This is a genomic window from Nonomuraea sp. NPDC046570 (assembly GCF_040645915.1).
Taxonomy (GTDB): Bacteria; Actinomycetota; Actinomycetes; order Streptosporangiales; family Streptosporangiaceae; genus Nonomuraea.
Map to the genome: position 1 here is coordinate 1 of NZ_JBEYZF010000019.1, position 112484 is coordinate 112484.

General features: G+C 70.9%; 104 protein-coding genes, 3 tRNA genes and 1 riboswitch (1 of these 108 running past the window's edge). Of the genes, 40 read left to right on the forward strand and 67 right to left on the reverse strand.

Annotated features, from left to right (window positions below):
- Nucleotides 1-185, forward strand: a 185-nt coding sequence (locus ABZ911_RS26700) for a hypothetical protein (RefSeq protein WP_358061336.1), incomplete at its 5' end; no start/stop codon positions are given.
- A 15-nt stretch (nucleotides 186-200) separates the two neighbouring features.
- Here ABZ911_RS26700 and ABZ911_RS26705 read toward each other — a convergent pair.
- The 4 genes from ABZ911_RS26705 to ABZ911_RS26720 form a co-directional block, all read right to left on the reverse strand.
- Nucleotides 201-962 (reverse strand): alpha/beta fold hydrolase, encoded by a 762-nt coding sequence (locus tag ABZ911_RS26705; RefSeq protein ID WP_358061339.1) that lies wholly within the window; start codon nucleotides 960-962, stop codon nucleotides 201-203.
- Nucleotides 963-971: 9 nt separating this feature from the next.
- The gene (locus tag ABZ911_RS26710; RefSeq protein WP_358061342.1) at nucleotides 972-1712 is read right to left on the reverse strand and encodes an AMP-binding protein; all 741 of its coding nucleotides are present in this window, start codon (nucleotides 1710-1712) and stop codon (nucleotides 972-974) included.
- Nucleotides 1713-1779: 67 nt separating this feature from the next.
- Nucleotides 1780-2583 (reverse strand): AMP-binding protein, encoded by an 804-nt coding sequence (locus tag ABZ911_RS26715; RefSeq protein WP_358061345.1) that lies wholly within the window; start codon nucleotides 2581-2583, stop codon nucleotides 1780-1782.
- 56 nt (nucleotides 2584-2639) lie between these two features.
- Nucleotides 2640-5066 (reverse strand): tetratricopeptide repeat protein, encoded by a 2427-nt coding sequence (locus ABZ911_RS26720; protein WP_358061348.1) that lies wholly within the window; start codon nucleotides 5064-5066, stop codon nucleotides 2640-2642.
- Nucleotides 5067-5317: 251 nt separating this feature from the next.
- Between ABZ911_RS26720 and typA the strand changes: the two genes are divergently transcribed.
- Nucleotides 5318-7171: a translational GTPase TypA gene (gene typA, locus ABZ911_RS26725; RefSeq protein WP_358061351.1), complete on the forward strand. Its 1854-nt coding sequence runs from the start codon at nucleotides 5318-5320 to the stop codon at nucleotides 7169-7171.
- 278 nt (nucleotides 7172-7449) lie between these two features.
- Nucleotides 7450-9987: a hypothetical protein gene (locus tag ABZ911_RS26730; protein ID WP_358061354.1), complete on the forward strand. Its 2538-nt coding sequence runs from the start codon at nucleotides 7450-7452 to the stop codon at nucleotides 9985-9987.
- Here the strand turns inward: ABZ911_RS26730 and ABZ911_RS26735 are convergent.
- From ABZ911_RS26735 to ABZ911_RS26750, 4 genes are all read right to left on the reverse strand, one after another.
- Nucleotides 9965-10624 carry a DUF2461 domain-containing protein gene (locus tag ABZ911_RS26735; protein WP_358061356.1) on the reverse strand — a complete coding sequence of 220 codons (660 nt, stop codon included), beginning with the start codon at nucleotides 10622-10624 and terminating at the stop codon, nucleotides 9965-9967. The two genes, ABZ911_RS26730 and ABZ911_RS26735, sit on opposite strands and share 23 nt — an antisense overlap.
- 70 nt (nucleotides 10625-10694) lie before the next feature.
- A complete protein-coding gene (locus ABZ911_RS26740; RefSeq protein WP_358061359.1) occupies nucleotides 10695-11480 on the reverse strand; it encodes a polysaccharide deacetylase family protein in 786 nt (261 codons plus the stop codon).
- A gap of 27 nt (nucleotides 11481-11507) precedes the next feature.
- A complete protein-coding gene (locus ABZ911_RS26745) occupies nucleotides 11508-11813 on the reverse strand; it encodes a hypothetical protein (protein ID WP_358061362.1) in 306 nt (101 codons plus the stop codon).
- Nucleotides 11814-11935: 122 nt separating this feature from the next.
- The gene (locus ABZ911_RS26750; RefSeq protein WP_358061365.1) at nucleotides 11936-12511 is read right to left on the reverse strand and encodes an XRE family transcriptional regulator; all 576 of its coding nucleotides are present in this window, start codon (nucleotides 12509-12511) and stop codon (nucleotides 11936-11938) included.
- A 98-nt stretch (nucleotides 12512-12609) separates the two neighbouring features.
- On the opposite strand from ABZ911_RS26750, the gene ABZ911_RS26755 reads away from it, so the two are divergent.
- Nucleotides 12610-13434, forward strand: a complete 825-nt coding sequence (locus tag ABZ911_RS26755; protein WP_358061726.1) for a DMT family transporter — start codon at nucleotides 12610-12612, stop codon at nucleotides 13432-13434.
- Nucleotides 13435-13558: 124 nt separating this feature from the next.
- Here ABZ911_RS26755 and ABZ911_RS26760 read toward each other — a convergent pair whose 3' ends face one another.
- Nucleotides 13559-14161 carry a sigma-70 family RNA polymerase sigma factor gene (locus tag ABZ911_RS26760; RefSeq protein ID WP_358061368.1) on the reverse strand — a complete coding sequence of 201 codons (603 nt, stop codon included), beginning with the start codon at nucleotides 14159-14161 and terminating at the stop codon, nucleotides 13559-13561.
- A 242-nt stretch (nucleotides 14162-14403) separates the two neighbouring features.
- Here ABZ911_RS26760 and ABZ911_RS26765 point away from each other — a divergent pair, with 242 nt between their 5' ends.
- Nucleotides 14404-15477: a PLP-dependent cysteine synthase family protein gene (locus tag ABZ911_RS26765; RefSeq protein ID WP_358061370.1), complete on the forward strand. Its 1074-nt coding sequence runs from the start codon at nucleotides 14404-14406 to the stop codon at nucleotides 15475-15477.
- 49 nt (nucleotides 15478-15526) lie between these two features.
- On the opposite strand, the gene ABZ911_RS26770 is transcribed toward ABZ911_RS26765, so the two are convergent.
- Complete coding sequence (locus ABZ911_RS26770) at nucleotides 15527-16516, reverse strand: iron-siderophore ABC transporter substrate-binding protein (RefSeq protein ID WP_358061373.1); 990 nt, start codon at nucleotides 16514-16516, stop codon at nucleotides 15527-15529.
- A 99-nt stretch (nucleotides 16517-16615) separates the two neighbouring features.
- On the opposite strand from ABZ911_RS26770, the gene ABZ911_RS26775 reads away from it, so the two are divergent.
- The 3 genes from ABZ911_RS26775 to ABZ911_RS26785 are packed head-to-tail and all read left to right on the forward strand — an operon-like array spanning nucleotide 16616 to nucleotide 19520.
- Nucleotides 16616-17650, forward strand: coding sequence for an iron ABC transporter permease (locus tag ABZ911_RS26775; RefSeq protein WP_358061376.1), 1035 nt, complete (start codon nucleotides 16616-16618; stop codon nucleotides 17648-17650).
- Nucleotides 17647-18723: an iron chelate uptake ABC transporter family permease subunit gene (locus tag ABZ911_RS26780; RefSeq protein WP_358061379.1), complete on the forward strand. Its 1077-nt coding sequence runs from the start codon at nucleotides 17647-17649 to the stop codon at nucleotides 18721-18723. The genes ABZ911_RS26775 and ABZ911_RS26780 overlap by 4 nt, the downstream gene beginning before the upstream one ends.
- Nucleotides 18720-19520 carry an ABC transporter ATP-binding protein gene (locus tag ABZ911_RS26785; protein ID WP_358061382.1) on the forward strand — a complete coding sequence of 267 codons (801 nt, stop codon included), beginning with the start codon at nucleotides 18720-18722 and terminating at the stop codon, nucleotides 19518-19520. Before ABZ911_RS26780 ends, ABZ911_RS26785 begins: the two co-directional genes overlap by 4 nt.
- Nucleotides 19521-19526: 6 nt before the next feature.
- On the opposite strand, the gene ABZ911_RS26790 is transcribed toward ABZ911_RS26785, so the two are convergent.
- From ABZ911_RS26790 to ABZ911_RS26850, 13 genes are all read right to left on the reverse strand, one after another.
- Nucleotides 19527-21113, reverse strand: coding sequence for a tetratricopeptide repeat protein (locus tag ABZ911_RS26790; RefSeq protein WP_358061385.1), 1587 nt, complete (start codon nucleotides 21111-21113; stop codon nucleotides 19527-19529).
- Between the two features lie 359 nt (nucleotides 21114-21472).
- Nucleotides 21473-22654 carry a signal recognition particle-docking protein FtsY gene (ftsY, locus tag ABZ911_RS26795; RefSeq protein WP_358061388.1) on the reverse strand — a complete coding sequence of 394 codons (1182 nt, stop codon included), beginning with the start codon at nucleotides 22652-22654 and terminating at the stop codon, nucleotides 21473-21475.
- A gap of 75 nt (nucleotides 22655-22729) precedes the next feature.
- Nucleotides 22730-26407: a chromosome segregation protein SMC gene (smc, locus tag ABZ911_RS26800; RefSeq protein WP_358061391.1), complete on the reverse strand. Its 3678-nt coding sequence runs from the start codon at nucleotides 26405-26407 to the stop codon at nucleotides 22730-22732.
- Between the two features lie 253 nt (nucleotides 26408-26660).
- Nucleotides 26661-26855: a hypothetical protein gene (locus ABZ911_RS26805; protein WP_358061394.1), complete on the reverse strand. Its 195-nt coding sequence runs from the start codon at nucleotides 26853-26855 to the stop codon at nucleotides 26661-26663.
- Between the two features lie 190 nt (nucleotides 26856-27045).
- Nucleotides 27046-27318, reverse strand: coding sequence for an acylphosphatase (locus ABZ911_RS26810; RefSeq protein WP_358061397.1), 273 nt, complete (start codon nucleotides 27316-27318; stop codon nucleotides 27046-27048).
- On the reverse strand, nucleotides 27315-28160 hold the full coding sequence (mutM, locus tag ABZ911_RS26815; protein WP_358061400.1) for a bifunctional DNA-formamidopyrimidine glycosylase/DNA-(apurinic or apyrimidinic site) lyase: 846 nt from the start codon (nucleotides 28158-28160) through the stop codon (nucleotides 27315-27317). Before mutM ends, ABZ911_RS26810 begins: the two co-directional genes overlap by 4 nt.
- The gene (gene rnc, locus ABZ911_RS26820) at nucleotides 28161-28880 is read right to left on the reverse strand and encodes a ribonuclease III (RefSeq protein WP_358061729.1); all 720 of its coding nucleotides are present in this window, start codon (nucleotides 28878-28880) and stop codon (nucleotides 28161-28163) included.
- 228 nt (nucleotides 28881-29108) lie between these two features.
- Nucleotides 29109-29288, reverse strand: coding sequence for a 50S ribosomal protein L32 (gene rpmF / locus ABZ911_RS26825; protein ID WP_358061403.1), 180 nt, complete (start codon nucleotides 29286-29288; stop codon nucleotides 29109-29111).
- A 1-nt stretch (nucleotide 29289) separates the two neighbouring features.
- A complete protein-coding gene (locus ABZ911_RS26830) occupies nucleotides 29290-29841 on the reverse strand; it encodes a YceD family protein (RefSeq protein WP_358061405.1) in 552 nt (183 codons plus the stop codon).
- Between the two features lie 70 nt (nucleotides 29842-29911).
- The gene (gene coaD / locus ABZ911_RS26835; RefSeq protein ID WP_358061408.1) at nucleotides 29912-30388 is read right to left on the reverse strand and encodes a pantetheine-phosphate adenylyltransferase; all 477 of its coding nucleotides are present in this window, start codon (nucleotides 30386-30388) and stop codon (nucleotides 29912-29914) included.
- Nucleotides 30389-30414: 26 nt separating this feature from the next.
- A complete protein-coding gene (gene rsmD / locus ABZ911_RS26840; protein WP_358061411.1) occupies nucleotides 30415-30981 on the reverse strand; it encodes a 16S rRNA (guanine(966)-N(2))-methyltransferase RsmD in 567 nt (188 codons plus the stop codon).
- 296 nt (nucleotides 30982-31277) lie between these two features.
- Entirely contained in the window at nucleotides 31278-33464 is a 2187-nt protein-coding gene (gene recG, locus ABZ911_RS26845; protein WP_358061414.1) for an ATP-dependent DNA helicase RecG, read from the reverse strand.
- Nucleotides 33465-33498: 34 nt separating this feature from the next.
- The gene (locus ABZ911_RS26850) at nucleotides 33499-35082 is read right to left on the reverse strand and encodes a DAK2 domain-containing protein (RefSeq protein WP_358061417.1); all 1584 of its coding nucleotides are present in this window, start codon (nucleotides 35080-35082) and stop codon (nucleotides 33499-33501) included.
- A 212-nt stretch (nucleotides 35083-35294) separates the two neighbouring features.
- Here ABZ911_RS26850 and rpmB point away from each other — a divergent pair, with 212 nt between their 5' ends.
- A complete protein-coding gene (gene rpmB, locus ABZ911_RS26855) occupies nucleotides 35295-35480 on the forward strand; it encodes a 50S ribosomal protein L28 (protein ID WP_183656410.1) in 186 nt (61 codons plus the stop codon).
- A 67-nt stretch (nucleotides 35481-35547) separates the two neighbouring features.
- Here the strand turns inward: rpmB and thiD are convergent, their stop codons facing one another.
- The 3 genes from thiD to ABZ911_RS26870 all read right to left on the reverse strand — a co-directional run bounded on the left by thiD (nucleotide 35548) and on the right by ABZ911_RS26870 (nucleotide 39009).
- A complete protein-coding gene (thiD, locus tag ABZ911_RS26860) occupies nucleotides 35548-36342 on the reverse strand; it encodes a bifunctional hydroxymethylpyrimidine kinase/phosphomethylpyrimidine kinase (RefSeq protein WP_358061420.1) in 795 nt (264 codons plus the stop codon).
- A gap of 16 nt (nucleotides 36343-36358) precedes the next feature.
- The gene (locus tag ABZ911_RS26865) at nucleotides 36359-37780 is read right to left on the reverse strand and encodes a hypothetical protein (protein WP_358061423.1); all 1422 of its coding nucleotides are present in this window, start codon (nucleotides 37778-37780) and stop codon (nucleotides 36359-36361) included.
- Between the two features lie 275 nt (nucleotides 37781-38055).
- Nucleotides 38056-39009 carry a thiamine-phosphate kinase gene (locus ABZ911_RS26870; RefSeq protein WP_358061426.1) on the reverse strand — a complete coding sequence of 318 codons (954 nt, stop codon included), beginning with the start codon at nucleotides 39007-39009 and terminating at the stop codon, nucleotides 38056-38058.
- 47 nt (nucleotides 39010-39056) lie between these two features.
- Between ABZ911_RS26870 and ABZ911_RS26875 the strand changes: the two genes are divergently transcribed.
- Both ABZ911_RS26875 and ABZ911_RS26880 read left to right on the forward strand, forming a co-directional pair.
- On the forward strand, nucleotides 39057-39290 hold the full coding sequence (locus ABZ911_RS26875; protein ID WP_358061429.1) for an Lrp/AsnC ligand binding domain-containing protein: 234 nt from the start codon (nucleotides 39057-39059) through the stop codon (nucleotides 39288-39290).
- A gap of 13 nt (nucleotides 39291-39303) precedes the next feature.
- Nucleotides 39304-39738 (forward strand): DUF3515 family protein, encoded by a 435-nt coding sequence (locus ABZ911_RS26880; protein WP_358061433.1) that lies wholly within the window; start codon nucleotides 39304-39306, stop codon nucleotides 39736-39738.
- Here ABZ911_RS26880 and ABZ911_RS26885 read toward each other — a convergent pair.
- The 4 genes from ABZ911_RS26885 to ABZ911_RS26900 are packed head-to-tail and all read right to left on the reverse strand — an operon-like array spanning nucleotide 39721 to nucleotide 43568.
- Nucleotides 39721-40815, reverse strand: coding sequence for a D-alanine--D-alanine ligase family protein (locus ABZ911_RS26885; protein ID WP_358061436.1), 1095 nt, complete (start codon nucleotides 40813-40815; stop codon nucleotides 39721-39723). The two genes, ABZ911_RS26880 and ABZ911_RS26885, sit on opposite strands and share 18 nt — an antisense overlap.
- A gap of 22 nt (nucleotides 40816-40837) precedes the next feature.
- Nucleotides 40838-41830 (reverse strand): PLP-dependent transferase, encoded by a 993-nt coding sequence (locus ABZ911_RS26890; RefSeq protein WP_358061439.1) that lies wholly within the window; start codon nucleotides 41828-41830, stop codon nucleotides 40838-40840.
- Complete coding sequence (locus ABZ911_RS26895) at nucleotides 41827-42837, reverse strand: NAD(P)H-dependent glycerol-3-phosphate dehydrogenase (RefSeq protein ID WP_358061442.1); 1011 nt, start codon at nucleotides 42835-42837, stop codon at nucleotides 41827-41829. The genes ABZ911_RS26890 and ABZ911_RS26895 overlap by 4 nt, the downstream gene beginning before the upstream one ends.
- Nucleotides 42838-42857: 20 nt before the next feature.
- Complete coding sequence (locus ABZ911_RS26900) at nucleotides 42858-43568, reverse strand: lysophospholipid acyltransferase family protein (RefSeq protein ID WP_358061445.1); 711 nt, start codon at nucleotides 43566-43568, stop codon at nucleotides 42858-42860.
- Between the two features lie 77 nt (nucleotides 43569-43645).
- Between ABZ911_RS26900 and cofC the strand changes: the two genes are divergently transcribed.
- Entirely contained in the window at nucleotides 43646-44290 is a 645-nt protein-coding gene (gene cofC, locus ABZ911_RS26905; protein WP_358061448.1) for a 2-phospho-L-lactate guanylyltransferase, read from the forward strand.
- Between the two features lie 19 nt (nucleotides 44291-44309).
- Nucleotides 44310-44513, forward strand: a complete 204-nt coding sequence (locus ABZ911_RS26910) for a hypothetical protein (protein ID WP_358061451.1) — start codon at nucleotides 44310-44312, stop codon at nucleotides 44511-44513.
- Nucleotides 44514-44559: 46 nt separating this feature from the next.
- Here the strand turns inward: ABZ911_RS26910 and ABZ911_RS26915 are convergent, their stop codons facing one another.
- From ABZ911_RS26915 to leuC, 4 genes are all read right to left on the reverse strand, one after another.
- A complete protein-coding gene (locus tag ABZ911_RS26915; RefSeq protein WP_358061454.1) occupies nucleotides 44560-44859 on the reverse strand; it encodes an HU family DNA-binding protein in 300 nt (99 codons plus the stop codon).
- 94 nt (nucleotides 44860-44953) lie between these two features.
- Nucleotides 44954-45205 (reverse strand): hypothetical protein, encoded by a 252-nt coding sequence (locus ABZ911_RS26920; protein WP_358061457.1) that lies wholly within the window; start codon nucleotides 45203-45205, stop codon nucleotides 44954-44956.
- The gene (gene leuD / locus ABZ911_RS26925; protein WP_358061460.1) at nucleotides 45184-45771 is read right to left on the reverse strand and encodes a 3-isopropylmalate dehydratase small subunit; all 588 of its coding nucleotides are present in this window, start codon (nucleotides 45769-45771) and stop codon (nucleotides 45184-45186) included. Before leuD ends, ABZ911_RS26920 begins: the two co-directional genes overlap by 22 nt.
- 11 nt (nucleotides 45772-45782) lie before the next feature.
- The gene (leuC, locus tag ABZ911_RS26930; protein WP_358061463.1) at nucleotides 45783-47171 is read right to left on the reverse strand and encodes a 3-isopropylmalate dehydratase large subunit; all 1389 of its coding nucleotides are present in this window, start codon (nucleotides 47169-47171) and stop codon (nucleotides 45783-45785) included.
- Nucleotides 47172-47243: 72 nt separating this feature from the next.
- Between leuC and ABZ911_RS26935 the strand changes: the two genes are divergently transcribed.
- Nucleotides 47244-47960, forward strand: a complete 717-nt coding sequence (locus ABZ911_RS26935) for an IclR family transcriptional regulator (RefSeq protein WP_358061466.1) — start codon at nucleotides 47244-47246, stop codon at nucleotides 47958-47960.
- Between the two features lie 78 nt (nucleotides 47961-48038).
- On the forward strand, nucleotides 48039-49766 hold the full coding sequence (locus ABZ911_RS26940; protein WP_358061469.1) for a hypothetical protein: 1728 nt from the start codon (nucleotides 48039-48041) through the stop codon (nucleotides 49764-49766).
- A 95-nt stretch (nucleotides 49767-49861) separates the two neighbouring features.
- On the opposite strand, the gene ABZ911_RS26945 is transcribed toward ABZ911_RS26940, so the two are convergent.
- The 3 genes from ABZ911_RS26945 to ABZ911_RS26955 form a co-directional block, all read right to left on the reverse strand.
- A tRNA-Glu gene (locus ABZ911_RS26945) sits at nucleotides 49862-49934 on the reverse strand.
- A 19-nt stretch (nucleotides 49935-49953) separates the two neighbouring features.
- Nucleotides 49954-50029, reverse strand: a tRNA-Glu gene (locus ABZ911_RS26950).
- A 187-nt stretch (nucleotides 50030-50216) separates the two neighbouring features.
- A tRNA-Gln gene (locus ABZ911_RS26955) sits at nucleotides 50217-50288 on the reverse strand.
- A 164-nt stretch (nucleotides 50289-50452) separates the two neighbouring features.
- Here ABZ911_RS26955 and ABZ911_RS26960 point away from each other — a divergent pair.
- On the forward strand, nucleotides 50453-52420 hold the full coding sequence (locus ABZ911_RS26960; RefSeq protein WP_358061472.1) for a M3 family metallopeptidase: 1968 nt from the start codon (nucleotides 50453-50455) through the stop codon (nucleotides 52418-52420).
- Between the two features lie 54 nt (nucleotides 52421-52474).
- On the opposite strand, the gene gltX is transcribed toward ABZ911_RS26960, so the two are convergent.
- A complete protein-coding gene (gltX, locus tag ABZ911_RS26965) occupies nucleotides 52475-53854 on the reverse strand; it encodes a glutamate--tRNA ligase (RefSeq protein ID WP_358061475.1) in 1380 nt (459 codons plus the stop codon).
- Nucleotides 53847-54623, reverse strand: a complete 777-nt coding sequence (locus ABZ911_RS26970; protein ID WP_358061478.1) for a fumarylacetoacetate hydrolase family protein — start codon at nucleotides 54621-54623, stop codon at nucleotides 53847-53849. Before ABZ911_RS26970 ends, gltX begins: the two co-directional genes overlap by 8 nt.
- Nucleotides 54624-54784: 161 nt before the next feature.
- On the opposite strand from ABZ911_RS26970, the gene ABZ911_RS26975 reads away from it, so the two are divergent.
- From ABZ911_RS26975 to ABZ911_RS27000, 6 genes are read left to right on the forward strand one after another with little or no spacing between them, the layout of a single operon-like run.
- Complete coding sequence (locus ABZ911_RS26975) at nucleotides 54785-55258, forward strand: Asp23/Gls24 family envelope stress response protein (RefSeq protein ID WP_358061732.1); 474 nt, start codon at nucleotides 54785-54787, stop codon at nucleotides 55256-55258.
- Entirely contained in the window at nucleotides 55255-55533 is a 279-nt protein-coding gene (locus tag ABZ911_RS26980) for a hypothetical protein (protein ID WP_358061480.1), read from the forward strand. Before ABZ911_RS26975 ends, ABZ911_RS26980 begins: the two co-directional genes overlap by 4 nt.
- A gap of 2 nt (nucleotides 55534-55535) precedes the next feature.
- Nucleotides 55536-55724 carry a hypothetical protein gene (locus tag ABZ911_RS26985; RefSeq protein ID WP_358061482.1) on the forward strand — a complete coding sequence of 63 codons (189 nt, stop codon included), beginning with the start codon at nucleotides 55536-55538 and terminating at the stop codon, nucleotides 55722-55724.
- On the forward strand, nucleotides 55721-56077 hold the full coding sequence (locus ABZ911_RS26990) for an Asp23/Gls24 family envelope stress response protein (protein WP_358061485.1): 357 nt from the start codon (nucleotides 55721-55723) through the stop codon (nucleotides 56075-56077). Before ABZ911_RS26985 ends, ABZ911_RS26990 begins: the two co-directional genes overlap by 4 nt.
- Nucleotides 56078-56079: 2 nt before the next feature.
- Nucleotides 56080-56778 carry a DUF6286 domain-containing protein gene (locus ABZ911_RS26995; protein ID WP_358061488.1) on the forward strand — a complete coding sequence of 233 codons (699 nt, stop codon included), beginning with the start codon at nucleotides 56080-56082 and terminating at the stop codon, nucleotides 56776-56778.
- Nucleotides 56775-57362 (forward strand): alkaline shock response membrane anchor protein AmaP, encoded by a 588-nt coding sequence (locus ABZ911_RS27000; RefSeq protein WP_358061491.1) that lies wholly within the window; start codon nucleotides 56775-56777, stop codon nucleotides 57360-57362. The genes ABZ911_RS26995 and ABZ911_RS27000 overlap by 4 nt, the downstream gene beginning before the upstream one ends.
- A gap of 54 nt (nucleotides 57363-57416) precedes the next feature.
- Here the strand turns inward: ABZ911_RS27000 and ABZ911_RS27005 are convergent, their stop codons facing one another.
- Nucleotides 57417-57620, reverse strand: a complete 204-nt coding sequence (locus tag ABZ911_RS27005) for a cold-shock protein (protein ID WP_358061494.1) — start codon at nucleotides 57618-57620, stop codon at nucleotides 57417-57419.
- Between the two features lie 280 nt (nucleotides 57621-57900).
- On the opposite strand from ABZ911_RS27005, the gene ABZ911_RS27010 reads away from it, so the two are divergent.
- Nucleotides 57901-58239, forward strand: a complete 339-nt coding sequence (locus ABZ911_RS27010; RefSeq protein WP_358061496.1) for an antibiotic biosynthesis monooxygenase — start codon at nucleotides 57901-57903, stop codon at nucleotides 58237-58239.
- Between the two features lies 1 nt (nucleotide 58240).
- On the opposite strand, the gene ABZ911_RS27015 is transcribed toward ABZ911_RS27010, so the two are convergent.
- Entirely contained in the window at nucleotides 58241-58837 is a 597-nt protein-coding gene (locus ABZ911_RS27015) for a cyanamide hydratase (RefSeq protein ID WP_358061499.1), read from the reverse strand.
- Between the two features lie 139 nt (nucleotides 58838-58976).
- Between ABZ911_RS27015 and ABZ911_RS27020 the strand changes: the two genes are divergently transcribed.
- Complete coding sequence (locus tag ABZ911_RS27020) at nucleotides 58977-60629, forward strand: heparinase II/III family protein (RefSeq protein ID WP_358061502.1); 1653 nt, start codon at nucleotides 58977-58979, stop codon at nucleotides 60627-60629.
- On the opposite strand, the gene cimA is transcribed toward ABZ911_RS27020, so the two are convergent.
- Together cimA and ABZ911_RS27030 are read right to left on the reverse strand one after the other, a co-directional pair.
- Nucleotides 60626-62203 (reverse strand): citramalate synthase, encoded by a 1578-nt coding sequence (gene cimA, locus ABZ911_RS27025; RefSeq protein WP_358061505.1) that lies wholly within the window; start codon nucleotides 62201-62203, stop codon nucleotides 60626-60628. The two genes, ABZ911_RS27020 and cimA, sit on opposite strands and share 4 nt — an antisense overlap.
- 215 nt (nucleotides 62204-62418) lie before the next feature.
- A complete protein-coding gene (locus ABZ911_RS27030; RefSeq protein ID WP_358061508.1) occupies nucleotides 62419-63075 on the reverse strand; it encodes a thioredoxin domain-containing protein in 657 nt (218 codons plus the stop codon).
- Between the two features lie 35 nt (nucleotides 63076-63110).
- Between ABZ911_RS27030 and ABZ911_RS27035 the strand changes: the two genes are divergently transcribed.
- From ABZ911_RS27035 to ABZ911_RS27045, 3 genes are all read left to right on the forward strand, one after another.
- The gene (locus ABZ911_RS27035; protein ID WP_358061511.1) at nucleotides 63111-63755 is read left to right on the forward strand and encodes an O-methyltransferase; all 645 of its coding nucleotides are present in this window, start codon (nucleotides 63111-63113) and stop codon (nucleotides 63753-63755) included.
- 82 nt (nucleotides 63756-63837) lie between these two features.
- On the forward strand, nucleotides 63838-64425 hold the full coding sequence (locus ABZ911_RS27040; protein WP_358061515.1) for a Uma2 family endonuclease: 588 nt from the start codon (nucleotides 63838-63840) through the stop codon (nucleotides 64423-64425).
- Between the two features lie 37 nt (nucleotides 64426-64462).
- On the forward strand, nucleotides 64463-64669 hold the full coding sequence (locus tag ABZ911_RS27045; RefSeq protein WP_358061518.1) for a hypothetical protein: 207 nt from the start codon (nucleotides 64463-64465) through the stop codon (nucleotides 64667-64669).
- Nucleotides 64670-64699: 30 nt separating this feature from the next.
- Here the strand turns inward: ABZ911_RS27045 and ABZ911_RS27050 are convergent, their stop codons facing one another.
- A complete protein-coding gene (locus ABZ911_RS27050; protein WP_358061521.1) occupies nucleotides 64700-65797 on the reverse strand; it encodes a branched-chain amino acid aminotransferase in 1098 nt (365 codons plus the stop codon).
- 243 nt (nucleotides 65798-66040) lie between these two features.
- Nucleotides 66041-67090 carry a 3-isopropylmalate dehydrogenase gene (locus ABZ911_RS27055; RefSeq protein WP_358061524.1) on the reverse strand — a complete coding sequence of 350 codons (1050 nt, stop codon included), beginning with the start codon at nucleotides 67088-67090 and terminating at the stop codon, nucleotides 66041-66043.
- A 98-nt stretch (nucleotides 67091-67188) separates the two neighbouring features.
- A riboswitch (cyclic di-AMP (ydaO/yuaA leader) is annotated at nucleotides 67189-67341 on the forward strand.
- Nucleotides 67342-67523: 182 nt separating this feature from the next.
- On the opposite strand from ABZ911_RS27055, the gene ABZ911_RS27060 reads away from it, so the two are divergent.
- Entirely contained in the window at nucleotides 67524-67928 is a 405-nt protein-coding gene (locus ABZ911_RS27060; RefSeq protein ID WP_358061527.1) for a C40 family peptidase, read from the forward strand.
- Nucleotides 67929-68053: 125 nt separating this feature from the next.
- Nucleotides 68054-68959, forward strand: coding sequence for an ROK family protein (locus ABZ911_RS27065; RefSeq protein WP_358061530.1), 906 nt, complete (start codon nucleotides 68054-68056; stop codon nucleotides 68957-68959).
- 384 nt (nucleotides 68960-69343) lie between these two features.
- Here ABZ911_RS27065 and serA read toward each other — a convergent pair whose 3' ends face one another.
- Nucleotides 69344-70933 (reverse strand): phosphoglycerate dehydrogenase, encoded by a 1590-nt coding sequence (gene serA, locus ABZ911_RS27070; protein ID WP_358061533.1) that lies wholly within the window; start codon nucleotides 70931-70933, stop codon nucleotides 69344-69346.
- Nucleotides 70934-71172: 239 nt separating this feature from the next.
- Between serA and ABZ911_RS27075 the strand changes: the two genes are divergently transcribed.
- From ABZ911_RS27075 to ABZ911_RS27085, 3 genes are read left to right on the forward strand one after another with little or no spacing between them, the layout of a single operon-like run.
- A complete protein-coding gene (locus ABZ911_RS27075; protein ID WP_358061536.1) occupies nucleotides 71173-72045 on the forward strand; it encodes a hypothetical protein in 873 nt (290 codons plus the stop codon).
- A gap of 42 nt (nucleotides 72046-72087) precedes the next feature.
- A complete protein-coding gene (locus ABZ911_RS27080; RefSeq protein WP_358061539.1) occupies nucleotides 72088-73419 on the forward strand; it encodes an MFS transporter in 1332 nt (443 codons plus the stop codon).
- A complete protein-coding gene (locus tag ABZ911_RS27085; RefSeq protein ID WP_358061542.1) occupies nucleotides 73419-74186 on the forward strand; it encodes a class I SAM-dependent methyltransferase in 768 nt (255 codons plus the stop codon). Before ABZ911_RS27080 ends, ABZ911_RS27085 begins: the two co-directional genes overlap by 1 nt.
- On the opposite strand, the gene ABZ911_RS27090 is transcribed toward ABZ911_RS27085, so the two are convergent.
- The 3 genes from ABZ911_RS27090 to ABZ911_RS27100 are packed head-to-tail and all read right to left on the reverse strand — an operon-like array spanning nucleotide 74179 to nucleotide 77884.
- Nucleotides 74179-76686, reverse strand: a complete 2508-nt coding sequence (locus ABZ911_RS27090; protein ID WP_358061545.1) for an FtsX-like permease family protein — start codon at nucleotides 76684-76686, stop codon at nucleotides 74179-74181. The genes ABZ911_RS27085 and ABZ911_RS27090 overlap by 8 nt on opposite strands.
- A complete protein-coding gene (locus ABZ911_RS27095; RefSeq protein ID WP_358061548.1) occupies nucleotides 76683-77375 on the reverse strand; it encodes an ABC transporter ATP-binding protein in 693 nt (230 codons plus the stop codon). The genes ABZ911_RS27090 and ABZ911_RS27095 overlap by 4 nt, the downstream gene beginning before the upstream one ends.
- Nucleotides 77372-77884, reverse strand: coding sequence for a PadR family transcriptional regulator (locus ABZ911_RS27100; RefSeq protein WP_358061551.1), 513 nt, complete (start codon nucleotides 77882-77884; stop codon nucleotides 77372-77374). The genes ABZ911_RS27095 and ABZ911_RS27100 overlap by 4 nt, the downstream gene beginning before the upstream one ends.
- 88 nt (nucleotides 77885-77972) lie before the next feature.
- Here ABZ911_RS27100 and ABZ911_RS27105 point away from each other — a divergent pair, with 88 nt between their 5' ends.
- From ABZ911_RS27105 to ABZ911_RS27115, 3 genes are all read left to right on the forward strand, one after another.
- On the forward strand, nucleotides 77973-78527 hold the full coding sequence (locus ABZ911_RS27105) for a DUF1707 and FHA domain-containing protein (RefSeq protein WP_358061554.1): 555 nt from the start codon (nucleotides 77973-77975) through the stop codon (nucleotides 78525-78527).
- Between the two features lie 111 nt (nucleotides 78528-78638).
- Nucleotides 78639-80192 (forward strand): D-alanyl-D-alanine carboxypeptidase/D-alanyl-D-alanine-endopeptidase, encoded by a 1554-nt coding sequence (gene dacB, locus ABZ911_RS27110; RefSeq protein WP_358061557.1) that lies wholly within the window; start codon nucleotides 78639-78641, stop codon nucleotides 80190-80192.
- Between the two features lie 193 nt (nucleotides 80193-80385).
- Nucleotides 80386-81213 carry a CAP domain-containing protein gene (locus ABZ911_RS27115; RefSeq protein ID WP_358061559.1) on the forward strand — a complete coding sequence of 276 codons (828 nt, stop codon included), beginning with the start codon at nucleotides 80386-80388 and terminating at the stop codon, nucleotides 81211-81213.
- A gap of 103 nt (nucleotides 81214-81316) precedes the next feature.
- Here the strand turns inward: ABZ911_RS27115 and ilvC are convergent, their stop codons facing one another.
- From ilvC to ABZ911_RS27140, 5 genes are all read right to left on the reverse strand, one after another.
- Nucleotides 81317-82306, reverse strand: a complete 990-nt coding sequence (gene ilvC, locus ABZ911_RS27120; RefSeq protein ID WP_358061735.1) for a ketol-acid reductoisomerase — start codon at nucleotides 82304-82306, stop codon at nucleotides 81317-81319.
- Between the two features lie 22 nt (nucleotides 82307-82328).
- Nucleotides 82329-82853, reverse strand: a complete 525-nt coding sequence (ilvN, locus tag ABZ911_RS27125) for an acetolactate synthase small subunit (RefSeq protein WP_358061562.1) — start codon at nucleotides 82851-82853, stop codon at nucleotides 82329-82331.
- Between the two features lie 4 nt (nucleotides 82854-82857).
- Nucleotides 82858-84621 carry an acetolactate synthase large subunit gene (locus tag ABZ911_RS27130; RefSeq protein WP_358061565.1) on the reverse strand — a complete coding sequence of 588 codons (1764 nt, stop codon included), beginning with the start codon at nucleotides 84619-84621 and terminating at the stop codon, nucleotides 82858-82860.
- Nucleotides 84622-84798: 177 nt separating this feature from the next.
- Entirely contained in the window at nucleotides 84799-87456 is a 2658-nt protein-coding gene (locus ABZ911_RS27135) for a GGDEF domain-containing protein (RefSeq protein WP_358061568.1), read from the reverse strand.
- 266 nt (nucleotides 87457-87722) lie between these two features.
- Nucleotides 87723-88631: a 2-hydroxyacid dehydrogenase gene (locus ABZ911_RS27140; protein ID WP_358061571.1), complete on the reverse strand. Its 909-nt coding sequence runs from the start codon at nucleotides 88629-88631 to the stop codon at nucleotides 87723-87725.
- A gap of 38 nt (nucleotides 88632-88669) precedes the next feature.
- On the opposite strand from ABZ911_RS27140, the gene ABZ911_RS27145 reads away from it, so the two are divergent.
- The gene (locus tag ABZ911_RS27145) at nucleotides 88670-89743 is read left to right on the forward strand and encodes a PQQ-dependent sugar dehydrogenase (RefSeq protein WP_358061574.1); all 1074 of its coding nucleotides are present in this window, start codon (nucleotides 88670-88672) and stop codon (nucleotides 89741-89743) included.
- Between the two features lie 121 nt (nucleotides 89744-89864).
- A complete protein-coding gene (locus ABZ911_RS27150) occupies nucleotides 89865-90239 on the forward strand; it encodes a hypothetical protein (protein WP_358061577.1) in 375 nt (124 codons plus the stop codon).
- 34 nt (nucleotides 90240-90273) lie between these two features.
- On the opposite strand, the gene ABZ911_RS27155 is transcribed toward ABZ911_RS27150, so the two are convergent.
- The 3 genes from ABZ911_RS27155 to ABZ911_RS27165 all read right to left on the reverse strand — a co-directional run bounded on the left by ABZ911_RS27155 (nucleotide 90274) and on the right by ABZ911_RS27165 (nucleotide 94517).
- Nucleotides 90274-92232, reverse strand: coding sequence for a VanW family protein (locus tag ABZ911_RS27155; protein WP_358061580.1), 1959 nt, complete (start codon nucleotides 92230-92232; stop codon nucleotides 90274-90276).
- Between the two features lie 66 nt (nucleotides 92233-92298).
- Nucleotides 92299-92961 carry a response regulator gene (locus ABZ911_RS27160; RefSeq protein ID WP_358061583.1) on the reverse strand — a complete coding sequence of 221 codons (663 nt, stop codon included), beginning with the start codon at nucleotides 92959-92961 and terminating at the stop codon, nucleotides 92299-92301.
- Nucleotides 92958-94517, reverse strand: a complete 1560-nt coding sequence (locus ABZ911_RS27165; RefSeq protein ID WP_358061586.1) for a sensor histidine kinase — start codon at nucleotides 94515-94517, stop codon at nucleotides 92958-92960. Before ABZ911_RS27165 ends, ABZ911_RS27160 begins: the two co-directional genes overlap by 4 nt.
- A gap of 140 nt (nucleotides 94518-94657) precedes the next feature.
- Between ABZ911_RS27165 and ABZ911_RS27170 the strand changes: the two genes are divergently transcribed.
- Genes ABZ911_RS27170 through ABZ911_RS27180 form a run of 3 tightly spaced genes read left to right on the forward strand, consistent with a single transcriptional unit; the run spans nucleotide 94658 to nucleotide 97692 of the window.
- Nucleotides 94658-95635: a tripartite tricarboxylate transporter substrate-binding protein gene (locus tag ABZ911_RS27170; RefSeq protein WP_358061589.1), complete on the forward strand. Its 978-nt coding sequence runs from the start codon at nucleotides 94658-94660 to the stop codon at nucleotides 95633-95635.
- The gene (locus tag ABZ911_RS27175; protein WP_358061592.1) at nucleotides 95635-96180 is read left to right on the forward strand and encodes a tripartite tricarboxylate transporter TctB family protein; all 546 of its coding nucleotides are present in this window, start codon (nucleotides 95635-95637) and stop codon (nucleotides 96178-96180) included. Before ABZ911_RS27170 ends, ABZ911_RS27175 begins: the two co-directional genes overlap by 1 nt.
- Nucleotides 96181-97692: a tripartite tricarboxylate transporter permease gene (locus ABZ911_RS27180; RefSeq protein ID WP_358061594.1), complete on the forward strand. Its 1512-nt coding sequence runs from the start codon at nucleotides 96181-96183 to the stop codon at nucleotides 97690-97692.
- 92 nt (nucleotides 97693-97784) lie between these two features.
- Here ABZ911_RS27180 and gatB read toward each other — a convergent pair whose 3' ends face one another.
- The 10 genes from gatB to ABZ911_RS27230 form a co-directional block, all read right to left on the reverse strand.
- A complete protein-coding gene (gene gatB, locus ABZ911_RS27185) occupies nucleotides 97785-99272 on the reverse strand; it encodes an Asp-tRNA(Asn)/Glu-tRNA(Gln) amidotransferase subunit GatB (RefSeq protein ID WP_358061738.1) in 1488 nt (495 codons plus the stop codon).
- 14 nt (nucleotides 99273-99286) lie between these two features.
- Nucleotides 99287-99877 carry a hypothetical protein gene (locus ABZ911_RS27190; RefSeq protein WP_358061597.1) on the reverse strand — a complete coding sequence of 197 codons (591 nt, stop codon included), beginning with the start codon at nucleotides 99875-99877 and terminating at the stop codon, nucleotides 99287-99289.
- Entirely contained in the window at nucleotides 99874-101073 is a 1200-nt protein-coding gene (locus ABZ911_RS27195; protein ID WP_358061600.1) for an AAA family ATPase, read from the reverse strand. Before ABZ911_RS27195 ends, ABZ911_RS27190 begins: the two co-directional genes overlap by 4 nt.
- A gap of 19 nt (nucleotides 101074-101092) precedes the next feature.
- Nucleotides 101093-102583, reverse strand: coding sequence for an Asp-tRNA(Asn)/Glu-tRNA(Gln) amidotransferase subunit GatA (gene gatA / locus ABZ911_RS27200; RefSeq protein WP_358061604.1), 1491 nt, complete (start codon nucleotides 102581-102583; stop codon nucleotides 101093-101095).
- Nucleotides 102580-102879 (reverse strand): Asp-tRNA(Asn)/Glu-tRNA(Gln) amidotransferase subunit GatC, encoded by a 300-nt coding sequence (gene gatC, locus ABZ911_RS27205; RefSeq protein ID WP_358061607.1) that lies wholly within the window; start codon nucleotides 102877-102879, stop codon nucleotides 102580-102582. The genes gatA and gatC overlap by 4 nt, the downstream gene beginning before the upstream one ends.
- 285 nt (nucleotides 102880-103164) lie before the next feature.
- A complete protein-coding gene (locus ABZ911_RS27210; protein ID WP_358061741.1) occupies nucleotides 103165-105228 on the reverse strand; it encodes an EAL domain-containing protein in 2064 nt (687 codons plus the stop codon).
- A gap of 97 nt (nucleotides 105229-105325) precedes the next feature.
- A complete protein-coding gene (gene ligA / locus ABZ911_RS27215) occupies nucleotides 105326-107506 on the reverse strand; it encodes an NAD-dependent DNA ligase LigA (RefSeq protein ID WP_358061610.1) in 2181 nt (726 codons plus the stop codon).
- Nucleotides 107507-107571: 65 nt separating this feature from the next.
- Complete coding sequence (locus ABZ911_RS27220) at nucleotides 107572-107970, reverse strand: hypothetical protein (protein ID WP_358061613.1); 399 nt, start codon at nucleotides 107968-107970, stop codon at nucleotides 107572-107574.
- 15 nt (nucleotides 107971-107985) lie between these two features.
- On the reverse strand, nucleotides 107986-112047 hold the full coding sequence (locus tag ABZ911_RS27225) for a hypothetical protein (protein ID WP_358061616.1): 4062 nt from the start codon (nucleotides 112045-112047) through the stop codon (nucleotides 107986-107988).
- A gap of 51 nt (nucleotides 112048-112098) precedes the next feature.
- Nucleotides 112099-112484: the 3' portion of a hypothetical protein gene (locus ABZ911_RS27230; protein WP_358061619.1), read on the reverse strand. Its footprint extends 25 nt past the window's final position; 386 of the gene's 411 nt are visible here — the last part of the coding sequence; the start codon falls outside the window, past its right edge; it ends in the stop codon at nucleotides 112099-112101.

Here is a 112484-nt window from a genome sequence, read left to right on the forward strand (position 1 = left end):
GGCCGCTGGCGCGCATGCTGCGTTTCGCCGGAGCGGCGGGCGCGATCGTCGCGGGGTGGCTGGCGTGCGCGCCCCCGCGACGCTGGGCAACCGTCCGGCTACTCGAAGTATGTCCTAGATCCGCCAAGCAGGCGGATTTCTTTCCCCAAGGACTTCTCCCGACGGATACCTTCCATCCGCTCTAGGTAGACGCGTTTTACTCAGGAAAGGTTCGATACGTTTTCGAGCCAATTTCCGATTCGCCGGATCAGGTCGGGAGTGGCCGCCGACTCGGCGTGGCCGAACCCCTTCTCGATCCACAGCTCCTTGGGCTCCGCAGCCCCCTTGAAGAGCTGGTGGGCGTGCTCCAGCGGGAAGAAGGTGTCGGCGTCGCCGTGCACGATCAGCAGCGGCGTCGGCGTGATCAATCCCACAGCCTCGTACGGCGCCATCGGGATCGGGTCCCAGGTGCCGCGGGCGATCCTGGTGCGCTTGGCCATCCTGGCCGCCCACCGCCCGACCGGCTGCTCGATCGCCCAGTGCACCTGGCGCATCGGGCGGGTGCCCCGGTAGTACCACCGGGCGGGGCCGCTCACCGACACCACCGCGTCGACGCCGCCGTACAGGGCCGCGTGCCGGATGGCCACCGCCGCGCCCATGGAGAAGCCCACCACCGCGACCTTGGAGTAGCCGATCACCCGCGCGTGCCGGACGGCCGCGTCGATGTCGAGGACCTCCAGATCGCCCACCGTGCTCTCGCCGCCGGAGCGGCCGTGGCCGCGGAAGTCGAAGGCCACCACGCCGCCGGTCTCGCTCAGCACGTGCACGATCCGGCGGGCGGTGCGCTCGCGCCACGAGCCGGTGAAGCCGTGCGCCACCACGATGCCCAGTTCGCCGTGACCGCGCGAGGGCGTGTGCGAGCCGTCGACGCGCACGCCGTCCTTGGTCCTGAGCAGGACGGGATAGGACGGTGCGAGCGGCATGTCTCCAGCTTAAAGACTGCCGGCGAGAGTGTCGTCGAGCACCCGGAGCCGGCTCCCGTTCCGCAGCCTGCGGCCCAGCTCGCGGGGGGCCACGACGACGCTCACCTCGTGCTCGGCGATCAGCACCCGGCAGCCGACCAGCGTCGGCTCGTGCGCGATGACGACCTGCGCGCCCGCCATGAACGCCACGTCGAGCACCGTGAGCAGCCGCCGCGGATCGGTCACCGCGGCCAGGATCACGTCGTGTTTGCCGAACAGGCGGCGGCCCGCCAGCTCGCGGCGGTTCTCGACCATGTCGGCCTGGGTGAGGAACGGCTCGCCGGGGAAGGCCAGGGCGGGGCCGGCGATCGGCCCGAACTCCAGCTCCTGGTCACCGGCCAGGTCGTTGAACGGCGTGGTGCCCGGGGTCCGGTCGAAGGTGAAGACCTCCTGGGCGTCGGTCACCTCGGTGGCGCGCCTGCCGTACGAGATCACGAGTTTGTGCGGGCGGCCGCCGGAGCCGCCGAGCAGGACGAGCGCGCCCGCCCATGAGGCGGCGTGTACCGCGATCGGCAGGGCGCAGCCGGGCGGCAGATCGACGACCAGTGGGTCGCCCGGCCGCACGCCGCGGCGGCGAAGGCCTGCCGCGGCGTGCGTGACCCGGTGGGCGAACCTGGCGTAGGTGAGCACGGCTCCCGTCCTGACGTCGCGCGCAGCCGCTCTGTCGCCCAGTCCGGCGGCCGGCAGGAGAACCTGTTCCGTCCACGTCATGCCGCCAATCTAGAGATGGTCAACCCCTCTTGACATGCGCAGAAATATGCAACGGCCTATGTAACCCCTAGGCAGGCGGGGTACGCAGCACCACTTCCATCAGGTGCCCGTGGACGGCCAGGCGGTGGTGTTCGCCAGGCAGATGGGGCGCGACGCGGGGCGGGACGGCCGTGACGGTGACATGGTGCCTGGCGATGAGCTCGCGACACTCCGCCACCGACGCCCCCGGCGCGGTGACGACGTGGGCGCCCGCCATCAGCGCCAGATCGAAGATCGCCGACTGCTCGTGCGACTCGGTGGCCGCGACCAGGACCACGTCGCGCTCCCTGAGCGGCAGCACGGTGGTGAGCCTGCGCAGTTCGGCGACCACCTGGTCGTGGCTGAGCACGTGAACGCCGTTGAACGTCACCGCGGCCCCGCCCGCCGGCGGGCACGGCGGCCCGTCCAGGTCGCCGAACGGCGTCATGCCCGGAACCTCGCCGAAGGTAAAGATCTGCCGGATCCTGGAGTCACCCACCGCCGAGGTGGACCTGCGCGCCAAATCCTCGTCAGTGATCATCATCCGCGCCCCGCTGGAGGACAGGCGCTCGTAGAACAGTTCCAGGTCCATGTCGGCTTCCAAGGGGGTCACCAGACCGCCCGCCACCGCCGCGGCGTGCACGGCCAGCGGGTAGTCGCGGCCCGGCGGCAGATGGACCAGCACCGGGTCACCGTGCGCCAGGCCGCGGTCGCGCAACCCCGCCGCCGCCCGTTCAAGTCTCTTGACGAGCATGTCGTAGGCGAGGACCTCTCCCGTCCTCGCGTCGGTCACGGCCGACCGGCCGCCGCGGCGCCCCGCGACCCCCAGCACCACATCCGTCCAGGTAGACATGCATGTCACGGTATGAATCGTCCTGCTCGTACACATGTATAGGAATGTGCAGGCGACTAGCCATTCACGATGCGGTGCTCCAACGCCCAGGTCGCGACCTGGGTGCGCGAGGAGAAGCCGAGCTTGAGCAGGATGTTGGCCACGTGCCTGGCGACCGTGGCCGGGCTGATGACCAGCTCGTCGGCGATCTTCCGGTTCGACATGCCCTTCACCAGCAGCGCCACCACCTCGCGCTCGCGCTCGGTGAGGACCGTCGGCGTCACCAGCGGCACCGGCGCCGACGGCGCGCTGACCGGCAGCTCGGTGGCCCCGCCCGCCCGCGCGTGGGCCAGCGCGTCGTCGGCCGACATCGCCCGCCCGTGCGCGTAGAGCAGCCCGGTCCGCGCCTCCCCGAGCCCGCTCCTGGCCTTGGTGAGGATCTCCTCGGCCTTGGCCACCGACGTCTTCTGCCCGATCTCCTCGCGCAGCGAGACGACCGCCCCCGACAGCAGCACCGCGCTCTCCAGGTCGCCGCTCCGCTCGGCCAGCCCCGCCATCGCGGCCAGCCCGCGCGTGACACCGCGCCGCTGCCCGATCTTGCGGCTCAGCTCCACGCTCTGCACCAGCCGCTGCCTGGCCCGGCCCAGATCCCCCTGCTGGGTCGCCACCCGGCCCAGCTCGGCGTACGCCCGCGCGATCTCCGGCTTGGCGTCCAACGCCTCCAGGTACGGCAGGCTCGCCTCCAGATGGGTACGCGCGGTGTCCAGGTCGTCCCGGATGCGGCACAGCACGCCCAGGCTGATCAGCGCCCTGCCGATGCCCCAGAGCTGGTCGGCCTCCCGGAAGGCGGCCAGCGCCTCCTCGGCGTGCCGCTGCGCCTCCCTGAGCCGCCCGCTCAGCCCCGTGATCAGCGTGAGGCCGTTGTGCGCCATCCCCAGGTTCCACAGGTCGCCCGCCTCGGCCGCCCCTTCGAGCACCTCCTCCGCGCACGCCTGGGCCGCCTCGGGCCGGCCGGTGCGCAGGTAGATCATGGCGACGTTGTTGAGCGTGAGCCCCAGCGAGAAGCGGTAGCCGGGCCTGTGCCGCATCAGTTCCAGGCCGCGCAGCGCCGACTCCTCGGCGGTGGCCAGGTCGTCCTGCCCGAAGGCCATGTCCGCCTGGCGCGACCAGGCCTCGCCGACCAGTTCGGGCGGCACGTCGGTCAGGTCGAGCGCGAGCAGCCGTTCGTACCAGCGCCGGTTCTCCAGCCAGGTGCCGCGGACGGCCCAGATGGCGTACAGATAGCAGGCCGTCTCCAGGCCCGGCCGCGCCTGGCCCGACTCGACCGCCCAGCCCAGCGCCGCGCGGTGGTCGGCGTTGCGGTCGCCCACCCTGCGGAAGGCCGCCAGCCGCGCCTCGCCCCGCATCGGGACCATCATGGTGTCCCAGAAGTCGTCCCTGGCCCGGTCGCGGGTGACGTGCAGGTGGCGGTCGCGCAGCTCGCGCTCCTCCCCCGCCTCCCTGAGCCGGTCCAGGGCGTACTGGCCGATGGTCTCCAGCAGGCGGTACTGGGCCTGGTCGCGCTGGTCGCACTGGACGATGGACTTGTCCACCAGGCCCGCGAGCAGGTCGAGGATCGCGCTCGGCGGCAGCAGGTCGTCGCCGCAGACACGCTCGACGTAGTCCAGGTCGAAGCTGCCCGCGAACACGGCGAGTCGCCGCAGCAGGATCCGCTCCGGCATCAGCAGCAGCGAGTGGCTCCATTCGACGGTGGCCAGCAGGGTGCGGTGCCGGGCGGGAGCCGTACGGTCGCCGCCGGTCAGGAGTTTGAAGCGGTCGCTGATCCGGCCGGCGATCTGCTCGGGCGAGAGCACCGTGGTCCTGGCGGCGGCCAGTTCCAGGGCCAGGGGCATGCCGTCGAGCGCCCGGCAGAGCTCGCCGATCGCGCTGATGTTCTCCTGGGTGAGCGGGAAGCGCGCGCCGACCGAGCGGGCCCGCTCCAGGAAGAGCTGGACCGCCTCGCTGGACTCGGCGGAGCCCTTCTCCGGCAGTTCCAGCGGCGGCACCCGCCACACCACCTCACCGGCGATGCGCAGCGGCTCCCTGCTGGTGACGATCACCCTCAGTTCGGGGCAGGAGGCGGTGAGCAGGTCCACCAGCTCGGCGCACGCCTCGATCACGTGCTCGCAGTTGTCCAGGACGAGCAGGACGCGCTGCCCGCCGATCCGCTCGATCACCGTGTCGACCAGCGGGCGGCTGCCCTCCTCGTGCGCCTGCAGGACGGCCGCCACCTCGTGTACGGCCAGCTCGCCGCGGGCGATCCTGGCCAGCTCGACCAGCAGCACCCCGTCGCCGAACTCGCCGACCAGCTCGGCGGCCACGCGCAACGCGAAACGGGTCTTGCCGATGCCGCCCACACCGCACAGCGACACCACCCGATGACGCGTGAGCAACCCGGTGACCTCGGCGAGGTCCCGTCCGCGGCCGATGAAGGGATTGGGCTCGCTGGGGAGGTTGTGAGCCATGCTCCTCCCGAGAGTGGGGGCTCGATCACTCGGAGTCTCCCCGCGCACGCACGTCCCCGCAAGGGCTTCGGCGAGGCCCGCAAGCCGTATATCCGAGGTGAAACCCGGGAAACCCGGGTTGATCAGCCACGACGACCGGCGAAATCGTGCCCGTTGCACCCGCGGCACCAAGGATGGTACGGCGACCAACTAAACTAGAGGGGCCGCAACGTCCGCGGCCAGCTCCCACGATCACAGAGTGAGATCCCAACATGCCTTTGAACAGCCGCGACGACCTGCGGAACATCGCGATCATCGCGCACGTCGACCACGGCAAGACCACTCTCGTGGATGCCATGCTCTGGCAGTCGGGAGCCTTCCGGGCCAACCAGGACGTCGACGACCGCGTGATGGACTCCAACGACCTCGAGCGCGAGAAGGGCATCACCATTCTCGCCAAGAACACCGCGGTCAAGCACGGCGACATGACCCTCAACATCATCGACACCCCCGGCCACGCCGACTTCGGCGGCGAGGTCGAGCGCGGCCTGTCGATGGTGGACGGCGTGGTGCTGCTGGTGGACGCCTCCGAGGGGCCGCTGCCGCAGACCAGGTTCGTACTGCGCAAGGCGTTCGCCGCGAAGATGCCGGTCATCCTGTGCATCAACAAGGTGGACCGCCCCGACTCGCGGATCAAGGAGGTCGTGGACGAGGTCTACGAGCTCTTCATGGACCTCGACGCGACCGAGGAGCAGATCGACTTCCCGATCGTCTACGCCTCGGCCAAGGCGGGCCGCGCCTCGCTGAACCGTCCCGACGACGGCGGGCTGCCCGACTCCGAGGACCTCGAGCCGCTGTTCGACGTCATCAAGGAGACGATCCCGGCGCCGACCTACGACCCGAGCGCGCCGCTGCAGGCTCACGTCACCAACCTGGACGCCTCCTCCTACCTGGGCCGGATCGCGCTGTGCCGCATCCACCAGGGCACGATCCGCAAGGGTCAGCAGGTCGCGTGGTGCCGGACCGACGGCTCCATCCAGCGGGTCAAGATCACCGAACTGCTGATGACGGACGCGCTGGAGCGCAAGCCGGCCGAGGAGGCGGGCCCCGGCGACATCATCGCCATCGCCGGCATCCCCGAGATCATGATCGGTGAGACGCTCGCCGACCCCGAGGACCCGCGCCCGCTGCCGCTCATCACCGTGGACGAGCCGGCCATCTCCATGACGATCGGCACCAACACCTCGCCGCTGGTCGGCAGGGTCAAGGGCGCCAAGGTCACCGCCCGCATGGTGAAGGACCGGCTGGAGAAGGAGCTCGTCGGCAACGTGTCGCTGCGCGTGCTGCCCACCGACCGGCCGGACGCGTGGGAGGTCCAGGGCCGTGGCGAGCTGGCGCTGGCCATCCTGGTCGAGCAGATGCGGCGCGAGGGCTACGAGCTGACCGTCGGCAAGCCGCAGGTGGTCACCAAGACGATCGACGGCAAGGTGCACGAGCCGGTCGAGCGTCTGACCGTGGACTGCCCCGAGGAGTACCTCGGCGCGGTCACCCAGCTGCTGGCCGTACGCAAGGGGCGTATGGAGCACATGACCAACCACGGCACCGGCTGGATCCGGATGGAGTTCGTGGTGCCGGCCCGCGGCCTGATCGGCTTCCGTACCGAGTTCCTCACCGAGACCCGGGGCACCGGCCTGGTGCACCACGTGTTCGAGGCGTACGAGCCGTGGTTCGGCGAGCTGCGCACCCGCCAGAACGGCTCGCTGGTCGCCGACCGCTCGGGCCCCGTCACCGCGTTCGCGATGACGAACCTGCAGGAGCGCGGCATCCTGTTCGTCGGCCCCACCACCGAGGTGTACGAGGGCATGATCGTCGGGGAGAACTCGCGCTCCGACGACATGGACGTCAACATCACCAAGGAGAAGAAGCTCACCAACATGCGCTCCTCCACGGCCGACGTCACCGAGACGCTGGTGCCGCCGCGGGTGCTGTCGCTGGAGCAGGCGCTGGAGTTCATCCGCGAGGACGAGTGCGTGGAGATCACGCCGGAGAGCGTGCGCATCCGCAAGGTCGTCCTGGACGCCTCCACCCGAGGCCGCGCCGCCGCCCGCGCCAAGCGCGCCAACTGATCCATCCACCGACGGCCCGCCCCCCTCAGGGAGGCGGGCCGTCGGCGTTGAGCTGGGATACCATCCAGCCGCAAGTGGATTACCTCCGGCTCCGTCCATGCTGGCGGGGAGAGGGAGGGACGCCACCATGGGAAGCGTAAACATTCGGGTCAATCTGGCCATTTTCATCACCTGGCTGACCTTCGCCGCCATCCTGACGCTGCTCACCTAGAGCACCTGTAATCACACCGTTACCGTCTGCGGTGGTGCACAGCGGGTGCTGAGCGGATCATCGTGGTGTGGGAAGGCTCCAGAGGATCGTCGCCCTGGCGCTCGCCGCGCTGTCGGCGGGGGGAATCATCTGGTGTGCCGTCGCCGCCCGAGCGGTGCCCGGCGGCACACCGGCCGCCCCGGCTCCCCCGGTCAACGTCTGGTCGCTGTTGTCCGACGACCCCGCCTCGCTACGCCCCACGACCCGCCAGGCCACCACCGAGGTCACGATCACCCGCGCGTCGGAGGCCGACCTGCGCGACATCCCGCGGGGACGGCTGGACGATCGCAGCCTCCAGGTGAAACTCACCCTCGCCCACCGCCTGACCATGGACCAGGACGACCCGCTGGTCACACTGGTCAGACAGGGCACGGACTTCCCACGGCGGCTGCGCTCCTTCATCGACGACGGCTTCGGCCCGATGAAGGTCGAGAACGCGCTCGTCCTCGGCCCGACGACCCGGCAGGCGCCGGTGATCGTCACCGAGAAGGGCATGACCACGGTCACCTTCAGCGTGACGATGCTCCGCCAGCTCGGCGCCGACCAGGTGATGGAGCTCTGGTTCCACCGGCCCACCGCCTCCCCCAGCCTGGTCGACCAGCGCAGGATCACCCTGCACCCCGGCGAGTGGACGGTCCTGCAGCTCCTCGGCATAACGCCGGAGCGCGAGGAGCGGGCGCGGCTGGAGTTCACCGCTGGCCGGTTCGACGTGACCGTGAAGCTCGTCTACGGCTCCTTCGGCTTCCCCGACACCGAAGGCCGCGACGAGATCTCCTGGGCGCCCGTGCTCGGCATCGTCACCGCGCTGGTCCTGGTCGTCTTCCTCTACCGCGCGCTGGGCACCGCCTGGTGGCGGCGGCCGGCCAACCGCGAGCTGGTGATCAGCGTGGTGCTCGCCGCCGCCGCGCTGCTCTCGGCCAGGTTCACCGGGCAGTGGGTGTTGATCGGCGCGGCCACGCTGTTCGTGCTGCTGCCCGCCGTGGCCGTACGGCACGCCGCCAGGATCCTGCCCGTCCGCGCCCCGTGGACCTTCCCCGACGTGCTGGCGCTCACCGGCCTGGCCGTGCTGATCGCCGGCGGCATGCTGTACTGGTCGGCCTCCTATGAGCAGGTCTCCGTCCCGGTGCTGGCGACCGGCGGCGGCGTGGCGGTCGTGGGCGCTGCGGGCGCGGCGGCGGCGGTCACCCTGGACCTCGGGGTGCGCCGGCTCTCCGCCCGGCTGGCACTCGTCGCGGCGGGCGCGGCGATCGGCGTGCTGGCCCTGGTCCTGTGGCTGCGCGCGGTCGAGTCCGGCGCCTACCCGCCGGACAGCGTGCGCCTGGTGCTGGGCCTGTGCTGGTCGCTGATCCCGATCGCGGGCCTCGCGGTCGCCACCCGGCGCTGGTCACGCGGCGCGATCGCGTCGGCGGTGCTGCTCAGCCTGCTGCTGCTGGGCTGGCCGGCCGAGTGGCTCGACCCGGGCTCGTGGAGCCTGCCCGCGAACGAGCTGCAGGTGCCCCCGGCGACCTTGTGGGGGCTGCCGCTCAACCATGTCGTCAGGGGCGCGCTCGGGCTGGTCCTGCTGACGTTCGCGCTGCTGGTGCTGCGGCTCAGACGCCTTGGCCATACGCTCGGCGCCATCAAGAGCGCGCCCGTGCGGGCCTCGATGATCGCCTGCCTGATGATCCTCCATCTCACGCCCAGGGACAGCGAGCCCATCTTCGACCTGGACGTGACCGTGCCCGCGCTGACCGTGACGTCGCTCGTCGCCTGGGCGGTGGCCAGATGGCTGCTCGCCGGGCCGCGCCCCGAGATCGCCGAGCCCCGCTCGCCGGACGAGCACCGCAGGCTGGTCAAGGAGGCGCTGCGGCGGCGCGTGCTGCACCTGTCGGAGCAGGAGCTCTTCCGTTCCGGCCGGGCGAGGCTGGGCGCGGGCGAACTCAGCATGGAGCACTTCGAGCGGCAGCACGCCGAACTGGACCAGGCGCTGGAGGCGGGCGGCGGCCGGGAGACCGCCTTCGCCTCGGCCTCAGGCTGCTCCCCCTGGGAGAACGGCGCCCACGCGTTCATCGCGAGCCTCCCGCTGAGCGTCCCGTTCTCGATCGTGGTGTACGGCTGGCCGTCCGGCCCCGACGTCACCATGTACCTCTTCGACGCCCGCTACCTGTTCACCCTGCCGGCCTTCGGCTTCTTCTTCGGCTACTTCTACCCGCGCCTGCGTGGCACCCAGCCCATGACCAAGGCGCTGAACCTGATGGCCGGCGGTCTGGTGACCGAGCTGTCGCCGTACATCCCCGCGCTGGCCGAGCCGGACCTCGGCATGCCGGACAAGGTGCAACTGGTCGCCATCGTGGTCGGCCAGGTGGCGGTGGTGTGCATGGGGCTGGGGCTGTTCTGGGAGTGGCGGATCATGTACCTGGCGGGGGAGCCGTGGGGCCGGGTGCGCAACATCCGCAGCCTGCGGAGCCTGGCCACCCCGCTGGTCGCGGTGGCGATCGCGGCGGGCACCACGGCCGCCACCTCGGCGACCGGTCAGACCGTGGACCGGATCCTGAAGGGCGACGTCAACGCCGTCCAGCAGAAATGAGCTCGCTGCCGCGCACATGCGCGGCGACCCACTCCACCAGCGGCCCGTAGTCCCGCCATGTCGCACGGACCCGCTCGCCGGCCTCCGGGGTGTGCACCCACGGTTCGGGCTCGTAGCGCCGCCCGCAGTGCAGCGACCGGTGCCGGAGCAGGTCGAGGCGGGGGTGGTCCTCGGGCACGCCGCGCGGCCTGGTCTTGAGCCGATCGCCGTCCACGGTGTAGCCGCGGTCGCGCAGGTCGGCGACGATCCGCTCCAGCGGCTTGCCGGACAGGTCCTGGTCGACGGCCGCGCGGTAGCGGGCCACCTGGTCGGGCGCCTGCGTGTAGAAGCCGCCCGCGGTGTACAGCCCGGAGGCGCCGACCTCCACGTACAGGCCGACGCCCGGCTGCACGTCGATAAAGGCGCCCTGATGGTCCTTGTAGGGCGACTTGTCCTTGGCGAAGCGGACGTCGCGGTAGGGGCGGAACAGCTTCGCGGTGCCGAACTCCTCCGCCAGTTCCTCGACCAGGGCGAGCATCGGCGCCCTGACCGCCTCTTCGTAGAGGTGCCGGTGCAGGGTGAAGTACGTCTTGGAGTTGTCCGCCTCAAGGCCCTCGTAGAACACGAACGCCTCGTCGGGGAAGCCGGTGAATCCCATGCCGCCAGCCTGCCATGTGCCGCCGACTGGTCAGCGCCGCCCGCGGTGTAGCCGCGGATGACGCTGTCGATCACCGCTCGGTGTACTTCCTGCCCGGTGCGGGCGTCGAGCCGTACAGCTCGGAGATCGTGACGAAGGTGTAGCCCTTGTCGAGGAGGGTGTCGAGGATGTGCGGCACCGCGTCGACCGTGCTGCTGTGGATGTCGTGCATCAGCACGATCGAGCCGGGCTTGGCGTCGCAGGCCCGCTTGGCGACGATCGAGCGCACCCGGTCGCGCCAGTCGAGCGTGTCGACGTTCCACAGGATCTGCGCCAGCTTCTCGTGCCGGGTCTCGGCCGCCACCCGGCCGTCGGTCGAGCCGTACGGCGGCCGCATGACCCGCATCCGCACTCCCGTCAGCCGCTCCACGAGATCCTGGGTCCGTTTGAGCTCACTCCTGACGCCGTCGGTGGACAGCGCGGTGAGCTGCGCGTGGCTCCAGGAGTGGTTGCCGAGCTCGTGCCCGTCGGCGACCATGCGGGGCAGGGTGTGCCGGCCGTTCTCCTCCACCATCTCGCCGACCAGGAAGAACGTCGCCCTGACCCGGTGCTTGCTGAGCATGTCGAGCAGCTTGTCGGTGTACTTGCCGGGGCCGTCGTCGAAGGTCAGCGCGATGCACTTGGCCCGCTTGCAGTCGATCTTCCTGGTCGTCGGCCAATCAGGCTGGATGGCGATGAGTTTCTTGGCCAGGGCCAAGGGATCGATCGGATCCGGTGTCCTGACCACCCTCGGCCGCATCTCCACGGTCGTGGTGGTGACCGTCCCGCATCCTGTCAACGCGAGCCCGGTCGCGATCAGCACCGCCCCGACGCGCATGCGTTCCCCCTGAAGCGCAGCGGGGGGTCACGGATAGTCCTGTGCGGAGCCCCCCCTCAGCTCCTTGGCCAGGTTCTCCCACCAGAGTGGGATGTCCGCCTGTAGTTCCGTATAGCGACGCGCCACCCTAATGGCACATCCAACCGGATCCGTACCCAGATGCCGACGCTTCACCACGCCTTCCTTCCAATGGAAGAACCCATCGCCATAGCGGACGACCAGGCCGATCCATACGGAAAGGGTTGCGTCATCGCCTATCTCGTAGGCGGTCGTCACGCCGAGCCCCGTAAGCTCCGCGCGAAGCTTCTCGATCGCCGCACGGGACTCAGTCACCCGTAACCCCCTGTCGAGGATGTGTCGCACAAAGGTGATGTACCCAGGAGTCGAGCGCGGTCACGGGCAACCACATAGAGCAATCATGGGGCTCCAGGTGGTGATCGGGGGTGTGATCGCCGCTATTGGTCCGGGGCCTCTTTTGGCTCGGCCACGACCATCACGAATCTGAGTTCCTCGTCGCCCTCGTTGGCGTACCGGTGCGGGCGGTCGGCGGTGAAGAGCACGGCGTCGTCGACGCGCAGGCGGTGGCTCTTGCCGTACGCCGTGAGGGTGAGCTCGCCCGCCAGGACGGTGAGCATCTCGCGGGTTCCGGCGGGGTGGGCGTCGCCGTCGTGGTGGTCGCCCGGGGCGAGCCGCCAGTCCCACAGCTCCAGGATCATCGGCGCGTCGGCGCCGATCAGCAGCCTGGCCGCCCCCTCCCCCTGCGGGAACGACACCACCTCGGCCGCCTTCACGATCCGCACCACGGGTACGTCGGAGACCTCCACGAGCCTGGCGACGGTGACGCCGAGGGCGGAGGCGATGCGGGTGAGCGTCGAGACGCTGGGATTGGTCCTGCCCTGCTCGATCTGGACCAGCATGCCCCGGCTCACGCTGGAGCGGGCGGCCAGCGCGTCCAGCGTCAGCCCCCGGTGCGCCCGCTGGGCGCGCACGTTGTTGGCGATGGCGGCGGTGATCGTCTCAGCGTCCATCATGAGTGCATTCTAGTGACAAATTGGTACATTATGCTGCACTCTCTAGATTGAACTAACAGTGCAACCCATTGACCTAGCGAAGGTGCCCCTTGACTGCGGTGATTCTGGCCACAGCCTGCGCGATCGTGTACGGCACAGCCGACTTCTGCGGCGGCCTGGCCACCCGCCGCTCCCGCGTGCTGTCGGTGGTCGTGCTCTCCCAGACGGCCGGGATGATCCTGGTCATCGCCCTGCTCCCGGTGCTGCCCGGCCAGGCCAGCGACGGCGCCCTGCTCTGGGGGCTGGCCGCGGGCGTCGCCGGGGTGACCGGGCTCGTCCTCTTCTACCGGGCGCTGGCGACCGGCGTCATGTCGGTGGTCGCGCCCACCACGGCGGTCACCTCGGCCGCCCTGCCCGTGCTGTTCGGCCTGGTGAGCGGCGAACGTCCGGCGCTGATGGCGATGATCGGCGTGGTCCTCGCCCTGCTGTCGGTGCTGCTGGTGAGTCGGAGCCCCCGGGGCGAGGGCGCCACCTCGCTCTCCTCGATGCTGGTCGCGCTCGCCGCGGGCGCCGGGTTCGGCGGGTTCTTCATCCTGCTCGCCCAGGCGCCCGAAGGCTCGGGCATGTGGCCGCTGCTCGGGGCGCGGCTCGCCTCGGTGAGCATCGTCGTCGTGGTGGCCGTGACCACCCGCCGCTCGCTCAAGCCGTCCGGCGGCTCGATGGCCATCATCGCCGCCGCCGGGCTGCTGGACATGGCGGCCAACGTCCTCTACCTGCTCGCCGAGCAGCGCGGGCTGCTCAGCCTGGTCGCCGTCCTCGTCTCGCTGTACCCGGCGAGCACGCTGCTGCTGGCCAGGTACGTGCTGGGTGAGCGGCTGCGGGCGGTGCAGATGGCGGGGGTGGCGTTCGCGCTGGGGGCGGTCGCGCTCATAGCCGTTGCGTAGGGGGCGCTGGGCGGCGAGGTGGCCGGCTACCACCCGAGCCCGAATCCCTGCGGGGATACGGGCTCTGGATCAGCAGGCAACTCTACGGCGGCACGCTTCGGGTGCGGCTGCACATGGGGCTGGGCTAGGCGGCTGCCCGCTGGGCGGGCAGGCGCACGGCGCCCTCCTCCTTGGCGTACTCCTCCAGCATGCCGCGGAGCTGGCGGCGGCCACGGTGCAGGCGGGACATCACGGTACCGATGGGCGTGCCCATCCGCTCGGCGATCTCCTTGTACGCGAAGCCTTCGACGTCGGCCAGGTAGACGGCCACGCGGAAGTCCTCGGGGAGCGAGCGCAGGGCGTTCATCACCGCGCTGTCGGGCAGGCGTTCAAGGGCCTCGGTCTCGGCCGACTTCAGACCCGTCGACGTGTGCGACTCCGCGGCGGCGAGCTGCCAGTCCTCGATCTCCTCGGCTGCGGAGAGCTTGGGCGAGCGCTGCTTCTTGCGGTAGTCGTTGATGAAGTTGTTGGTGAGGATCCGGTGCAGCCAGGCCTTGAGGTTCGTCCCCTCGCGGAACTGGTGGTACGAGGTGTAGGCCTTGGCGACGGTCTCCTGGACCAGGTCCTCGGCGTCGGCGGTGTTGCGGGTCAGGCGCATCGCGGAGGCGAAAAGCTGCGAGGTCACGGGCACGACGTCGCGCTCGAACCAGTCCTGACGCTGCTCATCGGTCATTGAGATCAAAATCATTCCCCCTTGCGCTGTCCCCCTTGAGCCCTGCCCGGCCCGTGAGCCGTCTGGCCACAGAACTATCCTCGCAAACCCCACGTAAGGGCCGCGTTAGCAGTTCCTCCAGGTCAGGGGGCTGAACAGTCCAATCGCTCGCGGCGTGCGCTGTCACGTCCACGGCCGGACAAGTCTCATTATCGTAACACTCTCCCCTCAATATCGCACTGAATGTGGTCAGAGTCACATGAGATAGGTTATGCGGCATGGAATACCTGGACCGTCACGACAGTCGCACCCGGACTTGGGTAGCCGAGGCCATCCGCAAGGTCGAGGCCGATACCAACCGGAGTTCCGACACACACCTCCATGTGTTCCCGCTGCCCTCTCACTGGGGGGTAAACCTCTACCTGAAAGACGAGTCGGTGCACCCCACCGGTTCACTGAAACACCGACTGGCCCGCTCTCTTTTCCTGTACGGCCTGGCCAACGGCTGGATCGGTCCCACCACCACGGTCGTCGAGGCGTCCAGCGGCTCGACCGCGGTCAGCGAGGCGTACTTCGCCAGGCTCATCGGGGTGCCGTTCATCGCCGTGATGCCCGCGTCCACCTCGCCCGAGAAGATCGCGCTGATCGAGTTCCAGGGCGGCAAGTGCCATCTGGTGGATGACCCCGGCGCCATCTACGCGGAGTCGCACCGCCTGGCCGCCGAGTCCGGCGGGTTCTTCATGGACCAGTTCACCTACGCCGAGCGGGCCACCGACTGGCGCGGCAACAACAACATCGCCGAGAGCATCTTCCACCAGATGTCGATGGAGCCGTACCCCGTGCCCGCCTGGATCGTCGTCGGCGCCGGCACCGGCGGCACCTCCTCCACGATCGGCCGCTACATCCGCTACCGCTGTCACAGCACCCGCCTCGCCGTGGTCGACCCCGAGGGGTCGGCCTTCTACGCGTCGTGGAAGTCCGGCGACCCCGACGCCACCGCGCTCGGCTCGCGCATCGAGGGCATCGGGCGGCCCCGGGTGGAGCCCTCGTTCCTGCCCGGCGTGATCGACCGCATGATCCAGGTGCCCGACGCGCGCTCGATCGCGGCGATGCGCTGGGCCAGCGAGGTGACCGGGCGGGACGTGGGCGGTTCCACCGGCACCAACCTGGCCGCGGTGGTCGAGTTGATCAAGGAGATGCGCGAGGCGGGCGAGCAGGGCAGCATCGTGACGCTGATCTGCGACGGCGGCGAGCGCTACCGGGGCACCTACGACAACGACGCCTGGCTCGCCGAGCGCGACCTGGACATCCACCCCCACCTGGCCGACCTGCGCGCCTTCCTGGCCTCCTGAACGGGAAGAACCCCGCGCCCTGCCGGGCACGGGGTTCCTTCGAGGCTGGTCAGGCCTTGGCCGGGTCCACGGAGAACTTGGCGGCCAGGTCGTCGAGGATCGCGTGCGCGCCCTGCATGCCCACGGCGCTCATCCAGGTCAGGTCGCTGACCTCGTGCTTGGTGCCCTTCAGCTTGCCCCACAGCGGATTGCCGACGAACTTCTCCTTGGGCCCGTCCGTGGTCGGGTCCGGGTAGGTGGAGACGAAGATGTGGTCGGCGTCCAGGTCGGCGATGCGCTCCTGGCTCACGTCGACCGCGATCGCGTCCGGCTTGGTCGGCTGGCCCTCCGGGCGCGGGAAGCCCACGTCCTTCAGCACGACGCCCGAGTAGGAGTTCTCGACGTACAGCCGGGTGGTCGGCTCGCCGGCGAAGCGGACGATCGAGATGGTCGGCAGCTTGCCGTCTTTCTTCTTGATCTCCTCGCCGATCTTCCCCGCCCGCTCCTCGAACTGTTTGATCTTGGTGTCGGCGAGTTCCTCCTTGCCCAGGGCCTTGCCCATGAGCCGGATGTTGTCCTTCCAGATGGCGCCGGTCGTCTCGCTGAAGACGGTCGGGGCGATCTGCGACAGCTTGCTGTAGAGGGCCTCGTGGCGGACCTTGGCCGAGACGATCAGGTCGGGCTTGAGCGCCATGATCTTCTCCAGGCTGGGCTGCTCCAGCGAGCCGACCGCGGTGGCGTCCTTGCCGTACTGCTCGACCAGCGGGCCGAGGTACTCGGGCAGCTTGTCGTCGATGCTGCGGTAGGTGGTGTAGCCGACGACCTGCGTCTCCAGGGTGAGGACCGCGTCGACGAAGCTCTGGTCGAGCGCGACCACGCGCTTGGGCTGCGTCGGGATGACAGTCTCGCCCATGGCGTGCGTGATCGTGGCGAACGCCTCAGCCGCCGCGGGCTTGGCCGACTCGGACGGCGCCGCCGTCGTCGTGGAGCCGCAGGCGGCGAGTCCCACGGTCAGCGCGAGTCCGGCCACGCCCATGGCCACGGCGCGAAACGTTCTCATGAGGAACCCTTTCGAATAGGTTAGGCAAACCTCATTTAGGTTACCCATGCCTAAACTGGCATAATTCACCAGGATCCGGCAAACGACGAGGAGGCCCAGGTGAGCACAGCGGTGGCCCTGCCGCGGCTCCGTCACGTGCGACACCGGCGACTCCTCACGCTGACCGCTCTCCTCGCCGCCGTCGCCGTCGCCGTCGTGCTGAGCATCACCATCGGCTCCAAGCCGGTGCCGCTCACCGACGCCTGGCACGCGCTGACCGCCTCCACCGGCACCGAGAACGACATCATCATCCGCTCGCTGCGCCTGCCGAGAACCGCGATCGGCGTGCTCGCCGGCATCGCGCTCGGCGTCGCCGGCGCGCTCATGCAGGGACACACCCGCAACCCGCTGGCCGACCCCGGCCTGCTCGGCGTCACCCAGGGCGCCGCGTTCGCGATGGTCGCCAGCATCATCGTGCTGGGCGCCACCAACCTGTACGCCTACATCTGGTTCGGCCTGGCCGGCGCACTGATCGCCAGCGTGGGCGTCTTCGCCCTCGGCATGGTCGGCGGCAGCGGCGGCCCGACACCCGTCACGCTCGCCCTGGCCGGCACCGCGGTCAGCGCCTTCCTCTACGCGCTGACCTCCGCCCTGGTCCTGGTGGACGAGCAGGCGATGGACGTGTTCCGGTTCTGGCAGTCGGGCTCGATCGCGTCGCGCGGGCCCGCGGTGGTCTGGCAGGTGCTGCCGTTCATCCTCGTCGGCCTGATCCTCGCCATGATCAACGCGCCGGGCCTGAACGCGCTCTCGCTCGGCGAGGACGTGGCCCGCAGCCTCGGCCAGAACATCGCGCTGACCAGGACGATCGGCGTCGCCTCGGTCACCCTGCTGGCCGGCGCCTCGGTGGCGGCCTGCGGCGCGCTCGCCTTCATCGGGCTGATCGTGCCGCACCTGGCCCGGCCGCTGTCCGGCACCGACCACCGGTGGCTGCTGCCGTACTCGGGGCTGGTGGGCGTGGCGCTGCTGCTGGTGGCCGACGTGATCGGGCGGGTCGTCGCCCCGCCCGGAGAGCTGGAGGTGGGCGTGGTGCTCGCGCTGATGGGCGCGCCCTTCTTCATCGCGCTGGTCCGCCGCAGGAAGCCGGTGCGGCTGTGAAGACCGGTGCCGCTGTGAAGGCCGGCGGCCTCCCGCTGCGCGCGGCCCGCACCTCCTGGCTGGTACGGCCCCGCGCCCTGCTCGTCACCCTGGGCGGGCTCGTCGCCCTCGTGCTGCTGATGGCGCTGAACATGCGCATCGGCGACATCGAGATGACCGTCCCCCAGGTGCTCCGCGCCGTCGTCGACAGCAGCGGCGGCGACCACTTCGTGGTCATGGAGCTGCGCCTGCCCCGGGCGCTCACCGGCGCGCTGGTCGGCGCCGCGCTCGCGCTCGCGGGCGCGATCATCCAGTCGATCGCCCGCAACCCGCTGGCCAGCCCGGAGATCCTGGGCGTCACCACCGGCGCCTCGGTCGCCGTGGTCGCCGGCGTCGTGTTCAGCGGCAGCGCCGCGGGCGGGGTCAGCGGCCTGCTCGCCTCGGTCGGCATCCCCGCCCTCGCCGTCATCGGCGGCCTCGGCGGCGCGGCGCTCGTCTACGCGCTCGCCTGGCGGCACGGCCTGGACGGCTTCCGCCTGGTCCTGGTCGGCATCGGCGTGGCCGCGGTGTTCACCAACGTGAAGTACTGGCTGCTGACCGTCGGCGACGTCAACGACACCGGCAGGGCGATGGTCTGGATCACCGGCTCGCTGAACGGCCGGGGCTGGGAGCACGTCGTGCCCGTCGCGCTCGCCCTGGCCGTCCTGGTGCCGCTGACCCTGCTCGGCACCCGCTCGCTCAACGCCCTGCGCTTCGGCGACGACACCGTCATCGCGCTCGGCGTCCGGATGAACCTCGCCCGCGGCCTGCTGATCCTGGGCGCGGTCATGCTCTCCGCCGCGGCCACCGCCTCGGCCGGGCCGGTCGCGTTCGTCGCCCTGGCCTCGCCGCAGATCGCGCTGCGGATGACCCGCTCGGCCCAGCCGCCGCTGATCGCCTCCGCGGTCGTCGGGGCCGTCCTCATCACCGGCGCCGACCTCGTCGCCCGCACCGCCTTCGCCCCCACCGAGCTGCCCGTCGGCGTCGTCACGGCCGTCCTCGGCGCCCCCTACCTGATCTATCTGCTCACCCGCATCCGGAAGGGCCGCACATGAGACTGCAGGCTGTCGGCGTCACGCTGGGCTATGGCGACCGCGTCATCGTGGACGGCCTCGACCTCGGCATCGAGGCGGGCACGGTGACCACGATCATCGGCCCGAACGGCTGCGGCAAGTCCACGCTGCTGCGCGCCCTCGGCCGTCTGCTGAAGCCGTCCGGCGGCGAGGTCCTGCTCGACGGCAAGCGGATCGACAAAATCCCGACCCGCGAGGTGGCCAAGGTCCTCGGCATGCTCCCGCAGGCGCCCTCGGCCCCTGAGGGCCTGACCGTGGCCGACCTGGTGGCCAGGGGCCGGCACCCGCACCAGACCTGGTACCGGCAGTGGTCCTCCGACGACGAGTCCGCCGTCGGCGCGGCGCTGGCCATGACCGGGCTCGCCGACCTGGCCGAACGGCCGCTCGACGAGCTGTCGGGCGGCCAGCGGCAGCGCGCCTGGATCTCCATGGCCCTCGCCCAGGGCACCGACCTGCTCCTGCTCGACGAGCCGACCACCTTCCTCGACCTGGCCCACCAGGTCGAGGTCCTGGAACTGGTACGGCACCTGCACGAGGAGTCCGGCCGGACCGTCGTCATGGTGCTGCACGACCTCAACCTGGCCGCCCGCTACGCCGACACGCTGGTCGCCATGCGCGACGGCCGGGTGATCGCCGCCGGGAAGCCGCACGAGGTGCTGACCGAGGACCTGCTGCTGGAGGTCTTCGAGCTGGAGGCCAAAGTCATCGACGACCCGGTGGCCGGCACCCCGCTGGTCGTCCCGATCGGCACCAGCGCCGCCCGGCGGCAGGCCGTCTGACGGGCTTCACAGCTCGTCCAGGGCTCGCCGTACGTCCTCGTCGTGCGGTGCCAGGGCCTGGGCCCTGAGCAGGTCCGCGCGGGCCTCCTCGGTCCGGCCGGCCGCGCGCAGCGCGACGGCGCGGTTGAAGCGCGTCCCCGCGTCGTCGGCCAGTTCGATCGCGTGCGTGAGGTCCAGGATCGCCTCCTCGACGTCGCCCGACTCGAAGGCCAGCACCCCGCGCCCCGCCCAGGCGGCCGGCAGCCGGGCGTCGCGCTCCAGCGCCGAGTCGAAGGCCTTGCGCGCCTCGTCCGGCCTGCCCTCGGCGCTCTCGATCTGACCGAGCACGCACAGCAGGTACGGGTTGGCGTGGTCGCGCTCGGCGTCCGCCCTGGCCCGTGCCAGCTCGCCGCGCGCGACCAGCAGCCCGGCCCGGTTGACGTAGGCGTCGGTGAAGCCGGGGTCGAGCTCGATCGCGTAGTCGAGGTCGGCCAGCGCGCCGTGGAGGTCGCCCGTGGCGTACCTGATCTCGGCGCGGTTGTAGTGCGGCTCGGGGAAGGGCGGGCCGGCCCGCATCGCGCTCTCGTAGTCGGCCAGCGCCTCGTCCAGGCGGCCGAGACGGTGCAGCAGGTTGCCCCGGTCGATGTAGTAGTCGGGGTAGCCGGGGTCGGCGGCGATGGCCGCGTCGAACTCGGCCAGCGCCCCCGCCAGGTCGCCCCGCTGGGCCAGCAACTGCGCCCGGTTCGCGCGCAGCACGAGCCGGTGGATCGGGTGCGCGTCCGGCAGGTCTCGTTCGGCCAGCTCGATGGCCTGCTCGACCAGCCGGAACGCCTCGTCCACGCGGCCCCTGCGGACCTGGACCAGCGCCTTGCCGTTCAGGTCGAAACCCAGGTGGAAGGCCCGCTCCCGCCGGTCGGGCAGCAGCGAGGTGAGCGCGACGGCCTCGTTGATCCAGGACAGCGCCTCGTCGGGGTCGCGCCTGCTCGGGTCGTGGTGGCGGACCAGCAGCATCGCGGTGGCGTAGGCGGCCGTGGCCCGGTTCTTGGGGTCCGCGCTCACCCTTCTCGCGTGATCGAGCAGCGCCCTGGCCTCGTCCTCGCGGTCGAGCGCGGCCAGCGCGGTGGTGGTCCTGTGCAGGAGCGTCCACCACTGCTCGCCGTCTTCCTCGAACCGTTCCAGCAGCCGCGCCCCGGCCTCGGCCATCGCATGGTGGAAGCCTTCGTTGCGGTACCTGAGCGTGTCGTCGGGCACGCCGCCCGGCTGCCGCTCGGTCGCGGGCTGCCGGACGACCGTCAGCAGCGCCGGGTCGACCCGGCGCGCGAGCACCTGGAGGAACTCCACGTCGGTGGCGTCCGCCTCGTCGGCGTTCGCCACGACGAGCTCCATCGGCCCGCGCCGGGCCAGGTGGTCCCGGACGAACTCGGCCAGCCCGTTGGCCAGCCTGAGCGTACGGCGGGGCGCGGGCACCAGGATCCGTTCCCCCTGCGGCAGGCTGTCGGCCAGCGACACCCGCCTGGCCGGCACCAGGGCGTGCAGCTGCGGGGCCGCGACCCTGATCTCCAGGTCATGCTCGTGGACGATCTCCGGCCACCGCTTGAGGGCATACGGGACCATCAACTCCAGCAGCCCTCTCGCCAGCGTGTACGGCCCGCAGAGCCGCCGGTCGGCGTCGAGGATGGTGTGGCTCAGCTTCGCTCCCGTGCTCAGTGCGCCAGAAAAGCAGAGGGGCCGGCGCCTTCACCGATGGCGCCGGCCTCGGGGCCTGAAAGATCAGGCCGCGTGCTTGGGAGTCGCAGCACCGGACAGTCTGATCGTACCGGGCTTGTGGACGACAACCTTCTTCATGAACCCTCTTTCCGATCAATTGCAGACGATCGCCCAATACCAGCACGGGAGCAGGCGACCGACAAGCCTCTGGCCGGTAAGGGACATTTCCCCATCCATCCCCTTACTCTGGCCCAGAGGGAGCGCTCTCACTCGCCGACGATCGCGTCCACGAAGACCTCGGGATCGAAGGGCGCCAGGTCGTCCGGGCCCTCGCCCAGCCCGGCCAGCTTCACCGGAACACCCAGCTCACGCTGAACCGAGATGACGATGCCGCCCTTGGCGGTGCCGTCCAGCTTGGTCAGCGCGATGCCGGTGACGTTCACCACCTCGGCGAACACCTGCGCCTGGCGCATGCCGTTCTGGCCGGTGGTGGCGTCCAGGACGAGCAGCACCTCGTCGACCGTGGCCTTCTTCTCGATGACCCGCTTGACCTTGCCCAGCTCGTCCATGAGGCCGGTCTTGGTGTGCAGGCGGCCCGCCGTGTCCACGATGACCACGTCGGCCTTCTGCTCGATGCCCTTGGCCACCGCGTCGAAGGCGACCGAGGCGGGGTCGCCGCCCTCCGGGCCGCGCACCACCTCGGCGCCCACCCGGTCGCCCCAGGTCTGGAGCTGGTCGGCGGCGGCGGCGCGGAAGGTGTCGGCGGCGCCGAGCACCACCTTCTCGCCGTCGCCCACCAGCGCGCGGGCCAGCTTGCCGGTGGTGGTGGTCTTGCCGGTGCCGTTGACGCCGACGATCAGCACCACCGCGGGCCGCTCCCCGTGCGGCTTCACGTGCAGTGTGCGGTCCAGCTCGGGGCCCACCTGGGCCAGAAGCTGCTCGCGCAGCAGGGCCCTCAGCTGCTCGGGGGTGCGGGTGCCGAGCACCTTCACCTTGGTGCGCAGCTCCTCGACCATCACCCGGGTCGGGGCGACGCCCACGTCCGCGCCGATCAGGCTCTCCTCGATCTCGTCCCACACCTCGTCGTCGAGGCGGTCGCGGGAGAGCAGCTCCAGCAGGCCCTTGCCCAGGGCGTTCTGCGAGCGGGCCAGGCGCGAGCGCAGGCGGACCATCCGGCCCGCCGACGGCGGCGGGACCTCGACCTCGGGGGTGACGACGACGGGCTCGGCGGGCTTGACCGGGGGCGGCAGCGTGGTGGTCGCCCCTTCGCCCTCCTCACCGGCCGGAGCCGGTTGCTTGGCCTCCTGTTCCGGTAGCGGGCGCTCCTGCGGCGGCACGACCGGCGGCGGTGCGGTCTTGCCACCCGGCCGGAACAGCAGGAACATGCCGCCGGCCGCCACCAGGGCGACGACGACAACGATCACGATGATGCCGAGGTAGTCCGTCACAAGAGGCCAGTTTTCCAGATAGCCCGGGATGCTCACACCGTGCCACCCTCTGATGACGATCCCTGAACGTCTGTTTTAGGCGGTTTCCCGTTCGCGCAGGCGCTGACTGACCACCTGGGTGACACCGTCACCGCGCATCGAGACACCGTACAGCGCGTCGGCGATCTCCATGGTCCGCTTGTTGTGCGTGATGACGATGAGCTGAGAGCTCTGCCGCAACTCCTCGAACAGCCGCAACAGCCGCTGCGTGTTGGTGTCGTCGAGCGCCGCCTCGACCTCGTCCATCACGTAGAACGGCGAGGGCCTGGCCTTGAAGATGGAGATCAGGAACGCCACCGCGGTCAGCGACCGCTCACCACCGGACAGCAGCGACAGCCGCTTGACCTTCTTGCCCGGCGGCCTGGCCTCCACCTCGATGCCGGTGGTCAGCATGTCGGACGGGTCGGTGAGGATCAGCCGCCCGTCCCCGCCGGGGAAGACCCGGCCGAAGATCTGCTCGAACTCGCGGGCGACGTCCTCGTAGGCGGAGGAGAACATCTGCTCCACCCGGTCGTCGACCTCCTTGACCACGGTCAGCAGGTCGCGCCTGGTCTTCTTGAGGTCCTCCAGCTGCGAGGTCAGGAACGCGTGCCGCTCCTCCAGCGCCGCGAACTCCTCCAGCGCCAGCGGGTTCACCTTGCCGAGCTGCGTCATCTGCCGCTCAGCGATCCGCGCCCGCCTCTCCTGCTCCTCCCGCACGTACGGCACCGGCGGATCGCCAGGCACCTCCACCTGCGGGCCGTACTCGGCGACCAGGTCCCCGGCCTCGACCCCGAACTCGTCCATCACCCGCTGCTCGATCTGCTCCAGGCGCATCCGCTGCTCGGTACGGGACACCTCGCTGCCGTGCACCCGGTTGACCAGCTTGTCCAGCTCCTGGGTCAGCTCCCGCACCCGCACCCGGACCTGCTTGAGCTCGGCGTCGATGGCCACCCTGGCCAGGTCGGCCTCGTCGCGCTCGCGGCCCGCCCGCTCGATCGACCCGGCCAGCGCGCGCAGCACCAGCCTGGCGCCGCGCGCCACCGCCTCGGCGACCACGGCCTGCCTCCGGCGCCGCTCCCGCTGGGCCGCCGCGGTCAGCCGCTCCTGGCGCTCGCGCCGGGCCGCGTTCAGCAGGCCCTCGGCGCGGCCCGCGATGCCCTTGACCCGCTCCTCGGCGGTGCGCACCTGCAGGCGCGCCTCCATCTCGGCCTGCCTGGCGACCTGGCAGAGGTCGGCCAGCTCGTCGCGGACCTCGGTGGTGGGCTCGGCCTCCAGCTCCTGGGCGTACTCCGCCTCGGCGAGCTGGATCTCCAGCTCCGACAGCCGCTCGCGGCCCTCGTCACGGGCGTCCTCCGCGGCCTTCACGCCTGCGGCCAGGCGCTCGCGCTCGTCGGCGGCGGCCTTGGCGGCGGCGCCGAGCTGGGCCAGCCGTCTGGCGGCGGCCGCGTTGCGCTGGTCGGCCTCCCGCTGACGGGCTCTGACCTGGTCGAGCGCGGTCTGGGCGGCGTTGACGCCCGCCTGCGCGGTGCCCGCGGCGCTCTGTGCCTCGTTCACGTGGGCCTGAGCCGTCTCCAGGGCCGCCTGGGCGGCCACCTCGGCCTCCGTGGCCTCGTCCAGGACGGCGGCGGTCTGCCCGGCCCGCTCGCGGGCCTCCTCCAGGTCGGCGACGGCGTCGTCGAGCGCGGCCCGCACCTGCAGGACGGACGTGCCGCCCTCGGACCCGCCGGAGGCCAGGTGAGCGCCCACCAGATCGCCACCCCGGGTGACGGCGCGCAGGTCGGAGCGTTCCTCGACGATCCGCCGCGCCGTGTCGAGATCGTCCGTCACGACCACACCGGCCAGCAGCCGGTCGAGCGCGCCGCGCAACTCCCCGGGCACCCCGACCAGCCCGGCCGCCCACTCCGTCCCGTGAGGTGCCGCAGCGGCGGCGACCGCTCCCGGCCCTGCCGCGATCACCAGGGTGGCGCGGCCCGCTTCCTTCGCCTTGAGGTGCTCCAGGGCGTCGACGGCCGCCGGGACCGACGCGACGGCGACGGCTTCGGCCGCGGGGCCGAGCACCGCCGCGATCGCCAGTTCGGCGCCCGGTTTCACGGTCATCGAGGCGGCCAGCGGGCCCAGCAGGCCGTCGAGGCCGGCGCCGAGCAGTGCGGCGCCTCCGTCGGCGCCCTTGGCCAAGCTCATCTCCAGCGCCTCGCACCGGGCCTGAAGGGCCGCGACGGCTCGTTGGGCCTCCTGGTCGGCGGCGCGGGCCGTACCGACGCCGGAGGTGGCGGCGCGGAGGGAGGTCCGGGGGGCGACGAGGGCCGACCTGGCGGTGTCCACCGCGCGGCGGGCGTCGTCGGCGATCTCCCTGGCCGCATCCAGGGTCGCCTCGGCGACCGCGAGCTCCTCGGCCAGCGCGGGATCGGCGGCGGGGTCCTCGCTCTCGGAGGCCTCGAAGTCGTCCTTGGCCCGCTGGGCGCGCTGCGCGGCCTCCTCGACGGACCGGGTGAGCCGCCCGATCTCCTCCTCGGCCGCGCGCGCCCGGCTACGCGCCGAGTCGACCTGGCCGCGCAGCCGGGCCAGGCCCTCGCGCCGGTCGGCCGCCGCCCGCGCCGCAAGCGCCAGCCTGCGCTCCTCGGCGCCCAGCTCCTCCTCGGCCTCGGTCCGCCGCTGTACGGCCTGCTCCAGCGCCTCCTGGGCCTGCTCCAGCTCCTCGGTGAGGACCCGCTCGCGCTCGCGCGCCTCGGCGGCCTCGCGCTCCAGCTCCTCGGGGTCGCGCCCGCGCCGCTCGATCGAGGCGGCGTCGAGCGCGTGGCGGTGCCGCTCGGCGGCGAGCTGCTCCAGGCCGGTGATCCGCTCGCGCAGCGAGGAAAGTGTGAAATATGTCTCCTGGGCGGCGGACAGCCGGGGCTGCGCCTCGGCCTCGGCGGCCTCCAGGGCGGCCTCGCGCCGCTGCCCCTCGGCCAGCTCCGCCTCCACCTGCGCCCGCCTGGCCAGGATCGCCGCCTCGTCGGCCGCCTCCCGCTCCAGCGTCTCGCGCAGGATGCCGACGTCGTCGGCGAGCAGCCGCAGCCGGGCGTCGCGCAGGTCGGCCTGGATGACGGCCGCCTTGCGGGCGATCTCCGCCTGGCGGCCGAGCGGCTTGAGCTGGCGGCGCAGCTCGGTGGCCAGGTCCTGGACGCGGGCCAGGTTGGCCTGCATCGCGTCCAGCTTGCGGAGCGCCTTCTCCTTGCGCTTGCGGTGCTTCAGCACGCCCGCGGCCTCCTCGATGAAGGCCCTGCGGTCCTCGGGACCGGCGTGCAGGACGGCGTCGAGCTGCCCCTGGCCGACGATGACGTGCATCTCGCGGCCGATGCCCGAGTCGGACAGCAGCTCCTGGATGTCGAGCAGGCGGCAGGTGTCGCCGTTGATGGCGTACTCGCTCTGGCCGGACCTGAACATCAGGCGGCTGATCGTCACCTCGGTGTAGTCGATCGGCAGCGCGCCGTCGGTGTTGTCGATGGTGAGGGTGACCTCGGCGCGGCCGAGGGGCGGCCGGCTGGAGGTGCCGGCGAAGATGACGTCCTCCATCTTGCCGCCGCGCAGCGACTTGGCGCTGTGCTCGCCCATGACCCAGGCCAGGGCGTCGACGACATTGGACTTGCCCGAGCCGTTGGGGCCCACGACGCAGGTGATGCCGGGCTCGAAACGCAGGGCGGTGGCGGAGGCGAAGGACTTGAAGCCGCGCAGGGTGAGGGTCTTCAAGTACACAGACCGCCCCTTCCCGAATCGACTGCGGAAAGCCTACTGGCCCTGTCCGACATTCGCCGGTGGAGCGGGGGTGTCGGGCCGCCGCGTCAAGAGAAGGTTTCCGGAACGTGGCCGATTGTGTACGCTGCGCAGCATGCGATTCCCGCTGGCACACAGTCGCTTCCGGTCAGGGGTGCATAAGAAAAGCCCCTTATCGGGGCAAATAGCGAGGGACGCCTCTCCGAGACGTCCCTGGATGTTGCGTTCCGACCTCTCAGGTGAGAGCCGGCTCGCGCTCCTGCAAGCGACTGAACGCCTCGTCGCGGGTCTGCGCCGCAAGAGCGTCATTCTGGGCCTGGAGTCGGATGAGTTCTGCCTCCAGGTCCCGGATTCGCTGCTGCAGGCGGCGCATCTCCGAGACCATCCGAGGGTCAGGACCGCCGACGTGGCCGAGTAGAGCCTTCGCCATGGTAAAGGGTCCTCCACGCTGAGTGACCAGACTGGTTCGCGCACTTCTGTTCCGCGGGAGGGGTGCGCGTGGTACCTAACAAGAGTCGCACCGGCAGTGTGGGCGGTCAAGTCGAACGCTCCGCCTGGGCCTACCGTTGGGCACTCTCGGGACATAACTATACCCTATTTGGAGGGTTTAAGGGAAGCGGCTATCGCTCCGCGAAGCCCTCCAGGCCACCTCGGGCTTCACTCCATCTTTCCACCACTCCATCCACCCTGCCAGGGGTGTCGCAACCTCTGAGCAGGCCGAGCAGCTTGACGCAGGCCTCTTCTGAGCCCTCCGCAACTATTTCCACCCGGCCGTCGGCGGTATTGCGCGCCCAGCCGGTGAGACCGAGCTCCAGCGCCCTGGCCCTGGTCCACCAGCGGAAACCCACACCCTGGACCCGGCCCCGGGCCCAGGCGGTCAGCCGGACGCTCATCGTGGCCTCCTCTGGCATCGGGGACAGCTGTAGGAGGAGCGGTTCATGAACGGGTCGCGCCGGATCGGCGTGCCGCAGCGGGAACACGCCTGGTCGCGCCTGCCGTACACCTCCAGGGAGCGGTCGAAGTAGCCGCTCTCGCCGTTGACGTTCACGTACAGGCTGTCGAAGGAGGTGCCGCCCTGCTGGAGGGCGGCGCCCATGACCTCGCGGACCGCCGCCAGCAATTCAGTGATCTTCGGTCTGGTCAGCGTCTCGGTGGGCCTGGCCCAGTGCAGCCTGGCCAGCCAGAGCGCCTCGTCGGCGTAGATGTTGCCGACGCCGCTGATCAGCGACTGGTCGAGCAGCGCGCGCTTGATCTCGGTGCGTCTGGCGCGCAGCCGCCTGGCGAACTCCGCCTCGTCGAAGGCGGCCTCGAACGGGTCAGGGGCGATGTGCGCGATCGGCTCGGGGACGCCGCCGACCATCGCGGTCAGCATCACGTGGCCGAAGGTGCGCTGGTCGACGAAGCGCAGGTCGGGGCCGCCGTCCTCGAAGCTCAGGCGCACCCGCAGATGCTTCTCCGCGGGCGAGTCAGGCTCGACCACGAGGAGTTGGCCGCTCATGCCCAGGTGGGCCAGGATCGCCTCCTCGGAGGAGGCCAGCGGCAGCCAGAGGTACTTGCCGCGCCGCTCGGCCGAGGCGATCATCCGGCCGGCCAGGCGCCTGACGAACTCGTCGGCGCCCGTCAGATGCCGCCTGATCGCGCGCGGATGCAGGACCTCGGCCTTCGAGATCGTCCGCCCGGTGACCCACTGCGCGAGGCCACGGCGGACGACCTCGACTTCCGGAAGCTCGGGCACCTAGCCCGCCGGCTGGCTCTCGCGCTGCTCGCGGCGGGCCCTGATGCGGGTCCAGGCCGCCTCGGCGGCCTGCTGCTCGGCCTCCTTCTTGCTGCGCCCGTTGCCCGAGCCGTACGCCTCGCCGCCGACGCGCACGACGGCGGTGAAGGACTTGGCGTGGTCGGGCCCGCTCTCCTCGACGTGGTACTCGGGCACGCCGAGCGCCTCGGAGGCGGTGAGCTCCTGCAGCGAGGTCTTCCAGTCGAGACCGGCGCCCAGCGAGGCCGAACGGGTGATCAGCGGGTCGAACAGCAGGTGCACGACCCGGAACGCCTCGTCCAGGCCCATGTCGACGTAGACGGCGCCGATCAGCGCTTCGAGGGTGTCGGCCAGGATCGACGACTTGTCGCGGCCGCCGGTGCCCTCCTCGCCCCTGCCGAGCCGCATGAAACGGCCGAGCCCGAGCGTGCGCGCCACGTCGGCGAGGGCGCGCATGTTGACCACCGCGGCCCGCAGCTTGGCCAGCTGGCCTTCGGGCAGGTCGGGATGGTTGCGGTAGAGGGTGTCGGTGACGACGAGCCCCAGCACCGAGTCGCCCAGGAACTCCAGGCGCTCGTTGGTGGGCAGGCCACCGTTCTCGTACGCGTACGAGCGGTGCGTCAGCGCCCGCTCAAGAATGTCCGGGTCGAGCCTTGCGGACAGCACCCGCTCCAGCTCGTCCCTGGCGACCTCCACGGCCACCGGCTTAGGACCTGCGCCCACGACTTCCTCCTCGGACCTCTCTCTTTCCGTCACGGCAGGGCGCGCAGGCGAAGGAACTGAGAGATGCCCGAAAACGTGGTGGGCGTCGGGGGCGAGCCCCGGCGTCCACCACGGCCGCGGGCGAACCGCCGCCACACGCACCTGAGACGGTAACGCCGACCGGGGCACAATGGCACCCGGTCGGCATCACGTCAACTCATGGCGTGATCAGGCAGACGGCTCGACAACCTGACGACGGTTGTAGGTGCCGCAGCTGGGGCACGCGATGTGCGGCTGCTTCGGCGAGCGGCACTGAGGGCAGCTCACCAGCGCGACAGCAGTCGTCTTCCACTGGGCGCGGCGGGAGCGGGTGTTGCTCCGCGACATCTTCCGCTTCGGGACGGCCACGTCAGCTCTCCTGATCGTTATTGTTCTCGGAAACCAGGCCCTGCAACGACGCCCAGCGAGCGTCGATCTTCTCGTGCCGGTGGTCGTCGCCGGCTTCCGCCAGCTTGACCCCGCATTCCACACAGAGCCCCGGGCAGTCTTCCCTGCAGACGGGGCTCAACGGCAGTGCGAGCACCACCGCGTCGCGGAACGTCGGCTCGAGGTCGAGCAGTTCGCCGTCGAGCAGTGAGTCGTCCTCCGAGGCGTCCTCGGCGGAGTAGAAGAACAGCTCCTGCAGGTTGACCTCGATCTCAGAGGTCAACGGGTCGAGGCACCGCCCGCACTCCCCGCTGAGCGGGGCCTGCGCCGTGCCCGAGACGAGCACGCCTTCCATCACTGCTTCGAGCCGGAGATCCAGCTCGACTTCGGCGTCCTTGGGAACGCCGATCATGTCGACGCCGAGATCTGCCGATGCCGGGAGGGTCAGAGTCATCTGGCGCATCGACCCAGGCCGTCTGCCCAGGTCATGGGTGGAGATCACCCACGGGGCGCGGGGGTCGAGGTGCTGAGTCATCCTGCTCTCGCTAGGCATGGCGAAACGTCGCCGTCGTACAAGGCCGAGTAGACACGATACCAGGCGCCGGTCAGCCCCTGAGACGCTCGACGAGCAGCTTGTGCACCAAGTCGGGGACAAGTCCCGAGACATCTCCGCCGTAGCGGGCGATCTCTTTCACCCTGCTTGAGCTCAAGAAAGAGTATTCCGGATTTGTCGGCATGAACAATGTCTCAACGCCGGACAGCCGATAGTTGAGCTGAGCCATCTGCAACTCGTAGTCGAAGTCGCTGACCACCCTGATCCCCTTGACGATCGCGGGGATGTCGTTGCTCCGGCAGAAGTCGACGAGCAGGCCGTGGAACTTCTCCACCCGCACGTTGTCGTACTGCCTGGTGACGGTGTTGAGGATGTCCACCCGTTCGTCGACGGTGAACAGGCTGCTCTTCTCCACGTTGATCAGGATGGCGACCGTCACCTCGTCGTACAGCCGGGCAGCCCGGCCGATGATGTCGAGGTGACCGTTGGTGATGGGGTCGAACGACCCCGGGCAGACTACGCGGCGCAAGACGCCTCCCATTTTCTGGCCCAGGTCTACGGGTTCCCGGCGGCGCGACCGTACCAAACGGACGCTTCACCATAACGACGGACCCTCTCTCCCATATACCCCGGGGGCCAGGCGAGGTCGTCGCCCCTGGTCTCCCGCTCGAAGGCGACCAGCGCGTCCTCGGCCAGCCAGCCGTTGTCGCGCAGCAGTTCCAGCACCGCGGTCACCTGCCCGCCGGTGACCACGTAGGGCGGGTCCGCGAAGACGACGTCGTACGGCTCCTCGCACGGCTTGCCCAGCACCCGCTCCACCCGGTCGGCCACCACCTGCGCGCCCGGAAGCCCCAGGGCCGACACGTTCGCCTTGATCGTGCGCACGGCCTTGGCGTCCGACTCCACCAGCAGCGCGTGCGCCGCCCCCCGCGACAGCGCCTCCAGGCCGACCGCCCCCGAACCGGCGTACAGATCCATCACCCGGGCCCCGTCCAGCCCGTGCAGCGAGCCCAAGGTCGAGAAGATCCCTTCTCTTGCCCTGTCACTGGTAGGCCTCGTCCCGCGCCCCGGCGGAACGGCCAGCCGCCGCCCACCCGCGCTCCCGGCGATGATCCGCGTCATGCGCCCCATTCTTACGCATGTCATCGCAGGTCAAGAGTGGCCAAGTGTCGCCCTCGAATACGCAAGGGTCGTAGCCATCACCCCGGACGGCCCGCATGATGAGTCTTGCGGCCTTCGAGGTGACCCACACGAAGGCCGACCGGCGTGATCGTGAGCCCTTCCGCACGCCGGTTCTCTCGGCACCTGACCCGGGAGATGGGCCCAGCCGGGGACGGCATTCGGGGGGAGGCCGTCCCCGCCGCTGGGCTTTCAGAAGGGCGTCTCGCAGGGCGAGGCCATCCGGGCCTCGCCCGCGATCAGGTCTTCTCCAGATACTCGGCCCGGTCGTCCGCCAGCAGGCGGGTGATCTCGGCGTTCAGCGCGGGATGCGCGGACAGGTCCGGGTCGTCCGCCAGCAGCGCCTCGGCCTCCTCACGGGCCGTCACGATCACTTCCTCGTCGCGGAGCAACTGGAGCATCTTCAGCGACGAGCGCTTGCCCGACTGCGCCGCGCCCAGCACGTCGCCCTCCCTGCGCTGCTCCAGGTCGACCCGGGAGAGCTCGAACCCGTCGAGTGTGGCGGCGACGGCGTCCAGCCTGGCCCGCGCGGGCGTGTTCTCCGGGAAGTCGGACACCAGCAGGCACAACCCGGGCAACCCGCCCCGCCCCACCCGCCCGCGCAACTGGTGCAGCTGGGAGACCCCGAACCGGTCCGCGTCCATGATGATCATCACTGACGAGTTGGGCACGTCCACCCCCACCTCGATCACCGTGGTCGCGACCAGCACGTCCACCTCCCCCTTGGTGAACGCGCGCATGATCGCGTCCTTCTCGTCGGGCTGCAGCTTGCCGTGCAGCACCGACACGCGCAGCCCGTGCAGCGGCCCGCCGGCCAGCATCTCGGCCACCTCCAGCACCGCCAGCGGCGGCCTGCGCTCGTCGTCGGCGGCCGACAGGTCGCCCTCGTCGCCCTCCAGGTCGCCGATGCGCGGGCAGACGATGTAGGCCTGCCGCCCCAGCCCCACCTCCTCGCGCACCCGCTCCCAGGTGCGCTCCAGGAAGTGCGGCTTCTCCGCGGCGGGCACCACGTGCGTGGTGATCGGCGCGCGCCCCGACGGGAGCTGGGACAGCGTGGAGACCTCCAGGTCGCCGAAGACGGTCATCGCGACCGTACGCGGGATCGGCGTCGCCGTCATGACCAGCACGTGCGGGCGCCCTCCCCCGGCCTTCTCGCGCAGCGCGTCACGCTGCTCCACGCCGAACCGGTGCTGCTCGTCGACCACGACCAGGCCGAGGTCGGCGAACTGCACGTGCTCCTGCAGCAGGGCGTGCGTGCCGACGACGATGCCGGCCGTGCCCGAGGCCGCGTCCAGCAGGGCGGACCTGCGCGCCGCCGTGCCCATCGACCCGGTCAGCAGGGCCACCGCGGTGCCGCCGAACATGCCGCCGGCGGCCAGGTCGCCCAGCATCGCGGTGATCGAGCGGTGGTGCTGCTGGGCCAGCACCTCGGTGGGCGCGAGCAGCACCGCCTGCCCGCCCGCGTCCACCACCTGCAGCATCGCGCGCAGCGCCACGATCGTCTTGCCCGCGCCCACCTCGCCCTGCAGCAGGCGGTGCATGGGGTGCTCGCGGGCCAGGTCGCCGGCGATCTCCTCGCCCACCGCGCTCTGCCCCTCGGTCAGCGTGAACGGCAGCCGCCCGTCGAAGTCGGACAGCAGCCCGCCCGCCCGCCGCGGGCGCGCCTTGGCCGGCCAGGCGACCGCGGCCTGCCTGCGCTGCAGCAGTACGGCCTGCAGCACGAACGCCTCGTCGAACTTCAGCCGCTTGCGCGCCCGCTGCACGTCGCCGAAGTCCCTGGGCCGGTGGATCGCCTCCAGCGCGTCGCCCAGCCCCGGCAGGCCGTGGCGGGTCCGCAGCGTGGCGGGCAGCGGGTCCTCCAGCGGGCCGAGGGTGTCGAGCACGACCCCGATCGCGCGCCTGATCGCCCACGGCGTCAGGTCCTTGCCCGCCGGGTAGATCGGCACCGGCGCGACGGCGAACTCGGCCGCGCTCGCCTCGCTCTCCTCGAACAGCTCGAACTCCGGGTGCGAGAGCTGCCAGCGCCGGTTCGCCGACGAGCCGAACGCGCCGACCTTGCCGGCGAACATGCCGCGCCGCCCGGTCTTCAGCCGCGCCTCGGCCACGTGCGAGCCCTTGCCGAAGAAGGACAGGTAGATCTTGTTGCGGTCGCCGTCGACGACCTCGACCTCCAGCCAGGTGCCGCCCCGGTTGCGCATCGGCTTGCGCATCATCCTGGTGACCTCGCCGACCACGGTGACGTGCTCGTCGACCTCCAGCGAGTCGAGCGAGGTCAGCTCGCCGCGCTCGGCGTAGCGGCGGGGGTAGTGCCGCAGCAGGTCGCCGACCGTGCGCAGGTCCAGCACCCCGGTCAGCAGCTTGGCCGTCTTCGGATCCAGCGCCTTGGTCAGGGGCTCGTCGAAACGGCTCTGCGTACGCTCGCTCACGTAGACCAGTTCTACCGTCTTCGGGCGACAGAATTCACTCGACACCGATGAGCAGCGGGTAACCGGCCTGCGCGCCGGTGTACACGACGAGCTCCACCTCGGGCCTGGTCGCGCGCAGGTGGTCCTCGACCGCCTCGGCCAGCCGTACCGGTGCCTGATCGCCGGTGACCAGGGTGACCAGTTCGCCGCCGCCCGCCACCATCATCTCCACGAGTTGGACGGCCACCTCGGGCAGGCCCGGTCCGATCACCGCGACGTCCCCGTCGATGAGGCCGAGGACCTCGCCCGGCCGGCACAGGCCCGCGCTGGTGAAGGCCACCCGGTCGGCGACCGTGAGGTGCCCGTGGCGGGTGTGGCCGGCCGCGTCGGTCATGGCGACGACGTCGTCGTCGAACCGGCGCAGCGGATCGTGTACGGCCAGCGCGGACAGCCCCTGCACGGTCGCCTTCGTGGGCAGCACGCTCACCGCGGTGCCGTGCTCGCGGGCGATCTCGGCGGCGGCGACCGCGACCGCCCGGACGCCCTCGTCGTTCGGCAGGACGGCCACCTCGCTGCCCGCCTCGCGGATGGCGGCCAGCAGCGCGGGCAGCGGCGGGCTCGCCCCGGGCTCCCTGCGCACCACCACCGCCCCGCACTCCTCGAACAGGGCGGCGATCCCGTCGCCCGCCGCCACGGCGACCACGCCCCTGCGGTCGCTCGCGCGGTGCGTGCGCTCCGGCGCGGCCAGGTAGGTGACCCTGATCCGGTGCGGCCGTCCGGCGCGCATCGCCGCCTCGATGGCCGGTCCGGCGTCGTCGACGTGCACGTGCACGTTCCACAGTCCCTCGCCGCCGACGACCACCAGCGAGTCGCCCATCCCGTCGAGCTCACCGCGCAGCCTCGCGACCGCGTCGTCCTCGGCGTCGAGCAGGTACATCACCTCGTACCCCGCCTCCGGCCCGGACGTCGGCGTGATCCGCGCGGTCGGGGCGGGCACGTCGTGGCGCTGACTGTAGGAATCCGTGATCACCGCCGCGAGCGACTCCAGGATGATCACCAGACCGGCCCCGCCCGCGTCCACGACCCCGCTCCGGGCCAGCACATCCAGTTGCTCGGGGGTGCGCCCGAGCGCCGCCCTTGCCTGCTCGGCCGCCGCCCGCGCCACCATGCCCAGCCCGGCCGGCGCCTGAGCCGGGGCGTCTCCGGTCTCCCGCGCCGCCTGGGCCGCGGCACTCAGGACGCTCAGGACCGTGCCCTCGACCGGCCTGGCCACCGCGGCCCTGGCCAGTGCCGCCGCCCGCACCAGGCCGCCGGCCAAATCGGCCGCCGAGCCGTCGCCTGCCTTGAACACCTCGGCCAGACCGCGCAGCGCCTGGCTGACGATCACTCCCGAGTTGCCCCTGGCGCCGACCAGCGCGCCGTACGCCAGGGTCTGCCAGACCACGGCGGCGTCCACGTCGTCGGGCAGGGACTCGACCGCCTCGGCGGCCGACAGCATGGTCAGGTGGAGGTTCGTGCCGGTGTCGCCGTCGGCGACGGGGAAGACGTTGAGCGCGTCGATCTCCGCTCTGGCCCGGCCGAGGGTGTCGGCCGTCAGCCTGGCCCAACGGCGTACCGCGAGCGGGTCGAGAACCTCCATACGCGCGCTCCGACCTCCCCCGATGCGCTACCGTTGTGGAGGAGAATATCCCTGTTCGCCGGGATGCCGCAGGCAGCCCTCGGCGGCTTCACGTTGGCACCCACCCGTGTGGATCGGATATCCTTTTCTGGCTAGCCGGTTGTCCCGGCATGCCCTCCGCCGGATCAGATCGCGGACAGGGGGGCTTCTTCGACCGTAATAAGGAGCGAACCGTGGCTTCCGTCTGCGATGTCTGCCGCAAGGGGCCGACCTTCGGCAACAACGTGTCCCACTCCCACCGCCGCACCCGTCGTCGTTGGAACCCCAACATTCAGACGGTCCGCGCGGTCGTCGGCGGCACGCCGAAGAAGATGAACGTGTGCACCTCGTGCATCAAGGCGGGCAAGGTCACCCGCTAGTTCAGGACTTTCGCGAAGCCCGGCCCTCTCCTGGGGGCCGGGCTTTCGCGTTGCCCGAGACCAGGGGTCAGCGCCAGCGCCAGGCGTGGTCCACCGGGCCGATGCCCGCGCCCAGCGGGTAGCCATGGGCGATCGCGCCGGTGACGTACACCTTGGCCAGGCGCACCGACTCGGGGACGGTCTCGCCCAGGGCCAGGTAGGACGCGATCGCGGAGGCCAGGGTGCAGCCGGTGCCGTGGGTGTGGCGGTTGTCGTGGCGTTCGGCGGTGAAGCGGTACTCCCGCTCGCCGTCCGTCAGCAGGTCGACGGGCTCACCGGGCAGGTGGCCGCCCTTGATCAGCGCCCAGGCGGGTCCGAGTTCCAGGATCGCGTCGGCCGCCTTGCGCAGGCCGGACTCGTCCTCCACCTTGACCGAGGTGAGCTGCTCCACCTCCCACAGGTTCGGCGTGACGACGGTCGCGACCGGCAGCAGCCGGGTCTTCACCGTGTCGACCGCCTCGGGGGCCAGCAGCGGGTCGCCGTGCTTGGACACGCCCACGGGATCCACCACCACGGGCGCGCCCGCCCCGGCCAGCGCCTCGGCCACCGTCTCCACCAGCACCGGCGAGGCCAGCATGCCCGTCTTGATCGCCTGGGCGCCGATGTCGCCGAGCACCGAGTCGAGCTGGGCCCGTACGGCCTCGGCGGGCAGTTCCCAGTACCCCTGGACGCCCAGGGAGTTCTGCGCGGTGACGGCGGCGATCACGCTCATGCCGTGGACGCCGAGCGCGAGCATCGTCTTCAGGTCGGCCTGGATGCCCGCGCCGCCCCCGGAATCGGAGCCGGCGACGGTGAGGACGCGGGGAGGGGTCGAAACGGTCATGTCCCCATCCAACCACTCAGGCGAGGGCACACTTCCCGCCGGACAGCTCGCAGGTGGCGGGGGGCGCGGCCTCGCCGTACGCGTGGATCGTGACCTGGAGGCGGGCGCCCTCGGCGAGTTCGTCGATCGATTCGAGGACCAGCGTTCCGCCGTCCTGACGCCACTCCGCGCCGTCGACCTCCAGGATCTCGCCGCCGACGGGCAGGCTGAGCTCGAAGCCCGGCAGCGGCGCGGTGGAGGCGTTGGCGACCCGCAGTTCGGCGGTGTACCCGGCGAGCTGGTTGTTGACCACGTCGAACCCGACGTTCACCGCGGCGCCGCCCACGTTCATGCTCTGCGGCTGGACCGGCGTGGTCGGCTCCTGCACCGGCGGCGCCACCGTGGCGGAGCCGCCGTCGTCGCCTCCCTTGTCCATGTCCGGGCCGGTCCAGGGGGTCTCGCTCGACTCCGGCGACGGGTCCGGGTCGGACACCTCGGTCGCCTTCGGCTCGGGGGTGGGGTTGGCCGTCTGCTTCCTGGTGCGGGTGGGGGTGGGCTGAGGCGCGACGGTACGGCGTGGCGTACGCGCCGTGGTGGTGGGTTCCTGTTTGGTGGGCGACGGATCGGCCTCCACGGGCTCCTCGGCCGGTTCCTCCTCTTCCTCCACGAGCGGCCCGCTCACTCCGGGCGAGGGCTGGTTGGAGGACATCACCGCGCAGGCGCTGCCCTCGCACTTCTCGGGCGTGTCCCCCGCGCCGCTCACCAGGCGTACGCCGATGACGGTACCGCCCAGCACGACCGCGACGGCGGCGACGGCCAGCAGCGCCATGCGGCTCCTGCCGCCCGGGGCACGCTCGTCGGCCCACTCACCGTCGGGGGACGGCGGACGACGGCGGCCACGCCTCCTGCGCGACCCCTTGCCGTCGCCCTTGTCGTCCTCCGCCCAGCTCGCGTCGTCGTCGGACCATCCCGAGCCGAGGAATCCCGTCTCGGCCGGCCGGTCGTCGTCGTCCCACGAGGGCGACGCCATGGCCGTCGTGGGCCCGCCGGCGACCAGCCGGTCCGCGGGGCCCGGCGGTCCGCCCGGGGTGTCGAAGGCGGCGGTCGCGCCGTGGGCGTCCGGCGCGTCGAGCGGGGTGGGCGCGCCGAAGACGGCCGTGGAGCCGTAGGGATCCCGGGCGTCGTACGGCTTGGAGCCGCTGTCGGGGTCGGCCGCGCGGTGCGGCGGCAGCGGCGGGGCCGGGGCCCACTGGCCGGTCACCTCGATCTGGTCGGGCGGCAGGGGCCAGCCCGGCTGCGGCGGGTCGGCCGGGACGGGAGCCGCCGCCCAGGCCCCGGTCTGATGAGGGTCGCCCCCCGGCGGCGCCTGGGGCGCCGGGGCCCACGCGCCGGTCCTGTGCGGATCGGCGGACGGGTCCGCGGCCTGCCAGGGGCCGCTCTCGGGCGGGTTCTGAACCATGAAAGCCCCGGTGGTCACCGGGTTCTGTGAAGCGGAGTCAAGCGGAAGGGACCACGTCGCGGCGGGGTCGGTGGCGGTACGGAAGTCCGCCTCCTGAGCGTCTTCGGACCTGCGACTCCCCCGTTTACGCGAGTTCTCTGATCCACCAGTGCCGTGGCGGCCCATGACTGCCCTTTCTGCCGGGTACATTGGCCGCCCATCTTCATAACATCTTTACTACGCGCTTGTCACAGCTTTCACCTGAGTATCTACCTTTATCGGGCAAGTGGGACATCTCACTGTCGGAAGTGATCCCAGCCCTTAAGCTCGATCACCCGCCCTCTGACCTGCACACCTTCGCCCTCCACGACCCGGCCCACGACCGTCCAGTGCGCCGGGAGCCGTACATCGGCGGGAAAGACCGCCGCGAGCGCGTGGTCCTCCCCGCCCGCGAGCACCCAGTCCAGCGGATCGGCCCCGAGCTCCTTCGCCGCCGCCACCACCGCCTCGCCCAGCGGAAACGCCGCGGGATCGAGCTCGATCCCCACCCCGCCGGCCTCCGCCAGATGCCCCAGGTCCTGCACCAGCCCATCGCTGACATCGAGCATCGCGCTCGCCCCGAGCTCCGCCGCCTCAGGCCCCTTGTCGTACGGCGGACGCGGCCTCCGATGGGCGTCCACCGCCTCCCCCTCCAGCCCGGCCTCCAGCAGGGCCAGCCCCGCCGCGGCATGCCCAAGCCGCCCGGTGACGGCCACGACCTGCCCGGGACGGGCCCCGGACCTGGTCACAGGGGCACGCCCGCCCAGGTCGCCCAGCGCGGTCACACCGAGCACCACCAGGTCACAGCGGGTGACATCCCCGCCGACCACACTGGCCCCCACCACCGCGCACTCATCACGCAACCCGTCGGCCAGCCCGTCCACCCACTCGGCGGGCAGATCCGCCGGGAGCCCCAGCCCGACCACCAGTGACGTGGGAACCGCGCCCATAGCGGCGATGTCAGAAAGATTCTGCGCCGCCGCCTTCCTGCCCACGTCGTACGCGCTGGACCAATTGCGGCGAAAGTGCCTACCCTCAAGCAAAAGGTCCGTTGACACTACGACGCGTCCATCGGGGGCGTTCACCACCGCGGCGTCGTCTCCAGGGCCGAGCAGCACGCTCGCCCCTTGCGGCAGACGTCCGGTTATACGCGCTACTACAACGAATTCGCCTAGATCTCCGACTGTGATGACACACCTCCAGTTGCCCACAGGGTACGGTGGCCGTTCGGCGTGATCCAATCGCCCAGGAGGACGTAATGGTGCAGGCCTACATCCTTATTCAGACCGAGGTCGGCAAGGCCGCCACGGTGGCCACCGAGATCTCCGCGATCCCCGGGGTCACCCAGGCGGAGGACGTGACCGGCCCCTACGACGTCATCGTGCGCGCCGAAGCCCGCAACGTGGATGAGCTGGGCAAGCTGGTCGTCGCCCAGATTCAGGGAGTGGAGGGGATCACGCGTACGCTTACGTGCCCCATCGTTCACATCTAGTAGGTCATTGAGCATGAAGTCGAGCGCTGCCGTCCTGTTGCTGGTTCTCGCCCTGGCGGGGTGCGGCGGTGCCGTACAGATCACGCCGCCGGAGCCCGAGGGCGCGGCGGCGGCGGCCTGTGAGAAGCTCGGCGGGCTGCTGCCGCGGACCCTCGACGGCGCCGCCAAGGGCGAGACGACGCCCGCCTCACCGTACGTCGCGGTGTGGGGTGAGGCGGAGATCGCGCTGCGCTGCGGTGTGCCGCGCCCACAGCGGATGGCCCCCACCGACCAGCTCTCGGAGATCAACGGGGTGGGCTGGTACGCCGATCCGACCACCCCCACCCTGTTCACCGCCATCACCGGCGTCGCCTACGTCGAGGTGACGATCGCGCGCAGCCACACCGCGCCCAGCGTGCTGGTGGACCTGGCCGCGCCGATCAACCAGGCCCTACCGCAGGCCGGGTGAGCGCCTGAGGGCGAGCTGCAGCAGCCGCTCGACCAGCTCGGCGTAGCTGAGCCCGGTCGCCGCCCAGAGCTGCGGCGCGACCGACAGCGAGGTGAAGCCGGGCATGGTATTGATCTCGTTGAGCAGGATCCGGCCGTCGGCGGTGTAGAAGAAGTCGACCCGCGACAGCCCCTCGCAGCCCAGCGCCTCGAACGCGCGCACGGCCATCGCCCTGATCTCCTCGGCCTTCTCGGCCGGCAGGTCGGCGGGCACCGACAGCGACATCTGGTCGGGGTAGTACTTGGCCTCGAAGTCGAAGAACTCCTGCCCGCCCTCGACCAGCACCTCGCCGGGCAGGGACGCGGCCGGGCGCTCGTCGCCGAGCGACTCCAGCACCGCGCACTCGATCTCCCGGCCCACGATCGCGGCCTCGACCAGCACCTTGGGGTCGTGCTCGCGGGCCAGCTCGACGGCCGCCTCCAGGGAGGCGCGATCGTGCGCCTTGGAGATGCCCCGGCTGGACCCGGCGCGGGCGGGCTTGACGAAGACCGGCCAGCCCAGCTCCTCGACCTCCTTGACCACCCGGTCCCTCTCCAGCCGCCAGTCGCGCTCGCGGACCACCACGTAGCGGCCGACCGGCAGCCCCTCGGCGGCCAAAACCGTCTTCATGTACGCCTTGTCCATACCGACCGCGCTGGCCAGCACGCCCGAGCCGACATAGCGGACCCCGGCCATCTCCAGCAGGCCCTGGATGGTGCCGTCCTCGGCGAACGGGCCGTGCATGACGGGGAAGACCACGTCGACGGAGCCCAGCTCGACGGGGATGGCGCCGGGCTCGTAGGCCACCAGCGTGCTCTCCCCGGACGGCAGCGCCAGGGCGGCGCCAGAGGTGTCCACCGTGGGCAGTTCCCCGCCCTCGATGGCGTAGCGCTGGTCACCGGCCGCGAGCACCCACCGCCCGTCCTGGGCGATCCCGATGGGGATCACCTCGTATCTGGTGGTGTCGATCGCTTCCAGAACGCTACCGGCTCCCATGAGGGAGACGGCGTGCTCCGAGTTGCGACCCCCGAAAACGACCGCGACGCGTGGCTTGCTCATGAGGTCCGAATCTACCGGCCAGTCACACAGACAGCGAGTCCAGCGCGCGAGTGACGTCGGCGATCAGGTCTTCGGCGTCCTCCAGGCCGAGCGAGAAGCGCACCGAATCGCCGAGGGGCACGGCCCTGGTACGCGGCCCGCCGGGCGCCGGGTTCGGCTCGGCCAGGCGCAGCCCCTTGACCAGCACGCCCGCGTCGCCCGCCGGGGTGACGGTCACGCAGGTGCCGAACCGGGTGCCCTCGGGGCCGGAGTCGAACAGTCGCCGGGCGAGCTGGTGCCCGGGGTGGCCGGGCAGTCCCGGGTAGCCGACGTGACGCACCTGGGGGTGCTTGGCGATCGCGGCGGCGAACACCATCGCCGTGGAGCACATCCGCCTGACCCGCAGCGGCAGCGTGCCGAGCCCCAGGCAGAGCCGGGCGGCCTCGGCGGGCGACAGCGAACCGCCCAGGTCGCCGCAGACCCGGCGCAGGCGGCCGATCAGGTCGGGCCGTCCGGTCACCACGCCGCCCGCGCAGTCGCCGCCGCCGAGCAGCGCCTCGGCGGCGTGCAGGACGAGGTCGGCGCCGTGTTCGAGCGGCCGGCAGACCACCGGGGTGGCCAGCGTGGAGTCGACCACGAGCAGTGCGCCGGCCTGGCGGGCGATCCGGTAGAGGCTGCGGATGTCGGCGACCGAGGTCGAGGGGTCGGCCAGCGTCTCGGCGTAGAGGATCTTGGTGGTGGGTTTGATCGCCTGCCGTACCCGGGTCAGGTCGGTGACGTCGACGAAGTCGGCGCTCACCCCGAACCGGGCCAGCACGTTGGCGAGCACGCCCGCGCCCGGCGCGGGGGCCACCACGTGCGTGCCGCCGCGCAGGAACGTCGTGGTCACCGCGGCGAAGGCGGCGCGGCCCGAGGCGAACGCCTGGCCCGCGACGTCCTCGGGGGCGGCGGCGCCTTCCAGGGAGGCCACCGCGGCGGCGAAGTCGTCGGCGCGGGCGGCAGCGACGGCCCTGGTGTTCTCGCCCGCCCGCCTCACACGCCGTACCGTTCGGGCTTCGGCGTCCGCGACATCAGCAGCATCCCCGCCTCCTGCGGGGACATTCCGTCGTGCACGACCGCCACCACGACCTCGGTGATCGGCATCTCCACGCCGTGCTTGGTGGCCAGCTCCAGCACCGACTCGCAGGACTTCACGCCCTCGGCGGTCTGCCGGGTGGCGGCGACGACCTCGGCCAGCGTCATGCCCTTGCCGAGGTTCTCGCCGAAGGTGCGGTTGCGCGACAGCGGCGAGATGCAGGTGGCCACCAGGTCGCCCATGCCGGCCAGACCGGCGAAGGTGTGCGGGTCGGCGCCCAGCGCCGCGCCCAGGCGGGAGATCTCGGCCAGCCCGCGGGTCATCAGCATCGCGCCCACGTTGTCGCCCATGCCCATGCCCGCCGCCACGCCCACGGCCAGCGCGATCACGTTCTTCACCGCGCCGCCCAGCTCCACGCCCACGACGTCGGGGTTGGTGTAGGGGCGGAACCACGGCGGCACGTGGCAGGCCTCCTGCAGCCGCTCCATCGTGCGCTCGTCGGAGCAGGCGACCACGGCCGCGGCGGGCTGTCCCCTGACGATCTCACCGACCAGGTTGGGCCCCGACACCACCGCCACCCGCTCCTGCGGCACCTCGGCCACCTCGCAGATGACCTCGCTCATCCGCTTGGTGGTGCCCAGCTCCACACCCTTCATCAGGCTCACCAGGACGGCGTCCGGCGGCAGGTGCGGCTTCCAGGCGATCAGGTTCCCGCGCAGCGTCTGCGACGGTACGGCGAGCACCACGAAGTCGGCGCCGCGCAGCGCCTCCACCGGATCGGTGGTCGCCCGCAGCGACTCGGGCAGCGCCACCCCGGGCAGGTAGTCGGGGTTCTCGTGCCTGCTGTCGATCGCCTCGACCACCTCGGCGCGGCGACCCCACAGGGTCGTCCGGGTCCCGGCTCGGGCGAGAATCATGGCGAACGTGGTGCCCCACGAGCCGGTGCCGAAAACGGCGGCCTTGGTCATTTCATCACCGTACGCCGAAGTCAGGAGTGAGCGGGATCAAAAGGGGTCTCCGGGGCCTTCTCCCCGCGCAGCTCGGCCAACTGCGCGGTGATCGCCGCCATGATGTCAGCCGTCGCGTCGCGCAGCACCTCCCCGGCGATCGGCAGGCCCTGGTACTTCGACAGGTCGACGGGCGGCCCCACCGACACCTTGAAGGTCTTGCGCGGGAACAGGCGCGGCCGCTTCTCCCCGTACGGCAGCAGCTCCTGCGAGCCCCAGTGGGCCACCGGGATCACCGTCGCCCCGCTCCGCAGGGCCAGCCGGGAGGCACCCGTCTTGCCGACCATCGGCCACAGCTCGGGGTCGCGGGTACAGGTGCCCTCCGGGTAGAACATGATCGCGCCCCCGTCGCGCAGCCGCCGCTCGGAGATCTCCAGCGACCTGGCCGCCTCGGTGCTGCCGCGCTCGACGGGAATGGCCAGCAGCGAGCGCACCGCGTGCCCGAGCAGCGGCACCCTGAACACCGCGGCCTTGGCCAGGATGATCGGCCACCTGCCGTTGTTGTAGAGGAAGTGCGAGATCAGCACGGGATCGGTCCACGACAGGTGGTTGGTCGCGATGATCACGCCGCCGGACCTGGGCAGCCGCTCGGCATGCCGCCAGTCCTTCCTGACCAGGAGCCAGGAGAGCGGCCTGACGATCACGACGGCGAAGGTCTCCCAGAAGCGCGACGGTCGACTCGGGCGGCTCATGACTCCTCCAGGACAAGCGGTACGCCCCAAGTCTCCCGGTTGGCCGCCGGAGATGTCGAGGCGGGATGCTTAAGCCTATGAACAACCGCTGGTCACTGGTCATCCCGGTGAAGACGCTGGTCGCGGCGAAGACGCGGCTGGCCGCCGCCGCCGGGCCGCTCCGTTCGCGGCTGGCCGTCGCGGTCGCCTGCGACACGGTCTCGGCCGCGCTGGCCTGCCCGCCGGTGGCCCGGGTGATCGTGGTGACCGCGGACCCGGCCGCGGCGGGCCCGCTGGCCGCGCTCGGCGCCGACGTGGTCCACGACCCTGACCGCGGCCTCAACACCGCCCTGCGGACCGGGGCCGCGCATGCCGTACGGCTGGCGCCCGGCGACGCGGTCGGCGCCCTGCAGGCCGACCTGCCCGCCCTGCGCCCCGCCGAACTGGCGATCGTGCTGGCCGCGGCCGCGGACTTCGACCAGGCGTTCCTGCCCGACGCCCTCGACGTCGGCACCACGTTCTACGGGGTACGGCCCGGCGTCCCCTTCACCCCGGGCTTCGGCGGCGAGTCACGGGCCAGGCACCTGGCCGCCGGCGCCAAGGAGCTCTGCCCGGACGGCGTCGAGTCGGTCAGGCGGGACGTGGACACCCCCGGCGACCTGCGCGCGGCGATCGCGCTCGGCCTGGGCCGGCACACTGCGGCCGTGGTCGCCGAGCTGGGATTCTCGCCCGCGGAGGGGTGATGCGCTTACGCTGGTCGGCGTGCAGGCCACGGTACGCAGCTTCGACCAGGCGACCCGCTCCGGGTCGGTGTTCCTCGACGACGGGAGCGTGCTGGAGTTCGGCGCCCCGGCCTTCGACGCGGGGCCGCTGCGGCTGCTGCGCACCGGCCAGCGGGTGAATCTCGTGGTGCGGGACGGCCGGATCTCCTACGTCACGTTGTCGACTTTCCCGATCCCGGAATGAGGAACGCCCGGACTCCCGACGGAATCCGGGCGTACGGCCTCGGCTGCTACTTCTTCTTGTGGAGCTTCTTGCCGCCGATGTTCACCAGTTCCTTGAAGTCGGATCCCGGGCGGAACTTGGGCGCCCAACTCTCGGCCACTTTGATCTCGGCACCGGTCGAGGGGTTCCTCGCCGAACGAGCCGGCTTGTGAACCATCTCGAACGCGCCGAAGCCCGTGATCGAGACCTTGTCGCCGCTCGCGACCGCCTTCTGCACCGCTTCGAGCACCGCGTTGACCGCCTCGGTGGCCGTCTTCTTGTCGCCCACCCGGTCGGCGATGGCGTCGACGAGTTCCCGCTTGTTCATCTAGCTCCCCCTGTTATGGCTCGGGGTTCCAGCTCACGAGTTCTTCCGTAGAAACCCCTTACGCGCTCGAAATTAAGCGGGATCGCAGGCTCAATCAATCACCGAGCGTGTTTTGGTGACCGCGCGGCGTGTCGGAATCGGCGTCCAGTCCGGCAAGAAACGCTTCCAGGCGGGCTGAGGCGCGGTCGGGATCGCGCTTGGCGAGGTCGCATATCGCCAGATATCTACGGGCCAGCCGCTCCTTCTCCGGAGCGGCCACGGGCAGCGCGCGAACACGGCGGTGCGCTTCGCGCAACCGCCGTGCCAGCGTGTCTTCTTCGTCTTCTAGACGGTCGTCGGCAGCCATGGCTGCCGACCATTCTCGTACGTGGCGATGTCGTCGGCGTGACGCAGGGTCAGACCGATGTCGTCGAGGCCCTCCAGCAGCCGCCAGCGGGTGTAGTCGTCGATCTCGAAGCCGACGGCCTCCGCCGCCCACCTGACCTCGCGCCCGACCAGGTCGACGGTCACCTGGAGGGTGGGGTCGGCCTCGACGGCGGCCTGCAGCGCCTCGACCTTCTCACCCGGCAGGATGACCGGCAGCAGGCCCATCTTGGTGGAGTTGTTGCGGAAGATGTCGCCGAACCTGGCGGCGATCACGGCGCGGAAGCCGTACTGCTGCAGCGCCCAGACGGCGTGCTCGCGGGAGGAGCCGGTGCCGAAGTCGGGGCCCGAGACCAGCACCGAGGCGCCCGCGTAGGCCGGGTCGTTCAGCACGAAGGACGGGTCCTCGCGCCAGGCGGCGAACAGGCCGCGCTCGAAGCCGGTGCGGCTGACCTGCTTGAGCCAGACGGCCGGGATGATCTGGTCGGTGTCGACGTTGCTGCGGCGCAGCGGCACCGCCGTACCGGTGTGGGTGGTGAAGGCGTCCATCTCAGGTTCTCCTAGGCCAGGTCGGCGGGGGCGGTCAGGCGGCCGGTGACCGCGGTCGCGGCGGCGACCTGCGGCGAGACAAGGTGGGTGCGGCCACCCTTGCCCTGGCGGCCCTCGAAGTTGCGGTTGGAGGTCGAGGCGCTGCGCTCGCCGGGGGCGAGAGTGTCCGGGTTCATGCCCAGGCACATCGAGCAGCCCGCCTCGCGCCACTCGGCGCCCGCGGCCTTGAACACCTCGTGCAGGCCCTCCTGCTCGGCCTGCAGCTTGACCAGCATCGAGCCCGGCACGATCAGCGTGCGGGTCTTCACCTGGCGCCCGCGCAGGATGCCGGCGGCGGCGCGCAGGTCCTCCAGGCGGCCGTTGGTGCACGAGCCGACGAAGACCGTGTCGACCTCGATCTCGCGCAGCGGCGTGCCCGCGCTCAGCCCCATGTACTCCAGCGCCCGCTCAGCGGCCGACCGCTCAACCGGATCGGCGAACTGCCCGGGATCCGGTACGGCGGCGCCCAGCGGCAGCCCCTGCCCCGGGTTGGTGCCCCAGGTGACGAACGGCGTCAGCGTCGTGGCGTCGATCTCCACGACCTTGTCGAACACGGCGTCGTCGTCGGTGCGCAGCGACCTCCAGTGCTCGACCGCCCGGTCCCAGTCCTCGCCCTGCGGCGCGTGCGGGCGGCCCTTGAGGTAGTCGAACGTGGTCTCGTCGGGCGCGATCATGCCCGCCCTGGCGCCGGCCTCGATGGACATGTTGCAGACCGTCATGCGGCCTTCCATGGACAGCCCGCGCACCGCCTCGCCGCGGTACTCCACGATGTAGCCCTGGCCGCCGCCGGTGCCGATCTGGGCGATGATGGCCAGGATGAGGTCCTTGGCGGTGACGCCGACGGGCAGCTCGCCGGAGACCTCGATGGCCATGGTCTTGGGCCGGTAGGCGGGCAGCGTCTGAGTGGCCAGCACGTGCTCCACCTCGGAGGTGCCGATGCCGAACGCGATGCCGCCGAAGGCGCCGTGCGTGGAGGTGTGAGAATCCCCACACACGATCGTCATGCCCGGCTGGGTCAGGCCGAACTGCGGGCCGATGATGTGCACCACGCCCTGCCCGGCGTCGCCCATCGGGTGCAGCCTGAGGCCGAACTCGGCGGCGTTCTTGCGCAGCGTCTCGACCTGGGCCTTGGAGACCGGGTCGGAGATCGGGCCGCGCACGGTCGGCACGTTGTGGTCCTCGGTGGCGATGGTGAGGTCGGGCCGCCGCACGGTCCTGCCGGCGAGACGGAGACCGTCGAACGCCTGCGGGCTGGTCACCTCGTGGATGAGGTGCAGGTCGATGTAGAGCAGGTCGGGTTCACCGTCGGCACGTCGCACGACGTGCTGCTCCCAGACCTTCTCGGCCAGTGTGCGGCCCATGCTGTCGCCTCCTTGCGATCTCACTGAGCACCCGACTTGCCTTCTCATATGTTGGGACGGCAGTATCGGGTTATGGACAACTCTAGCGGAGTCGGCGTACTCGACAAGGCCGTTCTCGTGCTCAACGCCCTCGAAGCCGGCCCTGCCTCCCTCGCTCAGCTCGTTCAGGCCACCGGATTGGCCAGGCCGACCGCCCACCGCCTGGCCGTCGCACTGGAGCACCACCGCATCGTCTCCCGCGACACGCAGGGTCGTTTCGTCCTCGGTCCGCGGCTCTCCGAGTTGTCCACGGCCGCCGGCGAGGACCGTCTGCTCGCCGTCGCCTCGCCGGTGTTGATCCAGCTCAGGGATGTCACCGGGGAGAGCGCCCAGCTCTACCGCCGCCAGGGTGACGAGCGCGTGTGCGTGGCCGCCGCCGAGCGGTCCAGCGGGTTGCGCGACACCGTGCCCGTGGGCTCGGCGCTGCCGATGACGGCCGGATCGGCCGCGCAGATCCTGCTCGCGTGGGAGGAGCCCGACCGGCTGCACCGGGGGCTGCGCGGCGCCAAGTTCACCGCCGCGACCCTGGCCAGCGTACGCCGCCGGGGCTGGGCGCACAGCGTGGGCGAGCGGGAGCAGGGCGTGGCCAGCGTCTCGGCGGCCATCAGGGGCAACGGCGGCAAGGTCATCGCCTCCGTCTCGGTGTCGGGGCCGATCGAGCGGCTGACCAGGACGCCGGGCCGGATGCACGCCGTACCGGTGATGGCCGCGGCCGAGCGGATCACCGAGGCGATGCGCCGGGCAAGCTGAGCCGATCCGGATTTTTCGTGATCAGTGCTCCAGGTATTTCGGGAGCCGAGCGCAGCCGGGGCGCACTAGCCTGAGTGGGTGACCGATCGCATCGAGGTAGCCGCCGCTGAGCTGCGTCCCCTGCTCCAAGAGTTCATCGTGTGGGCGCAGCAGCACGCGCCCGGCAGCGACCCCGACCTTGTGGGCCCCGCCGCGCTGTGGCACCGGCTGTCCGCCTCCGACGACGTCGCCCTGTGGCACGTCGCGGACCTGCGGATGGTGCTGCTCGATCGGATGCCCAAGGTCGTGGAGGACCCCGACAAGGCCGCCGACGGGATGGTCGAGGCGCTCCGGACGTATCTCGTGTTCCTGTCGGAGACCGGCAGGCTCGACTCCCGTTCCGACTCTCTCGAAGAGCTGGGCGAGGAGCTCGACGCGCTGGAAGACGACTTCGTCGAGGCGATGGAGGAGCTCCTCGACGAGGAGGACGACAACTACGACGACGACCAGGACGACGAGGGCGACCTGGGCGACTTCGAGCCGTTCGCCGACGCGCTGGAGTCCCTGCCGACCATCAGGCTGCGCCCGGACGCCGAGCTGGCCGAGGCCGCCCGCGCGGTCCCGCTGATCGCCAAGGCCCGCGACCTGGCCCTCTGGGTCGGGCCGCTGCGCCGGGTGGGCGAGGTGACGCTGCTGTCGGACCAGGAGGTCGAGCAGGCGCTCGGCGTCGTCGGCCTGCCCACGCCGCGCACCTCGGGCTCGCTGGCCGAGGCCGTGCCCCAGTTGTGGAACATCTGGAACCTCGCGGTCGACCTGGAGTTCCTCCAGCCCGTGGACAGCGACTCGGTCAGCGTCGACGACGACACCGCCGCGTGGCCGTTCGACGACGACGAGGACGTGCTCGACGCCTGGATGCTCGGCCTGCACTCGGTCGACTACGGCGACCCCGAGCTGGACGACGACGATCTCACCATGGTGCTGGGCGGGCTCAGCCGGGCGCTGCTCATCCGGCTGCTGCTGGCCGGGGGCTCGCGTCCGCTGGCCGGGCTCAGGGAGGAGCTGGCCGAGGCCGCCGCCGACCTGGACGAGCCGGGCGCGGACGCCTGGGCCGCCGCCCAGGAGCACTACGGCGACCCGCTGGCGCCCGTCCTGGACTGGCTGGTGGGTTACGGCATGGTGACCGTCTCCGCCGATGTGGCGCTGACGCCGCTCGGCACCGAGGGCCTGGTCCACCTGATCGACGAGACCGACATCGAGCTCGACGCCAGGCCGGCCATCGACGCGATGACCGCGCTGGAGCTGCTGACCTTCAGCGCCGAGCTGCCGGAGGAGGAGGCGGACGCGGAGTTCGCCGCCTGGATGGAGCTGCGCGACCCGGCCAAGGCCGCCGAGGAGCTGCTGGCGGCGGCGGGCGAGGACGACACCGACGCGCTGATCAGGGTGCAGGCGGCCAGCGTGGTCGGCACGCTCGGCGACGAGGCGATCCCGGCCTGGCAGGCGGCCCTGAAGGAGCCGTCGCTGCGGCCGTACGCGGCGACCCACCTGACGCAGCTGGAGGTGCCGGACGCGCCGGAGCCGACGCAGGACGACACGCACTGGCTGATCCTCGACATGTGGACGATCTCGGCCGGGCTGGGGCGGGCGGAGTTCGTGAGCAGCCTGCGGGACATCGGGCCCGATCTGCTCAACAACCTGCTCGACGTGATCTGGAAGATCCCGCACGCGCACGTGGAGGAGCTGCTCGACCTGATCGCGCAGGTCCACCCGGACAAGCTGGTCGTGAAGGCGGCCAAACGCGCCCTGTTCAAGGCCCGCTCCACCGCCTGACACGTCATCCAGGGGCCCCTTCGGGGGCCCTTTTCGCGTGGGGGTGAGAAACGACGAAACCCGGATGCCGATCGGCATCCGGGTTTCGGTAGGTGTAGTCCCGACCGGATTCGAACCGGCGCTACCGCCTTGAGAGGGCGGCGTCCTGGGCCACTAGACGACGGGACCTTCGTGTGCTTGGTGACAGTGGTAGTCCCGACCGGATTCGAACCGGCGCTACCGCCTTGAGAGGGCGGCGTCCTGGGCCACTAGACGACGGGACCCTGTCACAAGCGCTTGTCGCCGGGCCTCCCCGGCAACGCGGTAACTCTACCGCACCTCAAGGAGCACAACCAAACCATCGCCAGGGCGGCAGATCAGGGCACGCCAAGTGGGTGATGATCTCGGGAAGAGGACACCGGCCCGTAAACGACAAAAACGGATGCCTCCGAGAAGGACATCCGTCATTTGCTGGGGTACCAGGACTCGAACCTAGACTAACTGAACCAGAATCAGTCGTGCTGCCAATTACACCATACCCCACCGCAGGCGGGCCCTTGTGAGGCTCGCTTGGCGACCTCCGAAAGAATAGCCCAGCTTGAGGCCAAGACCAAAACGATTGCGGAACCGCCTCGCCGACCGCACTCCGCGGGCCCCTCTTCGTGCCAAGCTGAACGGGACAAACCACCATGTGAGGAGCCGGAGCGTTGGCCGAGAATCCGTTCTTCGAAACCAGCAGCCTGCCGTACCAGCTGCCGCCCTTCGAGGAGATCCGCGAGGAGCACTACCTGCCCGCGTTCGAGCGGGGGATGGCCGACCAGCTCGCCGAGGTCGACGCGATCGCCACGGACGGCGCGCCGCCCACGTTCGACAACACGGTCGCCGCCCTGGAGCGCTCCGGCCGGATCCTGGGCCGGACGGCGACGGTCTTCTTCAGCATCGCCTCGTCCGACTCGACCGACGGCATCATGGCGATCGAGACCGAGATCTCGCCGAGGCTGACCCAGCACAGCGACGAGATCCACCTCAACCGCGACCTGTGGGCCCGCATCAAGCAGGTGAGCACGGAGGACGCCGAGGAGGCGTGGCTGCTGGAGAAGTACCGCGAGGACTTCGTCAGGGCCGGCGCCGACCTGTCGGAGCAGGAGCAGGCGCGGCTGCGCGAGCTCAACGAGAGCGTGTCGAAGCTGTCCACCGAGTTCGCGCAGAACCTGCTGAAGGCCTCCACCGAGTCGGCCTTGGTCGTCGAGGACGCCGCCGAGCTCGACGGCTTCGACGAGGCGAAGATCAAGTCGATCGAGAAGGACGGCAAGTACGTCCTGCCGCTGCTCAACTTCACCAACCAGCCGGGCCTGGCCCAGCTCACCGACCGCGAGACGCGCAGGAGGCTCTACGCGCTGAGCGTAGAGCGGGCGCCGCAGAACTTCGCGCTGGCCGTCGAGATCGCGACGCTGCGGGCCGAGCGCGCCGCGCTGCTCGGCTTCCCCAGCCACGCCGCCTACAGCGTCACCGACCAGACGGCCAAGACCACCGAGGCGGTCGAGGCGATGCTCGGCCAGCTCGTCGGCCCGGCCGTGCGCAACGCGCGCAAGGAGGCCGAGGCCCTCGCCGAGCAGGCCGGCTTCCCGATCGAGCCGTGGGACTGGTCGTTCTACAGCGAGAAGGTGCGCCAGGCGCGCTACGACTTCGACGCCGACGCCATGCGCCCGTACTTCGAGCTGGACCGGGTCTTCAGGGACGGCGTCTTCCACGCCGCCGGCAAGCTGTACGGCCTGACCTTCACCGATCGCCCCGACCTCAAGGGCTACCACCCGGACGTGCGGGTCTTCGAGGTGTTCAACGAGGACGGCTCGGCCCTCGGCCTGTTCCTGCTCGACCCCTACGCCCGCTCGACCAAGCGCGGCGGCGCGTGGATGAACAACCTGGTCGACCAGTCCCACCTGTTCGGCGAGAAGCCGGTGGTGATGAACAACCTGAACATCACCAAGCCCGCCTCCGGGCCGACGCTGCTGACCTACGACGAGGTCAACACCGCCTTCCACGAGTTCGGGCACGCGCTGCACGGCCTGTTCTCCGAGGTGCGCTACCCGAGGGTGTCGGGCACCAACGTGCCGCGCGACTTCGTGGAGTACCCCTCACAGGTCAACGAGATGTGGACGACCTGGCCCGAGATCCTGGCCAACTACGCCAGGCACCACGAGAGCGGCGAGCCGATGCCGGCCGAGCTGGTGGAGAAGATGAAGGCGGCGGAGAAGTTCAACCAGGGCTTCGCGACCGTGGAGTACCTCTCCGCGACGCTGCTCGACTGGGCCTGGCACAAGCTGGGCGCGGGCGAGGCCGTCGAGGACGCCGAGGCGTTCGAGGCGGCGGCCCTGGAAGCCGCCCAGATCGCCCTCCCGCTGGTCCGCCCTCGCTACCGGACCAACTACTTCGCGCACATCTTCTCCAGCGGCTACAGCGCCGGCTACTACTCCTACATCTGGAGCGAGGTGCTCGACGCGGAGAGCGTGGAGTGGTTCAAGGAGAACGGCGGGCTCAAGCGGGAGAACGGCGACCACTTCCGCGCCGAACTGCTGTCCAGGGGCGGCAGCCTCGACCCGCTGACCGCCTTCCGCAACTTCCGCGGCCGCGACCCGCGCATCCAGCCGCTACTGGAGCGACGCGGCCTGGTGTAGACAGGTCTCGTACGGCTTGCGCCCGGGCCGAACCCAGGCGCAAGCCGTACCACCTCAGCCCTGGCCCTGGAGTCTGGCCAGGGCGGCGCGCAGGCGCTCCTGGGAGCGCTCGCGGCCCAGGACCTCGATCGACTCGAACAGGGGCAGGCCGACCGTCCGGCCGGTGATCGCGACCCGCACGGGGGCCTGGGCCTTGCCGAGCTTGAGGCCGTGCTCGGCGCCGACCTCCTCCAGGGCGATCTTCAGCGACTCGGGGTCCCAGCTCACCGTCTCCAGGCGGGCCAGGTAGCCGCCGAGGATCTGCACCGGGGAGTTCTTCATCGCCTTGTCCCAGGAGGCCTGGTCGAAGACCGGCTCCTCCAGGAACAGGAAGTCGACGTTGGGCACGATCTCCGACAGCACGGTCAGCCGGGTCTGCGCCAGCCCGGCGACCTTGCCGAAGGTCTCGCGGTCCCAGTCCGGGTCGAGGTACTCGGCGCAGCGCAGCTCGAAGATCTCGGGCGGCAGGGCGCGGATGTACTCGCCGTTGAAGGCGCGCAGCTTCTTCTCGTCGAAGAAGGCGCTGGAGGAGTTGACGTCCTCCAGGCGGAACAGCGGCATCATCTCCGACCACGGCATGATCTCGCGGTCGTCGCCGGGGCCCCAGCCGAGCAGCATCAGGTAGTTGACCATCGCCTCGGCCAGGTAGCCCTCGGCGCGGTAGTCCTCCAGGGCGACCTTGTCGCGGCGCTTGGACAGCTTCTTGCGCTGCTCGTTGACGATGACCGGCAGGTGTGCCCAGACCGGCGGTGTGGCCCCCAGGGCGGGCCACAGGAGCTGCTGGCGCTGGGCGTTGCCCAGGTGCTCCTCGCCGCGCACGACGTGGGTGATGTTCTGCGTGATGTCGTCGACGGCGTTGGCCAGCACGTAGAGCGGGGAGCCGTCGGTGCGCGCGATGACGAAGTCCTCCTGCGCGTCGTTCGGGAACTCCACCCGGCCGCGGATCACGTCCTCGACGACCGTGACGCCCTCGTCGGGGGTGCGGAAGCGGACCGCGCCCTCGGTGAGCCCGCGCTCGCGGCAGAAGCCGTCGTAGCCCTTGTGCTCGGAGCCGGTGCGCGCGACCAGCGTCTCGCGGGTGCAGTCGCAGTGGTAGGCCTTGCCGTCGGCGAGCAGCTTGGCGACCGCCTCGCGGTGCTGCGGCTCGTAGGCCGACTGGAAGTAGGGGCCCTCGAAGGCGGGGTGGCCGCCGTTGACGCCGATCCAGTCGAGCGCCGAGATGATGCCCTCGGTCCACTCGGGGCGGTTGCGCGTCGCGTCGGTGTCCTCGACGCGCAGCACGAAGCGTCCGCCCGTCTGCTCGGCCAGCGCCCAGTTGAACAGCGCCGTACGAGCGCCGCCGACGTGGAACATGCCGGTCGGGGACGGGGCGAAACGCACCCGGATGTCAGTCACGAGAGACCACCTTGTTCGTCAGTGTGCCGATGCCTTCGATGCCGACGCTGACCTCGTCGCCGATCTCCAGCGGGCCGACGCCCGCGGGCGTGCCGGTCAGGATGATGTCGCCGGGGATCAGCGTCATGACCGCGCTGACGTAGGCCACCAGCGCGGGGATGTCGTGGATGAGCTGGGAGGTGCGCCCGCTCTGCCGGATCTCGCCGTTGACGCTCGTGGTGAGCGCCAGGTCGCTCGGGTCGAGCTCGGTCTGGATCCAGGGGCCGATCGGGCAGAAGCTGTCGAAGCCCTTGGCCCGGGTGAACTGCACGTCCCTCTTCTGCAGGTCGCGGGCGGTGACGTCGTTGGCGCAGGTGTAGCCGAAGACGACGTCCTTGACCCGGTCGACCGGCACCTCGCGGCAGAGCCTGCCGATCACCACGGCCAGCTCGCCTTCGAAGTCGACGCGTTGCGACAGCGTCGTCGGGTAGGCGATCGCCTCGCCGGGGCCGATGACGGAGGTGGACGGCTTCATGAAGATGAGCGGCTCCTCCGGCACCTCGTTGCCCAGCTCCCTGGCGTGCTCGGCGTAGTTGCGGCCGATGGCGACGACCTTGCTCGGCAGCATCGGGGCGACCAGGCGCACCTCGGCCAGCGGGAACCGCTCGCCGGTGAACTGGATCGGCCCGAAGGGGTGCCCGGCGACCGCGGACACGAATTCCTCGCCCGGACCCCCTTCGACCACGCCGAACGTGACACCGCCACCTCTGGAGAACCTCGCTATGCGCACCCCACCAGGCTAGTGCCGCCGACCTGGTGCCTGACCGGGTTATCGGCTCGCCATGAACGCCCAAAAGCCACTTTAGATCTGATTGCAGGACAAATATCCGGCTAAAGGACAAGTAGTCGATATCGACCGTTATCGGGGGGTGACTCATCGTGGCAGACACGATGGCCAAGGAGAACAGCACGCCCGCGGGCGTGCCCCGGGCGCGCACGCAGGGGACGCAGAGCTCCCTGGTGACCGACAAGGGCACGACCAGCATCGGCGAGGGCGTGGTGGCCAAGATCGCCGGCCTCGCCGCGCGCGAGGTGACGGGCGTCTTCGACATGGGCGCGGGCACCGCGCGGGCCTTCGGCGCGGTACGCGGCATGGTCGGCGCCGACCGGAGCGTCACCCAGGGGGTGTCGGTGGAGGTCGGCGAACGCCAGGCCGCCGTGGACCTCGACCTGGTCGTGGAGTACGGCTCGGCGATCCCCGACGTGGCCGCCGCGGTCCGCCGGAACGTGATCGCCGCCATCGAGCGAATGGCCGGGCTGGAGGTCACCGAGGTCAACGTCAGGATCGACGACGTCCACCTGCCTGAGGCGCCGAAGCCGGCCACGGACGTCTCACAGACGGAGCAGGAACCCAGGGTTCAATGACCGACCTCGCCACGGAACCGGCGCAGGTCATCGCCGCGCGGGTACTGGCCTGCGCCGGAGTCGCCGGACTGTCCAAGGGCCCCTTCGGGACGGTGGCGACCCACCTTCCGGGCGAGCGGCTCGAAGGGGTGGCCGTGTACGACGACGTCGTGGAGATCGCGATCGTCGCCCGCGCAGGCCACCCGCTGCCCGCCCTCGCCGACCGGGTGCGCGCGGCCGTCGCCTCCCTCGTGGGGGGTCGCCTGATCAACGTCAGCATCGACGATCTGGAGTAGTCATGAACAACATTCCGGTATTGCCGCTGGTGGGCATGGCGACGGGGATCATCCTCGGCCTGGCCGGAGCGTTCGGCGGGCTCGGCGCGTTCCTGCTGGTTCTGGTGCTGGGCGCGATCGGGCTCCTGGTCGGCCGGATCGTCGAAATGGGCGAGGTCGACCTGTCCCACCTCATGGCGAGGCGGAGGTGACCATCGTCACGGTTCCCGCCCAGCGGGTGCCCGCCGAGCGGCGGGGCCGTACCGAGATTCCCGAGCGGGTCCTCACGCGCATCGCGACGCAGGCCGCCGGCGAGGTTCCGCACGTGCACGACGTGCGCGAGCGCGGCGGCCTGCTGCGCGCGCGCCCGTCGGACACGCGGGTGCACGACGAGCTCGCGGTGATCAAGCTGGACGTCGCGATCGACTACCCGGCCCCGCTTCGCGACGTGGTCTGGCAGATCAGGCGGCACGTGGCGCGCCGCGTACACGAGTTGACCGGCATGGACGTGGCGCAGGTGAACGTCACCGTGACGAGCCTGCGGACCGCGGGTTCCAAGGAGTGATCATGACTGCGCCTACCGAACATCACCCGCGCCTGGACCTGGGGGCTGTACCACAGCAGGCCGGCCCACCGGCTCGCGCGCCCGCCACCGCCGGGGCCGTGCGCGCCCCCGCCAGCCCGGCCGCCGACCGGGCGGCGAGAAGGGCGTTCAGGCCACGCCGGACGATCCCCGCGACGATCGCCGCGATCGTGCTCACGCTGCTGGGCGCGTACGTGGCCGCCGAGGTCATCTCGGCGCTGGTGGGCCGCCCGCTGCGGCTGCTCCCGTACGACAGGGTGCTCCTGTGGGGCGCCACGACCCCGTGGCAGAGTCCGCAGGTGCTGATCGGCTCGGCGCTGGTGGCGCTGCTCGGGCTCGTGCTGCTGCTGTGCGGCCTGCTGCCCGGCAAACCCCGCCTGCTGCCCGTGCACACCGGCGACGAGCGGCTGATCGTCGGCCTGCGGCCGAAGAGCGTGACCACCTCGCTGACGCACGCCGCCGAGGCGGTCCCGCACGTGCGCTCGGCCCGCGCGCGGCTGCGCCGCCGCGAGGTGGCCGTCGCAGCGGAGATCACCGGCCGCGACAAGGAGGGCGTCGCCGAGGCGGTACGGCAGGCCGTGACGACCAAGCTGGCCTCCCTGGCCCTGGTCGACCCGCTCCGGGTCACAGTGCACTCGACGACCGTCCACCACGCGGAGCGGCCGGAGAGGGAGGAACGATGAACCGGACCACGGCCCGCGGCAACCGGCTCGGCCTCATCCTCACCGGCCTGCTGCTCCTGGTGCTCGGCGGGCTGGCGCTGGCCCGCGGCCTGCGCGCGTTCCCGCAGAACTGGGCTCAGGCCGGGGAGCCGCTGGTCAACGGGCCGGTCCTGATGTTCTTCCTGGTGAACAGCCCGTGGATCTGGTGGGCGATCGCGGCCGTCGCGCTGATCCTCGCCCTGCTGGGACTGCGCTGGCTCGCGGTCCAGGGCAGAGGCGACTCGCTGGGCACGCTCGACGTGGAGCGCGGCCCGGACGGGAACACCTCGGTCTCCTCCGGCGCCGTCACGCACGCGCTGAGCGAGGACCTGGCCGCCTCACCGATCATCGACGACGCGCGGGCGACCTTGGCGGGCACCCGGCAGCATCCGAAGGTACGGCTGCGCGTCGTGGCCGACGAGCGGGCGCCGATGCACGTCCTGCTCGGCGAGCTGGGCGGCTCGGCCATCCCGCGCATGCGCGACGCGCTCGGGATCGACGAACTGACCACGGTCGCCAAGATCGGCTTCACCCAGACCGCCTCCTCGAAGCGCCGGGTGAGCTGAGAAAACGACCGAGGGCCCGCACCTTACGGTGCGGGCCCTCGTCCTTACCTCTGGTTACAGAGGAACAACCTGCTCAGCCTGCGGGCCCTTCGGGCCGCGGGTGGTCTCGAACGAGACGCGCTGGTTCTCCTCGAGGCTGCGGTAGCCGTTGGTGGCGATGGCCGAGTAGTGCACGAAGACGTCGGCGCTACCGTCGTCCGGCGCGATGAACCCGAAGCCCTTTTCGGCGTTGAACCACTTAACGGTGCCTTCAGACAACTGCTTCTCCTTCTAGGGAGCCTCACCTGACGCCAGGGTGGCGACAGGGGCTGCGCTGCGGACCTTACCCTGCGTCCGCGGAATCTTTCCGGAGAAGCACAAAGCCCGCTGTCAAGAAACTTCCTGCGGGCGTTCACGCAAAGCAAAAACGTACGAGGAAACTGCGACTGCAACTGAGTCAGACTATCAACATGGCTGTGTGGGGTCAAACCGGCGGGTCCCATCCCGACCTGCGAGGACGGATCGTAGGCTGGCCTTGACGTCCTACCGAGGAGTGCCCGTGCCTTCCGTTGTGAAGATCAACGTTCTGACCGTGCCCGCGGAGATGCGGGAGGAGCTGGAGCGCCGTTTCTCCGGGCGCGCCGGCATGGTCGAGTCGTCCGACGGCTTCGAGTGGTTCGAGCTGCTGCGCCCGCTGGAGGGCACCGACCAGTACCTCGTCTACACCCGCTGGCGCAGCGAGGAGGACTTCCAGAGGTGGCAGTCCGGGCGCGCCTTCCAGGCCGGGCACGCGCAGGCCGCGGGCGGCCAGGGCCACGGGCACGGCCAAGGGCCGGCCGCCTCCGGCTCGGCCCTGTGGTCCTTCGAGGTCGTGCAGAGCGCGGGTCCCAAGCAGTAGCTCAGGCGTCGAGCGGGTTGGCGGCCACCCTGGCGCCGAACCCGGTGCGCACGAAGTCGCCCGCCAGGCTGCCGGGCTTGCGCGCGGCCTGGCTCTCGAAGCAGGCGACGAACTCCGCGGCCAGGTCGCCGCGCGGGTGGCGGGCCAGGACCTCGGCGCGCAGCTCCGCGGGGATCGCCTCGATGTTCCTGCCCGAGATGTCCAGGCCGGTGGAGAGCTCCAGCAGGTGCCCCTCAGAGTCCTCGGCGAGCGGCACCTCGTCCCACATGTGCTTGACGATCACCTCAGCCGCCCTCTCGCGACGCTCGACCGGCCAGCCCGCGCCCGCCCCGAAGACCCACGCCACATGCCCGCCCGCCTCCTCGAACGGCAGGCCGTGGTTGTCGAAGGCGTCCGTCAGCCCCAGGTCGTGCAGCATCGACGACACGTAGAGCAGCTCGGCGTCGAAGGCGAGGTCGTTCAGGCCCGCGTACGCCGCCGCCCACAGGTAGGCCCGCACCGAGTGGTTCAGCAGGGCGGGCGAGCAGTAGGCGGTGGCCACCTCCAGCGCGGAGCGGCAGATCCGGCTGTCGGGGATGACGAGTTCGTCGAATCTCATGCGTCCAGGATGTCCGATCTGTGGCGCTAAACGTCAACTCGTTAACGATCTGGCGGACAGGCCTTCCCAGCTTGACCCGTTGATCAGAATTCGGTCAGCATGTTCCACCCCCCTCGGTTCTGCCCGGAAGGAATTCGGCGTGCGTCGCCTCGCTCTCCCCCTCGCGCTCCTGCTCGCCTGCGGAGGGCTGGCGTCCCCGGCGCAAGCCGTCACGGCGAAACGCACCTCCGAGTGCCAGGGAGACTGGCTGCCCGCCACGCCGACCTCCACCGAGGTGATGAACGGCGAGCTGTCCTTCGTGAACCTGGCGCCGGTCAAGGTGGGCAAGGACGTCGACTGGAGGACCAACCCGCACCGGAACCGGTCCTGGGCCATGGTCTTCCACTCGCTGCGCTGGATGGGCCGGCTGGTGGCCGACTACGAGACCGGCGGCGAGAAGCGCTACCTCGACCGGGCCACGGAGATCGCCCAGGACTGGGTGAAGGACAACCCGCGCGGCGGGCGCGGCACCAGCCCGTACGCCTGGGCCGAGCACCCCATCGCGCTGCGCGCCCCCGCCCTGGTGTGCCTCAGCAAGCACGTGGACGCCAAGTGGCTCAAGGACACCCTGGCCGAGCACGGCAAGGTGCTGGCCGACGACCGCCTGTACGAGTGGGGCCACAACCACGGCATCGACCAGGACATCGCCCTGCTCGGCGTCGGCTGCCGGCTCGGCCGCCAGGACTGGCAGGCGCACGCGACCAAGCGCCTGACCCGCACCGTCAAGATGGACGTCGACGCCCAGGGCGCCCTCCAGGAACAGGCCCCCCGCTACGCCGTCTACGTGCACGACCGGCTCGCGGTCGCCATGGAGAACATGAAGGCGTGCGGCCGGAAGGTTCCCAGCGACATCAGCGAGCGCTGGGAGTCGCTCAAGGGCTTCGTCGCGCACTCCACCCAGCCCAACGGCCGCATGGTCCCCATCGGCGACGGCGGCGCCGACCACGAACCCACCGGCTTCCCCGCCCCCGACCCCAAGGTCAAGATCTACAAGTCCGGCTACGTGTACGGCAGGACCGCCTGGAACAAGCCGGAGTCCGCCTTCTACTCCATCAGGTTCGGCCCCGGCACCAAGTTCCACGGCCACGAGGACCACCTGGGCGTCACCTACTACGCGCAGGGCCGCGACCTGCTCGTCGACACCGGCTTCCACTCCTACGAGTCCAGCTCCTACCGCTACTGGACCATGTCCCCCGAGGCGCACAACGTGCCCACGGTGGTCGGCGCCGCCTTCAGGAAGCGGACGGCCACCAAGCTGAGCAGGTCGTCGCTGGGCAAGGACCAGCAGCGCTACAAGCTCACCGACAAGGCCTACGGCGTGAGCCGGACCCGGTCGGTGCTGGTCAACCACGGGGACGACGTGATGGCGGTGCTGGACGGGACCGTCAAGGGGAAGAAGGTCAGGAACCTGTGGCGGTTCGACCCGTCGCTGAAGGTGCTGTCCAACGGCGGCGGGAAGGTCGTCGTGGGTGACGGCAAGTACCGGGCCAGCCTCGTGCAGCTCGCCATGCCCGCCTGCGAGCCGGTGTCCGGGCAGAAGATCGTGCGCGGGCAGAGCAAGCCGTACCAGGGGTGGGTGTCGCCCTCCTACATGTCGAAGGAGGCCGCCTCCGTGGTGGTCTCGCCCGCCCGGTCCTCGCTGCTGACGGTCGTGGTGCCGGGGACCGACGCGCCCAAGGTGTCGTGCTCGGGCGGGAAGGTGACCGTCCAGACGTCGGGCGGGACGGTCACCTTCAAGGCCGCGATCTTCTAGTCGAGGTCACGGCCCGAGCGGAGCAGGCCGTAGGTGACGGCCTGCTCCAGCGCCTGCCAGGAGGCCTCGATGATGTTCTCGTCGACGCCGACCGTGGCCCAGTCGCCGGTGTCGTCACTGGAGGTGATGAGCACGCGGGTGATCGCGCCGGTGCCGTGCGTGCCCTCCAGGATGCGCACCTTGTAGTCGATCAGCTCCAGCTTGGCCAGCTCGGGGTAGAGCTTCTCCAGGGCCAGCCGTACCGCCCTGTCCAGGGCGTTGACCGGGCCGTTGCCCTCGCCGGTGGCGACGATGCGCTCGCCCTTGGCGTACAGCTTGACGGTGGCCTCGCTGACCAGTTCGCCGCCCTTGGTGCGCTCGACGATGACCCGCCACGACTCGACCTCGAAGTGGCGGCGGCGCTCGCCCGTCAGCGTGTCGCGGAGCAGCAGCTCGAAGGAGGCGTCGGCGGCCTCGAAGGTGTAGCCCTTCGACTCCATGTCCTTCACCCGGTCGACCAGCTCGCGTGAGGTGGCCGAGGTGAGGCTGTAGCCGAGTTCCTTGCCCTTCAGCTCAACCGAGGCCCTGCCGGCCATGTCGGAGACCAGCATGCGCATGTCGTTGCCCACGGCGGCCGGGTCGATGTGCTGGTAGAGGTTCGGGTCCACCTTGATGGCGCTGGCGTGCAGGCCGGCCTTGTGCGCGAAGGCGGAGGTGCCGACGTAGGGGGCGTGCGAGTTGGGGGTGACGTTGGTGACCTCGGTGATCGCGTGGGCGATGCGGGTCATGTCGGCGAGCGCCGCCGGCGGCACGAGGTCGAAGCCCCGCTTGAGCTGCAGGTTGGCGACGACGGTGAACAGGTTGGCGTTGCCGGAGCGCTCGCCGTACCCGTTGGCGCAGCCCTGGACGTGCGTGGCGCCCGCCTTGACCGCCGCCAGCGTGTTGGCGACGGCGCAGCCGGTGTCGTCGTGGCAGTGGATGCCCACCCTGACGCTGGTCTGCACGGCCGCGTGCACGACCTCGGCCAGTTCGTCGGGGAGCATGCCGCCGTTGGTGTCACACAGGGCCACGACGTCCGCGCCCGCCTCGGCGGCCGTGCGCAGCACCTCCAACGCGTAGGCTGGATTGGACTTGTAGCCGTCGAAGAAGTGCTCGGCGTCGAGGAAGACCCGCTGTCCCCCCGCACGAAGGTGAGAGACCGTATCGCGGATCATCGCGAGGTTCTCCTGGAGAGTCGTGCGGAGGGCCAGCTCCACGTGCCGGTCGTGACTCTTGGCGACAAGGGTCACGACCGGCGCGCCGGATTCGCGCAAGGCGGCTACCAAGGGGTCGTCGGCTGCCTTCACACCGGCTCGGCGGGTCGCGCCGAACGCGGCGAGTTGCGCGTGCTTCAGGTCCAGCTCTGTTCGAGCACGCCTGAAGAATTCTGTGTCCTTGGGGTTGGCGCCCGGCCAGCCCCCTTCGATGAAGCCGACGCCCAGGCCGTCCAGGTGGCGGGCGACGGCCAGCTTGTCGGCCACCGAGAGGCTGAGCCCCTCCTGCTGGGCGCCGTCACGCAGGGTCGTGTCGTACACATGGAAGCGGTCATCGGCCATTCGTGGGTCTCCTTCGCGGGTTTTCGGTGAGATCGCCGCGCGGCATTGTTTCGGGGAAACAAAAAGACCCCTCACGGACGTGAGAGGTCTGCGCGCTGGCGGTGTCCTTTGTCAGCCAGCGCGCCTGCCGATAATGAGCAGACCGTAGAACATGGTGTTAGTGAGTGTGCCACACCGCTTCACCATTTGGCACATTGATCTCACCATGCGGGACGCTAGACCGAGACGCCGCTGGTCAGAGCGTTCTCCAGGGCCTTCGGGTCGAACGCCTCGCCCTGCAGCATCCGGCCGTCGAGCAGCAGCGTGGGGGTGCCCTGCAGCCGTACCTTCGCCGTCTGCGCCAGGTGCGCGTTCGCGTGCCGCTGCGTGCTCACGCACGTCTCGAACTCGGCCCCGCGTACGCCCGCGCGACCACCGGCCGCCACCAGGTCCTCGGTCGTGAAGCCGGAGGCGCTGCCGTGCGGCGCGGGCTGGATCGCGTACACCTCGGCCCGGAAGGCCAGCCACCGGTCGGAGGGCACGCAGCGGGCCGCGGCGGCGGCGCGGATCGAGTTGGACCGCATGGGCTCGTCGCCGAAGATGGTGACCGGGTGGAAGACCACCTTGACCCTGCCCTCGGCCGCCAGGCGCTCCATGGCGCCGTCCAGGACGCGCTCCATCTCCTTGCAGACCGGGCAGTCGAAGTCCTCGTACACGTCCAGCACCGGCGCCTGCACGCCCGGCCTGGCCAGCACCATCGAGCCGTCCGGCATCCTGACCATCCGCGCCCCGGCTTCGGTGTCGCCGGTACGGGCGTTGCCCAGCACGAGAAGCAGGGCCATTACGGCGAGCGCGGCGCCTCCCATGAGGACGCGCCTGAGATTCGAGGTCACCGCGCGACCCTACCCGCTTCGGCAGAATGATCCGCATGAAGGCGACCTATCTGGACCCCGCCGTGGGCCAGTACATCCTCTCCCACACCACCATGGCCGACGCGCTGCTCGACGAGCTCGCCGCCGAGACCCGAGCGGCGACGGGCGACGTCGCGAACATGCAGATCTCACCCGACCAGGGCCGCTTCCTGACCATGGTCACCCAGCTCGTCGCGCCCGCGGTGGCGGTGGAGGTGGGGACGTTCACCGGATACTCCTCGCTGTGCATCGCGCGGGGGCTGTCCGGGGGGCGGCTGTACTGCTTCGACGTGAGCGAGGAGTGGACGTCGATGGCGCGCAGGTACTGGGAGCGGGCGGGGGTGGCCGGGCGGATCACGCTCACGCTCGGGCCGGCGGTCGAGACGCTGGACGCCCTCGACGAGCGGATCGACCTGGCGTTCATCGACGCGGACAAGGCGGGCTATCCGGCGTACTACGAGATGATCATGTCGCGGCTGCGGTCCGGGGGGTTGATCATGGTGGACAACACGCTGTGGTCCGGGCACGTCGCGGACCCCTCCTACGAGGACGACCAGACGAGGGCCATCAGGGAGTTCAACGACCTGGTGATGAACGATCCCCGGGTGACGACCGTACTCCTGCCGGTGGCAGACGGCCTGACGATGATTCGAAAGAACTAGCGAAACAACCTCCCCCGAATGGCTACCATAAGTGACGCGTCAAACACGTGACGCTCGCACGGCTGGAGGGGATGATGCATGCATGGCCAAGGTATTGGAGCGACCAGCAACGCAACAGAGATCACCAGAGGTCCCAGTGGAAGACACGTACCGCCGAGTCTGCGAGGCGCTCCCCGAGCTCCGCGTGGAGCTCATCTCCGGCCGGGTCGTGGTGAACGAGGTGCCCACAGGAGACCACAACAACGTCATCGCGCTGCTACTCATGCAGATCATGGGCGTGGTGAGCGAGCGCAACTGGCGCATCTGGACCAACATCAAGATGTTCCTGGGATCCCAGGCCGATCGCTATATCCCCGACTTGGTCATCGTGCCGCCGAAGCCTCGCATGTGGGGCGACGACGAGGTCTACGGCGACAGCACGCTGCTCGCTGTGGAAGTGGTGTCCAGGAGCAGTAGCACCGATGACCACATCGTCAAGCCGAAGAACTGCGCGCTGGCCGAAGTCCCGCTCTACCTTCTCATCGACCCCTTCCAGGACATCGCCATCCTGCTGAGCCATCCGACCGAGAAGGGCTACCTGCAGCAAACGCAGGTCCCCCTCGGTAAGCCGCTGGACCTGCCCGAGCCCTGGAAGATCACGATCGACACCGGAAAGCTGATCGACACCTGACCTGGCCGTTGACCACAATCCGCTCACGCATGTCTTCATGGAGACCGAGCGGCTGGTTCTGCGGCGATTCACCGACGACGATGTGGACAATCTGACCGCGCTCGACGCTGGCCCCGAGGTGAGGCACTACCTCACCGCGGGGCGGCCGACTTCCCAGGAGAAGGTGCGGGACGAGGTGCTGCCCAGGATCTGTGCGAAGGAGGAGGCCCGCGCAGGTGGTGAGTCTGGGCGGGCCTGGGGTTAAGAATGGCTGATGCGGATCAGCTCGGCGGTCCTAGCTGATCTTGTGGATCCAGCTCTGCGGGTCGGGGCGGGAGCCGAACTGGATGCCCATGAGTTCCTCGCGGACCTTGAGGGTCACCGGGCCGGGGGTGCCGTCGCCGATGGTCCAGGCGCGGTCGGCGCCCTTGACCGTGCCGACCGGCGTGACCACCGCGGCGGTGCCGCAGGCGAAGACCTCGGTCAGCTCGCCGGAGGCGCACCCCGCCTGCCACTCCTCGATCGAGATGCGGCCCTCCTCGGCCTTCAGGCCCAGGTCGGCGGCCATGCTGAGGATGGAGTCACGGGTGATGCCGGGCAGCAGCGTACCGGTCAGCGCGGGGGTGAACAGCTTGTCGCCGAAGACGAAGAACAGGTTCATCCCGCCCATCTCCTCGACGTACCTGTGCTCGTTGGAGTCGAGCCAGACCACCTGGTCGCAGCCCTGTTCCACGGCCTGGCGCTGGGCGACGAACGCCCCGGCGTAGTTGCCGCCGCACTTGGCGGCGCCGGTGCCGCCGGGGGCGGCGCGGGTGTACTCGGTGGACAGCCACACCGAGACCGGCTGGACGCCCCCGGAGAAGTAGGAGGCGGCCGGCGAGGCGATGACCATGAACTTGTACGACTTCGACGGGTAGTTCACGCCCAGCCCGACCTGGGTGGCGATGATGAACGGACGCAGGTAGAGGCTGTGGCCCTCGGTCGTGGGCACCCACTCGCGGTCGGTCTGCACGAGCAGTTCGAGGGCCTCGACGAAAGTCTCCTCGGGCAGCTCGGGCATGGCCATGCGCGCACAGGAGGCGTTGAAGCGGGCCGCGTTCGCGTACGGACGGAATGTCACGATCGAGCCGCTGCCCTGACGGTAGGCCTTGAGGCCTTCGAACAGCTCCTGCGCGTAGTGGAAGACCGAGGTCGCCGGGTCGAGGCTGAGCGGGCCGTACGGCATGAGCCGCGCGTCGTGCCAGCCGACCCCGTCGGTGTAGTCGATCGAGATCATGTGGTCGGTGAAGACCTGCCCGAACCCGGGGTTCGCCAGTACCTGCTCTCGCTCTGCCACGGAACGAGCATGGTCGGAGAGCTGCACGTCGAAGCTGAGCTTCTGAGCGGTGGTCATGACGGAGATCCTTCTCTTTTCGCGAGGCGTACCCTGAGTCCATTCTGCGTCGGACCGGGTAACGGGAACTTACTGCATCTATAGGACGATTGTTTGGTTGCCGGGCACGAAGAAACGCCTGGCAGCTCTCGCAGGCCGCCAGGCGCTGGTGGATCGGGCGGCTACGAGCGCGCCGGATCCGGAACGTGATGGGTGCGGACCCGGCCTAAAGGCGCCAGGGCCGTCGTGTGCGAGGCACGGCGGTCAGGCGCCGCCGGCTACTCGCGCGGTGATGTCGTCGCCGACCTCGTGGGTGGTGCGGCCGGCCCGTCCGGCCAGGCGCTCGACGATGTCGTCGGCCACCGCCTGCTCGACGCGGGCGGCCTCGGCCCGCAGCCCGAGGTGGTCGAGGAGCATGGCGACCGACAGGATGGTGGCGGTCGGGTCGGCCTTGCCCTGGCCCGCGATGTCGGGCGCGCTACCGTGCACCGGCTCGAACATGCTGGGCGCGGTGCGGTCGGGGTTGACGTTGCCGCTCGCGGCCAGGCCGATACCGCCGGCGATGGCCGCGCCGATGTCGGTGATGATGTCGCCGAACAGGTTGTCGGTGACGATCACGTCGAACCGCTCGGGCTGGTTGACGAAGAACATCGAGGCCGCGTCGATGTGGCAGTAGTCGGTCGTGACCTCGGGGAACTCCTCGGCCACGCGGTTGACGGTGCGCTGCCAGAGGTCACCGGCGAAGGTCAGCACGTTGGTCTTGTGGACGAGCGTGAGCTTCTTGCGCGGGCGCGACTGCGCCTTGGCGAAGGCGTAGCGGACCACGCGCTCCACGCCGTACGCGGTGTTCACCGAGTCCTGGGTGGCGACCTCGTGCGGGGTGCCGCGACGCAGCACACCGCCCGCGCCCGCGTACGGGCCCTCGGTGCCCTCGCGGACGACGATCATGTCGATGTCCTCGGGGCGGGTGTCGGCCAGCGGGGTCTCCACGCCGGGGAAGAGCTTGACCGGGCGCAGGTTGACGTAGTGGTCGAGCTCGAAACGGATGCGCAGCAGCAGGTCGCGCTCGAGGACGCCGGGCGGGACGCTCGGGTCGCCGACGGCGCCGAGCAGGATCGCGTCGTAGCCGCGCAGCTCCTGCAGCGTCTCGTCGGGCAGCGTCTCGCCGGTGCGGTGGTAGCGGGCCGCGCCGAGGTCGTAGTGCGTGCTCTCGACCTTCAGCCCGACCGCGTCGAGGACCTTCAGGCCCTCCGCGACGACCTCGGTGCCGATCCCGTCTCCCGGGATCACTGCCAGACGAATGTTGCGCTCCATGGCGGTACCCTACCGGCCCGTCTCGGCCACCGAACACACCATCTCACTTTCCGGACAGCGCGTTGTGGGTGATTTGCCACCTTTTGACCCTTTCGTTAGAGTCCGACAGGCCTAATCCGCGCAGCCTTCGCGCGGAGCCGGGGACCCACATTTCGGGAACTTTCCCTCGGGGCGAATCGGCTCCCCAGCCGTAGGGCGGCTTCCACGCCCGAGCCCGACAGCTCACCCGGCAGGCCGCCTTGGAAGGTAAGGGATCACCCTGTCTCGCATCGCCGCCACCGCCCTGCTCGGTGGCCTCCTGGGAACCGCGCTCGCCTCCCCCGCGAGCGCCACCGCGGAACCCCCCTCCGTCACCCTGAACGGACCGAAGGTCAAAGAGATCCAGGAAAGCAAGACCCCCACACCCGCCTGGAAGACCGCACTGAAATTCGCCATGGCCAAACGCGGCATCCCCTACGTGTACGGCGGAGCCGCGGACAGCGGCTACGACTGCTCGGGCCTGATGCTGCGGGCCTACGAACGGGCGGGCATCGACCTGCCGCGCACGGCCGCACAGCAGTACTCCGCCTTCGACCGGAAGATCGGCTGGGACGATCTCAAGCCCGGCGACCTGGTCTTCTTCAGCGGACTCGGGCATGTGGGGATGATCTCCAAGCCCGGGCACATGGTGCACGCCCCTCGTACCGGGGACGTGGTCAAGGAGGAGAAGCTGAGCGCCTGGCGCCGCCAGGCGTTCGTCGGCGCGGTCCGCCCCGACCCGAAGGGCGTCCAACTCTGGGCCGACCAACTCGAACGCCGAAAGGAGCCCGCTCCCGCCATGCTCCAGGCCACCCTCTAGGCACGACCCTCGGCATACTGGTTGATCCAGTCGATCACGAACGGCAGGCTGCCGAACGTGGACTCCCCCGTCCGCCCACGGTCTCCGCCGTGGCGATCGATTCCCCGCACGAGAGGGTGACGCCAGTGAGCCGAGTGATCGGCATCGACGTCGGTGGTACCAAGATCGCGGTCGGCCTGTCCGGCGGACCGGGTCCCGAGCCTGCGGCGAAGGTGCGGCTGCCGAGCGGCGAGGACGCGCTGGCCCGCGCCCTCGCCGCGGCCCGCCGCCTCGACGGCGCGCCCGCCGCCGTGGGCTTCTCCACCTGCGGCGTGATCAAGGACGGGCGGGTACGGCTCTCGCCCAACGTCCCCGGCTGGGACGGCCTCGAACTGCCCCGGCTGCTCCGCGAGGAGTACGGCGCGATCCCCGTGGCCATCGACAACGACGTGAACGCGGCGGCGGCGGCCGAACTCCGCTGGGGCGCGCTGCGCGGCGTCTCGCAGGGCGTCTACGTGAACCTGGGCACCGGTCTGGCGGCGGCGCTGGTGATCGGCGGCCAGGTGGTGCCGGGAGCGCACGGGGCGGCGGGCGAGATCGGTTACCTGGTGGACACGCCAGAGGAGCCCGCGTTCGCCGAGGGCCGGGCGCCGCTGGAGGAACGCCTCTCGGGCAGCGGCCTGGCCGCCCGCGGCTCCGCCCTCCTGCGCCGCGAGGTCACCACCGCCGACCTGTTCGCACAGGCATCGGCCGGGGAGCGACGCCCGGAGGGAGATCTCCCGGAAGGCGCGGTGCGGGAGATGATGGACGAGGCGGTGGGCGCGCTGGGCGTGTGCGTGGCGAACCTGTGCGTGGTGCTCGACCCTGAGCGGGTGGTGATCGGCGGTGGCATGATGCGCGCGGCCGACTACCTCCTGCCGCGCGTGACGGCCGTGGTGCGCCGGGTCGTGCCGTTCCCGCCCGAGATCAGGCCCGCGAGGTTCGCCGACGACGCGCCGCTGATGGGCGCGCTCGCCCTCGGACACGCCGCCCTGTGCTCGGGAGCCCGTTAAGAAGGTCCAGGCTCAGCGGGCGGGGGTGCCGCCGTTGTCGCGGCGGTCGAGGGCGAACTGGATGGCCTCGGCGGCCTCGTCGTCGGTCTCGTCGGGAGCGTTCCAGGGATACATCTCGTACATGGTGAAGTCTCGTCTCGTGCGCGAAGTGCCGATGGTCGCCTGCGGGGCGGCGGCATGGTGGCCTGCCTGCCCTGCCAGGGATCGCGCTCGGGGGTGGGTGAGCGCACGGACCGCCGGGATCGTCCGAACCGGGTCCTGTCCTTCACGGTACCCGGCGACCTGTGTGCTGTCTCCTTGGACGTCCTATTATCTCGCATCGTGAGACGAAAACGGCTGCCGCCCGGACATGGGCGGCAGCCGTACGAGGGCGGGCCGGGGCTTTTAGTCGGTGAGGTCCACCGAGCGGCCGCTGTCGGCGCCGATCTCGTTCACGATCTGGTCCACCACCTCGGCGGGGATCGCACTGTCCACGGTCAGCGCGATGAGCGCCTTGCCGCCCTTGACGTCGCGGGCCACCTGCATCGAGGCGATGTTGATGCCCTGCTCGCCGAGGATGCGGCCGACGACGCCGACCACGCCGGGCCGGTCGGTGTAGGTGAAGAACGACAGGTGCTCGGTCGGCTCGATCTCCATCTCGTAGCCGTTGACCTCGATGATCTTCGTCACCTGGCGCGGCCCGGACAGGGTGCCGGAGACCGAGACGGTACGGCCGTCGGCCAGCACGCCGCGCACGCCGACCACGTTCCGCCAGTCGGGGCTGTCGGAGCTGGTCACCAGCTCGACGGTGACGCCCCTGTCCTTGGCCAGCAGCGGGGCGTTGACATAGGTGACGGCGTCCTCGACCACGTCGCCGAAGACGCCCTTGAGCGCGGCCAGCTCCAGCACCCGCACGTCGTGGGCGGCGATCTCGCCGCGGACGACGACGTCGAGCTTGGTGGCGACCTCGCCGGCCAGCGCGGTGAAGACCCGGCCCAGCTTCTCGGCCAGCGGCAGGCCCGGCTTGACGTCCTCGGCGACGGCGCCGCCCTGGACGTTGACCGCGTCGGGCACGAACTCGCCCGCGAGGGCCAGCTTGACGCTGCGCGCGACCTGGGTGCCGGCCTTCTCCTGGGCCTCGTGGGTGGAGGCGCCGAGGTGCGGGGTGGCGACGACCTGGTCGAGCTCGAACAGCGGGCTGTCGGTGCACGGCTCCTTGGCGAACACGTCGAGGCCGGCGCCGGCGACGCGGCCCTCCTTGATCGCGGAGTAGAGGGCGGCCTCGTCGACGATGCCGCCGCGGGCCACGTTCACGATCCGCACCGACGGCTTGACCTCGTGCAGCTCCTTGTCACCGATGAGGCCCAGCGTCTCCTTGGACTTGGGCAGGTGCACGGTGATGAAGTCGGCCTGCTTGAGGACCTCGTCGAGGCTGAGGAGCCTGACACCCATCTGCGCGGCGCGGGCCGGCGGCAGGTAGGGGTCGTAGGCGATCAGCTCGACGCCGAACGGCTGCAGCCGCTGCGCCACGAGCTGGCCGATCTTGCCGAGGCCGAGGATGCCGACGATCTTCTCGTCGAGCTCGACACCGGTGTACTTCGACCGCTTCCACTCGCCGTTCTTCAGCGCGGCGTGGGCCTGGGCCGTGTTGCGCGCGGTGGCCAGGATGAGCGCGATGGTCTGCTCGGCGGCGCTGGTGATGTTGGAGGTCGGCGCGTTGACGACCATCACACCGGCCTTGGTGGCGGCTTCGACGTCGACGTTGTCGAGGCCGACGCCCGCGCGGGCGACGACGCGCAGCTTGGGCGCGGCGGCGATCGCCTCGGCGTCCACCTGCGTGGCGCTGCGTACGATGAGCGCGTCCACGTCGGCGAGCGCGGGCAGCAACTGGGAGCGGTCGGCGCCGTCGGTGTGACGGACCTCGAAGTCCGCACCAAGGACGGCGAGACCGGCCTCGGAGAGTTCCTCTGCGACCAGGACGACGGGCTTGTTCACGGGTGTTGGATCCTTAGCTGCTGGCGACGGGCGGGAGAGGCACGTCGACGGGCCTCTCCGGATCCCTCCGAGTCTATCCAGGGCTTGTGAACTCATTCACGAGTGCCCCAGGTCCGAGACCTCTCTCCGGTACCCGCTACGCGGCAAAGTCATCCATTCCGCACCCATCTTCATCTTGATCGCGACATTTATTCGCTATTAGCCTGATAAGCCGTGGGCCACTACCTATCGTGCAACATATGAGCATCGGGAACCCCGCTCTCGCCGACGTGCTGGCCAGGCACGGCAGTCCTCACCGACTGCTGGCAGCGCTCGCTGATGGGGGAGTCCTGGTGGCCGTGCGACCCGACCGTTCCGTGGTACTGGGGACGACCCAGGCGGGCGACCGGGTCCTGCTCGGCTACACCGGGCCGCAGACGTACGCGCGGCACCGCGGCAGTCATTCGCTGTCGACCTGTGACGCCGACACCATCCTCGACATCCAGCGCGTCACCGGCGTGCGGGAGATCGTGATCGACGCCGCGGGACCGGCGGCGGCGGCCGTGCCGATCGAGGACCTCCAGCGCTTCCTCACCTCCACGAGGTCGGGGCCGCAGCCGGTGCTGTCGGGCGCGATGCCCACGGCGTACGCGACGGGGGCGATGGCGACCGTCTCCAGACCCGCGGCCGTCGTGCACGGGTCCTCGCCGCCGCCCCCGGTGGCCATGCCCGACGCGTTCGCGCCGCAGTCGTGGATCCCCGCGCCGCGCCCGCATCTGTCGGGCCCGATGCAGAGGGTGGACCCCGGCTACCGCAGGTGCGCGCACCCGATCATGCCCGCGCTGCGCCAGGCGATCGCCCAGCTCCTGATGGACTATCCGCTGGTGCACCATGTGTGGATCTCCGAGGCCGGCACCGCGTCGGGCGCTCCGGGGATCATGCTGCACGTCAAGGTGCACATGTCCGCCGCCGAGGACGTGGTGCGCGACCTGCACCGCGGGGTGCGGGCCCGACTGCCGCAGCTCGCGGCCAGCGAGGCGCCGATCCTGATGGCCAGGGTGGCGGACGCGCGCAGCGAGCGGCGGATGGTCGAACTGGGCGCCCATGTGGTCTGCGCGGACGTGACCGACTAGGCAGGGCTACCGAACAAGGGCTTGTTCAGCTTGAATGAGCCCATGATCACCGCTACGGTGTCCAGGGGCGTGCGGCTCGGCTACGGCGTGGGCTCCTTCTGCACGGCGACCTTCGCGTCCGTGCCCGGCCTGCTGCTGCTCTACTACATGACGAACTTCCTGGCCGTACCCGCGTGGCTGGCCGGGGTGGTGGTCGCCGCGCCCAAGGTCTGGGACCTGGTGATCAACCCGCTGGTCGGCCGCTGGTCGGACCGTACGGTCTCCCGGCTGGGCCCGCGCCGCCCGTGGATGCTGGCCGGCGCGTGCTCGCTGCCGCCGCTGTTCGTGCTGGTGTTCATCGGCCCGCCGCTGACCGGCGTGCCCGCCGCGCTGTACGTCGCCGCCCTCTTCCTGCTGGCCGCGACCGCCTACGCCCTCTTCGAGGTCCCCTACAAGGCGATGCCCGCGGAGATGACCGGCGACTACCACGAGCGCACCTCGTTACTGCAGTGGCGGATGGTCTTCATCGGCGCCGCGACCGTGATCAGCGGCGTCGTCGCCCCCGCCATCGTGAACAGCCAGGGCGAGGGCGGCACGCTGTCCAGCTACCGCCTGATGGCGGTCACGGTGGGCGCCATCATGCTCGCCTCGATGCTGGCCTCCTTCCTCGGTACGGCCCGCGCCCCCATGACCGGCGCCCCCGACCCCGAGACGGGCACGCTCAGGACGCAGTTCGCGGCGTTGCGCGGCAACTCCGCCTTCATGTGGCTGCTCGCCCTGAGCTGCACCCAGATGCTGGCGGTCGGCGTCATGCTGGCGGCGGCACCGTACTTCGCCGCCTATGCCCTGGGCGACCCGAAGGCGACCAGCACGCTCTTCGCCGCCCTGGTCGGCCCGATCCTGCTGACCATGCCGCTCTGGGTGCGCATCTCCAAGCGCCTGGACAAGCGGGGGGCGATGGTGCTGGCCGGGGTGCTGTTCGGGGCCGGCACCGCCGCCGCGACGGCCACGCCGCTGTTCGGCGGCCTGTACGCGCACCTGATGATCTTCATCGTCGGCATCGGGTTCGCGGGCGTGCAGTTGCTGCAGTTCTCCATGCTGGCCGATGTCATCGCCTTCGACGCCGAAGCCAGCGGCCGGCGCAGGGCCGGGGTGTTCACCGGGCTGTGGACGGCGATCGAGAGCGCGGTCTCCTCGTTCGGGGCGCTGATCTTCGGCGCGGTGCTGTCGCTGGGCGGTTTCGTCTCCTCCGAGCCGAGCAGGCCCGTCGCCCAGCCCGACAGCGCGGTGACCGCCGTGATCATCGGGCAGACGGCGGTTCCCGCGGTCATTATTTTCCTAGCTGTAGTGATGACGTTGAGGTATCGGTTGACCGCAGCGGGTAAGAATGCCTGATGACCAATCGATCGAGCCTCCTGCACCAGATCCGCTACGCCGCCAGGCACCCGATGCGGATCGCGCCGCACCTGCGCAGGCTGACCCGTGACACCTGGTTCCGGCTGAGCAACCGCGACCACGTCGGCTACTACCGGGCCGTCATGCGCTCCGACACCCGGCGCGACCCCGAGGGAGCGGTGGGCTCGCACTCCCACAAGCGGTGGGTGAAGATGGGCCGGCTGCAGCTCGACTACCTTGTGCGTCACGGCCTGAGCCCCGAGCACCGGATGCTGGAGATCGGCTGCGGCAACCTGCGGGCGGGGCGGCTGTTCATCCGCTACCTGGAGCCGGGCAACTACTACGGGATCGACATCTCCCCCGACATCCTGATGTCCGCCCAGGGCGTGCTGGCCGACGACGGCCTGCAGGACTGGCTCCCCCACCTCACCCCGGTGCGCGACCTGCGCTTCGCCTTCCTGCCGGACCAGTACTTCGACGTGGTGCACGCGCACAGCGTCTTCTCCCACTCCCCGATCGAGGTGATCGAGGAGTGTTTCGCCCATGTGGGCCGGATCATGAAGCCGGACGCCTGGTTCGACTTCACCTTCGACCGGACCGAGGGCGTGGAGCACCAGGTCCTGCGCGAGGACTTCTACTACCGCACCGAGACCCTCGTGGCCCTGGCCGGGCGGTACGACCTGGAGGCGGTCTTCATGGACGACTGGGAGGAGCTCCCGCACAAGCAGTCGAAGATCCGCCTGACCAAGCGCGCCACCGTCAAGTGAGCCGCCTGGCCAGGTGCGGCCTGGTCCGGGCGAAGGCGCCCGCGACCAGGGCCGCCAGCACCGGCAGGCCGAGCACCACCACCAGGACGAACGGCCACGGCACGGCGACCATCGCACCGGACCCATCCCGCGTCCCGGCCGTCAACGGCCAGGCCAGCGCCACGCCGATGACGGCTCCCGCGACCAGGCCGACGACCGCGCCCAGCCCCGCGACATAGGCCGCCTGCCCGGCGACCACCAGCCTGCGGGTGCGCGATCTCGCCCCGACGGCCGACAGCGTGTCGAGGTCGGGCCGCATGTCCGCGGTCGCCAGCGCGGTCGCCACCAGGGTGCCGCCGACCACCAGGACCAGTGCGCCCCCCAGCAGGATCCAGAGCATGACCGCGATCTCCTGCCGGAAACCCTTCTCCGCCCTGACCTCGGCCCGCTCGTTCACCGCCATGAGCTCGCGTGCCAGACTGTTCGCGTCGACCGACGGGAGGGCGGCGTAGAGCTGCCGCTCGACGACCTTTCGCCCGTCCTTCTCCACGGCGATGGGCGGCAGAACCACCCCGATCTGCCGCGGGTCCACGGGCGCCGCCACCACGGCGGGAAGCCGGAGTTCCGCCGGCTCGTCCGTTCGCTCGCCGATCGTCCAGGTGCTGACCACGATATGGCCGTCGCGCACGAGCTCGGGCTCGAAGACCACCGCCTTCCCCTCGGCGAGGGCCGCGGCGGCGACCTGGTCGTCCCTGCCCTGGAGCAGCCGGAGCAGCCGCTGGTCCCCGATGGGCAGGGTCTCCCCCATGAAGACGGCCTTGTCAGTGCGCACGGAGAGGCCGATCCGCGCGCCGGTCGCCGTCCGCAGTTGTCCCGCCGCCACCAGATCGACGCCGGGCAGGCGCGCGACGGCCGCCGCCTTCAGCTCATTCCAGGCGGACTCGTCCACGTTCCGCCCGCTGATCACCAGCGTGCCCTCGGGCATTGACGGGTGGTAGTCGTCCAGGTTGTCCATGTAGTCGCTGTTGAGGCCGATCCCGGCGGCGATGGTCATCGCGGTGGCGGCCATGACGGCCGCCGCGGCCGAGGCCGTACGGGTGCCGTGCCTGGCGGCGTCGCGGACGGCCAGCCGTCCCGGCAGCGGCAGCCGTACGGCCAGCCGTCCGGTGAGGCGGACCAGCAGCGGCATCAGCGCCACCAGCCCGAGCAGGACCAGTATCGCGGCGGCGAGCACCCACTCCACGGCCTGCAGCGCGGCCACCAGCGCGGCCAGCCCGGCCAGCACCAGCAGCAGCCCGATCACCGGACGGCCCGCGCGGGCGTTCCTGTGGGGGGCGCGGCCGGCCAGGACCGTGGCCGTCTCCTGCCGGGCCGCCTGCACGGCCGGCACCAGCGCCGCGATCACGGCGCTGAGCAGCCCGAGTACGGCCACGCCCGCCACCTGCGCCCACGGCACCTCGACCGGCCCGAGACTGCCCGCCACCTGCCCGCCCAGCGGCGCGCCCGCGAGCCCCAGCCCCACCCCGAGCACCGCGCTCACGAGGGAGGCCGCGCCGCCGAGAACGAGCCCGTCGGCCAGCACGATCCCGCGCAGATGCCGGGGGGAGGCGCCCTGGGCGGCCAGCACGGCCAGCTCCCTGCGGCGGCGGCGCAGGCCCACGACGAACGCCGGACCGGCCAGCAGGACGGTTTCCAGCACCACCATGACGACGGCGACGCCTACGGCGACCGGGGTGTTCACCGGGGACCGGTCGGGCTCGTCGATGTCCGGCGGGTTCTCGATCACCGCGCGGGAGCGGACGGTCAGGCTCACCTGGTTCAGGCGGCGCGCGTCAGACCACAGGACGGGCCCAGGCGTGTCGGCCAGCCAGGAGGTAGTCCGGTCCGTGCCGGGGCGCAGCAGCGTGCCGGGCAGCCCGGTGATCTCGGACACGGCGTGCTTATACGGGTACTCGACCACGCCGACGACGCGCATCGGACTCTGCTGCCAGGTGACGTTGACCGTGCCACCGGCCCGCACTCCCACCGCCGGGGTGACGACGACCTCGCCCGCGGTCTCGGGCAACCTGCCCTCGCGCAGAGGGCGGGACGGCGCGGAGAGCGGATCGCGCAGATCGACCTCCGTCGCCTCGAACCGGGTGAATTCGCCGTCGATGACCACCCCGACGCCGCCGCTGGTGACCGGGAGCAGGCGCGTGCCCGGCGGTAAGTGGGCGGCGACCTTGGCGGCCGTCCAAGATGGGGGCGGGCACGATGCCTCCGGATCGTGACCCAGGCTGCTGCCGTCGAGGTCCTGGGTGACGGGACCGCAGAGGGACGAGGGGATCACCCTCGCCTCGGCGGCGCCCAGGTCGGCCGTCAGCCCTTCTCTGGAGTCGACGGTGACGTTCGCCACGATGGTCAGCATGGCGGTGAAGACCAGCACGGGCAGCCCGATCATCACCATGATGAGGGCGCTGCGGCCTCTGGCGCGCAGCGCGTCCCTGCGCGCCACGCGCAGGGCGGCCAGGAGGGCGCTCATCGGTGGCTCACCGCCGGGGCGCTCGTCTCGTCCACGACCGCGCCGTCCCGCAGGAAGATCACGCGGTCGGCCCAGGCGGCGTACCTGGGCTCGTGGGTGACCAGCAGCACGGTCGCGCCCTGCTCGCAGCGGATCCGCAGGAGCTGCAGGATCTCGTCGCCCGTGGGGGTGTCGAGGGCGCCGGTCGGCTCGTCGGCCAGGATCAGCCGCCGCTCGCCGACCAGCGACCTGGCGATGGCCACCCGCTGGCGCTGCCCGCCGGAGAGCTCGTCGGGAAAGCGGTCGGCGACGTGCGCCAGCCCCACCTCGCCGAGCACGCCCATGGCCTCGTGCCGGGCCTTCGCCGCGCGGACCCCGTCTAACTCGCGGGGCAGCATCACGTTCTCCGCCGCGGTGAGCGAGGGGATCAGGTTGAGGTCCTGGAAGACGTAGCCGACGCTGCGGCGGCGCAGCGCGGCCAGGTCCTTGACCTGGGCCAGGTCCGTGCCCTCGACCTCCACCGTGCCCGAGGTGGGCCGGTCCAGCCCGCCCGCCACGTTGAGCAGCGTGGACTTGCCCGAGCCCGACGGCCCCATGACCGCCACCAGTTCCCCCGCCTCGACCGCCAGGCTGACCCCCTTGAGCGCGTGCACGGCCGCCGCGCCCTCCCCGTGCACCCTGGTCACCTCGTCGAGCCTCACGACTGTCATGCGTTCACCTCATTGAGTACGGCCTCGCAGTGGTTCAGCCAGCGCTGTTCCGCCTCGGCCTGGAAGATCATGGAATCGAGCACCAGCCGCTGCGCGGTCCCGCCGTCCGCGGCGCGCTTGGCCCGGGTGAGCTCCTGCAGCGTGCGCATCGTGGCGCCGCGCTGCGCCTGGACGACCTCGGCGACGTCGACGCCGGGAGCGGTGACCGCCATGGCCAGCTTGATGACCAGCTCGTCCCGTGGCCGGTCGGACTGGGCGACGGGGGTGCTGAACCATCGCTCCATCTCCGCCCGACCGGCCTCGGTGATCGTGTAGACCACACGGCCCTGCTCGTCCGCCTCACCGGGCGCGACGAGGCCGTCGCGTTCCATGCGCGAGAGCGTCGTGTAGACCTGGCCGATGTTCAGCGGCCAGGTCGCCCCCGTGGACGCCTCGAACTCGGTGCGGAGCTGGTACCCGTAGCGGGATCCCTGGCTCAGAAGGGCGAGCAGCCCGTGTCTGATCGACATAGATACTGAGTATGCATACTGAGTATGCTCTCGGCAAGTGATCCGCATATTCTGGACAGGCAACGGCCTTCAGGCCGATACTCGGGTCATGAGCTCGACGCAACCCCCATTTCGCGCCTCCGATGGGGAACGCGATCGCGCGATCGACGAGCTCCGCGAACGTGCCGTAGAGGGCCGCCTGTCCCACGACACCTTCGTCGGACGCGTCGATCAGGCCCTGCGCGCGCAGAACCGCTACGAGCTCGACGAACTGGTCGCCGACCTGCCGCCGCCCAACACCTTCCGCAAGCGGCTGACCGACATGGTCTCCTCGGTCTCCAGCCTCACCACCGGTCTCAAGTCCGCCTGGCGCAAGCCCCGGCTGCCCCGGCTCGCGCTGCCCGACGACACCAGGATCCGCTACGTCGTCGGCCGCGGCTCGGCCTGCGACCTGGTGCTCGCCGACCTGACCGTCTCGCGGGTGCACGCCGAGCTGCGCCGCGACGACGGCGGGTGGATGCTGGTCGACCTCGGCTCACTCAACGGCACCAGACTGAACGGCTGGCGCCTGGTGGGCCCGGCGAGGATCCGCTCGGGCGACGAGGTCTCCTTCGGCGACTGCGGCTTCCTGATCAGCTCCGGACAGCCGTCCTTTCCGCAGTAGAGCCTTCCGACGCTGCCCCGCCCCGAAAGATACGGATATTTGCGGATTGCAGCGGGCCGCCGGGGAATTCATGATCCCTGCGAGACCTCGGAATGCACCTTGGAGACCTCCATGCGGCGTACCTCAGCCTCCCTCGTAGCGGGCGCGCTCGTCGCGGCCCTCGCGTGGGCGTCCACCCCCCTCTCACCCGCCACCGCCGCCGACCCCTCGCCCGGCCTGGCCGACCTCACCCAGGACCTCAACCAGATCCTCGGCGACGCCAAACTGACCATGGCCCGCGCGGGCGTCGTGGTGAAGAGCGCCGCCACCGGCGAGGAGCTCTACAGCGCCGACGCGGGCAAGCTCATGACCCCCGCCTCCAACGCCAAGCTGTTCACCTCCGCGGCCGCCGTGGAGACGCTCGGCCTCGACTACCGCTTCGCCACCAGCGTGCTCGGCGGGCGCAAGGTCGGTTCGGCGCTGACCGGCGACCTCATCCTGCGCGGCACCGGCGACCCCACCATCCTCGCCGCCGACTACGACGCCCTGGCCGCCCAGGTCGCCGCCAAGGGCGTCAAGGTGGTGACCGGCAGGCTGGTCGCCGACGACACCTGGTTCGACACCGTACGGCTCGGCCAGGACTGGGCCTGGGACGACGAGACCGCCTACTACGCCGCCCAGATCTCCGCACTGACCGCCGCCCCCGACCAGGACTACGACGCGGGCTCGGTGATCGTCTCGGTCGCGCCGGGCGACGCGGCCGGAGCCCCGGTGAAGGTGTCGACCACCCCCGAGACCGACTACCTGAAGATCGTCAACCGGGCAACCACTGGAACCTCCACCGACGTGCTCATCGAACGGCAGCACGGCACCAACACGGTCGTGATCACCGGCACCGTCTCCGACACCTACGACGAGTGGGTCACCGTCGACGACCCCACCCGCTACGCCGCCTCCCTCTTCCGCAAGGCGCTGGCCAAGCACGGCGTGCGCGTCCTCGGCCCCACCACCGTCGGCACGGGCCCGGCCGGCGCGAAGGAGCTGGCCAAGCACGAGTCGATGCCGCTGAGCGAGCTGCTCGTGCCGTTCATGAAGCTGAGCAACAACACGCACGGCGAGATCCTGACCAAGGCCATGGGCCGGAAGGTCGCCGGCCAGGGCACCTGGGCCGCCGGCCTCAAGGTCGTCTCGGACTACGCCAAGGCCAGCGGGGTGCAGCTGCTCAACCTGCGCGACGGCTCGGGCCTGTCCAGGCGTGACGGCGTCTCCCCCGGCTCCATCACCACGCTGCTGGCGGCGGTGCGCGGCAAGCCGTGGTTCCCGACCTGGTACGAGTCGCTGCCCATCGCGGGCAACTCCGACCGCGCCGTCGGCGGCACCCTGCGCAGCCGGATGCGCGGCACTCCCGCGGCGAACAACGTGCACGCCAAGACCGGCTCACTCACCGGCGTCACGTCCCTGTCCGGGTATGTGACCAGCGCGGACGGCGAGCCGCTGGTGTTCTCCATCGTGCTCAACCAGTTCCTGGCGGGCTCGGCGAAGGACATCGAGGACAAGATCGCGATCCGGTTGGCGACCTTCAGCCGGACGGCGGCCGACTCGCCGTCCCAGCTCCGCGCCGAGGTCCCGGCGCAGACGGCGAACGCCGACCTCGAGTGCTCCTGGCAGAAGCCCGTCCCCTGCTGACCGTGAGCGTGCCCGCCGCCCCTGCGGCGGGCACGCCTGCGCGGACGTCCGAGATGGGGTGTGGGTTTACCTGGGCGTGTTGCGATTGGGACACATGGGGCTCCAGATTTAGATGGGTTTTAGGTGACATGCCCGATCTGCGCGCACCACAATGCGGGTCGAAACAGTGTCTAACCCCCAACGGAGGACCATCGTGCGCAGACAGCTCCAGGCACTCGCCTGCCTCGGAAGTCTGGCGGCATTGAGCACTCCCGTCACGGCCGCCCACGCGGCCACCCAGAGCGCCGCCTGCCAGGTCACCGCGGCGAAACCATATGTCGACGCCAAGGGCATGATCCGCGGGACCGGCGCCAGGAGCGGCTGCGACGACTCCTCCCGCCTGCGCGTACGCATCCTGCAGTCCCGGCCCGGACCCGACCGCACGCTCAAGAGCGCCTCCCGCCAGGTCGTCAACGGCGAGATCGTCGCCGGAGTGCGCTGTACCGACACGCCCAGGCGCTACTACGTCCTCGCGCTCGACTACCAGGGCAACGTCAGCCGCTCGCCCGTCACCGCGCTCTCCTGCGCGCCCACCACCCCCACACCGACGCCCACCACCCCGGCGCCCACCCCCTCGACGCCGCCCGGCGACGGCGGCACGGGCTCGGCCGTGGAGGAGGAGGTGGTCCGCCTCACCAACCAGGCCCGTACCGCCGGAGGCTGCAAGCCGCTCGCCCACGACGCCAAGCTGCACGCGGCGGCCAAGGGGCACTCGGCGGACATGGCCGCCAAGGGGTACTTCAGCCACACCTCGCAGGACGGCCGCTCCCCCGGTGACCGCATCAAGGCGACGGGCTTCTCCCCGATCAGGGCCTGGGCCGAGAACATCGCGATGGGCCAGCGCACCGCCGCCTCGGTCGTCCAGGGCTGGCTCAACAGCCCCGGCCACAAGGCGAACATCATGAACTGCGACCTCACCCTCATCGGTGTCGGCCACGACCCCAAGGGCCCCCACTGGACCCAGGTCTTCGCCCGCCACTGATCCCCCAGACCCGGCCAAGCACCCCCCGCACCCCCGCCTTGGCCGGGGAGAAACGCGCGGCGGCGCCGTTCCAGCAGGAACGGCGCCGCCGGGTGGGACAAGGTCAGCCGTCGGCCTTGAGCCAGCTCATCATCGGGCGGAGCTTGGCGCCGGTCTTCTCGATCGGGTGCTCGGCGAGCTCCTCGCGGTGACGCGTGAACTCCTTCTGCCCGCCGTCGAACTCCTCGACGAGCTGCCGCGCGAAGGTGCCGTTCTGGATCTCCTCGAGGATGCGCTTCATCTCCTTCTTGGTCTCGGAGTTGACGACGCGCGGGCCGCGCGTGTAGCCGCCGTACTCGGCGGTGTCGGAGACCGACCAGTACATCTTGGAGATGCCGCCCTCGTACATGAGGTCGACGATCAGCTTCATCTCGTGCAGGCACTCGAAGTAGGCGACCTCGGGCTGGTAGCCCGCCTCGATGAGGGTCTCGAAGCCCGCCTTGATCAGCTCGGACACGCCGCCGCACAGCACGGCCTGCTCGCCGAACAGGTCGGTCTCGGTCTCCTCGGTGAAGGTGGTCTTGAGCGCGCCGGCCCGGGTGCCGCCGATGCCCTTGGCGTAGGACAGGGCCAGGTCCTGGGCGGTGCCCGAGGCGTCCTTCTCCACCGCGATGAGACACGGCACGCCGCGCCCGGCCTGGTACTGGCGGCGGACGAGGTGGCCGGGGCCCTTCGGGGCGACCATGGCGACGTCGACGCCCTCGGGCGCCTCGATGAGGCCGTAGCGGATGTTGAGGCCGTGGCCGAAGAAGAGCGCGTCGCCCTGCTGCAGGTTCGGCTGGATGTCGTTGGCGTAGATGTGGCGCTGCAGGTGGTCCGGCGCGAGGATCATGATCAGGTCGGCCTCGGCCGCCGCCTCGGCGGGGGTGACCACGCGCAGGCCCTCGGCCTCCGCCTTCTCACGGCTCTTGCTGCCCTCGGGCAGGCCGACGCGGACGTCGACGCCCGAGTCGCGAAGCGAGAGGGCGTGGGCGTGGCCCTGGCTGCCGTACCCGATGACGGCCACGACTCGCCCCTGGATGATGGAGAGGTCGGCCTGGTCGTCGTAGAAGATCTCGGTCACTTACATATACCTTTCAGGCGGTACGGTCCAGAGCCCTGAGGGACCGGTCAGTGATGGAACGGGCGCCGCGGCCGATGGCCACCATGCCCGACTGGACAAGCTCTTTGATCCCGAACGGCTCCAGCACCTTGATGAAGGCCTCGAGCTTGTCCGGAGTGCCGGTGACCTCGATGGTCACCGCGTCGGAGGCGACGTCGACGCACCGCGCGCGGAAGAGCTGGACGAGCTCCAGCACGTGCGAGCGGCTGTCGGAGTCGGCCCTCACCTTGATCAGCATGAGCTCGCGCTGCACGGACTGCGAGGTGTCGAGCTCCACGATCTTGAGCACGTTGACCAGCTTGTTGAGCTGCTTGGTCACCTGCTCCAGCGGCAGTTCCTCGACGCTGACCACGATGGTCATGCGGGAGATGTCGGAGTGCTCGGTGGGCCCGACCGCCAGCGAGTCGATGTTGAAACCTCGCCTGCTGAACAGTGAGGACACCCTGGCCAGGACTCCTGGCTTGTTCTCCACAAGAACGGAGAGCGTGTGGCGGCTCATGCGTCTAGTCCTCGCTGTCCCAGACCGGGGCCATGTCCCGGGCGAACTTGATGTCGTCGTTGCTGGTGCCCGCCGCGACCATCGGCCAGACCATCGCGTCCTGGTGGACCACGAAGTCGACGACGACGGGCACGTCGTTGATCTCCATGGCCTTCCTGATGGTGGCGTCCACGTCCTCGGGACGTTCGCAGCGCAGACCCACACAACCATAGGCGTCCGCCAGCTTCACGAAGTCCGGGATCCGGCGAGTCGTCTGCAGGTCGGTGTTGGAGTAGCGCTTGTCGTAGAAGAGGGTCTGCCACTGGCGGACCATGCCCAGGTTGCCGTTGTTGATCACGGCGACCTTGATCGGCACGCCTTCGAGGGCGCAGGTGGCCAGCTCCTGGTTGGTCATCTGGAAGCAGCCGTCGCCGTCGATGGCCCACACGGTGGCGTCCGGGCGGCCCATCTTGGCGCCCATCGCGGCCGGGACGGCGAAGCCCATGGTGCCCAGGCCGCCGGAGTTGATGAACGAGCCGGGCCGCTCGTAGTCGACGAACTGCGCCGCCCACATCTGGTGCTGGCCGACTCCGGCGACGTAGTAGGCGTCGGGCCCGGCGATGGCGCTGAGCCGCTGCATGACGTACTGCGGGGCGAGCGAGCCGTCGGCGAACTCCTCGAAGCCGAGCGGGTAGGTCTCCTTGTAGCCGTCGAGCAGCGCCCGCCATTCGGCGTAGTCGCCCTTGCGGCCCTCCGCCTCGATGGCGCCGATCAGCTCGCCGATGACCTCGCGGGCGTCGCCCACGATCGGGACGTCGGCGTGCCGGTTCTTGGAGATCTCCGCCGGGTCGATGTCGGCGTGCACGACCTTGGCGTTCGGGGCGAAGGAGGACAGCTCGCCGGTGACCCGGTCGTCGAAGCGCACGCCCAGCCCGATGAGCAGGTCGGACTTCTGCAGCGCGCCGACGGCCGAGACGCTGCCGTGCATGCCGGGCATGCCCATGTGCTGCGGGTGGCTGTCGGGGAAGGTGCCGCGCGCCATCAGCGTGGTGACGACCGGGATGCCGGTGAGCTCGGCCAGCCTGAGCAGCTCGTGGGAGGCGCCCGCCTTGTGGACGCCGCCGCCGACGTACAGCACGGGGCGCTTGGCCTCGGCGATCAGCTTGGCGGCCTCGCGGATCTGCTTGGAGTGCGGCCGGGTGACCGGGCGGTAGCCGGGGAGCTGCATCTGCGGCGGCCAGACGAAGGTGGTCTGGGCCTGCAGCGCGTCCTTGGAGATGTCGACCAGGACGGGGCCGGGGCGGCCGGTGGAGGCGATGTGGAAGGCCTCGACGATGGTCCGGGGGATGTCGTCGGCGTCGGTGATCAGGAAGTTGTGCTTGGTGATCGGCATGGTGATGCCGGAGATGTCGGCTTCCTGGAAGGCGTCGGTGCCGATGGCGGCGCTGGCCACCTGTCCGGTGATGGCGACGATCGGCACGGAGTCCATGTAGGCGTCGGCGATCGGGGTCACCAGGTTGGTGGCGCCGGGACCGCTGGTGGCCATGCAGACGCCGACGCGGCCGGTGGCCTGAGCGTAACCCTCGGCGGCGTGACCGGCGCCCTGCTCGTGCCGTACAAGCACGTGCCGGACCTTGGTCGAGTCGTAGAGGGGATCGTAGGCGGGCAGGATGGCGCCGCCAGGGATCCCGAACACGGTGTCGACTCCCACGTGCTCCAGTGCCCTGACCAGGGCCTGTGCACCTGTCATCCGTTCGGTCATCGGCTCGTTCCTTGGATGGGTGAGCATTCGGACATAAAAAAGGCCCCTCCCCACCAGAAGGCGGGACCGGGGCGGCGCGCAGGTCGAAGTGCTTCGCTTAACGGCCTGCGCGCCGGCGAAGTACTACGAGAATCTCACTGCGAAGCATGGCACCTACCATAGCCGCTCCCGGGGCGCATGTGTCAATTTGATGGAACGCCGGTCTCACGATCCGAGACTCGTGAGATTGGTCCGCATCAGCGAGTCGACGCCGCGCGCGGCCATCGGCCTGGCCACCAGGTAGCCCTGGCCCCGGGTGCAGCCCATCTCGCGCAGCAGCTCCAGTTGCTCGGGCCGCTCGATGCCCTCGGCCACCACGATCAGCCCGAGGTCGTGCCCGAGCCGTACGATCGTCCTGGTCAGCAGCGTCAGCGTGTCGTCCCGGCCCAGGCCGGACACGAAGGACGGATCGATCTTGATCATGTCGACCGGGAGCTGCCGCAGGAAGGCCAGCGAGGCGTAGCCGGTGCCGAAGTCGTCGATGGCCAGCCGTACGCCGAGGGCGCGCAGCTCCGACAGGCGGCTGATCGTCTCCTCGGCGTCCTCGACGAGCATCTCCTCGATCACTTCGAGGGTCAGCGCGGAGGCCGGCAGGCCGCTCTCGGCCAGCGCCTCCTCGACGGTCTCGACGAACCGGGGCGCGGTGATCTGCCGGGCCGACAGGTTGAGCGACAGCCCGATGTCCCAGGAGGAGGCCCGCCAGGCGGCCACGTCGCGGCAGGCCTCGCGCAGGATCCACTCGCCGAGCGGCACAATGAGGCCGGTGTCCTCGGCGGGGCCGAGGAACTGTTCGGGCGGCACGAACGCCGAGCCGCGCCACCAGCGCACCAGCGCCTCGACCGCGGTCACCCGCGAGGTGGCCAGGTCGACCACCGGCTGGTACTCCACCGCGAACTGGTTCTCGATCAGCGCCCGCTGCAGGTCGGCGGCCAGCTCCAGCCGGCGCACCACGTCGGCGTGCATCTGCGCGGCGAACACCTCGACCCGGCGCCCGCCCAGCTCCTTGGCCCTGGCCATGGCCACGTCGGCGTTGCGGATGAGGTCGCCCGCGGGCAGCCCGTCCTCCGCGAAGGCGACGCCGACGCTCGCGGTCAGCGCGATGTCGCGGTCGGCCACCCGGAACGGCTCCTGCGAGACCGCCCTGACCAGCCGCTCGGCCAGGTCCACCGCGACCTGCGCCTCGGCGCCCACCTCGACCAGCACGGCGAACTCGTCGCCGCCCCACCGGGCGAGCGTGTCGTCGGACCGTACGGCGCCGCGCAGCCGCCGGGCCGCCTGGCCGAGCAGGTAGTCGCCGCTGGCGTGCCCCACCGAGTCGTTGACCGCGGTGAACCCGTCGAGGTCCAGGAAGATCACCGCCGTGCGCCCCGAGACACGCCCGTCGAGCACCTCCCGGGTGCGCTCCTCGAAGTAGGCGCGGTTGGGCAGGCCGGTGACGCCGTCGTGGAAGGTCAGGTGCACGACCTGGTTGCGCAGCGCCTCCTCGTCGGAGACGTCGCGGGTGGTGACGAGCAGCAGCTCCTCGCCCCTGATGTGGCGGGTGGCGACGGACTCGGTGGGCCGCCAGGTGCCGTCCGCGGCGCGCACCCGGCAGGCGATCATGCAGGCGCCGGGCTCGGCGGTGTCCTCGTCGAGGCCCATCCGGTCCAGCGCGGCCTTGATGCCGGGCACGTCCTCGGGGTGGATGTAGTCGAGGATCGAGGCGCCGACCACCTCGCCGGGGCGGTAGCCGTAGGTGACCTCGACGCCGGAGCCGATCTCCCGTACCACGCCCTCGTAGTCGCACAGCAGGACCACGTCGCCGGTCCTCTCGGCCAGCTCCCTGAGCTGGCGCTCGCCGAGGACGACCAGGTGGCGCATGCGGGCGTGCGCGGTGAGCAGCACGAAGAGCCGGACCGCGAGCACCAGCACGATCGAGACGGCCACCGCGGCCACCCCGGCCACGGGCGCCCGGTCGCGCCCGCCCATCAGGTGGAGCAGCAGGGTGAGGGTGGCGGCGACGACCAGCGCGAGCGGCACGGCGGCGATCAGCGTGGCGACGACGGGACCGGCGGGCGGGCGGGCCTCCTCGTCGCCCGCGTCGGCGGTGCGCCCGGCGCGCCCGCTCCAGGGCACGGCGGCGAGCAGCAGGAAGGCCACCGGCGCCAGCAGCAGGCTCCACCGGGGCGGCACGTCGCCGGACAGCCTGGCCATGGCCGAGGCCATCTCGCCGACGGTCGCGGTCGCCAGCACGCCGAACCCGGCCAGGCCGACCGGCCACAGCGCGGACCTGGCGGTGACCGCGGCGGGGGCGACGGCGCAGGTCACCAGCAGGCAGATCATCGGCGGCAGCATGGCGATCGCGAACGCCGTCGGATCGTCGAACTCGGTGTAGATCGGGCGCAGTGCGACGACCCAGCCGATCAGGAACAGGGAGGCGGTGGACAGGTAGGCGTCGACGAGCTGGCGGAGCGCCGCCTGCGGGTGCGTCGGCCGGGCGGCGGCCAGCACGCAGCCGCCCGCCATCAGCACGATGCCGACGAGCACGAGCAGGTCGGCGAAGGTGACGACGAAGCTCACGCTCACCGCGAACGGGCGCAGCGCGACGCCGAGCAGCCAGACGCCCGCGCCCGAGGCCAGCCAGCGGGTCGCGGGGCGGGTCGCGGGCGCGTTGCGGAAGGAGGCGAACACGAGCGAGACGGCGGCCAGCAGGGCGGTCAGCACCCCGGTGGTCGCGCCGGTGACGAGTGCGGGCGCGCCGGTGAGCAGCGCGGCGGCGAAGCCCGCCACGCCGGTGGCGGCTGCGGCGGCCAGCGGCGCCCGTGGATCACGCCAGCGGATCAATGTCGTTGCCCATCCCGTGTCGAACTCGGCTCGTGTGCCCGCCGGCGGGCGGCGGTCACATCGCCAGTGTGTGCGCTGCCGGGTGCGCGAGGGGTGACAACACCGGAGTCGTCACCGATCTGATAACCACTAGGACCACATGCGCCGCGGAAGACCTTGACAACGAACCGCTTCTCCGGGTCACGGAAGGTTGTCGTGAAATCCTCGGTAAACGACCACCGTACGCACCGAAGGTCACGGAGCAGCCACGTTCCGGAGTAGTTTGGTCAGTACGCGTCGGTGATCACGTTGTTCAGCGGCTCCCCCGCGAGGTAGCGCAGGAGCTGCGAGCGGACCAGCCGCAGGGTGCGCCGGCCCGAGGCGGGCGTGCTTCCCGCGACGTGCGGGGTGATCAGCACGCCGGGGGCGCTCCACAGCGGGTGGCCCTCGGGGAGCGGCTCGGGGTCGGTCACGTCCAGCGCGGCGCGCAGCCGTCCTGTCTTCAGCTCGGCGAGCAGCGCGTCGGTGTCGACGACCGGTCCTCTGGCGGCGTTGACCAGTACCGCGCCGTCCTTCATCCGGCTGAGGAAGGCCGCGTCGACCAGGCCGCTGGTCTGCGGGGTGGCGGGCACGAGCAGCACGACCACGTCCGCCGCCGGCAGCAGCGCGGGCAGTTCGTCCATGCCGTGCACGCCGTCGCGGGCGGTCCTGGCCACCTTGACCACCTCGACCTCGAACCCGTCGAGCCTGCGCTCCAGCGCACCGCCGATGGAGCCGTAGCCGACGATCAGCACGGTCGAGTCGGCCAGCACGCCCGTGTGCCGGTAGGTCCACTCGCCGCGTCGCTGGGCGTCGGTGAAGCCGGGGAACTCGCGCAGCACCGCGATCATCGCGCCGACCGCCCACTCGGCCGTCCCGGCGTCGTGCACCCCGCGCGCGTTGCACAGCATGACCCCCTCGGGCAGGTGCGGCCGGTACGGCTCGACCCCGGCCGTCACCGTCTGCAGCAGCCGCAGGCCGCTCATCCGGCCGAGCAGCCCGCCGGTGTCCGGCACCGGGATGAGCGGCGGGATCCACACCTCGACGCGCTCGGCGCCTTCCGGCTCGGGACCTCGGCCGTCATAGGTGACGCACTCCACGTCAGGCAGGTCGGACAGGACCGCGGCGACCGCGTCGGAGGGGACCCAGATCTTCATGCGAAGAACTTTATGGGCCGGGGGTCAGTATGGAACACATGAGGAACCTCACCGCGCTCACTCTGACCGCCTTCCTGCTGGCCGGATGCTCGGCCACACCCGCCGAGCAGGTGGGCGGCGAGGCCGCTCCCGCCTCGACCGTGCGGGCGTCCGGGCCGCCCGGTGAGCCGCGCGACGTGGTCAGGGACCTGGCCGTGCCCTGGGGGATCGCGTTCCTGCCCGGTGGCGACGCGCTGGTGACCGAGCGCGACTCGGCCCGGTTGCTGCGGGTGAGCGCCGCCGGCCGGGTGACCGAGGTGGGCACCATCGAGGGGGTGGCGCCTGGCGGGGAGGGCGGCCTGATGGGCGTCGCCGTGCCGCCGAAGGGGGATCGGGTGTTCCTCTACTACACGGCGGAGGAGGACAACAGGATCGTCCGCTACCGGCTGGCCGGGGGGCGGGTGTCGGAGCGGAAGGTGCTAGTGGACGGCATTCCGAAGGCGGGCATCCACAACGGCGGCCGGTTGGCCTTCGGCCCTGACGGGCACCTGTACGCCTCCACCGGCGACTCGGGCGAGGGGCCGATCGCCCAGGAGCGCGGCTCCCTCGGGGGGAAGATCCTGCGGATGACCGAGGACGGCGCTCCCGCGCCGGGCAACCCGTACAAGTCGCTCGTCTACAGTCTGGGCCACCGCAATGTGCAGGGCCTGGCCTGGGACGAGCGGGGGCGCCTGTTCGCCTCGGAGTTCGGCTCGGACGCCTTCGACGAGGTCAACCTGGTCAGACCGGGCGCGAACTACGGCTGGCCGGAGATCGAGGGGGTCGGGAAGGACTCCCGGTTCGTCAATCCGGTGGTGACCTGGAGCACCGACGAGGCCTCTCCTTCGGGGATGGCCTACGCGGACGGGTCGCTGTGGGTGGCCGCGCTGCGCGGGGAGCGGCTGTGGCAGGTGCCGGTGGCCGCCGACGGCTCGACGGGCAGGCCCGTCTCCCGCTTCGAGGACCGGTACGGCCGGCTGCGCGGCGTCGCGGCGGCCCCCGACGGGACGCTCTGGGTCGGCACCAGCAACGAGGACGGCCGGGGCAGCCCCCGCTCCGGCGACGACCGGATCCTGTCCGTGCCGATCGGCTGAGTGATCATCCGATCACGTCCGCCCACGCACGCGCGGGCGGGCATTTCAAGATCTTGACTGCGCCCTTTACTCCCGCCACGGTATGCGTTGTCCAGCAAACGGGAGGAATAGCATGAAAAGGTTGATTTCCCGATTAACCACCGCGTTGATCATGATCGCGGGACTCGGGCTGACAGCAGGAGCGGGAACGGCCACGGCGAGCGCCGCCCACCAGGCGCAGGCCGCGCGTGAAGAGGCCTGGGTCACCGCCGACGGAGTACGGCTGCGGACCAGCCCCTCCGGGACGGCCACGGTGATCGGGCTGCTCTACACCAACGACCACGGCTACATCCTGAGCTGGACCGGCACCTGGTGCCGGTTCAGGCTCCTCGACCCCTCCGCCTCGGGCCTGCCCACGGGCACCACCGGGTACGCCTCCTGCGCCTACTTCCAGATCCTCGGGATGAAGATCGCCGACGACTCGGCCCCGGTGGATCCGCTTGAGACCGCGAGCTGACGTCGCGACCGAGCCCGGGGGCCGATCCCCGGGCTCATCCCCCAGTGCAGGTGAGGTCCTTCTGCGGGCGGTAGATGGTCGTCTTCTTCTCCCGCTTGATCTCCTTGCCGCCCTGGGTGATCACCCGGGTCACGTCGACGGTGAAGCCCTGCCCGCCGATCATCCGCTGGCACTTGGGGTCGCTGCTGGTCTCGCGGGTGAACGGGGTGAAGGCGCGCTTCGCCGAGGAGATCGACTCGACCTTGTCGTACCGCTTGGTGCTCCACAGCGACACCGTGATGGTCCTGTCGGTGTAGGCGGTCTTGACCAGCACGCCGTAGTCGGAGTCGTTGCGCCACTTCAGGTCGACCGACGGCCAGAACACCGTCGCCTCACGGCCCGCCGGGTAGCGCGAGATGTAGAAGGAGTGCGCCATGTGCTGGACGTCCTCGAACCCGCCGAAGAACGCCGCGTTGTACATCGTGGTGGCGAACTGCGACACCCCGCCGCCCACGCCGTCCTCGGTCCGGTCGCCGACGATCTGCCCGGCCGGGACGTAGCCCTTGGCCGCCGTCCGCTCACCGACCACGTCGTTGATGGAGAACGTCTCGCCCGGCCTGACCAGGTAGCCGTCCACGGCGTCGGCCATCCGGTGGATGTTGGTCACCCTCGGCACGCAGCACGGGTGCTCGGTGGTGAACTCGCCGACCTTCTCCCTGATCCCGAGCTTCTTGACCTCGTCGTCACTCACCTTCGGCGCGACCACCGCCAACTCCACCGCGATGGTACGGCTACCGCCCGACGCCACCGTCTCGGCCACGGCCGCGGCGAGCTTCCTGTCGTCCACCCCCCGGCCCTTGCGCGCCGACACGAGCCGCAGCCGCCCGTTGACCACGTCGTACCCGGCGTCGCGCGGCGCCTGGGAGGCGTCGATCAGGTCGCTCTCCACCCCGGCCAGCGCCTCCTTGGCGTCGAACCTGGGCTCCAGCCCGCCCGCGCCGTCGGAGACGAAGGTGAGGTGCGCCGCGATGGTCGCCACGGGCAGGAGGACCTCCCGGCCCGCGTTGGTCAGCACGATCGGCCCGGCCAGCGCCCGGCGAGCCACGGCGAGCGCCTCCTTGACCGAGTCCAGCGTGGTCTTCGGCTCGGCCGTCACCATCGGCAGCGTGAGCGTGGTGCGCGGGGCGAGGTGGGCGTCGCGGATCGCCTTGACCGCGGCCTCCTGGTCCAGCACCCGCCCTTCGCGGGGGGTGACGTAGGCGGGCTTGCCGTCCTTGAAGTAGACGCGGCCCTCGCGCGGGGTCTTGTCCAGCGTGTCGGCCAGCTTCTCCACCGCCCTGGACAGCTCGGCGGCGTCGACGGTCACCTTCGGTTCGAGGTCGGTGCTGCCGACCAGCGCCCGCCACACCTCGACCGGGCTGGGGAAGCCGCTGGGTGCCTGCTCGATCGTGCTCACGACGTCGAGCTCCATGCCCGACTCCGCGGGGTTGACGCTCTGCCGACGCCCGTCGGCCTCGACGGCGATCGGCTTGTCGATCTTGGCCGACAGCTCGTCGCGCAGCTTGTCGGCGGCCTCGGTCACGGTCAGGCCGCCGATGTCCACGCCGCCGACGTTCGTGCCGCGCAGCACCGAGCCGGACATCATCACCGCGGGCACCGCGTAGGCGAGCAGAGCCAGCAGCACGACCACCGTGGCGATGACCGGGAGCAGGCGCCCGCGACGGGGCGGGTCGGGGTCGAAGCTCGGCGGGCGTTCGGGCGGGCCCTGGCCGCCGAAGGCCGGCTGCTCGGCCATGGGCCACGGCTGCGGCGGCGGGGCGACGGGCGGCAGCGCGCCCTGGCCGCCGCCCGGCTGGGCGTCCTGCTGCGAGTTGGCGCCGAAGATGTCGGGAGAGACGCCGGGCGGTAACCCGGCCACCTGCGCCTTCCGTCCGTTACCGGGCGCAGGCAAGGGCACCGAGGCGAACGGGTCGGTCGGTGGGTCGATCGGTCCGAGTTCAGCGGCGTTACGCACGCCTCATTCTCCTCCTGGTCCGCAGCCTCTCCTCACGCAACAGTAAGGCACGAGGGTGCCGATATGTCACGAGAACCAGCGATACCGATGCTCTGGGCGACCGGCTGTGCCGTACTTCGGGCGTAGCTCGGCCCGGCCCACGGCGCACAGGTACTCCAGGTAGCGGCGGGCGCTGACCCGCGACAGCCCGGTCAGGGCGGCGGCCTCCGTCGCCGAAAGATCGCCGCCCGTGTCGCGCAGCGCGTCGGCGACCAGCGCGCAGGTGGCGGGCGACAGCCCCTTCGGCAGCGGCGTCGAGGCCGCCTTCGCGACGCCGAACAGCCGGTCCACCTCGTCCTGGCGGACCTCGGGGCCGATGGCGGTCAGGTGCCGGTGGGTGCCGGCGTACTGCTCCAGCCGCTCGGCCAGCGCCCCTGCGGTGAACGGCTTGATCAGGTAGTTGACCGCGCCGCCCCGCATCGCCTCCTTGACGGTGGGCAGGTCCCGCGCCGCGCTGACCATGATCACATCAACGTCGGTCAGGGCCTTGAGCACCTCCAGTCCCGACATGTCGGGCAGATAGATGTCCAGCAGCACCAGGTCGGGCCGGTGCTCGGAGACGGCCGAGAGCGCGGTCCGTGCGTTGTGCGCGCTCGCGACCACCTGGAATCCCGGCACCCGCGCCACATACCCGCTGTGGATGCGGGCCACCATGAAATCGTCGTCCACGACGAGCACCTTGATCGTCATGGCAGCAACGCCGTGAACACGGCTCCGTCAGAGTTGTGCACCCGCACCCACCCTCCTCTCCGCAGGCACGCCTGCCTGGTCAGCGCCAGGCCGAGCCCGCGCGGCCCCGACTGCGCCGCCTTGGTCGTGAACCCCTCCCGGAAGACCTCCTCGACCAGCTCGGGCGTGATGCCCGGCCCCGAGTCGCCGACCCGCACGTGCAGGCCGCGGTCGTCGGCGCGGACCGACACCTCGATCGTGCCGGCGGCTCCCTCCAGGGCGTCGATCGCGTTCGCCACCAGGTTGCCGACCACCAGCACCGCGTCCTGCGGGTCACCCAGCCGGCCCTCGGGCACGTCGGTGTCGTCCGCCAGCACCAGGGTCGCGCCGCGCTCGGCCGCCTCCGCCGACTTGGCCAGCAGCAGCGCGGCCAGCGTCGGGTCGCCCACCTGGCTGCGGATGCCGGTGGCGTAGGTGCTGCGGGTGGTCTGCGTGATGTAGCCGATCGCGGCCTCGTGCTCGCCCAGCTCCAGCAGGCCGACCACGGTGTGCATGCGGTTGGCGAACTCGTGGGCCTGGGCGCGCAGCGCCTCGGTCGTGCTGCTGGCGTCGTCCAGCTCGCGCGAGAGCCGTACCAGTTCGGTCCTGTCCCTGAGGGTCACCACCCAGCCGCGGTGCTGGCCGCGTACCGAGACGGGGGTCCGGTTGAGGACCAGCACCCGCTCGCCGTGCAGGACCACCCGGTCCTCGCCGGGGTCGGCGCCGCCGAGCACGTCGCGCATGCGGTCGGAGACCGGCATCTCGGTCAGGGTCTCGCCCACCTCGCCGAGCAGCTCCCTGGCCGCGTCGTTGACCAGCGTCACCCTGCCGGTCAGGTCGAGCGCCAGCACGCCCTCCTTCACCCCGTGCAGAACGCCCTCGCGCTGCTCCAGCAGGGCCGCGATCTCGCCCGGCTCCAGGCCGAACGTCTGTCGCCGCACCCGCTGGGCGATCAGCGCCGCCGCGCCCGAACCGGCGAGCAGCACCGCGAAGACCGTCCACACCAGCGGCGGCAGCGCGGCGCCGAGCTGGGCGTCCACGACCTCCTCCAGCACGCCGACCGAGGTCAGGCCGATGACCATGCCGTACTCGTCGAAGACCGGCGCCTTGCCCCTGACGGTCCGGCCGATCGTGCCCGTCTCGATGCCCACCCAGGCCGCGCCGGAGATGAGCACGTGCGAGCCGTCGGTGGACAGGCGCTTGCCGATGAGCGAGGTGTTGGGGTGGGCGTAGCGGATCTGGTCGCGGTTGGCGATCACCACGTAGTCGGCGCCGGTGGCGAGCTGCACTCCCGCGGCGATGGGCTGCAGGATCTTCGCCGGGTCCTCGGCGCCGAACGCCTCCCGTACCTCGGGCATGCCGGCCACCGACTCGGCGATGGCCAGAGCGCGCTGCTGGTACTGGGAATCGAGCTGCTCGCGGGTGAGCTGTGCCCAGACGCTCGCCGTACCGCCGACGGCCAGGAAGACGATCACCACTTGGAGCACGAACAGCTGGGTTCCCAGGGAGGCCTGATGGACCCGTCTCACCCTTGACATGCAAGCAGTGCGACATCACGACGGGGTCGCGACCAATATGACCTCTACGAAAGCTACCGCGTAAACCCTCGACGGTGCGGGGCGGGCAGCCGCACGATGCGTGCTCAACGGATGTGAACCCCCCACCTTGGAGTGACCCCATGCGTCTCCGCACACTCGCGGCGCTCACGGCCCTGTCCGTCGCCGCCTTGACCGGCTGCGGCGATACAGGATCCGGCGGCACCACCACCGCCGCCGGCGCGCTGCGCATCATGGCCCCCGCCGCCCCCGGCGGCGGCTGGGACCAGACCTCCCGTACGGCCGAGCAGGCCTTCAAGGCCGCCGACCCGCAGCGCAAGGTCGAGGTGTTCAACGTCTCCGGCGCCGGCGGCACGATCGGCCTGGCCCAGCTCGCCGGCGAGAAGGGCAACGGCAACCTGCTCATGACCATGGGCCTGGTCATGGTCGGCGCCATCGAGCAGAACAAGTCCAAGGTGACGCTGGCGGAGACCACGCCGATCGCCAAGCTGACCGAGGAGTACGAGATCGTCGTGGTCCCGGCCGCCTCGCCGCTCAAGACGCTGGCCGACCTGACCGCCGCGTGGAAGGCCGACCCGAAGAAGGTCTCCGTGGCGGGCGGCTCGGCCGGCGGCACCGACCACATCCTGGCCGGTCTGATGGCCAAGGCGGCGGGCGTGGACCCGAAGCAGGTCAACTACATCGCCTACTCCGGCGGCGGCGAGGCCCTGGAGGCCCTGCTGGGCAACAAGGTCACCATCGGCGTCTCCGGCATCGGCGAGTTCGCCGAGCACGTGAAGTCGGGTCAGCTCCGGGCGCTGGGCGTCTCCTCGCCCGCCAAGCTGCCCAACGTCGACGCGCCCACCCTCAAGGAGGGCGGCCTCGACGTCGAGCTGGCCAACTGGCGCGGCTTCGTGGCCCCCGGCGGCCTGAACGACGCCGACAAGAAGGCCCTCACCGACCTGGTGATCAAGATGCACGACTCGCAGTCGTGGAAGGACGCCGTGGCCAAGAACGGCTGGATCGACTCCTTCCAGACCGGCCAGGAGTTCACCGACTACCTCAACGCCGAGCAGATCCGGATCAAGGCCGTCATCGCCGAGATGGGGCTCGTCTCCTGATGTCGTCACCGAACGTTCCGGACGGCGCCGCCGACAGCGGCGCCGTCCAGGCGTCCAAGAAGAGCTCCTGGTGGCGGCCCGAACTCGGGCTCGCGTTCGTCGTGCTGGGGCTCGGCGTCTTCGTCATCATCGGCACCCTCGACGTCACCGCGGCCGCCTCGGTGCTGGGGCTGGGGCCGAGGTTCTTCCCCATGCTGGTCGGCGGCTCCATGATCGTCGTGGGCGTCTGCTACGTGGTCGACGTGCTGCGCGGTGGGCGGGCCGCGCCCGAGGAGAGCGAGGACGTCGACCCGGACGCGCCCTCCGACTGGCGCAGCGTCGGCCTGGTCAGCGCCATCTTCCTGGCCTTCACCGCGCTGCTCGACGTGCTCGGCTGGATCATCGGCGCCTCGCTGCTGTTCTTCGGGCTGTCCGTGGCGCTGGGCGCCGAGCACAGGCTTCGCGCCGCGATCGTCGCGGTCGTCATCGGCGTGTCCACCTATCTGATCTTCGTCAAGGGCCTCGGCGTCACGCTGCCCGGCGGGCTGCTCAGGGGGGTGATCTAGATGAACTCCCTGCAGCTCCTGCTCGACGGCTTCGCCACCGCGCTGACCCCGGTCAACCTGATGTACGCGCTCATCGGCGTCACCCTGGGCACCCTGGTCGGCGTCCTACCCGGCATCGGCCCGGCGATGACCGTCGCGCTCCTGCTCCCGATCACCTTCACCGTGCCGCCGGCCAGCGCGTTCATCATGTTCGCCGGCATCTACTACGGCGGCATGTACGGCGGCTCGACCACCTCCATCCTGCTGAACACCCCCGGCGAGTCCTCCTCGATGATCACCGCGCTGGAGGGCAACAAGATGGCCAGGCGCGGGCGCGCCGCCCAGGCGCTGGCCACCGCCGCGATCGGCTCGTTCGTCGCGGGCACCATCGCCACCGCGCTGCTCGTGGTCGCCGCGCCGCTCGTGGTGGACTTCGCCATCGGCTTCGGCCCCGAGGACTACTTCGCGCTGGCCATCCTGGCCTTCACCGCGGTGTCGTCGGTGCTGTCCCGCTCGATCGTGCGCGGGCTGGCCTCGCTCGGCCTCGGCCTGGTCATCGGCCTGATCGGCATCGACCAGCAGACCGGGCAGGCGCGCCTCACCCTCGGCATCCCCCAACTGCTCGACGGCATCGACGTGGTGATCGTCGCGGTCGGCCTGTTCGCGCTCGGCGAGGCGCTGTACGTCGCCTCCCGCCTGCGGCACGCCGCCCCCGAGATCGTCCCCGTGGGCCGCGCCTGGATGGGCCGCTCGGACTGGTCGCGCTCGTGGAAGCCCTGGCTGCGCGGCACCGCGCTCGGCTTCCCGTTCGGCGCGCTGCCCGGCGGCGGCGCCGAGATCCCGACGTTCCTGTCCTACGCGACCGAACGCAAGCTGGCCCGCGGCGTCGCCCGCGAGGAGTACGGCAAGGGCGCGATCGAAGGGGTCGCCGGCCCCGAGGCGGCCAACAACGCCTCGGCCGCCGGCACGCTCGTCCCCTTGCTGACGCTCGGCCTGCCCACCTCGGCGACCGCCGCGATCATGCTGGCCGCCTTCCAGCAGTACGGCCTGCAGCCCGGCCCGCAGCTCTTCGACCACAACCCCGCCCTGGTGTGGGGCATGGTCGCCTCGCTGTTCATCGGCAACACGATGCTGCTGGTGCTGAACCTGCCGATGGCGCCGCTGTGGGCGCGGGTGCTGCGGGTGCCCAGGCCTTACCTGTACGCGGGCATCGTGGTGTTCGCGGCGCTCGGCGTCTACGCGCTGAACGCCTCGGCCGTGGACCTGGTCGTGCTGTTCCTGCTCGGCCTGCTCGGGTTCGCGATGCGGCGCTTCGGGCTGCCGGTCGCGCCCGCGGTGATCGGCATGATCCTGGGGCCGATGGCGGAGATCCAGTTGCGCCGGGCGCTGGCCATCGGCGCGGGCGAGGTGACCGTGCTGGTCAAGAGCCCCGTGGCGGTGGTGCTGCTGACGCTGTCCGCGCTGGCGCTGCTCACCCCGCTGGTGCGGGCGATCCTCGCCAGGCGGCAGACCACTTCGTCCGAGGAAGAGTAACCAGGCGCTCCACCGGGCATCATCCTCCTGGTTCTTGGGACATGACATGTAGAGCCCCGCAGGCCAGTCCAGCCTGCGGGGCCCTCCGCGTTCTACTCCGTGACGCCGAGCTTCTCCAGGATCAGCTCGCGCGCCCGGCCCGCGTCGGCCTTGCCGCGGCTGGCCTTCATCACGCCGCCCACCAGCGCGCCCACCGCGGCGACCTTGCCGGAGCGCACCTTGTCGGCGGCGTCGGCGTTGCCCGCGAGGACCTGGTCGATGATGGCCGACAGCTCGCCCTCGTCGTTGACGATGCGCAGGCCGCGCTTCTCGACGACGTCGTCGGGCGTGCCCTCGCCGGCGAGGACGCCTTCGAGCACCTGCCTGGCCAGCTTGTCGTTCAGCGCGCCCGAGGCGACCAGCACGGTCACCCTGGCGATCTGGGCCGGGGTGATGGGCAGGTCGGCGAGGGCCGTACCGGACTCGTTGGCGCGGCGGGCCAGCTCGCCCATCCACCACTTGCGTGCCTCGGCGGCCGGGGCGCCGGCCGCGATCGTGGCCTCCACCAGGTCGATGGCACCCGCGTTGTGCATGGACGCCATGTCGTGGTCGGACACGCCCCACTCGTCCTGCAGCCGCTTGCGCTTGACGCCCGGCAGCTCGGGCAGCGCCGCCTTGAGCGTGGCCACCCAGGCCGGGTCCGGCGCGATCGGCACCAGGTCGGGCTCGGGGAAGTAGCGGTAGTCCTGGGCCTCCTCCTTGGACCGGCCGGAGGTGGTGACCCCGGTGTCCTCGTGGAAGTGCCTGGTCTCCTGGATGATCCGGCCGCCCTCGGCCAGGATCGCCGCCTGCCGCTCGATCTCACTGCGCACCGAACGCTCCACGCTGCGCAGCGAGTTGACGTTCTTGGTCTCGGTACGGGTGCCCCACTCGCTCGTCCCGCGCGGCATCAGCGAGACGTTGACGTCGCAGCGCATGGAGCCCTCCTCCATGCGCACGTCGGAGACGCCCAGCGACCGCATGACCTCGCGCAGCTCGGTGGCGTAGGCGCGGGCCACCTCGGGCGCCATCCGGTCGGTGCCCGGGATCGGCTTGGTGACGATCTCCACCAGCGGGATGCCCGCGCGGTTGTAGTCGACGATGGAGTAGTCGGCGCCCTGGATGCGGCCGGTGGCGCCGCCCACGTGGGTGGACTTGCCGGTGTCCTCCTCCAGGTGCACGCGCTCGATCTCGATGCGCACGGTCCTGCCGTCCACCTCGACGTCGAGGTAGCCGTCGAAGCAGAGCGGCTCGTCGTACTGCGAGATCTGGTAGTTCTTCGGCATGTCCGGATAGAAGTAGTTCTTCCGGGCGAAGCGGCACCATTCGGCGATCGAGCAGTTCAGCGCCAGGCCGATGCGGATCGTCGACTCGATCGCCATCGCGTTGGCCGTCGGCAGCGACCCGGGCAACGCCAGGCAGACCGGGCAGACCTGCGTGTTGGGCGGCGCCCCGAACCCGGTCGCACAGCCACAGAACATCTTCGACGCGGTGCCGAGCTCGACATGCGTCTCAAGCCCAAGAACCGGCTCAAACCGCTCCAGAGCTTCGTCGTACGGCATGAGCGTGTTCGTGCTCACAGGTAACCCAGTCCCTTCAGAACATTCTTCGTCTCGGTGACCCAAACGGCGTAGGCGGGCACCTGAGCTAAGACATCGAGATTGATGTTTCTGCCTATGTACTCGAAGTAGTCGCGAATCGGCCTGCCCCGCGGTGGAACCACCCGATCCAGGACCTTCTTGGGGTCCAGGATGCTCTCCACCCCAGCCGGACGGGACGGCAGGAGATCGGCGCGACTGCCTTTCACTCCTTGCCAGGCGTGAGCATCGGCGAGCAGCCAAGCCTCGGTCTCCCTGACCGGCACCAGACCGACGACCGGCGTCGCCACACCCACCTCCGCGATGACCCGGGACACCTTGCCCCGCTCACGGTGATCGTTGTGAACGAACAGGACGTGGCAGTCCGCCGACAGCGCCCGAAGCGTGTCCCCCACGCGATCGGCATCCATGATCGACCGGCAGGAGCCGACCTCGGTCTCCTCGACGATGACGGAGCATCGGCTGGAGCCCCACGTGAGCTCCCGAAGCTGTCGCGTGATCACGATACCCAGGAAGACCTCGTCGGTGTCCCCTTCCGCGACCAGCCCCGGCGTCAGGATGCGGGTCATGGGCCCTGCTCCACCGTGCTCAGGTACTTGCGTACCTGTCTGGGCGAGGTGAAGGTCCCGGGTTCGCCTTCCGAGCGGACAGGCTTCGGGAGGGTCACCCGCGACATCCGGCCGTGTTCTGGGTCCACTCGCACCGCCGTACTGAGGAACACCAGCGACTCGGGGCTGAGCCGGAAGAGCTCAGACACCACCACAGGCGAGTGCGTGGTGAGGATGACCTGCCGCAGCGGCCTTTCGAGGGACGCGGGATCGGACGGGTCAGTGACCCGCTGTCGCATCCGGCGCAGGAGCTCGGCCAGTCGGCCGGGGTGCAGCCCGTTCTCGATCTCCTCGATCAACAGGACCCCTGGATGATCGGGGTCGTGCAAGGCCGCCAAGAGGCCGATCACCCGCAGGGTTCCGTCGGACAGCAGTCCGCTCGGCACCGGCCCCTGACCGTCGACGACGACCTCGAAGGACCATTCACGGGTTCGCTCGTCGAGCTTCGGTTCGAGCGTGACAAGGTCCGGGACCAGCGCCGCGAGATCGAGGATCAGGTCGTCGAGCGCGTCACGCTCCTGCATCCGTCCCAGAACCGCAGCAAGGTTGGAGCCGCGCGGATTGAGCGGGCCCTTGTCTCCCGCGTACCAACTGCGCCGCATAGCCGCCGGGTCCGGCTGGTGGAGGCGCCAGGTCCGCACCTCCGCATGGAAGATCCGCTTGATGAAGCCGCTGAGACTATGGGTGACGTCCGATCGGGGAAACCGTTCTTCGATCACCGCCTGCCAGGCGAACTCCTGGTTCAAGAACCGAGACGGCACCCACGGAAACCTGTCCGACCCCACCTTCGGCGCCGGATCGCGTAGCACGCTCGGCTCCTCAGGAGTACCGTCCTCCCCCAGTTCGGCGCTGATGGAATTCTGCATGGTCATCAGGCCGACTTCATTGTGAGTGAACGAGAAGACGTCGATCCGCATCGCGGAGACGGGCGTCCCCTTGGCCACCTGATGGAACTGCTCATGCGGCCGTCCCCGAAGCCCGGCCTCCGGCTCGTCCTCATCGTCCAGATCCCATTCGCCTCGCTGCACCAGGGCAAGCGCGTCCAGCAGGTTCGACTTGCCGCTGGAGTTGGGGCCGACCAGCGCGAGGAACGGCGGCACGTCGAGCTTGAAGTCCAGGAAGGACTTGAAGCCGTCGATCTCGATCCGAGTGATCATGCCGCCGTTCCTCTCCGCCTCAGAGTTCCTGAGCCTTGGCCAGCAGCGGGCCGCCCCAGCGGTCCTCCAGGGCCTTCTCGACGGCGGCGCCGACGCGGTAGCAGCGGTCGTCGCCCAGCACCGGGGCCATGATCTGCAGGCCGACCGGCAGGCCGTCCTCGTCCGCCAGGCCGCACGGCACCGAGATGGCCGCGTTGCCCGCCAGGTTGGACGGGATCGTGCACAGGTCGGCGAGATACATCGCCATCGGGTCGTCCGCGCGCTCGCCGATCGGGAACGCCGTGGTCGGCGTGGTCGGCGAGATGAGCACGTCCACCTGGTGGAAGGCGGCCTCGAAGTCGCGCGCGATGAGCGTGCGGACCTTCTGCGCCTGGCCGTAGTAGGCGTCGTAGTAGCCGCTCGACAGCGCGTAGGTGCCGAGCATGATGCGCCGCTTGACCTCGGGGCCGAAACCGGCCGCCCTGGTCATCGACATGACCTCCTCGGCGCTGCGGGTGCCGTCGTCGCCGACCCGCAGGCCGTACCGCATGGCGTCGAAGCGGGCCAGGTTGGAGGAGCACTCCGAGGGCGCGATCAGGTAGTAGGCCGGCAGCGCCGTGGTGAACGACGGGCAGGAGACCTCGACGACCTTCGCGCCGAGCGACTCCAGCAGTTCGACCGTCTCCCGGAAGCGGGCCAGCACGCCCGGCTGGTAGCCGTCGCCGCCGAACTCCTTGACCACGCCGATCCGTAGCCCGGACACGTCGGCCTGGCGGGCCGCCTCGACCACGCTCGGCACCGGGGCCTCGATCGAGGTCGAGTCCATCGGGTCGTGGCCGGAGAACGCCTCGTGCAGCAGCGCCGCGTCCAGGACGTTGCGGGCGAACGGCCCGGGGGTGTCCAGCGAGGAGGCGAACGCGACCAGGCCGTACCGGGAGGAGCCGCCGTAGGTCGGCTTCATGCCGACGATGCCGGTGACCGCGGCGGGCTGCCGGATCGAGCCGCCGGTGTCGGTACCGGTCGACAGCGGGGCCTCGTAACCGGCTACGGCCGCGCTCGACCCGCCGGAGGAGCCGCCGGGGATCCGCGACAGGTCCCACGGGTTGCGGGTCACGCCGTACGCGGAGTTCTCCGTCGAGGAGCCCATCGCGAACTCGTCGAGGTTCGTCTTGCCGAGGATGACCAGCCCGGCCGCCCGCAGCCGCGCGGTGACCGTCGCGTCGTACGGCGGCCGCCACCCCTCAAGGATCTTGGACGCGGCCGTGGTCGGCATGTCCTTGGTGGCGAAGATGTCCTTGTGCGCGATCGGCACCCCCGCCAGCGGCCCCAGCTCCTCGCCCGCGGCCCGCCTGGCGTCGACGGCCCGCGCCTGCTCCAGCGTGGTCTGCCGGTCGACGTGCAGGAAGGCGTTCAGCTTGGGCTCGACGGCGGCCATGCGGTCGAGGTGCGCCTCGGCGACCTCGACGGCGGAGACGTCGCCCGCGGCGATCAGCCCGCCGAGCTCGGCCGCGGTCTTCTGGATCAGACTCATGCTTCCTCCCCCAGGATGCGCGGCACCCTGAAGCGGTCGTCCTCGACGGCGGGCGCGCCGGACAGCGCCTGTTCGGGTGTCAGGGACGGTCGCACCTGGTCGGCGCGGAAGACATTGGTCAGCGGGAGCGCGTGCGACGAAGGCGGCACGTCCTCGGCGGCGACCTCGGACACCTTCGCGACCGACTCGATGATCGCATCGAGCTGGGTGGCGTAGTGGTCGAGTTCGTCATCGGAGAGCGCCAGCCTGGACAATCTGGCCAGGTGCGCGACCTCGTCGCGGGTTATGGCGGACATGAGTCGTTGAACCCGTTTCGTGGATGGAGTGTGGTCAGACTCATCCTAGGGCGCATGACGGAGCGTGGCCGAACCGTTTGCCTGCTCGAAACCGGTCAACCGTAAAGCTCATCAAGCCCGATGGTGCTGACATCTGACTCCGACCGTAGCACCGCGTCGAATCCGACACCGCTGTAGCAGGCCAGGACGGCGTCCCGCACGTCATAACCTCTCTCACCCAGCAGTTCCCTCGCCGAGGCGATCCCGAAGGTAGGAGTGTACTTCGTCGAAGTACACTCCTGCCTTTCAGGCCGTGGTCGGGACCTGGACCGGGCGGTCGAGGTCGGGGGCGTCCATGCGGTCGCGGAGCCAGACCGTGGCCTCCGCCGGGGGCATGGGCTGGCCGAAGAGCCAGCCCTGGCCCATGTCGCAGCCCATCTCGGCCAGCCGCATGGCGATCTCGTCCGTCTCCACGCCCTCGGCCACCGACCGCAACCCCAGGGAGCGGACCAGGTCGACGATCGAGCGGACGATGCGGTCGTCGTCCGGAGACTCGGCGATGCGCTGCACGAACGAGGCGTCGATCTTCACCTCGGAGATCGCCAGGCGCTGCAGGCGGATCAGCGAGGAGTAGCCGGTGCCGAAGTCGTCGAGCGCCAGCGGCACCCCGAGCGCGGCCAGCGCCTTGATCGTCTCGGCGGTGTAGGCCTGGTCGCCCATCAGGATGCGCTCGGTGACCTCCAGCTGGATCGCGGCCGGGGGCAGTCGGTACCGGGTCAGGCCGGCCTCGAGCTGGTCGGGCAGGGCGCTGTCGAGCAGGTCGCGGGCGGAGATGTTGACCGAGATCTGCACCCGCAGCCCGGTGTGCCACCAGCGGGCGGCCTGCTCCAGGGCGGCGTCGATGACGTACTCGGTGAGCTGGCGCATCAGGTAGGACTGCTCGGCCAGCGGGATGAACTCGCCCGGCGGCACCGTCCCACGCACCGGGTGCCGCCAGCGCAGCAGGGCCTCCACGCCGCGCACCTTGCCGGAGGTGAGGCCGACCTTGGGCTGGTAGTGCAGCCGCAGCTCGCGGTTGTCGACCGCGCGGCGCAGGTCGCCGAGCAGGCTGAGGCGTTCCGGTGAGTTGCGGTCCTTGTCCGGCTGGTAGAGCTCGACGCCGGTACGGCCCTCCTTGGCCAGGTACATCGCCACGTCGGCGCGCTGCAGCAGCAGCTCGAAGTCGGGGGCGTGGTCCGGGAAGAGGGCGATGCCGACGGAGCCGTCCATGTCGAACGTCATGCCTTCGAGCCTGACCGGTTCGGTGAGCGCGGCCCTGAGGCGGGCGGCGACCTCGCGGGCGGCGTGGGCGTCCCTGATCGAGGGGAGCAGCACAGCGAACTCGTCGCCGCCGAGGCGGGCGACCACGTCGCCGGGCCGTACGGAATGGGTGAGGCGGTGTGCCACCATCTGCAGCAGCCGGTCGCCGACCGGGTGCCCCATGGTGTCGTTGACCTCCTTGAACCGGTCGAGGTCGAGCAGGAACAGGCCGACCCGCTCGTCCTGGCGGGCCTCGGCCAGCGCCTCCTCGGTGCTGACGATCAGCATCTTGCGGTTGGGCAGGCCGGTGAGCTCGTCGTGCATGGCCTGGTGGTCGCGGCGCATGGAGAGCGTGGCGGTGAAGTAGACGGCCGCGAGCGGGGCCACGAACAGCGGGACCATGCCGGGCGACTCGTCCATCACCACGACGACCAGCGGGGCCAGCCCGAGCAGCCCGGTGTAGACCAGGCTCTGCGGACCGGCCGTCGCTCGCAGCACCCGGGTGATCGAGCGCCGCTCGTGCAGCGCCACCGCACCGCACACCAGCACCGCCCTGGCGGCGAAGTAGGCGGTGCCGGACAGCGCGATGGCGAGCAGGTCCCCGGCCGAGGGCAGCCACGGGCCCGCGGGGCTGGGCACGATGCCGAACAGCCCGAGCACCACGGCGGCGGCGGTGAAGGCGAGCGTCGACTGGGCGATGTTGAAGGTGACCCGGTGCGCGGCCTTGCGCGTGACGATGCCGTTGACCGCGACGCCGACGGCCTGCATGAGCACCGCCACCGGCAGCCCGAAGTGCAGCAGCACAGCGAAGGTGAACATCGTCGAGGGGTAGGTGCCGCCCACGGCGGTGGAGGAGGAGACCATGACGGGCCGCAGCTCGCCCAGGACCACGAGCACGGCCAGCGCCCAGAACAGCGGCAGGCGGGCGAGCTGCGCCAGCTCGGCCGGGTCCAGGCGCAACTCGGCGACGACGAGCGCGGTGAACCCGATCACGGTGACGGCCGCGAGGAACGCCCACAAGGGCGTGCCAACGCGTGGCCCGGTGTCTCGCGTGTCATTTGGGTCGGTCATCGGTAACAGAACCCCCATGAGGTCACTATGGGAGGGTACGGCCTTTAGCCCACTTCGCGAAACCAGGCGCGTACGTTCCGTCACATCCTCTTTGGCGTCAGACCTCCGGTGTGACCGCCGCATGCGCCGCCGCCTCGGGTCCCTGCTCCAGCAGGATCCGGAAACCCGCCTCCTCCAGGATCGGCACCCCCAGCGAGACCGCCTTGTCGTACTTGGAGCCCGCGTTGTCCCCGACCACCACGAACGACGTCTTCTTCGACACCGAGCTCGCCACCTTCCCGCCCCTGCTCTGCAGCGCCTCGGCCGCCGAGTCGCGGGTGAAGTCGGTCAGCGTGCCGGTGACCACGAAGGTCAGGCCCTCCAGCGTCTGCGGGCCCTTCTCCGGCGCGGGCTCGTCCTCCATCCTGACCCCGGCGGCCCGCCAGCGCTCGATGATCTCCCGGTGCCAGTCGACCTGGAACCATTCGTGCAGGGTGGTCGCCATGGTCGGGCCGATGCCCTCGATCGCGGCCAGTTCCTCCGCCGTGGCGTTCATGATGGCGTCCATCGAGCGCATGGCGTCGGCCAGCGCGCGGGCGGTGGGCGGGCCGACGTGCCGGATGGACAGCGCGACCAGCACCCGGGACAGTGGCTGGTCCTTGGCGCTGCGCAGATTCTCCATGATCTTCTTGGCGTTCTGGCTCGGCTCGCCGTCGAGGTTGGAGAAGAACGAGACGACCTTCTGCTCGCCAGTCTTGGGGTCGATCTTGGGCAGTCCGGTGTCCTGGTCGCGGACCACCGACCTGATCGGGATGAGCTGCTCCAGGGTCAGGTCGAACAGGTCGGCCTCGGTGCGGACGGGCGGGGGCTGCGGCGGCAGCGGCTGGGCCAGCGCGGTGGCCGCGACGTAGCCGAGGCCCTCGACGTCGAAGGCGTGGCGTCCGGCCGCGAAGTAGAGCCGCTCGCGGAGCTGGGCGGGGCAGCCGAGCGCGTTGGGGCAGCGCAGGTCGGCGTCTCCCTCCTTCTCGTAGGCCAGCTCGGTGTCGCACTCGGGGCACCGACCGGGCATCTCGAAGGCCCGCTCGGAGCCGTCCCGCAGCGCCTCCACCGGACCCATGATCTCCGGGATGACGTCGCCGGCCTTGCGCAGCACGATGGTGTCGCCGATGAGCACGCCCTTCTTGACCACGATCGCGGCGTTGTGCAGAGTGGCCCGCTCGACCGTGGACCCGGCGACGGTGACGGGCTCCATCACCGCGTACGGCGTGACCCGCCCGGTGCGCCCCACCCCCACCTGGATGTCCAGCAGCTTGGTGTTGACCTCCTCAGGCGGGTACTTGAAGGCGATCGCCCACCTCGGCGCCCGCGAGGTGGAGCCCAGCTCCCGCTGCGTCCTGATGTCGTCCACCTTCACCACCACACCGTCGATCTCGTACGGCGGGTCGTGCCGGTGCTCCTCGTAGTAGGCGATGAAGCCGTTGATCCCCTCGAGGTCGGGCACCACCCGGTACAGGTCGCTGACCGGCAGGCCGAACGCGCGCAGCCGGTCGTAGACCTCGGACTGGGCCTGCGGCTCCGGCGTGCCCTGCCAGACGCCGACGCCGTGCACCAGCATGCGCAGCGGACGCTGGGCGGTGATGCGGGGGTCCTTCTGCCGCAGCGAGCCGGCCGCGGAGTTGCGCGGGTTGGCGAAGGGCGGCCTGCCCTGCTCGGCGAGCTGCTCGTTGAGCGTCCTGAAGCCGTCGACCGGGATGTAGACCTCGCCGCGTACCTCCAGCAGCGCGGGCACGTCGTCCCCGGCCAGCCGGTGCGGCACGCCCTGGATGGTGCGCACGTTGACGCTCACGTCGTCGCCGGTGACGCCGTTGCCCCGGGTGGCGGCGCGCACCAGCCTGCCGTCGCGGTAGACCAGCGCGATCGCCAGGCCGTCGATCTTCAGCTCGCACAGGTAGGGCCCCGGGTCGCCCTCGGCCAGCCGCTCCGCCCTGGCCATCCAGGCGGACATGCCCTCGGCGTCGAAGGCGTTGTCGAGGCTCTCCATCTTGCGCAGGTGATCGACCTTGACGAAGTCGCCGGAGACGGGCGCGCCGACCTTCTGGGTGGGCGAGTCGGGGGTCCGCAGCGCCGGGTGCGCGGCCTCCAGCTCGTCCAGCTCCCTGAACCAGGTGTCGAACTGCGCGTCGCTCACGGTCGGCTGGTCGAGGACGTAGTAGCGCCAGCGCGCGTCCTCGACCAGCTCGCTCAGCTCCGCGTGCCGCTCCAGCGCGGCCACCGGCACGCCCTCGACCTCGGCGCTCATCCCGTGCTCCCTCCGTAGCCCTTGGGAGAACGCTATCGCCGCGCACCGACACCGGAGAATGCGTATTACCGTGGCCAGACCTGCTCCCAGTCCGAGCACCGGTAGGTCTGCGGCTCCATGCCCGGCGCCGGGCGCGCGGCCCTGCAGACCTTCACCTCGATGACCGACGGATCGGTGAACGTCCGCCGGTAGGCGGCGCTGGGGTCGAGGCCCCGGCAGTAGCGCTTCCACCTGGTGTACGTCCAGGCTGAGCCGCTTCCCTGCTTGTACCGGAACCTGATGTAGGTGCAGACGGTGGCGGAGCTGCGGTCGATGATGGTGCCCTTGATCGTGATGTCGCCGCTGCCGGAGGAGGAGCCGCTGAACCTTCCCCTGTGGTCGTCGGTGGGGACGGGCGGGAACGGGGCGGCGCCCACGGCGGGCGAGGCCGCCAGCAGGGCGGCGGCGATCAAGACGTTGAGCATGCTGTCTCCCAGAGTTCAAGCACAGGGGTCCGCCTCCGCGGCTCCGTGCGAGACGAGCGGCCAGTTCTCGGTGTCGAAGCTCCGGCCGATGATCGTGCACGCCGTCTCGATCGGGCGTGCCGTGAGGTCGTCGAGGGGTCCCACGTCCCAGAGGGTCGCGCCGCCCTCGACGCTGCCGGTGAGAGCGCTCCTGCCGTCCGGGCTGAACACCCCGGTCCTGATCGCGCCCGCGAGCCTGCCGACGAGGTACGGCGTGGCGGGGTTCCCGATCAGCCAGATCATGGCCGTCTCGTCGTCCCCGACGGTGAGCGCCAGGTCCCCGCGCGGGTGGAAGGCGACGGCCCGCACCCCGTCGGAGTGCCCCCGCAGGACCGCCAGCCGCTCCAGCCGCCGCGCGTCCCAGAGGACCGCGATCTTGTTGTCGCCGCCGGACAGCAGCCGCCCGCCGTCGGCGCTGAACGCCACCGACAGCACGGCCTCGTCCCCGTGCGTCACCTGCCGCCGCGTCATCACCCGCCGGGACAGGTCCCAGAGGCTGACGCCGCCCTCGTCGTCGCCGACGGCTGCGGTGCGCCCGTCGGGGCTGAGCGCCAGTGAGCGCGGCTCGTGGGGGGCGGTGAACTCCCATGTCGTCTTCCTGGTCGCGACATCCCACAGCCGCAGGCGTCCCTTGGTGGCGGTCAGCAGCGCCGTGCCGTTCGCGGAGACGGCGAGCAGGTCGGCGGTGCCGCCCAGCGGGTGCCTGTCCGGGCCGTCCCACAGCGCCAGCGGGTGGCTGGTGACCGCGCTGCTCCCGGCGTAGGCGACCTGCTCCACCCAGGGGGCGGTGCCGCGCAGCGGGGTGTCCTTCCCGGCGCGCCAGATCAGCGCGCCGTCGTCGGTGGTTCCGGTGAGCAGGTCGGCGCCGTCCGGGGAGAAGGCGGCCGAGCGGACGCCGTCGAAGGAGCCGGGGTAGCGCCACAGCACGCGCGGGGTGGCGGCGTCGGCGATGTCCCACAGGCGTACCGTCCCCGCGGTGTCGCCGGTCAGCAGCAGGTCGGCGCGCAGGTCGAGGGCCAGTACCCAGCCGTCCTGGCCGCCCACGGTGAACAGCCTGCGCGGTTCGGCGCGGCCGGACAGGTCCCAGCGCACGATCCGCCGGTCCAGCCCCGCGGTGATCAGCGTCCTGCCGTCGTGGCCGAAGGCGACGGCCCTGACCTTGTAGTCGTGGCCCTGCAGCGTGTACAGCCTGGTCTTCCTGGTCAGGTCCCAGACGTCGACGCCGTTGCCCGCTCCGGTGAGGGCGGCGGTACGGCCGTCGGGGCTCAGCGCCAAGCCCTTGGCCACGCCGCCCCACGGCTCCTCGGCGCGCAGGGTGAGGCGGCGCGCGGGCCGTACCGGATCGGACAGGTCCCACAGGACCGCGCCGTGCCGGTCGTCGCCCGCCAGCAGGTGACGGCCGTCGGCACTCCAGGAGACGGCGAGCGCGTCGCCGCGTAGAGGTCTGAGTGGTTTCGGCTTGCGGGGGTCGCGCAGGTCCCAGAGCCGGGCCACCCCCCGCCTGCCGCCGACCACCGCCAGCCCGCCCGTCGGGCGGAACGCGGCGGGGCCGTGGCCGGACAGCCGGGCGAGCCGCACGGGCTCCGCGGGGGTGCGGACGTCCCACAGCGCGGTGTCCGCTCCGGCCGCGATCAGCAGGCCGCCGTCGGGGCTGAACGCCACGTGGCCGACCTTGCCGGGCAGCGCCGCGAGGCGTTTCGACGACGCCAGGTCGTACAACTCGGCCACACCTCCGGGGCCGACGATCGCGGCGGTCAGCGGTCCCGAGGGGCTGAGCGCGACCGATCCCACGACCGAGGGGTAGCGGGCGACCCAGGAGGCCGCGTGGTTGGCCACCAGGGTCGCGATCAGGTGGGCGCGCGTCTCGGCGGAGTCGTCGAGCCCGACGGCGGCGACGCTCAGCCGGAGCGCGGTCAGCGGGTCGCGCTCGCGCAGCGCGTCAGCCTCGAACATCATCGCGCGCACGCTCGCCACCCGCCGCTGCCACTCGGCGTCGCGGTACTTCAGCACCGCCACCACACCCGCCACCAGGGAGATCACCAGCAGCGTGGCCAGCACCCCGGACAGCGCGGCCCGGCGCCGTACCCTGCGGCGGGCGGCCAGCGCCTCGCGCCTGCGCAGGGCGAGCGACGCTTCGAGGAAGGCGTGCGCGGCGGGTGCGAGCCGCCTGCCCTCGGCCCAGTCGGCGGCCATCTCCAGCCGCGACCCCCGGTACAGCCCGGCGGGCTCGCCGTCCCACGCCCCGGCCGCCTCCACGAGGTGCTGCTCGACCAGCAGGCCCGCCCGGTCGGAGTCGATCCACGAGCGCAGCACGGGCCACGCGGTCAGCAGCGCCTCGTGGGTGATGGCGACGGTGCCGCCGTCGAGGGTGAGCAGCCTGGCCGAGTCGGCGGCGAAGGCGTCGACGACCTCGCAGGCGGCCAGCGGGTCGGGCACCTCGCCGAGCAGCCGGTCCAGGTCCACCCTGCGCCTGGTGTCGTCGGTCCCCTCCCCCACATGGACCAGGCGGCGGAACAGCGCCCTGGCGCTGTCGCGGGCCTGGAAGTCGAGGGAGGCGAGCACGTCGTCGGCGGTGGCGGCCAGGGCGGCGTGGATGCCGCCGGTGCGCCGGTAGCCCGCCACAGTGAGGGTGCTGCCCTGGCGCTGCTGCCAGGTGGCCAGCAGGGCGTGCGAGAGCAGCGGCAGCCGCCCCGCCTCCTCGCCCAGGTCGCGCAGCAGTACGTCGGCCAGGCCGGGTTCCAGGGTGTAGCCCGCGGCCCGGGCGGGGCGCTCGACGGCGGCGCGCAGCTCGGCGGCGTTCATCGGGCCGACCACGACCTGACCGCGTTCCAGGGCGCGCCGCAGTTCGGGCCGCTCGGCGCAGCGGCCGAGGAAGTCGGCGCGCACGCCGAGCACGACCAGCCCCCGATGGGCGCAGACGGCGGCGGCGAAGCCGGGGTCGCCGCCCACGAACGCCTCCTCGAACTGGTCGACGACCAGCACGTCCGCGTCCGGGGGCACGGGGTCGGCCGGAGTGATCACGGTGACCCGCCAGTCGGCGGAGCCCGGCAGGCCGAGGGCGCCCTGCCCGATGGCGGGCACCAGCCCCGCGCGCAGCAGCGAGGTCTTGCCCGACCCCGAAGGCCCGGTCACGATCAGCGGCGCCGGGTCGGCGTAGCGTTCCCCGAGCTGCCGCGCCAGCGTCTGGACCAGACGCTCCCGCCCGAAGAACAGCGCGGCGTCGGCGGCCCCGAACGGCTCCAGCCCCTTGTACGGCGAGCCCTCGGGCAACGCGGGCGAGAGCCGTACCCCCTCGGTGGTCAGGACGTGCGCCGGGTTGGCGGCCAGCACCAGCTCGCCCACCCGGCCGGTGGAGCGGGCGCGCGGGCGGGGGAAGCCGCTCGCGGGCAGGACGCGGCTCAGGTGCCGGTGCACGTCCTGCAGCGCCAGCCGGGGCGGGCCGAGCGGGTCGCCGTCGGCCAGCAGGCGCAGCAGCGCCCCGCTGAAGGCCGTGTGCCGCAGCCCGCCGGGCGCGAAGGCGGGCTCGCTGCGCCCGGCCGAGGTCAGCACGTACGCGCCGGAGATCTCGGCCAGCCCCGCGACCTCCTCCCACGGCCCCGCCATCCCCTCGATGGCCCGCCCGGAGAAGCAGCAGTCCAGCACGACCAGCACCGGCCCGCGCACGTTGTCGAGCAGGTACCGGCGGACCGTGTCGTACGGCAGCGCCGTGTGCTCCAGGTGCAGCGGCCCGGAGTGGGTGATCGCCGAGGCCAGGAAGAGCGAGCCCCGGCGGCTGACCAGCCCGTGCCCCACGTAGTACACGATCAGCGGCCCCTCGGCCGAGGCGGCGGCCGCCGAGACCGCCGCCCCGACGGCCGTCGGCGAGGCGGGGTCGAGTTCGACCCGAACCTCGGCCAGCCCGCACCGCTCCAGCAGCGCGGCCCGCAGGTCGTCGAGCGTCGCCGCGACCGCGGGGATGGCCGGCAGGTCCGAGGAGGACGCGTGCGTGCCCGTCCCGACGAGGAGCGCACGGGCCCCGGCGAAGTCACCGGTACTCACGCCTGCGAGTGCATCACCGATTCGCCCGTTTGACCATGAGTAGGGGGCTGCTCACCCGCCCTGCGCCCACACGCCTTCCCACGGCGAGCACCGGCCGGTGATCCGCCGGGCGTCGCCCCGGCAGACCTTGCCCTCGATGGAGAGCATGTAGCCGGTGCCGAAGCTGAACGTCAGCGGCTTGGTCCCCGCGCAGTTCCGGAAGCTTCTGGAGCCCCGCGAGCTGTCCTCCTTCACCCAGCGGAAGCGCAGCCAGCTGCAGCCCTTCTCGGTGGGGAAGTCGTAGAGCCTGCCGGACACCACGAAACCGGGCCGGTCGAGCGTGACCGTGCCCTTGGCCTTGCCCGCGCGGTCGGCGGAGTAGATCGACCCCCAGCTCCACCGCTCGGGGTTGACGGCGGCGGCGGCCGGTGCGGCCACGCCGAGGACGAGGACGGCGG

What these genes read in the sequence shown, in the direction of transcription:
- ABZ911_RS26705 (WP_358061339.1), bottom strand. Translation starts at nt 962, where the DNA reads ATGCCGCTCGCACCGTCCTATCCCGTCCTGCTCAGGACCAAGGACGGC.
- ABZ911_RS26710 (WP_358061342.1), bottom strand. Translation starts at nt 1,712, where the DNA reads ATGACGTGGACGGAACAGGTTCTCCTGCCGGCCGCCGGACTGGGCGAC.
- ABZ911_RS26715 (WP_358061345.1), bottom strand. Translation starts at nt 2,583, where the DNA reads ATGTCTACCTGGACGGATGTGGTGCTGGGGGTCGCGGGGCGCCGCGGC.
- ABZ911_RS26720 (WP_358061348.1), bottom strand. Translation starts at nt 5,066, where the DNA reads ATGGCTCACAACCTCCCCAGCGAGCCCAATCCCTTCATCGGCCGCGGA.
- typA (WP_358061351.1), top strand. Translation starts at nt 5,318, where the DNA reads ATGCCTTTGAACAGCCGCGACGACCTGCGGAACATCGCGATCATCGCG.
- ABZ911_RS26735 (WP_358061356.1), bottom strand. Translation starts at nt 10,624, where the DNA reads ATGGGATTCACCGGCTTCCCCGACGAGGCGTTCGTGTTCTACGAGGGC.
- ABZ911_RS26740 (WP_358061359.1), bottom strand. Translation starts at nt 11,480, where the DNA reads ATGCGCGTCGGGGCGGTGCTGATCGCGACCGGGCTCGCGTTGACAGGA.
- ABZ911_RS26750 (WP_358061365.1), bottom strand. Translation starts at nt 12,511, where the DNA reads ATGATGGACGCTGAGACGATCACCGCCGCCATCGCCAACAACGTGCGC.
- ABZ911_RS26760 (WP_358061368.1), bottom strand. Translation starts at nt 14,161, where the DNA reads ATGATTTTGATCTCAATGACCGATGAGCAGCGTCAGGACTGGTTCGAG.
- ABZ911_RS26765 (WP_358061370.1), top strand. Translation starts at nt 14,404, where the DNA reads ATGGAATACCTGGACCGTCACGACAGTCGCACCCGGACTTGGGTAGCC.
- ABZ911_RS26770 (WP_358061373.1), bottom strand. Translation starts at nt 16,516, where the DNA reads ATGAGAACGTTTCGCGCCGTGGCCATGGGCGTGGCCGGACTCGCGCTG.
- ABZ911_RS26785 (WP_358061382.1), top strand. Translation starts at nt 18,720, where the DNA reads ATGAGACTGCAGGCTGTCGGCGTCACGCTGGGCTATGGCGACCGCGTC.
- ABZ911_RS26790 (WP_358061385.1), bottom strand. Translation starts at nt 21,113, where the DNA reads ATGGTCCCGTATGCCCTCAAGCGGTGGCCGGAGATCGTCCACGAGCAT.
- ABZ911_RS26805 (WP_358061394.1), bottom strand. Translation starts at nt 26,855, where the DNA reads ATGGCGAAGGCTCTACTCGGCCACGTCGGCGGTCCTGACCCTCGGATG.
- ABZ911_RS26810 (WP_358061397.1), bottom strand. Translation starts at nt 27,318, where the DNA reads ATGAGCGTCCGGCTGACCGCCTGGGCCCGGGGCCGGGTCCAGGGTGTG.
- ABZ911_RS26830 (WP_358061405.1), bottom strand. Translation starts at nt 29,841, where the DNA reads ATGACTCAGCACCTCGACCCCCGCGCCCCGTGGGTGATCTCCACCCAT.
- rsmD (WP_358061411.1), bottom strand. Translation starts at nt 30,981, where the DNA reads ATGACGCGGATCATCGCCGGGAGCGCGGGTGGGCGGCGGCTGGCCGTT.
- ABZ911_RS26850 (WP_358061417.1), bottom strand. Translation starts at nt 35,082, where the DNA reads ATGGAGGTTCTCGACCCGCTCGCGGTACGCCGTTGGGCCAGGCTGACG.
- thiD (WP_358061420.1), bottom strand. Translation starts at nt 36,342, where the DNA reads ATGACCGTTTCGACCCCTCCCCGCGTCCTCACCGTCGCCGGCTCCGAT.
- ABZ911_RS26865 (WP_358061423.1), bottom strand. Translation starts at nt 37,780, where the DNA reads ATGGTTCAGAACCCGCCCGAGAGCGGCCCCTGGCAGGCCGCGGACCCG.
- ABZ911_RS26875 (WP_358061429.1), top strand. Translation starts at nt 39,057, where the DNA reads ATGGTGCAGGCCTACATCCTTATTCAGACCGAGGTCGGCAAGGCCGCC.
- ABZ911_RS26880 (WP_358061433.1), top strand. Translation starts at nt 39,304, where the DNA reads ATGAAGTCGAGCGCTGCCGTCCTGTTGCTGGTTCTCGCCCTGGCGGGG.
- ABZ911_RS26885 (WP_358061436.1), bottom strand. Translation starts at nt 40,815, where the DNA reads ATGAGCAAGCCACGCGTCGCGGTCGTTTTCGGGGGTCGCAACTCGGAG.
- ABZ911_RS26895 (WP_358061442.1), bottom strand. Translation starts at nt 42,837, where the DNA reads ATGACCAAGGCCGCCGTTTTCGGCACCGGCTCGTGGGGCACCACGTTC.
- ABZ911_RS26900 (WP_358061445.1), bottom strand. Translation starts at nt 43,568, where the DNA reads ATGAGCCGCCCGAGTCGACCGTCGCGCTTCTGGGAGACCTTCGCCGTC.
- cofC (WP_358061448.1), top strand. Translation starts at nt 43,646, where the DNA reads ATGAACAACCGCTGGTCACTGGTCATCCCGGTGAAGACGCTGGTCGCG.
- ABZ911_RS26915 (WP_358061454.1), bottom strand. Translation starts at nt 44,859, where the DNA reads ATGAACAAGCGGGAACTCGTCGACGCCATCGCCGACCGGGTGGGCGAC.
- ABZ911_RS26920 (WP_358061457.1), bottom strand. Translation starts at nt 45,205, where the DNA reads ATGGCTGCCGACGACCGTCTAGAAGACGAAGAAGACACGCTGGCACGG.
- leuD (WP_358061460.1), bottom strand. Translation starts at nt 45,771, where the DNA reads ATGGACGCCTTCACCACCCACACCGGTACGGCGGTGCCGCTGCGCCGC.
- leuC (WP_358061463.1), bottom strand. Translation starts at nt 47,171, where the DNA reads ATGGGCCGCACACTGGCCGAGAAGGTCTGGGAGCAGCACGTCGTGCGA.
- ABZ911_RS26935 (WP_358061466.1), top strand. Translation starts at nt 47,244, where the DNA reads ATGGACAACTCTAGCGGAGTCGGCGTACTCGACAAGGCCGTTCTCGTG.
- ABZ911_RS26975 (WP_358061732.1), top strand. Translation starts at nt 54,785, where the DNA reads ATGGCCAAGGAGAACAGCACGCCCGCGGGCGTGCCCCGGGCGCGCACG.
- ABZ911_RS26980 (WP_358061480.1), top strand. Translation starts at nt 55,255, where the DNA reads ATGACCGACCTCGCCACGGAACCGGCGCAGGTCATCGCCGCGCGGGTA.
- ABZ911_RS26985 (WP_358061482.1), top strand. Translation starts at nt 55,536, where the DNA reads ATGAACAACATTCCGGTATTGCCGCTGGTGGGCATGGCGACGGGGATC.
- ABZ911_RS26995 (WP_358061488.1), top strand. Translation starts at nt 56,080, where the DNA reads ATGACTGCGCCTACCGAACATCACCCGCGCCTGGACCTGGGGGCTGTA.
- ABZ911_RS27000 (WP_358061491.1), top strand. Translation starts at nt 56,775, where the DNA reads ATGAACCGGACCACGGCCCGCGGCAACCGGCTCGGCCTCATCCTCACC.
- ABZ911_RS27015 (WP_358061499.1), bottom strand. Translation starts at nt 58,837, where the DNA reads ATGAGATTCGACGAACTCGTCATCCCCGACAGCCGGATCTGCCGCTCC.
- cimA (WP_358061505.1), bottom strand. Translation starts at nt 62,203, where the DNA reads ATGGCCGATGACCGCTTCCATGTGTACGACACGACCCTGCGTGACGGC.
- ABZ911_RS27035 (WP_358061511.1), top strand. Translation starts at nt 63,111, where the DNA reads ATGAAGGCGACCTATCTGGACCCCGCCGTGGGCCAGTACATCCTCTCC.
- ABZ911_RS27040 (WP_358061515.1), top strand. Translation starts at nt 63,838, where the DNA reads ATGGCCAAGGTATTGGAGCGACCAGCAACGCAACAGAGATCACCAGAG.
- ABZ911_RS27045 (WP_358061518.1), top strand. Translation starts at nt 64,463, where the DNA reads ATGGAGACCGAGCGGCTGGTTCTGCGGCGATTCACCGACGACGATGTG.
- ABZ911_RS27050 (WP_358061521.1), bottom strand. Translation starts at nt 65,797, where the DNA reads ATGACCACCGCTCAGAAGCTCAGCTTCGACGTGCAGCTCTCCGACCAT.
- ABZ911_RS27055 (WP_358061524.1), bottom strand. Translation starts at nt 67,090, where the DNA reads ATGGAGCGCAACATTCGTCTGGCAGTGATCCCGGGAGACGGGATCGGC.
- ABZ911_RS27060 (WP_358061527.1), top strand. Translation starts at nt 67,524, where the DNA reads ATGGCCAAACGCGGCATCCCCTACGTGTACGGCGGAGCCGCGGACAGC.
- ABZ911_RS27075 (WP_358061536.1), top strand. Translation starts at nt 71,173, where the DNA reads ATGAGCATCGGGAACCCCGCTCTCGCCGACGTGCTGGCCAGGCACGGC.
- ABZ911_RS27080 (WP_358061539.1), top strand. Translation starts at nt 72,088, where the DNA reads ATGATCACCGCTACGGTGTCCAGGGGCGTGCGGCTCGGCTACGGCGTG.
- ABZ911_RS27085 (WP_358061542.1), top strand. Translation starts at nt 73,419, where the DNA reads ATGACCAATCGATCGAGCCTCCTGCACCAGATCCGCTACGCCGCCAGG.
- ABZ911_RS27090 (WP_358061545.1), bottom strand. Translation starts at nt 76,686, where the DNA reads ATGAGCGCCCTCCTGGCCGCCCTGCGCGTGGCGCGCAGGGACGCGCTG.
- ABZ911_RS27095 (WP_358061548.1), bottom strand. Translation starts at nt 77,375, where the DNA reads ATGACAGTCGTGAGGCTCGACGAGGTGACCAGGGTGCACGGGGAGGGC.
- ABZ911_RS27100 (WP_358061551.1), bottom strand. Translation starts at nt 77,884, where the DNA reads ATGTCGATCAGACACGGGCTGCTCGCCCTTCTGAGCCAGGGATCCCGC.
- ABZ911_RS27105 (WP_358061554.1), top strand. Translation starts at nt 77,973, where the DNA reads ATGAGCTCGACGCAACCCCCATTTCGCGCCTCCGATGGGGAACGCGAT.
- dacB (WP_358061557.1), top strand. Translation starts at nt 78,639, where the DNA reads ATGCGGCGTACCTCAGCCTCCCTCGTAGCGGGCGCGCTCGTCGCGGCC.
- ilvN (WP_358061562.1), bottom strand. Translation starts at nt 82,853, where the DNA reads ATGAGCCGCCACACGCTCTCCGTTCTTGTGGAGAACAAGCCAGGAGTC.
- ABZ911_RS27130 (WP_358061565.1), bottom strand. Translation starts at nt 84,621, where the DNA reads ATGCTCACCCATCCAAGGAACGAGCCGATGACCGAACGGATGACAGGT.
- ABZ911_RS27140 (WP_358061571.1), bottom strand. Translation starts at nt 88,631, where the DNA reads ATGAAGATCTGGGTCCCCTCCGACGCGGTCGCCGCGGTCCTGTCCGAC.
- ABZ911_RS27145 (WP_358061574.1), top strand. Translation starts at nt 88,670, where the DNA reads ATGAGGAACCTCACCGCGCTCACTCTGACCGCCTTCCTGCTGGCCGGA.
- ABZ911_RS27160 (WP_358061583.1), bottom strand. Translation starts at nt 92,961, where the DNA reads ATGACGATCAAGGTGCTCGTCGTGGACGACGATTTCATGGTGGCCCGC.
- ABZ911_RS27165 (WP_358061586.1), bottom strand. Translation starts at nt 94,517, where the DNA reads ATGTCAAGGGTGAGACGGGTCCATCAGGCCTCCCTGGGAACCCAGCTG.
- ABZ911_RS27170 (WP_358061589.1), top strand. Translation starts at nt 94,658, where the DNA reads ATGCGTCTCCGCACACTCGCGGCGCTCACGGCCCTGTCCGTCGCCGCC.
- ABZ911_RS27175 (WP_358061592.1), top strand. Translation starts at nt 95,635, where the DNA reads ATGTCGTCACCGAACGTTCCGGACGGCGCCGCCGACAGCGGCGCCGTC.
- ABZ911_RS27180 (WP_358061594.1), top strand. Translation starts at nt 96,181, where the DNA reads ATGAACTCCCTGCAGCTCCTGCTCGACGGCTTCGCCACCGCGCTGACC.
- gatB (WP_358061738.1), bottom strand. Translation starts at nt 99,272, where the DNA reads ATGCCGTACGACGAAGCTCTGGAGCGGTTTGAGCCGGTTCTTGGGCTT.
- ABZ911_RS27190 (WP_358061597.1), bottom strand. Translation starts at nt 99,877, where the DNA reads ATGACCCGCATCCTGACGCCGGGGCTGGTCGCGGAAGGGGACACCGAC.
- ABZ911_RS27195 (WP_358061600.1), bottom strand. Translation starts at nt 101,073, where the DNA reads ATGATCACTCGGATCGAGATCGACGGCTTCAAGTCCTTCCTGGACTTC.
- gatA (WP_358061604.1), bottom strand. Translation starts at nt 102,583, where the DNA reads ATGAGTCTGATCCAGAAGACCGCGGCCGAGCTCGGCGGGCTGATCGCC.
- gatC (WP_358061607.1), bottom strand. Translation starts at nt 102,879, where the DNA reads ATGTCCGCCATAACCCGCGACGAGGTCGCGCACCTGGCCAGATTGTCC.
- ABZ911_RS27210 (WP_358061741.1), bottom strand. Translation starts at nt 105,228, where the DNA reads ATGACCGACCCAAATGACACGCGAGACACCGGGCCACGCGTTGGCACG.
- ligA (WP_358061610.1), bottom strand. Translation starts at nt 107,506, where the DNA reads ATGAGCGCCGAGGTCGAGGGCGTGCCGGTGGCCGCGCTGGAGCGGCAC.
- ABZ911_RS27220 (WP_358061613.1), bottom strand. Translation starts at nt 107,970, where the DNA reads ATGCTCAACGTCTTGATCGCCGCCGCCCTGCTGGCGGCCTCGCCCGCC.